The sequence below is a fragment of the Arthrobacter globiformis NBRC 12137 genome, from assembly GCF_000238915.1.
In the GTDB taxonomy this organism is placed as follows: Bacteria; Actinomycetota; Actinomycetes; order Actinomycetales; family Micrococcaceae; genus Arthrobacter; species Arthrobacter globiformis.
In genome coordinates this window covers 1-87,514 of the sequence record NZ_BAEG01000069.1, presented here as the reverse complement: position 1 = coordinate 87,514, position 87,514 = coordinate 1, and the positions used below count along the sequence as shown (strand labels likewise).

Annotated in this window: 82 protein-coding genes and 1 riboswitch; of the genes, 42 read left to right on the top strand and 40 right to left on the bottom strand. The window is 66.7% G+C overall.

The features are described from left to right. The first annotated feature begins 150 nt into the window (after positions 1–150). Together ARGLB_RS12425 and ARGLB_RS12420 are read left to right on the top strand one after the other, a co-directional pair. Positions 151–408 (top strand): hypothetical protein, encoded by a 258-nt coding sequence (locus tag ARGLB_RS12425; protein ID WP_043418996.1) that lies wholly within the window; start codon positions 151–153, stop codon positions 406–408. 5 nt (positions 409–413) lie between these two features. Then, complete coding sequence (locus ARGLB_RS12420; RefSeq protein ID WP_003802947.1) at positions 414–794, top strand: hypothetical protein; 381 nt, start codon at positions 414–416, stop codon at positions 792–794. 60 nt (positions 795–854) lie between these two features. On the opposite strand, the gene ARGLB_RS12415 is transcribed toward ARGLB_RS12420, so the two are convergent. Then, the gene (locus tag ARGLB_RS12415) at positions 855–1,181 is read right to left on the bottom strand and encodes a PepSY domain-containing protein (protein ID WP_175304988.1); all 327 of its coding nucleotides are present in this window, start codon (positions 1,179–1,181) and stop codon (positions 855–857) included. A 66-nt stretch (positions 1,182–1,247) separates the two neighbouring features. Further along, positions 1,248–2,114 (bottom strand): LysR family transcriptional regulator, encoded by an 867-nt coding sequence (locus ARGLB_RS12410; protein WP_003802941.1) that lies wholly within the window; start codon positions 2,112–2,114, stop codon positions 1,248–1,250. 70 nt (positions 2,115–2,184) lie between these two features. On the opposite strand from ARGLB_RS12410, the gene ARGLB_RS12405 reads away from it, so the two are divergent. From ARGLB_RS12405 to ARGLB_RS12395, 3 genes are read left to right on the top strand one after another with little or no spacing between them, the layout of a single operon-like run. Next, positions 2,185–3,108 carry an EamA family transporter gene (locus tag ARGLB_RS12405; RefSeq protein ID WP_003802939.1) on the top strand — a complete coding sequence of 308 codons (924 nt, stop codon included), beginning with the start codon at positions 2,185–2,187 and terminating at the stop codon, positions 3,106–3,108. A gap of 20 nt (positions 3,109–3,128) precedes the next feature. Continuing rightward, positions 3,129–3,608 carry an NUDIX hydrolase gene (locus tag ARGLB_RS12400; RefSeq protein ID WP_003802937.1) on the top strand — a complete coding sequence of 160 codons (480 nt, stop codon included), beginning with the start codon at positions 3,129–3,131 and terminating at the stop codon, positions 3,606–3,608. 37 nt (positions 3,609–3,645) lie between these two features. After that, positions 3,646–3,978 carry a hypothetical protein gene (locus ARGLB_RS12395; RefSeq protein WP_003802935.1) on the top strand — a complete coding sequence of 111 codons (333 nt, stop codon included), beginning with the start codon at positions 3,646–3,648 and terminating at the stop codon, positions 3,976–3,978. Positions 3,979–4,002: 24 nt separating this feature from the next. Here ARGLB_RS12395 and ARGLB_RS12390 read toward each other — a convergent pair whose 3' ends face one another. From ARGLB_RS12390 to ARGLB_RS12375, 4 genes are all read right to left on the bottom strand, one after another. Further along, a complete protein-coding gene (locus ARGLB_RS12390; RefSeq protein ID WP_003802932.1) occupies positions 4,003–4,926 on the bottom strand; it encodes an NAD(P)-dependent oxidoreductase in 924 nt (307 codons plus the stop codon). Between the two features lie 13 nt (positions 4,927–4,939). Next, positions 4,940–6,859 (bottom strand): TRAP transporter large permease, encoded by a 1,920-nt coding sequence (locus ARGLB_RS12385; RefSeq protein ID WP_003802930.1) that lies wholly within the window; start codon positions 6,857–6,859, stop codon positions 4,940–4,942. Between the two features lie 97 nt (positions 6,860–6,956). After that, positions 6,957–7,979 carry a DctP family TRAP transporter solute-binding subunit gene (locus tag ARGLB_RS12380; protein WP_003802928.1) on the bottom strand — a complete coding sequence of 341 codons (1,023 nt, stop codon included), beginning with the start codon at positions 7,977–7,979 and terminating at the stop codon, positions 6,957–6,959. Positions 7,980–8,069: 90 nt separating this feature from the next. Beyond that, a complete protein-coding gene (locus ARGLB_RS12375; RefSeq protein ID WP_003802926.1) occupies positions 8,070–9,422 on the bottom strand; it encodes an NAD(P)H-dependent oxidoreductase in 1,353 nt (450 codons plus the stop codon). Between the two features lie 207 nt (positions 9,423–9,629). Between ARGLB_RS12375 and ARGLB_RS12370 the strand changes: the two genes are divergently transcribed. Continuing rightward, the gene (locus ARGLB_RS12370; protein ID WP_003802923.1) at positions 9,630–10,679 is read left to right on the top strand and encodes a LacI family DNA-binding transcriptional regulator; all 1,050 of its coding nucleotides are present in this window, start codon (positions 9,630–9,632) and stop codon (positions 10,677–10,679) included. Between the two features lie 15 nt (positions 10,680–10,694). After that, positions 10,695–11,006: a putative quinol monooxygenase gene (locus ARGLB_RS12365; RefSeq protein WP_003802921.1), complete on the top strand. Its 312-nt coding sequence runs from the start codon at positions 10,695–10,697 to the stop codon at positions 11,004–11,006. A gap of 35 nt (positions 11,007–11,041) precedes the next feature. On the opposite strand, the gene ARGLB_RS12360 is transcribed toward ARGLB_RS12365, so the two are convergent. Further along, the gene (locus ARGLB_RS12360) at positions 11,042–12,046 is read right to left on the bottom strand and encodes a LacI family DNA-binding transcriptional regulator (protein ID WP_003802919.1); all 1,005 of its coding nucleotides are present in this window, start codon (positions 12,044–12,046) and stop codon (positions 11,042–11,044) included. Positions 12,047–12,187: 141 nt separating this feature from the next. On the opposite strand from ARGLB_RS12360, the gene ARGLB_RS12355 reads away from it, so the two are divergent. The 6 genes from ARGLB_RS12355 to ARGLB_RS12330 all read left to right on the top strand — a co-directional run bounded on the left by ARGLB_RS12355 (position 12,188) and on the right by ARGLB_RS12330 (position 18,403). Then, positions 12,188–13,366 (top strand): Gfo/Idh/MocA family protein, encoded by a 1,179-nt coding sequence (locus ARGLB_RS12355; protein ID WP_003802917.1) that lies wholly within the window; start codon positions 12,188–12,190, stop codon positions 13,364–13,366. Further along, complete coding sequence (locus ARGLB_RS12350; RefSeq protein ID WP_003802914.1) at positions 13,363–14,379, top strand: sugar phosphate isomerase/epimerase family protein; 1,017 nt, start codon at positions 13,363–13,365, stop codon at positions 14,377–14,379. Before ARGLB_RS12355 ends, ARGLB_RS12350 begins: the two co-directional genes overlap by 4 nt. A 164-nt stretch (positions 14,380–14,543) precedes the next feature. Continuing rightward, on the top strand, positions 14,544–15,212 hold the full coding sequence (locus ARGLB_RS12345; RefSeq protein WP_003802912.1) for a GntR family transcriptional regulator: 669 nt from the start codon (positions 14,544–14,546) through the stop codon (positions 15,210–15,212). Positions 15,213–15,335: 123 nt separating this feature from the next. Next, on the top strand, positions 15,336–16,724 hold the full coding sequence (locus ARGLB_RS12340) for an MFS transporter (RefSeq protein ID WP_003802909.1): 1,389 nt from the start codon (positions 15,336–15,338) through the stop codon (positions 16,722–16,724). A 183-nt stretch (positions 16,725–16,907) separates the two neighbouring features. Further along, the gene (locus ARGLB_RS12335) at positions 16,908–17,702 is read left to right on the top strand and encodes a FadR/GntR family transcriptional regulator (protein ID WP_003802906.1); all 795 of its coding nucleotides are present in this window, start codon (positions 16,908–16,910) and stop codon (positions 17,700–17,702) included. After that, the gene (locus ARGLB_RS12330) at positions 17,699–18,403 is read left to right on the top strand and encodes a cache domain-containing protein (RefSeq protein WP_003802904.1); all 705 of its coding nucleotides are present in this window, start codon (positions 17,699–17,701) and stop codon (positions 18,401–18,403) included. The genes ARGLB_RS12335 and ARGLB_RS12330 overlap by 4 nt, the downstream gene beginning before the upstream one ends. Positions 18,404–18,476: 73 nt before the next feature. Here the strand turns inward: ARGLB_RS12330 and ARGLB_RS12325 are convergent, their stop codons facing one another. The 6 genes from ARGLB_RS12325 to ARGLB_RS12300 form a co-directional block, all read right to left on the bottom strand. After that, positions 18,477–19,472 carry a substrate-binding domain-containing protein gene (locus tag ARGLB_RS12325; RefSeq protein WP_003802902.1) on the bottom strand — a complete coding sequence of 332 codons (996 nt, stop codon included), beginning with the start codon at positions 19,470–19,472 and terminating at the stop codon, positions 18,477–18,479. A gap of 171 nt (positions 19,473–19,643) precedes the next feature. Continuing rightward, positions 19,644–20,174, bottom strand: coding sequence for a YbhB/YbcL family Raf kinase inhibitor-like protein (locus ARGLB_RS12320; protein ID WP_003802899.1), 531 nt, complete (start codon positions 20,172–20,174; stop codon positions 19,644–19,646). 9 nt (positions 20,175–20,183) lie between these two features. Then, positions 20,184–21,149: a carbohydrate kinase family protein gene (locus ARGLB_RS12315; RefSeq protein WP_003802897.1), complete on the bottom strand. Its 966-nt coding sequence runs from the start codon at positions 21,147–21,149 to the stop codon at positions 20,184–20,186. Between the two features lie 51 nt (positions 21,150–21,200). Then, on the bottom strand, positions 21,201–22,382 hold the full coding sequence (locus ARGLB_RS12310) for a fatty acid desaturase family protein (protein WP_003802894.1): 1,182 nt from the start codon (positions 22,380–22,382) through the stop codon (positions 21,201–21,203). Positions 22,383–22,396: 14 nt separating this feature from the next. Next, the gene (locus ARGLB_RS12305; RefSeq protein ID WP_003802892.1) at positions 22,397–23,515 is read right to left on the bottom strand and encodes a ferredoxin reductase; all 1,119 of its coding nucleotides are present in this window, start codon (positions 23,513–23,515) and stop codon (positions 22,397–22,399) included. A 345-nt stretch (positions 23,516–23,860) separates the two neighbouring features. Further along, entirely contained in the window at positions 23,861–24,682 is an 822-nt protein-coding gene (locus ARGLB_RS12300) for an alpha/beta hydrolase (RefSeq protein ID WP_003802890.1), read from the bottom strand. Positions 24,683–24,887: 205 nt separating this feature from the next. Here ARGLB_RS12300 and ARGLB_RS12295 point away from each other — a divergent pair, with 205 nt between their 5' ends. The 3 genes from ARGLB_RS12295 to ARGLB_RS12285 all read left to right on the top strand — a co-directional run bounded on the left by ARGLB_RS12295 (position 24,888) and on the right by ARGLB_RS12285 (position 28,635). Next, the gene (locus ARGLB_RS12295; protein ID WP_003802888.1) at positions 24,888–25,994 is read left to right on the top strand and encodes a GTP pyrophosphokinase; all 1,107 of its coding nucleotides are present in this window, start codon (positions 24,888–24,890) and stop codon (positions 25,992–25,994) included. Positions 25,995–26,000: 6 nt separating this feature from the next. Beyond that, entirely contained in the window at positions 26,001–27,503 is a 1,503-nt protein-coding gene (locus ARGLB_RS12290) for a SulP family inorganic anion transporter (protein WP_003802886.1), read from the top strand. Positions 27,504–27,683: 180 nt separating this feature from the next. After that, positions 27,684–27,849, top strand: a riboswitch (cyclic di-AMP (ydaO/yuaA leader). 3 nt (positions 27,850–27,852) lie between these two features. After that, on the top strand, positions 27,853–28,635 hold the full coding sequence (locus tag ARGLB_RS12285) for an NlpC/P60 family protein (protein WP_003802884.1): 783 nt from the start codon (positions 27,853–27,855) through the stop codon (positions 28,633–28,635). A gap of 232 nt (positions 28,636–28,867) precedes the next feature. Here the strand turns inward: ARGLB_RS12285 and ARGLB_RS12280 are convergent, their stop codons facing one another. Continuing rightward, the gene (locus tag ARGLB_RS12280; RefSeq protein ID WP_003802882.1) at positions 28,868–30,007 is read right to left on the bottom strand and encodes a GGDEF domain-containing protein; all 1,140 of its coding nucleotides are present in this window, start codon (positions 30,005–30,007) and stop codon (positions 28,868–28,870) included. A gap of 156 nt (positions 30,008–30,163) precedes the next feature. Here ARGLB_RS12280 and ARGLB_RS12275 point away from each other — a divergent pair, with 156 nt between their 5' ends. Continuing rightward, a complete protein-coding gene (locus tag ARGLB_RS12275) occupies positions 30,164–31,183 on the top strand; it encodes a bile acid:sodium symporter family protein (RefSeq protein ID WP_003802880.1) in 1,020 nt (339 codons plus the stop codon). Here the strand turns inward: ARGLB_RS12275 and ARGLB_RS12270 are convergent. The 6 genes from ARGLB_RS12270 to ARGLB_RS12245 all read right to left on the bottom strand — a co-directional run bounded on the left by ARGLB_RS12270 (position 31,180) and on the right by ARGLB_RS12245 (position 38,125). Further along, entirely contained in the window at positions 31,180–32,577 is a 1,398-nt protein-coding gene (locus ARGLB_RS12270) for an LLM class flavin-dependent oxidoreductase (RefSeq protein ID WP_003802878.1), read from the bottom strand. The two genes, ARGLB_RS12275 and ARGLB_RS12270, sit on opposite strands and share 4 nt — an antisense overlap. 33 nt (positions 32,578–32,610) lie before the next feature. Continuing rightward, positions 32,611–33,528, bottom strand: coding sequence for an ABC transporter permease (locus ARGLB_RS12265; RefSeq protein WP_003802876.1), 918 nt, complete (start codon positions 33,526–33,528; stop codon positions 32,611–32,613). Continuing rightward, on the bottom strand, positions 33,528–34,436 hold the full coding sequence (locus tag ARGLB_RS12260) for an ABC transporter ATP-binding protein (RefSeq protein ID WP_003802875.1): 909 nt from the start codon (positions 34,434–34,436) through the stop codon (positions 33,528–33,530). Before ARGLB_RS12260 ends, ARGLB_RS12265 begins: the two co-directional genes overlap by 1 nt. 360 nt (positions 34,437–34,796) lie before the next feature. After that, a complete protein-coding gene (locus ARGLB_RS12255) occupies positions 34,797–35,435 on the bottom strand; it encodes a LacI family DNA-binding transcriptional regulator (RefSeq protein ID WP_050934353.1) in 639 nt (212 codons plus the stop codon). A 58-nt stretch (positions 35,436–35,493) separates the two neighbouring features. Next, complete coding sequence (locus tag ARGLB_RS12250) at positions 35,494–36,327, bottom strand: hypothetical protein (RefSeq protein WP_003802872.1); 834 nt, start codon at positions 36,325–36,327, stop codon at positions 35,494–35,496. Position 36,328: 1 nt separating this feature from the next. Next, complete coding sequence (locus ARGLB_RS12245; protein ID WP_003802870.1) at positions 36,329–38,125, bottom strand: multicopper oxidase family protein; 1,797 nt, start codon at positions 38,123–38,125, stop codon at positions 36,329–36,331. A 251-nt stretch (positions 38,126–38,376) separates the two neighbouring features. Between ARGLB_RS12245 and ARGLB_RS12240 the strand changes: the two genes are divergently transcribed. Together ARGLB_RS12240 and ARGLB_RS22450 are read left to right on the top strand one after the other, a co-directional pair. After that, positions 38,377–38,589, top strand: a complete 213-nt coding sequence (locus tag ARGLB_RS12240) for a hypothetical protein (RefSeq protein WP_003802868.1) — start codon at positions 38,377–38,379, stop codon at positions 38,587–38,589. A 231-nt stretch (positions 38,590–38,820) separates the two neighbouring features. After that, on the top strand, positions 38,821–40,878 hold the full coding sequence (locus ARGLB_RS22450; protein WP_003802866.1) for an Ig-like domain-containing protein: 2,058 nt from the start codon (positions 38,821–38,823) through the stop codon (positions 40,876–40,878). A 64-nt stretch (positions 40,879–40,942) separates the two neighbouring features. Here ARGLB_RS22450 and ARGLB_RS12230 read toward each other — a convergent pair whose 3' ends face one another. Further along, a complete protein-coding gene (locus tag ARGLB_RS12230) occupies positions 40,943–42,394 on the bottom strand; it encodes an APC family permease (RefSeq protein WP_003802864.1) in 1,452 nt (483 codons plus the stop codon). A 122-nt stretch (positions 42,395–42,516) separates the two neighbouring features. Continuing rightward, positions 42,517–43,263, bottom strand: a complete 747-nt coding sequence (locus tag ARGLB_RS12225) for a LysR family transcriptional regulator substrate-binding protein (RefSeq protein ID WP_003802862.1) — start codon at positions 43,261–43,263, stop codon at positions 42,517–42,519. Between the two features lie 90 nt (positions 43,264–43,353). Here ARGLB_RS12225 and ARGLB_RS12220 point away from each other — a divergent pair, with 90 nt between their 5' ends. Both ARGLB_RS12220 and ARGLB_RS12215 read left to right on the top strand, forming a co-directional pair. Next, positions 43,354–43,752, top strand: a complete 399-nt coding sequence (locus ARGLB_RS12220; RefSeq protein WP_003802859.1) for a DUF5997 family protein — start codon at positions 43,354–43,356, stop codon at positions 43,750–43,752. Between the two features lie 314 nt (positions 43,753–44,066). After that, positions 44,067–46,355 carry a fibronectin type III domain-containing protein gene (locus tag ARGLB_RS12215; protein WP_003802857.1) on the top strand — a complete coding sequence of 763 codons (2,289 nt, stop codon included), beginning with the start codon at positions 44,067–44,069 and terminating at the stop codon, positions 46,353–46,355. Between the two features lie 95 nt (positions 46,356–46,450). On the opposite strand, the gene ARGLB_RS12210 is transcribed toward ARGLB_RS12215, so the two are convergent. Both ARGLB_RS12210 and ARGLB_RS12205 read right to left on the bottom strand, forming a co-directional pair. Next, positions 46,451–47,491, bottom strand: coding sequence for a hemolysin family protein (locus tag ARGLB_RS12210; protein ID WP_003802855.1), 1,041 nt, complete (start codon positions 47,489–47,491; stop codon positions 46,451–46,453). Next, complete coding sequence (locus ARGLB_RS12205; RefSeq protein WP_003802854.1) at positions 47,484–48,845, bottom strand: hemolysin family protein; 1,362 nt, start codon at positions 48,843–48,845, stop codon at positions 47,484–47,486. The genes ARGLB_RS12210 and ARGLB_RS12205 overlap by 8 nt, the downstream gene beginning before the upstream one ends. A 251-nt stretch (positions 48,846–49,096) precedes the next feature. On the opposite strand from ARGLB_RS12205, the gene ARGLB_RS12200 reads away from it, so the two are divergent. After that, complete coding sequence (locus tag ARGLB_RS12200) at positions 49,097–49,768, top strand: DNA alkylation repair protein (protein ID WP_003802852.1); 672 nt, start codon at positions 49,097–49,099, stop codon at positions 49,766–49,768. Between the two features lie 307 nt (positions 49,769–50,075). Further along, positions 50,076–51,464 (top strand): APC family permease, encoded by a 1,389-nt coding sequence (locus tag ARGLB_RS12195; RefSeq protein ID WP_003802849.1) that lies wholly within the window; start codon positions 50,076–50,078, stop codon positions 51,462–51,464. A gap of 41 nt (positions 51,465–51,505) precedes the next feature. On the opposite strand, the gene ARGLB_RS12190 is transcribed toward ARGLB_RS12195, so the two are convergent. From ARGLB_RS12190 to glnT, 6 genes are all read right to left on the bottom strand, one after another. Continuing rightward, complete coding sequence (locus tag ARGLB_RS12190; RefSeq protein WP_003802847.1) at positions 51,506–52,126, bottom strand: helix-turn-helix domain-containing protein; 621 nt, start codon at positions 52,124–52,126, stop codon at positions 51,506–51,508. After that, the gene (locus ARGLB_RS12185) at positions 52,126–53,385 is read right to left on the bottom strand and encodes an allantoate amidohydrolase (RefSeq protein WP_050934355.1); all 1,260 of its coding nucleotides are present in this window, start codon (positions 53,383–53,385) and stop codon (positions 52,126–52,128) included. Before ARGLB_RS12185 ends, ARGLB_RS12190 begins: the two co-directional genes overlap by 1 nt. Positions 53,386–53,444: 59 nt before the next feature. Next, positions 53,445–54,809, bottom strand: coding sequence for an FMN-binding glutamate synthase family protein (locus ARGLB_RS12180; protein ID WP_003802843.1), 1,365 nt, complete (start codon positions 54,807–54,809; stop codon positions 53,445–53,447). 12 nt (positions 54,810–54,821) lie between these two features. After that, complete coding sequence (locus ARGLB_RS12175; RefSeq protein ID WP_003802841.1) at positions 54,822–55,553, bottom strand: GltB/FmdC/FwdC-like GXGXG domain-containing protein; 732 nt, start codon at positions 55,551–55,553, stop codon at positions 54,822–54,824. Then, a complete protein-coding gene (locus ARGLB_RS12170) occupies positions 55,541–56,449 on the bottom strand; it encodes a class II glutamine amidotransferase domain-containing protein (protein WP_003802839.1) in 909 nt (302 codons plus the stop codon). Before ARGLB_RS12170 ends, ARGLB_RS12175 begins: the two co-directional genes overlap by 13 nt. Before the next feature lie 64 nt (positions 56,450–56,513). Continuing rightward, complete coding sequence (glnT, locus tag ARGLB_RS12165) at positions 56,514–57,887, bottom strand: type III glutamate--ammonia ligase (protein ID WP_003802837.1); 1,374 nt, start codon at positions 57,885–57,887, stop codon at positions 56,514–56,516. 277 nt (positions 57,888–58,164) lie between these two features. Here glnT and ARGLB_RS12160 point away from each other — a divergent pair, with 277 nt between their 5' ends. Continuing rightward, positions 58,165–59,454: an ammonium transporter gene (locus ARGLB_RS12160; protein ID WP_003802835.1), complete on the top strand. Its 1,290-nt coding sequence runs from the start codon at positions 58,165–58,167 to the stop codon at positions 59,452–59,454. 79 nt (positions 59,455–59,533) lie between these two features. Here the strand turns inward: ARGLB_RS12160 and ARGLB_RS12155 are convergent, their stop codons facing one another. Further along, positions 59,534–60,316, bottom strand: coding sequence for a lytic transglycosylase domain-containing protein (locus tag ARGLB_RS12155; RefSeq protein ID WP_003802833.1), 783 nt, complete (start codon positions 60,314–60,316; stop codon positions 59,534–59,536). 164 nt (positions 60,317–60,480) lie between these two features. Between ARGLB_RS12155 and ARGLB_RS12150 the strand changes: the two genes are divergently transcribed. The 10 genes from ARGLB_RS12150 to ARGLB_RS12105 all read left to right on the top strand — a co-directional run bounded on the left by ARGLB_RS12150 (position 60,481) and on the right by ARGLB_RS12105 (position 69,781). After that, the gene (locus ARGLB_RS12150; protein WP_003802831.1) at positions 60,481–61,716 is read left to right on the top strand and encodes a CaiB/BaiF CoA transferase family protein; all 1,236 of its coding nucleotides are present in this window, start codon (positions 60,481–60,483) and stop codon (positions 61,714–61,716) included. Between the two features lies 1 nt (position 61,717). After that, complete coding sequence (locus ARGLB_RS12145; RefSeq protein WP_003802830.1) at positions 61,718–62,593, top strand: hydroxymethylglutaryl-CoA lyase; 876 nt, start codon at positions 61,718–61,720, stop codon at positions 62,591–62,593. A 129-nt stretch (positions 62,594–62,722) separates the two neighbouring features. Then, positions 62,723–64,102 (top strand): 2-hydroxycarboxylate transporter family protein, encoded by a 1,380-nt coding sequence (locus tag ARGLB_RS12140; RefSeq protein ID WP_003802828.1) that lies wholly within the window; start codon positions 62,723–62,725, stop codon positions 64,100–64,102. Positions 64,103–64,211: 109 nt separating this feature from the next. After that, a complete protein-coding gene (locus tag ARGLB_RS12135) occupies positions 64,212–64,748 on the top strand; it encodes a gamma carbonic anhydrase family protein (protein WP_003802827.1) in 537 nt (178 codons plus the stop codon). Positions 64,749–64,785: 37 nt separating this feature from the next. After that, positions 64,786–66,489 carry a thiamine pyrophosphate-binding protein gene (locus ARGLB_RS12130; RefSeq protein WP_003802826.1) on the top strand — a complete coding sequence of 568 codons (1,704 nt, stop codon included), beginning with the start codon at positions 64,786–64,788 and terminating at the stop codon, positions 66,487–66,489. Positions 66,490–66,511: 22 nt separating this feature from the next. After that, positions 66,512–67,165: an IclR family transcriptional regulator gene (locus ARGLB_RS12125; RefSeq protein WP_003802823.1), complete on the top strand. Its 654-nt coding sequence runs from the start codon at positions 66,512–66,514 to the stop codon at positions 67,163–67,165. 301 nt (positions 67,166–67,466) lie between these two features. After that, positions 67,467–67,676, top strand: coding sequence for a hypothetical protein (locus tag ARGLB_RS12120; RefSeq protein ID WP_003802822.1), 210 nt, complete (start codon positions 67,467–67,469; stop codon positions 67,674–67,676). A gap of 109 nt (positions 67,677–67,785) precedes the next feature. Beyond that, a complete protein-coding gene (locus ARGLB_RS12115) occupies positions 67,786–68,088 on the top strand; it encodes a DUF4193 domain-containing protein (protein ID WP_003802821.1) in 303 nt (100 codons plus the stop codon). Positions 68,089–68,134: 46 nt separating this feature from the next. Then, the gene (locus ARGLB_RS12110) at positions 68,135–69,223 is read left to right on the top strand and encodes a calcium:cation antiporter (protein ID WP_003802820.1); all 1,089 of its coding nucleotides are present in this window, start codon (positions 68,135–68,137) and stop codon (positions 69,221–69,223) included. A 63-nt stretch (positions 69,224–69,286) separates the two neighbouring features. Further along, positions 69,287–69,781, top strand: coding sequence for a MarR family winged helix-turn-helix transcriptional regulator (locus ARGLB_RS12105; RefSeq protein WP_003802818.1), 495 nt, complete (start codon positions 69,287–69,289; stop codon positions 69,779–69,781). A gap of 16 nt (positions 69,782–69,797) precedes the next feature. On the opposite strand, the gene ARGLB_RS12100 is transcribed toward ARGLB_RS12105, so the two are convergent. Both ARGLB_RS12100 and ARGLB_RS12095 read right to left on the bottom strand, forming a co-directional pair. Continuing rightward, entirely contained in the window at positions 69,798–71,150 is a 1,353-nt protein-coding gene (locus ARGLB_RS12100) for an MFS transporter (RefSeq protein WP_050934351.1), read from the bottom strand. Positions 71,151–71,330: 180 nt separating this feature from the next. Then, positions 71,331–71,990: a GntR family transcriptional regulator gene (locus tag ARGLB_RS12095; RefSeq protein ID WP_003802814.1), complete on the bottom strand. Its 660-nt coding sequence runs from the start codon at positions 71,988–71,990 to the stop codon at positions 71,331–71,333. Between the two features lie 187 nt (positions 71,991–72,177). Here ARGLB_RS12095 and ARGLB_RS12090 point away from each other — a divergent pair, with 187 nt between their 5' ends. The 7 genes from ARGLB_RS12090 to ARGLB_RS12060 all read left to right on the top strand — a co-directional run bounded on the left by ARGLB_RS12090 (position 72,178) and on the right by ARGLB_RS12060 (position 79,229). Then, the gene (locus ARGLB_RS12090; RefSeq protein WP_003802812.1) at positions 72,178–73,140 is read left to right on the top strand and encodes a catechol 2,3-dioxygenase; all 963 of its coding nucleotides are present in this window, start codon (positions 72,178–72,180) and stop codon (positions 73,138–73,140) included. 37 nt (positions 73,141–73,177) lie between these two features. Further along, positions 73,178–74,416, top strand: coding sequence for a 4-oxalomesaconate tautomerase (locus ARGLB_RS12085; RefSeq protein ID WP_050934350.1), 1,239 nt, complete (start codon positions 73,178–73,180; stop codon positions 74,414–74,416). Next, on the top strand, positions 74,413–75,438 hold the full coding sequence (locus ARGLB_RS12080; protein ID WP_003802808.1) for an amidohydrolase family protein: 1,026 nt from the start codon (positions 74,413–74,415) through the stop codon (positions 75,436–75,438). The genes ARGLB_RS12085 and ARGLB_RS12080 overlap by 4 nt, the downstream gene beginning before the upstream one ends. 27 nt (positions 75,439–75,465) lie before the next feature. Then, complete coding sequence (gene ligK / locus ARGLB_RS12075; RefSeq protein ID WP_003802805.1) at positions 75,466–76,149, top strand: 4-carboxy-4-hydroxy-2-oxoadipate aldolase/oxaloacetate decarboxylase; 684 nt, start codon at positions 75,466–75,468, stop codon at positions 76,147–76,149. 17 nt (positions 76,150–76,166) lie between these two features. Next, the gene (locus tag ARGLB_RS12070) at positions 76,167–77,090 is read left to right on the top strand and encodes an amidohydrolase family protein (protein WP_003802803.1); all 924 of its coding nucleotides are present in this window, start codon (positions 76,167–76,169) and stop codon (positions 77,088–77,090) included. A 35-nt stretch (positions 77,091–77,125) separates the two neighbouring features. Then, positions 77,126–78,529 (top strand): MFS transporter, encoded by a 1,404-nt coding sequence (locus ARGLB_RS12065; protein ID WP_003802801.1) that lies wholly within the window; start codon positions 77,126–77,128, stop codon positions 78,527–78,529. Between the two features lie 109 nt (positions 78,530–78,638). After that, the gene (locus ARGLB_RS12060) at positions 78,639–79,229 is read left to right on the top strand and encodes a TetR/AcrR family transcriptional regulator (RefSeq protein ID WP_003802799.1); all 591 of its coding nucleotides are present in this window, start codon (positions 78,639–78,641) and stop codon (positions 79,227–79,229) included. Positions 79,230–79,456: 227 nt separating this feature from the next. Here ARGLB_RS12060 and ARGLB_RS12055 read toward each other — a convergent pair whose 3' ends face one another. The 6 genes from ARGLB_RS12055 to tkt all read right to left on the bottom strand — a co-directional run bounded on the left by ARGLB_RS12055 (position 79,457) and on the right by tkt (position 85,702). Then, positions 79,457–80,029, bottom strand: a complete 573-nt coding sequence (locus tag ARGLB_RS12055) for a ribose-5-phosphate isomerase (RefSeq protein ID WP_003802797.1) — start codon at positions 80,027–80,029, stop codon at positions 79,457–79,459. A gap of 34 nt (positions 80,030–80,063) precedes the next feature. Further along, positions 80,064–81,083, bottom strand: coding sequence for a class II fructose-bisphosphate aldolase (gene fbaA / locus ARGLB_RS12050; RefSeq protein ID WP_003802794.1), 1,020 nt, complete (start codon positions 81,081–81,083; stop codon positions 80,064–80,066). 39 nt (positions 81,084–81,122) lie between these two features. Further along, on the bottom strand, positions 81,123–81,596 hold the full coding sequence (locus ARGLB_RS12045; RefSeq protein ID WP_003802792.1) for a ribose-5-phosphate isomerase: 474 nt from the start codon (positions 81,594–81,596) through the stop codon (positions 81,123–81,125). A 10-nt stretch (positions 81,597–81,606) separates the two neighbouring features. Next, entirely contained in the window at positions 81,607–82,326 is a 720-nt protein-coding gene (rpe, locus tag ARGLB_RS12040) for a ribulose-phosphate 3-epimerase (RefSeq protein ID WP_003802790.1), read from the bottom strand. Between the two features lie 5 nt (positions 82,327–82,331). After that, entirely contained in the window at positions 82,332–83,453 is a 1,122-nt protein-coding gene (gene tal, locus ARGLB_RS12035; RefSeq protein ID WP_003802788.1) for a transaldolase, read from the bottom strand. A gap of 98 nt (positions 83,454–83,551) precedes the next feature. Continuing rightward, entirely contained in the window at positions 83,552–85,702 is a 2,151-nt protein-coding gene (gene tkt, locus ARGLB_RS12030; protein ID WP_003802785.1) for a transketolase, read from the bottom strand. 155 nt (positions 85,703–85,857) lie between these two features. Between tkt and ARGLB_RS12025 the strand changes: the two genes are divergently transcribed. Beyond that, the gene (locus ARGLB_RS12025) at positions 85,858–87,165 is read left to right on the top strand and encodes a helix-turn-helix transcriptional regulator (RefSeq protein WP_003802783.1); all 1,308 of its coding nucleotides are present in this window, start codon (positions 85,858–85,860) and stop codon (positions 87,163–87,165) included. A 75-nt stretch (positions 87,166–87,240) separates the two neighbouring features. On the opposite strand, the gene ARGLB_RS12020 is transcribed toward ARGLB_RS12025, so the two are convergent. Then, a partial coding sequence (locus ARGLB_RS12020; protein WP_043418987.1) for a hypothetical protein occupies positions 87,241–87,514 on the bottom strand: 274 nt, incomplete at its 5' end.

The following is an 87,514-nucleotide window of genomic DNA, read 5'->3' as shown; positions in this document are numbered from 1 at the left end:
CCGTGTAAAGCGGCCTCCCCCCGCCCGGGCGGGCTCCTCGAGAGCGCCGGCCGCCGGCCCCCCGCTTCGCCGCTCCCGTGCAGGGCCCCGAGGCGTAACCCGCTGCAGCCCGACGGCGGCACCCAGGCACCCAGCGGAAAAGAGCCATCCATGGCACATTCGCAATATGACCAGTTCCTCCAAGAAGCCACCACCGCCGATGACCACTCGGACTCACCGCTGGACCGGGACCGCCTCTACGGCCTTTACACCAGCTGGTGTTTCCTCCGCCAAGAGGCACCGCGGCCCGAAAGCACCTTCTGGGCGGCCATGAAGAAAAAACACATCCACCCCGGGCGGAACGGCCTGCGAATGACGGGCCCAGCCGCCACGGACTACATCCTGGCCAGCTGCCCGGGCCTGGTTTAGTCGACGTGGACACGTCCGTCAGCACATACCTGCCCGGGGATGCCCACCAGCCCCGGGGCAACCGGCCCTGGTGCGCAGGATGCGACACCGACCACCACCTCGTCGTCGACTCCATTGCCGTCATGGACCCCCAGAGGGAAACGCTTGCCGCCGCCTTCAGCTGCGCCAAATGCGGCGGCTCCCGTGTTCTGGCCACCACCGAACGCTTCGTCCTGCCATTCAGATTCCCGAGAAAAGAACCTATGATGACTACCCCCTGCAGCCTCTCCCCCGCCATTCCCGAGCGCCAAAGCATCCACGAATTCGACCTGTCACCGGCGGGACTCGCAGACGCACCGGCAAACGAACAGGACTCCGACAGTCTCGTCCACCCCGGTAACAGCTGACCGACGCAGCGGTGACCAGCTCGACCGGCGGTGGCTAGACCGATCGGCAGCGCGCGCCCGTCAGTCGTCCGGACTCTGGCTCAGGACCTGGAAGTTGGCGCCGATATTCACTTCCACCTCGGACCCGTCGCTCGTCCGGATCTCCACCTCATACGAAGAACCCGCGCTGTCGCTCCGCTCGACTTCGGTCACCTGCCCGGACCCGACTTTGGCCATTGCGGCGTCGATTGCTTTGTCTCGGTCGGTCTGGTTCAGCTGCTGTTCCGTGCCGCCATTTGTGCTCGAGTCATCGTCGAAGGGGTTCACGGAAGCCGCTGCAACCGAGGCGCCTCCCAGAGCCGCCGCGGCGACGGCTGCTCCAATAAGCCACGCTGTTTTCTTGCCCACGACAGACTCCTTCCGCATCCTTTTTCCAGTGTCCTCCTGCTCAGGGGGCGGGACAAGGCGCCTCAGTCAGCCGGCGCCGCCGTCGTCATAGGCATGCCGCGCGAGGCGGGCAAAGTCGGAGATGAGCACCGACGGATCGTCTTTCCAGTACGCGAGGAACACGGAAATGGGCGGGGCGTCCCGGACAACCTTGTAGGCCACGCCGGGCCTCGGGTACTGCGCCGTAGTTGCCTCCGAGGACATCCCCATCGCCTGCCCGGTGGAGATCAGTGTCAGCCAGTCGTCCACTCCCTGGACGGGGCGGAGGGATGCCGGCTGCGCCTCCGGGCTCCACAGGTCTGCCGTGGTTGTTCCGGTCCGGCTGTCGACGGCGATCGTCCGCCCGGCAAAGTCAGCCAGGCGCAGGAAGCGCCGCCGGGCCAGCGGATCCGTGGCGGCCACCGCGGCGTAGCGCCTTTCCGTTCCAATCAGCACCTCGGCGAAGCGGGGGTCGTTGAGCTGTTTGCGGACGACGGCGACATCAACAGTACCGTTGGCCAGTCCGGCGGCCGGCGACCCGGATTGCACCCAGACCAGCGGGACAGCGGGGTTCGATTCCTCCCAGCGCCGCTGCACGGCAAGTGTCCGGCTGCCCACCGCGGACCAGGCGTATCCCACCCTGAGTTCCCCGGCGCCACCGCGCGCTGCCTCTTCCAGGAGGCGGGCTTCGTCCAGGACCCGCCGGGCGTGCTCGATGATGCGATGGCCGGTCGCTGTAGGCGTGACCCTGCGCGTCGTCCGCTGGAAAACCCGCACGCCGAGGGCCCGCTCCAGCGCCGCGACCGATCGCGAGACGCTGGCCTGGGACGTGCCCAGGGCGATGGCCGCGTCGGTGAACGTCTGCGCCTCGGCAACGGCCACGAGGGCCCGCAGATGGCGCAGTTCCAGATTCATACGGCAATCGTATAGAACCGGCAGCCGGAACATTTATAGGTTCGCCGGTCTGCGCCCACACTTGCTGTCTATGGAGACTTTCGCAGAGCCCGGCACCGGCCGCGTCCGCAGTCAGTCAGCACCAGCCCAGGGCCGGATCCTGGGCGGCGTCCTGACCATGACCGGCAGTGGAATCAGCAACCAAATCGGCGCCGGCATCGGCGCACACGCATTTTCGGCAGTCGGCCCCGCCGGCGTGGTGGCCGTGCGGCAACTCGTCGCTGCCGCCGTACTCCTGCCTGTGGCCCGGCCTCCCCTGCACCGGTTCACCTGGCGCCAGTGGTGGCCGACGATCCTCCTGGGCGCTGCCATCGCCCTGATGAACATTTGCCTGTACGTCGCCATCCAGCGGATCGGCCTGGGCCTGGCCGTGACGCTGGAGTTCCTCGGCCCGCTGGCCATTGCCCTGATGCGCTCGAGGACCTGGCTGGACATGCTGTGTGCGGCCTGCGCCGGCTGCGGCGTCTATGTCCTGGTGCTGCCCGGTCCCAGCAGCGACTTCGCCGGCATCGGCATCGCCATGGCCGCGGCCGCATGCTGGGCCGCCTACATTGTCCTGAACAGGGTTGCCGGGCAGCGGCTGCCGGGCCTCCAGGCCCCGGCGGCCGCCACAGCTGTTTCCCTTGTCTTCTACCTGCCGGTGGCCACCTATCTGGTGGCCCAGGGCTCCCTGTCCGGTCCGGCGCTGGGCTACTCGGTCGTCGCCGGCGTGCTGTGCTCGGTCATCCCCTACGCCGCGGACCTCATCGCGCTGCGGCACATCCAGCCCGGCTTCTTCGGCGTATACATGAGCATCAACCCGCTGCTGGCCGCCCTCTCGGGGACCATCGTGCTGGGCCAGTTCCTCGTCCTGCACGAGTGGCTGGGCATGGCCGTCATCGTTGCCACCAACGTGGCGGCCATTCTGCTGGCCGGACGCTGCCGGCGCCGGTCCGTCCCGGCATCCCCGGGGTAGCCTTGGGGCAGGAGGGCAACATGGCTGTCAGGAGTGCAGGCCTTCTGCTGCATCGGCAGAACAGCGCGGCGGAAGTGGAAGTGTGGATCGCCCACATGGGCGGCCCCTTCTGGGAGCGCAAGGATGAGCGGGCCTGGTCGATTCCCAAGGGCGAGTACCTTGAGGATGAGGATCCGCTCGCGGCGGCGCAGCGTGAGTTCGCCGAGGAAATGGGCGTCCCGGCGCCGTCCGCGGACTACGTGCTGCTCGGCACGTTCCGGCAGCCCTCGGGAAAGCTCATCACGGCGTTCACGGCCGAGTCCGCCTTCAAGCCCGAGAAAATCCTGAGCAACACGTTTCCGCTGGAGTGGCCCAAGGGCTCAGGGACGGTCCAGCACTTCCCCGAGATCGACCGGGCCGAGTGGATCGGCGAATCCGAGGCCCGCATCAAACTGGTCAAGGGCCAACTGCCAATCCTCGACGCGCTTATCCAGCATCTCCGGGGCACCGAGGGTGAATGACACGATGCGTGCGGCGTTCATACACGAGGCCACTGTAATGATGGAGGCCGACGGCGACCTGCGCGCCTTGGGTGCCGCGGTCACCCTTGAGCTGTGCGGAAGCTGGGACCACCCGCCGCCGTGCCCGCTGGCGCCGCACCACGCCCGGCCGGACAGGGACGGGGACGGGAACACGGTCGCGCTGCGGATCATCTTCGCCACGGAACCGGCGAACGAGGCCCTGGTCCGCAGCCGCATCGACAGCGCCCTCCGCCAGGAAACCCTGACCGGCCCGGATGGCCGCACCAGCCACTGGAAATTCCTTGGCGCCGGCCCCGGCGAGCTCGACCCCGCCGAGGCCGAGCACGCCCGGCGGCTCACCGGCTCCTGACGTGGCACCGGGCCGCCCCCGCACCTAGCTGGTTTGCCCCAGGACCGTCCGGTAGATCCCGGTGTGGTCGAGGTCGCCGTCGCCGGCCTCCACCATCACCTCGAAGGCAGCGCGGACGCTGGCAGAGAGAGGCAGCTTCAACCCGGTGTCCTTGGCGATCTCGGCGATGAAGTTCAGGTCCTTCAGCTGGTTTTTCGCAGAACCGCCACCTTCGAACTCACCGTCGATCCAGCGCTGGCCCTTCTGCCTGAGCACCTCCGAATTCGCCAGTCCCCCGGCAAGGATCGACTGCACCTTTCCGGGGTCGAGCCCTGTGGCCGTGGCCACGGCCATGGCCTCAGCCAGGGCCGTGACGGTGGCAGAGACGACGATCTGGTTGCACGCCTTGACCGTGGACCCGGCCCCCGCTTCCCCGAACCAGACGACGGTAGAACTGTAGAGCTCAAAGAGCGGCACGAGGCTCCGCACGGTGTCGCGCGGTCCTCCGGCCATGGTGCTCAGCCGGCCTTCCTCCGCCCCGATGGTCCCGCCGCTTAGGGGCGCGTCCACTACCGTCACCCCGTACCGGTTCCGGCTGTCCTCGGCAAACCGGGCCACGGCCACCGGAGACACTGTTCCGTGAATGACCAGGACCGGTTCCCCGATGCCGGCCGCCTTCCACCCGGCCAGGAGTCCGTCCTCGCCGGGCAGCAGGGCGGCGACCTGCGGCAGGTCCGGCAGGACGGTGAGGACCACGCCGGCCGCAGCCTCCGCCGGCGTCGCGGCCACCCGTCCCCCGCCGATGGCCCTGGCCTTTTCCGCGGTGCGGTTCCAGAGTGTGAGGGGGACCCCGGCGGCCAGGATGTTCCTGGCGATGGGCGCACCCATCGGGCCGGTGCCCAGCAGGGCCACCGACGCTGGAACCCCGGACTTCTGATCCTGCATGCCTGTCACTGCATTGTCTGTCACTGTGCTCACGCTGCTAGAAGGGAATCAGGCCGGCCATGGCCGGCAGGAAGGTGCTGAACCATGGAACGGCTGCAAGCACCAGCAGCCCGATGAACACTGCGATGAGGTACGGCCAGAAATGCTTGAGGCTCTTTTCCACGGTTTCGTGTCCCGTCGCACAGGCCACATAGAAGCCGACGCCGGCCGGCGGCGCGAACGAACCGATGCCCATGGCGATGATCAGGACCATGGCGTACTGCACCGGGTTGACGCCGAAATCAGTGGCGATCGGCAGGAGCAGGGGCGCGAAGATCAGCACGGCCGGCAGGCCCTCCAGCAGCTGCCCCATGATGATCAGCAGCACGATGGTGAAGAGCATGAAGAGCACGGGCGAGTCGCCCAGGCCCGACATGAGGTCGTGGATCTGCTGGGACACACCGGCGAGCGCGAGGGTCTGGGCGAGCGGTGAGGCTGCCGCGATGATGAACAGGACCATGCCCGCTGTCGTGGTTGTTTCCCGCAGGGTATCGCCCAGCAGCCGCCTGCTGCCGCGCCGGTAGGCGGCGGCCAGCACGAAGGCGTAGGCGACGGCGACCGAGGACACCTCGGTGGGAGTGGCGAAGCCGCTCAGGATGCCCACCACCATGCCCACCGGGAGCAGCAGTGTGGGGATGGCGAAGAAGGTGGCGGAGCCGCGGGCGCGCCAGGTGGCCTTCGGGCTGGAGACGCCGCCCTGCTTGCGGGCTCGGAAGAAGACGAGCCCCATGACCACGAGGGCCAGGAACGCGGCGGGAACGAAGCCAGCAAGGAACAGCGTGGTGGTGGAGATGGTGGTGATGGAGCCGAGGATGAGCAGGACGATGCTCGGCGGGATGGTTTCACCCATGATGGCGGAGGCAGACAGCACCGCGACCACCTCGCCGCGCGGGTACTTGCGTTCCTCGAGCATGCCGCGCATCGTGGTGCCCACGGCCGCGACGTCCGCAACCTTCGAGCCGGAGATGCCGGAGAAGATGTACATGGTCACAACGACCACCTGGAGCAGGCCGCCCCGCAGGTGCCCGATGAGTGCGTCCACGAGCTTGGCGAGCGGCAGCGTCAGGCCGGCGGAGTTCATGACGGTTCCAGCGAGGATGAAGAACGGGATGGCCAGCAGCACGAAGCCCTTCGCACCAGATGCCATGCCGATCGGGATGGCGCTGACCTCCGAGATGCCGCCCAGGTAGAGGTAGATGCCCGAGGCCAGTGCGAGCACGAACGCGATGGGCAGGCCGAGGAACAGCAGGGCGAACAGGCCAACGAGGACCACGCCGAGCACGACGTTCGGCGAGGCGTAGTAGAAGAGCGGCTGGGCGAAGAGGACGGCCGCGGCCAGAACCGCCGTGATGCCGGTAGCCACCAGGACCGCGCGGCGCGGCTGCCGCCAAAGCTTCAGGACCGCGAACCAGGCGATGAGCACCATGCCCAGCGCGAACGGCAGCGAGACCCAGAAAACCGGCAGCTGGAGGATCGGCGTCTTTTCCTCAAGCTGCTGGACCAGGGTGGGAATGAACAGCGCGAGCGAGCCGGCGCTCATGACGAAGACAAGGCAGTCCACGAGGGCCGCCAGGTACGGCTTCCAGCTCACCGGCAGGCGCATCACCAGTGCCTGCACTGACATGTGGGCGCCCTTGGGGTAGGCGATGGCACCACCGATGAAGGCGATGGTGAGCAGTGCAATCTCGGAGACTTCCTGCGTCCACAGCACGGAATCCCCGGTGACAACCCGGACCATGATGTTCAGCAGGATAACCACGAGCTCGGCAAGGATGGCCGCGCCGACGGTCCATTCCAGGGCCTTGTCCAGCCAGACGGCTCCGCTCCAGCGCGGTGCGACGTGCCCGTGGTGGAGGATCTCTTCCGCATCGGACGGAAGGACCTCTTCGAGTTCCTTCGGGGCGAGTGTATGTTCCATGTTTTTCCAGACTGTCATCGTTGAGAGCGGGATGGTGAGTTCGGGATGTGGGCCGAGGGCCGGGGCGACGGACTGCGCTCCGGCCCTCGAAAGGGGATTACTGGGCTGCGGCGATCGCCTGGTCGAAGAATTCCTTGCCGATCAGCTTCGAGAAGTCCGGGTACAGGCTCTTGGAGACGGCTTTGAACTGTTCGAGTCCGGCGGCGGTGGGCTCGTTGGCCTTCATGCCCTTGGCGGTGAGTTCGGCCAGCTGCTTCTCCGACTGCTCGGCGTCGTATTCGGTCTTGAACGTGGCGGTCTCAGCCGAGGCATCCGTCAGGATCTTCTTCTGGTCCTCGTTCAGCGAGTCCCACTTCTTGGAGGACAGGGCCAGGACCCAGGCATCGTTGATGTGGTGCGTCAGTGAGACGTACTTCTGGACTTCCGAGAACTTGTTGGTCCACGGCACCTCAATCGGGTTTTCCTGGCCGTCAATCGTTCCGGTCTGCAGGCCGGTGAAGACCTCGGAGAAGGCCATGGTGGTGGGGCTCGCGCCCAGCTTGCCGAAGAAGTCCGTCCACAGCGGGTTGCCGGGGACCCGGATCTTCAGGCCCTTCAGGTCCGACGGCTGCTCGATGGGACGTTCGGAGTTGGTAATCTGGCGTCCGGTCCGGGTGAGGAAGGACAGCGCGACGGTGTTCTTCTCCTTGAGCTTTTCCTTCAGGACGTCCCCGGGTTTGCCGGCCAGGAACGCGGCCTCTTCCTTGGTGTCGTCGAAGAGGTAGGGGATGCTGATGGCGTTCATTTCGGGCACCACAGACGCATATACCGACGTCGACAGGATCAGTGCGTCCAGCGAGCCGCCCTGCAGCCTCGTGACAGCGGCGTTCTGGTCCCCGCTGAAGCTCGTTCCGTTCGGTACCACCGTGACAACCACGGACCCGTTGGACGTCTTCTTCACCTGGTCGGCGAAGTGCTGGGCGGAGACGCCCACCGAGGAGGTCAGCGGGTCCGGGATGGACAGCTGGATCTTGGCAACGGGCGAGCCGCCGCCGGGCGCCCCTGGTGCGCAGCCGGCGAGGACGGAGGCGGCGACGGTGCATGCCAGCACTCCGGTGAGGGCGCGGGTCTTCGATTTCATGTGATGCCTTTCTTCATTGGAAGGAGTCTTGTTCCCGGGCACGGGAAGCTTGGGGTTCGCAGCGCGCCCGGGAAACGGGATTCGTGTGAATTAAGAGGTCAGCGCGGCTTCGGTGACGAGCGCCTCGGTTTCGCGGCGCAGCTCGAGGGCCTGGGACAGCGACTCGTCCATGATGACGTCTTCCCAGCGGACGGTGGCACCCTTGGCGATGTCGGTGCGCAGCTCGACGTGGTGCGCCAGGGCTACCGGCAGGGCGCCGATTTCCACGGAGTGCTTGGCCGAGACGAGCTTGCCCCAGACGGTGAAGCCGCCCTCGCCGTCGAGGAATTCGCCGGCCTTCAGGTCCTTCTTGGCGGTGGCAACGACGTCGCCGAAGAAGCCGACGGGCGAGCCGGTGGCGATGCCGCGGAGGGCTGCGTTGGCGATGGACATGTTCAGTTCGAGGCCCACGTAGTGGTACGGGCGGTACAGGGCCGCGTACTGGCCGGTGGGGTCCGGGTGCCAGGGGTATTCGTTGAAGCAGCCGGACACGTAGCCGTTCGTTGCCTTGACCACAACGAAGACGCCCTCCTGGGTGTTGTGGCTGATCCAGCTGCCGTCACGGTTGACGCTGGACATGACGTCCACACTTCCCTCGTGCGCCAGGGCACCCCCGACGTCGGCCGGGCGGCAGATGGTGGCGATCTCTTCCACGTCACCCGGGGTGAACGTCAGTCCGGAGTCCGACGGCGTGAGGCCTGCGCCGTTGGCGACGGCGGCCATCTCGATGGATGCCTTGGTGCCGTCCCGGAAGGAGGTGTGCATGTAGGGGTTCAACTGGCCGGAGTCGGTGAGCTCCTTGGAGAACTCCCAGTTTTCCCACACGTTGTCCGGGTTCATCTCGTGGTAGTGCTCAAGGTACTTGGCGCCCTTGCCCGCGCAGACCACGTCGAAGCCGCTGGTCCGGGCCCAATCCACCAGTTCCATAATGAGGGCGGGCTGGTCACCGTACGCCATGGAATAGACGACGCCGGCCTCCTCCGCGCGCTTGGCCAGCGCCGGCCCGGCCAGTGCGTCCGCCTCGACCGTGACCATGATGATGTGCTTCTTGGTTTCGATCGCCCGCAGCGCGTGCTTCACACCGACGATCGGATTGCCGGTGGCCTCAACGATGACGTCGATGTCGACATCGAACAGCTCGTCAGCGTTTGCCACGATGGTGGTGGAGCGGTTCTCCAGCGCGGTGGCGATGTCCGGGGCGATCTGGTGCTGGGGCCAGCCGACCAGTTCGAACGCGCCTTCCGCCCGCTTCACATTGATGTCAGCGATGGCTACAACATGGATGCCCGGGATGTTGTTTGCCTGGGCGAGGTACATGGTGCCGTAGCGGCCGGCGCCGATGAGACCGACGCGGATCGGGCGGCCCTGGTTCTCGCGGTCGCTAAGAAGCTTGTGAAGGTTCATGGGGATCTCTCTGTTTGATGTCTGACCGAAGAGAGATGGCCGTCCACCTTGGTGGTGGAGCAACCTCTTCGTCGCATTGTTTGTGATCTGGGTTAGCAGATGTTGTGATCTGGGTTACCGGAGTGGAACCGGTTCCACTTTTGTACCAGTCAGTGTTAAGCTGTGTCAACAGATGTCGGTGAACCCCACCGGCCGCAAGGAGGAGCATTGAAGAAGGCGCCCACTATCCGCGATGTGGCGGCAGCGGCGGGGGTCTCGGTGTCCGTGGTGTCGCGGGTACTGAATCCGGACTCCGGCCCCGTGGCGCCGGCCAAGCGCGAACAGGTGCTCAGCGTCATCAGCGACCTCGGATACCGTCCCCGCGCTGCGGCTCGCGAACTCAGTGCCGGCCACGCACTTACCGTCGGCCTTGTGGTCACAGACCTTGCCAACCCGTTCTTCGCCCAGCTGGCGGACCGCGTGGTCTGGGAGGCCCGCAGCCACGGCGTGCAGGTGGTCGTCATGACCACCCAGGAGGACCCGCACCTTGAGGCGGAATCCCTCGATACGCTCCTGGACCGTTCTGTGGGCGGCGTCATTGCCACACCAACAGGCGGAAACATCGAGAAATGGGACCGCCTGCGGGACCTCGGAGTCAACGTGGTTTTTGTTGACCGCGCCATTGCGGAGCTTGGCGACGTCGATGTCGTCAGCATCGAAAACTCCGATTCGGCCCGGCGCGCTACCGACCACCTCATCGCGCTCGGCCACGAGCGGATCGGCCTGGTCACCGGACCCGCCAGCACTTCCACCGGGCGTTCGCGGATCGGCGGCTACCGGGCCGCCCTCGAAAGCGCTTCAATAGACATCGATCCCATACTGGTCCGGGACGTTCCGTTCCGCGGAGACGGCGGGGGCGACGCCGTCGGATCGCTTCTGGCACTCCCGGAGCCCCCCACGGGACTGATCGTCGCCAACACCGCGCAGGTGCAAAGCTCAGTCCGGCGCCTCGTCCAGATGGGCGTCCGGATCCCCGACGACCTCTCGGTGATCGTCTTTGACGACAATCCATGGACGGAACTGACCAGTCCGCCGCTCAGCGTGATCCGGCAGCCGATCGGCATGCTGGCCGTGCATTCCCTCGAGCTCGTCCTCGGACGGATGCAGGGCCGGCTCCCTGCGGGCGCCAGGACCATCGAGGTCAAGGCCGACTTCGTGCCGCGTAGCAGCTGCGCGGCCCCTGCCCGCTCCGCCACCAGCAAGTCCGCAACCAGATAAGGAAAAGGAAAACCCATGACCGTAGTTGTCACCGCCGTGTTCACGCCCAAGGAAGGTGCCTTCGATGACGTCGTCTCCGCGCTCTCCCCCGCCATCGCGGAGGTGCACGAGGAGCCGGGCTGCATTCTGTACGCCATCCACGAAGCCCCGAACGGCCAGGTCGTCATGATCGAAAAGTGGGAAAACGCCGAACTCCTCGATGCCCACGGTGCCGGCGACGCCGTCAAGCGCCTGAACGCCTCGCTCGAGGGGCTCCTGGCGGAACCGGTGGAGGTTACCCGGCTGGCCGCCATCCCGGCGGGCACCAGCGCGCAGGGCGCGCTCTAACCACACGAACGACGGCGGTCCCTCGCCTGGGCATTTCAGGCAGGGGGCGCCGTCGAGCCCCGGACCACCAGCTCCGGGTCCACGAGCTTCGTCTGGACGGGCAGGTCCGGTTCCTTCATGCGCTCCAGCAGGGCCTTTGCAGCTCCTGCACCCACCTCGCCGTTGCGGCCGTCGATGGTGGTCAGGCGCAGCAGGTTCGCCGAGGCGAGCGGTGAATTGTCGTAGCCGATCAGGGACAGATCCTCCGGAACCCGCCGCCCCCGGTCCCGCGCCGCCGCGGCCACCCCCATCGCCATCACGTCATTGGCGGCAAAAATCGCGGTAAGCGCCGGGTTGCGGTCCAGCAGCTTCAGGGCGCCCGCGTAGCCGTCCGGCTCCATCGTCAGGCCGTGGCCCTGCGCGACGTCCGGAGAAAGCCCGTGTTCGCGCATCGCGGCCTCGAACCCCTGCGCCCGAAGACGGGCGGCGCCGCCCCCGCCGGTCACATGCCCGATCTCCCTGTGCCCCAGGCCAATCAGGTGCTCGGTGGCCAGGCGGCCGCCCGCCTCGTCATCATTGGCCACAATGTCCGCCCCCGGGACAACGAGGTCACGGTTACCCGCCACCACCGCGGGAACGTCAACTGCGGCGAACATCTCCTCCGTGGGCTCAGTGGCGATCACAATGCCGTCCACCCGCAAAGACATGAGGCCGTCCACCGGCGTCCGGTCCAGGTGGGCATTGAAGGACGGGTCGGCGACGGCAACCCGGAAGCCGAGAGGGGCGAGTTCATCGTGCAGCCCGCCCAGCAGGCCGACGAACCAGAGGTTCCGGTAGTCATCCAGTACGACGCCGATGGTCCGGGACCGGTTTCCGGCAAGGGTCGCCGCCGCCCGGCTGGGGCGGTAGTTCAGCCGTACGATGGCTTCCTCGACGGCGGCGCGTCGCGCAGCTGACACGCCGGGCGCACCGCGCAGGACCAACGAGACCAGGGATTTCGATACCCCGGCCGCGGAGGCAACGTCGTAAATGTTGGGGCGCTTGCCGGTCTCCTGGGTCACTCTGCAATTGTCACCCATCGGTGGACCATTGGGATATTGACAGGACAAAGTCACAGCCCTATCGTGTTTATGGAGCGCTCCATTTGCGTCACACGTCACAGCGGCTGAGTCCCGCAAAGCCCGTTTCAAAGGAGAAAACCAATGCCCAAAGATCTCGGCGTAGCCGTCATCGGGGCGGGCATGGCCGGCAAGGCTCACGCTGCCGCCTTCCGCACCGCGTCCGCCCTCTACAACCCCGTCCTGCCACCCATCCGGCTGGTCTCCATCGGAGATGTGAACCCGGAGTTCGGCTCCCTCGCCGCCCGCCGCTTCGGTTACGAGCGCAACGACACCTCTTGGCAGGCCATCGCTGAAGCCGATGACATCGACGTCGTCAGTGTTGTCATCGCCAACTCACTCCACCGGGAAGTGGTGGAGGGCCTCCTCGCCGCCGGCAAGCACGTGCTGTGCGAGAAGCCGCTGAGCGACACCCTGGAAGACGCGCGGGCCATGGCCGACGCAGCCCGCAACGGTTCCTCGATCGCCCGCATCGGGTTCACCTTCCGCCGCACCCCGGGCATCGCCTACATCCGCGACCTCATCCGGAACGGAACGCTGGGCAAGGTGCTGCACTTCAGCGGCCGCTACTGGACTGACTACGGCTTCAGCCCGGAGGCCCCCATGAGCTGGCGCTACAAGGGCGGCCCCGGCTCAGGTGCGCTGGCCGACGTCGGAAGCCACCTGGCCTATGTCTCCGAATTCCTCTGCGGCGACATCAAATCCATCAGCGGCGGCCGCCTCAGCACGGCCATTGACAAGCGGCCCCTGCCGCTGGGCGCCGTCATGGGGCACGACCACGCCGCCGTCAGCGACACCTTCGAGGCCGTGGAGAACGACGACTACGCAGCCTTCTCCGCCGAGTTCGAAAACGGCTCGGGCAGCTTCGAGGTGTCCCGCGTTGCCGCCGGGCACGCGAACAGCCTCAACTTCGAGGTCTTCTGCGAGAACGGCTCGGCCAAATTCGACCAGCGCCGCCCGGCGGAGATCCAACTGTTCCTCAACGACGGCTCCGGCCACGAAAACGGCTACCGCCAGGTCATCCTCGGCCCGGGCCACCCCTACATCGCCGGCGGCCTGGCCATGGACGCCCCCGAGGTCGGCTTCGGCCAGAACGACGCTTTCGCCTACCAGTCCCGCGCGTTCCTCGAAGAGGTCGCCGGCCTCAGCGAAGCGGAATCCCTGCCGCGCTGCGCCACCTTCGACGAAGGGGTCCGCAACATGGAACTGCTCGCCGCGGTCACCGAATCAGCCCTGAACGACGGAAAGAAGATCACGCTATGAAGCTCGGCGTCTACAACGCGATCCTGCATGACCGCCCGCTGCCCGAAGCGCTGAAGGTCGTCGCCGACCTGGGCCTGACCGGCATCGAAATCAACTCCGGCGGGTTCCTCCCGGCGGTGCACGTCCCCACCTTCGACGAGATCCTCGAGAGTGACGCCGCCCGCGATGACTACCTGGCGATCTTCGAAGGCACCGGGGTCTCCATCGCGGGACTGAACTGCAACGGCAACCCGCTGCACCCCAACCCCGCGATCGGCGACAAGCACGCCGAGGACGTCCGCCGCTCCGTCCGACTGGCCCACCGGCTCGGACAAAACCGTGTGGTCACCATGTCCGGCCTGCCCGGCGGGGAACCCGGTGCCACAGTGCCGAACTGGATCGTCAACGCCTGGAACTCTGCCGCACTGGACGTCCTGGACTACCAGTGGGGCGTCGCCGCCAAGTTCTGGAAGGAAACCGACAGGCTCGCCGCCGACCTCGACGTCAAGGTCGCCCTGGAACTGCACCCGCAGAACCTCGTCTTCAACCCCGCCGACGTGTACAAGCTCGTCGAACTGACCGGCGCCACCCACGTCGGCGTGGAACTCGACGCCTCCCACCTGTTCTGGCAGCAGATGGACCCGGTCGCAGTCGTCCGCGAACTCGGCCCGCTGGTGTTCCATGCAGCGGCCAAGGATGTGCGAGTCAACAAGGACACCGCTGCGGTCTACGGCGTCCTGGACAACCGCTTCCGCCGCCTGCCCCCGGAAGAGAACCGGACCAACCTCGGCGGCGACGAGTGGGCCAACGAATGGCCCAAGCCCGCCGCCTGGGACTTCGTCGCCCTCGGCAAGGGCCACGACACCGCGTACTGGACCGAGTTCCTCCGCGCCCTCCACGACGTGGACCCCGACATGCTCGTCAACATCGAACACGAAGACGTCGAACTGGGCCGCATCGAGGGCCTGGAAGTGGCTTCGAAGGTTCTCAAGGAAGCAGACGCAGTCCTGGCCGCCTCGCTGGTCAGCCCCTAGCCGCAAGACCCGCGATACGGGCACACACAGGAAGCCTGCCGGCAATCAGCCGGCAGGCTTCCTGTGTTGCCGGAGTCACACTGCCCGCAGGTATCGTTGGTGTGACTTTGTGATGCAGGTACAACGCGCCGGACGCTCCGTGGGCGGGGAGAAAGGTGGGCTCAATGCTGGACATCCCGATGGCCGGAAAGACCGGCGGCACCGACGAGTCACTGGAGGACGTGGCCTACCGGGTGATTGCAGACAGGGTCATCATGTTGGGCATCCGGCCGAACGCGTCGATCAATGAAACCCAGTTGTCGAAGGAAATGCAGATGGGGCGCACCCCCATCCGGGCCGCCCTGAAGCGCCTTGAGAATGACCACCTGATCGTCTCCCACGCCCGGAAGGGTGCCTTCGCCGCACCGGTCGATCTTGCCGATCTTGAGGAGATTTCCGAGGTGCGGCAGGCGCTGGAACCAGTGGCGGCGGGACTGGCCGCAAGAAAGGCGCGCCCGGACGCCCTCCAGACTTTTGAGAAGTACTCAGAGGTGATCCGGACGCTGGAAGCTGCCACCGTGGATCAGAGCGACCTGATGCGTCTGGATCTGGCCGTGCACCAGCTAATTTACCGGGCTGCTGGCAACCGGCACATGGAAGAAATCCTTATCCGCTACGCCAATCTGTGGACCAGGATCCAGGGGCTGATGCTGGAGCGGCGGCCGCTGATCCTGGAGCACATCGTGCAGCTGGATGGAGTCATTCGGGCAATCATGGGCAAGGACGAGGCCAAGGCAGCCGCGCTCATGGCTGCCCACGTCAGCGGATTCACCACCTACATCAGCGCCACGTAACTTACGAATTCTCTATTGACCTGTGATGGGACCCACACTACTGTCCTGATATATCAAGTGTTGCTGACCTGTCGACGATTGATCCAGCACTTGTCATTCCCCCTACCCAGGTGAGAAGGATTCATGAACATACACGTCGCCATCGATGAAGCGCGGTTCACGCGCTTTCACAAGAAGCTCGTCGCTGCCTGCATGGGAGGGCCGATCCTCGACGGCTACATCCTGAGCATCATCGCGATTGCCCTGGTGGGCATTTCGGCCGATTTCCACACGACGGAGCTCGAGACCAGCCTGATCGGGGCCTCTGCCCTCGTCGGTATCTTTTTTGGCGCTGTCCTGCTGGGGCCGCTGACCGACCGGATCGGCCGGCAGCTGATGTACACCATTGACCTGTGGGCGCTGGTGATCGTGTCAGTGCTGCAGTTCTTCGTCCAGGATTCCCTGCAGCTGATCATCCTGCGCTTCATCGCGGGCCTGGCCATCGGCGCGGACTATCCGATTGCCAACTCCCTCCTGGCAGAGTGGCTCCCCCGAAAGCGCCGCGGGCAGATGCTTGGCGTCCTTCAGGTTGGCTGGTTCATCGGTGCAGCCCTGGCATCCCTTGTCGGCTTCGTCATCTTCGAAGCATTCGGTGCCGGCTCCTGGCGCTGGATCCTGCTCACCGCCGCCGTACTGGGCACCGTCGTCATGCTCATGCGACTGGGGACACCGGAGTCCCCGCGCTGGCTGCTGCACAACGGACGCAAGGCCGACGCCAAGCTGGCACTTCGTGCCGCCCTCTCAGACCAGCTGAACGTCGACCACGTGGTCTTTGAAACGGCTGATGACGCTGCAGTGGGCAAGAAGAAGGCGGATCTCCGAGTGCTGCTGCGCAGGCCCTACCTCAAGCGCATCATCTTCTGCAGCTCCTTCTACGCCCTGCAGGTTGGTCCCCTGTTCGCCATCTTCACCTTTGGCCCCACGATCCTGTCGGCGTTCGGCATGGGCGAGGGCAACCTCTCCAACCTCGGTTCCGTGATTATCGATATGGTCTTCCTGGCCGGCTGCATCCCGGCACTTAAACTGATCGAGTCCTGGGGCCGCCGGCCGCTCATCATCTGGTGCTTCGCCCTGATGGCCGTCCCCCTCTTCGTCCTGGGTCTCTTCCCGTCGGCTCCCGTAGCCATCATTGTGGGCTGCTTCGTGGCCTACGCACTGTTCTCCGGCGGGCCCAGCATCCTTGAGTGGGCGTACCCCAGCGAGATTTTCCCGACCCACGTCCGTGCCAGCGCCGTGGGCATCACCACCGCCGTGAGCCGCATCGGCGCGGCCCTCGGAACGTTCGCGCTGCCGTTCGGCCTCGCCTACTGGGGCATCGGTCCCACCATGCTTGTCGCGGCAGTCCTGACCGCCGTCGGATTCTTCGTCTGCCTGTTCATGGCCGAGGAAACCAAGGGCATGACGCTGGCCCAGGCCGGCGGCGAGCCGGAAGCCGCAGACTCCACGGAGGAGCCGGCACTGCAGGCAAACTAGCCAGCACCAACTAATCGGCACAAACCAGTCGCAGCACAGGCGTGCCGTCCAGTGTGGGTTTCCATCTGGGCGGCACGCCTTTGCTTCTCCCCAGGCACGGACGGTCGAGCCGGCGTCCAGAAGTCGATAGTCTAAAACTTATTATTAACTCTTGAGATCGCGCGACGAGGAGCGGGCCGGACCATGGCGACGGAAGTAAGGGACGATGGCGGTTCCGTGTCCCTCCGCGCCCTGGAAATGGCTGCCCAGGTCCGGACCCATGGCCAGGACGTCACCGGCCGCGCCGAGCAGGTGACCCTGCAGCTCGAGAGCGCCATCGGCATGGGGCTGCTCAACCCGGGCGAGCGGCTTCCGCCGGAATCGGTGATGGCCGAGCACCTCGGCGTCTCGCCTCTCACCCTCCGCCAGTCGCTGGCGGTGCTGCGAAGCAAGGGACTTCTAGGCACCCGCCGCGGGCGCGGCGGCGGAAGCTACGTGGCGGGGGTGCTCCCGGTGCGGGAGGCGGAGATCGCCCAGCAGCTGCGCCGGCACAAGAGCGACGACCTGCGCGACCTCATCGATCTCGCCGCCGCGACGGCGGGCTCGGCAGCCCGCCTGGCGTCCAAACGCTCCGACGAGCAGGACGTACGGCGCCTCCGGAAGCTCGCCCAGCGCTTTGCTGCAAGCACGGAGCCGCACATGCTTCGCCAGGCGGATGCCCGCCTGCACATTGGGTTGGGGGTAGCGGCACAGTCCCGCCGCCTTACCGCCCTTTTGATCCAGATCCACGCCGAGCTGTCCCCGCTGACGTGGGGCCAGGCGTGGCTGGACGGACAGCCGACCGCCGTCGAGGAACACGGGGCACTCCTGGACGCCATCGAGCAGGGGGACCCGGCCGCAGCTGAGAACACCGCCATCGCCCACTTCGAACGGGAAGGCGCCCTCATCATCAACCAGCGCCTGGCCATCCTCACCTCGGACCTGGCGGATCAGCGGTGAAGCCCATCGACGAGGTCCTGCAGTCAACGGCCCGCGCCCTTGGCCAGAGCCTTGAGAGGGTTTTCGCCGACCTGGCGGTCCTGGCCGGCGCCACCACGGATATTCTTGCGGCGCCAGGTACGTCCCGGACCAAGCTGGAATCCCTCCGGCCGGTCGTCGAGGACATCGTCACGGGGCAGGCCGGCCTGGTGGACAGCGCCGGGGTGTCCGTCACCCCGGGCTTGTTCGCCGACGCCGGCGCGTGGCACCAGTGGTGGAGCCTGGTGGGCGGGAAGCTGGTGTTCATCCCGCACAATCTGAATCCCGCGTCGATCAATTACTACGACTACACGGAAATGACCTGGTACGAGCGGCCCCTCGCGTCCGGCCAGCCCGAACTCATTGGCCCGTACATTGACTTCGGCGGTGCCGACATGAAGATCGTCACGGCGTCGCGGCCGGTGCTGCAGGACACGCGCGCCGTGGCCGTGGCCGGGGCGGACCTCTCGATGGAGTCGATCGAGCGCACATTCCTGCTCAACCTCGGCCGCCGGGACGAACACGTCGCCCTGATCACGGAAACCGGCAAGGTCGTGGCGTCCAACAGCGCCCGGTTCGCCCCCGGCACGCGCTTCGAGGGCCCGCGCAGCGGCCCCGGCTCAGTTCCAGTGCCGGTGGCGGACCTCGCCTCTCCCCGATGGCACCTCGTCGCGGACCGCTGATTGGCCGACGCCGCTGGCTGAGGTTTCGACAAGCTCAACCAGCGGCGGTTTCGACCAGCTCAACCAGCGGCGGCTAGCGGATGCCCTGGTCGGCGAACTTCACGACGTCTGCCGCGTTGGACTTGTCGACGATGGTGGGCCCGGTGAGCACGGGCTGCCCGCCGCCGAGCTTGAAGCCGCCCCGCTTGACCTGCCACAGGGCGTCCACGGACCCGTAGCCCTGGAGCCAGGGCTGCTGGTCGACAGTAAACAGCACTGTGCCGTCGGCGATCTTCTGGGCGAGGTCCTTGTTCAGGTCAAAGGATGCGACCTTTGCCGAGCTGCCCGCGGTTGCCACGGACTTCAGGAGGGTCAGCGTGATCGGGGCACCCAGTCCAACGATGACGTCTGCGTCCTTGGCTGCCTGCAGCTTGGCGGTTGCCGTAGATTCGACGGACGTCATGTCGGCGCCGTTCACGTACAGGATCTCGGTTCCCGGAACTTTGGACTTCACGCCGGCGCAGCGGGCTTCCAGCCCTACGTGTCCCTGCGCCTGGATCACGCAGATGGGGTGCTTGAAGTTCTCGGCCGCCAGTTTCTCGCCCACCGCCTGGCCGGCGAGTTGCTCGTTGGAACCGAAGTGCGTAAACGCCCCGAGCTGCTTGGAGACGTCCTCACCGGCATTCAGGCTCACGATGGGGATGCCGGCGTCGGAGGCTTTCTTGAGGGAATCCTTCAGCGCGCCGGGCGTGGCCAGCGTGACGGCTATTCCGTCCACCTTCTGGTCAACGGCCTGCTGGATCAGCTGCGCCTGCCGGCCGGCTTCGGGGTCGTTCGTGTAGAGGAGCTCCACGTTGTCCTTGGCCGCAGCCTCCTCGGCGCCCTTCCGGACGGTGTCCCAGAAGGTGTCCCCGGCCGGAGCGTGAGTAATCAGCGCAATCTTCATGCGCGGAGTGGAGACGGCCTGGCCCCCGCCACCTCCGCTGTTGGCTTCCGGCGCTCTTCCGCCCTGGCTCGAACATGCCGTCAAAGCCAGCATCGGGATTGCAACCGCAGCTACCGCTGCGCGGCGCCAAAAAAACTTCTTCACTGGTGATCTCCTTCGATCGCGTCCAGATGATTAGGGGAACACACCGCTGCATCTTTCCGGCCGGATAAGAGAGATGTGACCGAGCGCACTTGGAGCGCTCCATAAATTGAGGATAGGAGGACGAGTTTGTCCTGTCAATAGTTCTATTCGGCGCAGCCTGCCGCAGGCGCCCTAACGCTGGTAAACACCCGTGAGGGTGGCCGTGCCCAGCAGGTGACGGGCAAGTTCGGAACCCAGCCCCGCAGGCTTCGCCCCTGCGCCGCCCGGCAGCTCCTCGACGTCCAGTGCGTAGACGCTGACGACGTAACGGTGCTGGCCGTGCCCCGGCGGCGGGGCTGCCCCCACGTAACCGCGGAAGCCGGCGTCGTTCTTCAGCTGCGTCGCGCCGGGCGGGAGCTGCGGGCCGCCCTCGGCCCCGGCGCCCTCCGCCAGGGAGGTGGTGTCTGCGGGGATGTTGAGGACCGCCCAATGCCAGAACCCGCCGGAGCCCGGCGCGTCCGGATCGAACACGGTCACGGTGTAGCTCCTGGTCCCGTCCGGCGCCCCGCTCCAGCTCAGCTGCGGGGACTCGTCCGCGCCGCCGGCATGCATCCTGCCGCTGCGCTGCGGCGGCGGCAGGATCCCGCCATCCTCGAAAGACCTGCTGGTGAGCCCGAACACGGGAACATCCGGCAGGTGTGAAAACGGACCCGGCGCTGTCATGGCTGCTCCTCAGGTGGTGGGAACTTCGACTTCTTCGGCGTCTGCTTCGACCCGGTTCAGCTCCGCCCGGGTGGGCGGATTCGCACCGGCACGGGAGACTGTCACGGCCGCGGCGCGGGTGGCGTGGGCCAGGAGCGCCGTGAGCCCCTCGGCCGGGAGCGCCCGCAGGTCCGCCCGGTTCTGGGCGCCGTTCAGGCCCCGGTCCACCACGCCGGACAGCAGCGCGGCCATGAAGGAATCCCCTGCGCCCACGGTGTCCGCCACCTCCACGCGGGGCGCGGCAAACTCGGCCTCGCCCGCGGCGGTGATCCCCCAGGGCCCGGCCGCGCCGCGCGTCACCACCACCATGGCCGGCCCTTCCGCCCCGCCAAGCGTCAGCCAGCGGCGCGCGGACTCCAGCGGGTCCACTCCGGGATACAGCCAGGCGAGGTCCTCGTCGGAGGCCTTGACGATGTCGGAGAGGGTCACGAACTTTTCCGCCTGCCGGCGGGCGTAATCGGCGTCCGTGATGATGCTGGGGCGGCAGTTGGGGTCAAAACTGATGGTCGACGCCGGGTGGGCATATTCGACGGCGGCCAGCACCTCCGCGGCGCCGGGCGCCAGCATGGTGGCAATGGAGCCTGTGTGCAGCAGCGTGTTGGCCTGCAGCATGAAGGGCAGCCGTTCCCGCAGTCCGGGGAGCTCCCAGGCGAGGTCGAACGTGTAGGTGGCGGAGCCGTCGTCGTCCACCAGCGCGGTGGCCACACTGGTGGGCAGCCCGTCCGGGCCCTGCGGGAGCATGACGGAACTCGCCCTCAGGTGGGCGGCCACCGACTCCCCGTACGCGTCCCGGCCGTACCGGCCGACGAACTGCACGGGGTGCCCCAGGCGGGCCAGCCCGACGGCGACGTTGAGCGGGCTGCCGCCCACATGGGCTTCGATTCCGGAGCTGCGCTGGACCACGTCAACGAGGCCCTCGCCGATAACAGTGAGCATGGTCATACTCTGCCAGAGAACGCCGCCCGGCGCTCGGGTTCCTGCAGTTTGCTAGGCCTTCTTCCCCGGCAGCGCGAGCTTGAAGACCTTCGCCCACGAGGATCCCACCTGCTTCAGCAGCGGCCCGGTGGTGTACGGCAGGCCGTAGCGCCGGCAGATTTCCTGCACCTTCGGCGCCACCTCCCCGTACCTGTTGGACGGCAGGTCCGGGAACAGGTGGTGCTCGATCTGGTGGGACAGGTTTCCGGTCATGATGTGCATGAACTTGGAGCCGGAAATGTTGGCTGAGCCGATCATCTGCCGGACGTACCAGTCGCCGCGGGTCTCGCCCTCCACCATTTCCTCCGTGAACGTGTCCGTCCCCTCGGGGAAGTGGCCACAGAAGATCACAGCGTGGGCCCAGACGTTTCGCACGGCGTTGGCGGTGAGCGTGCCGTAGAGGGCCTGCTTTCCCGAGCCGGTCAGCATGGCCACGGCCGGGGTGGCAGCGTAGTCCTTGGTGAACTGCTTGAGAGCCTTGACGCCGAGGGCCTTGAGGTCCCGGACCATGGCCTCCTTGCTCTTCTTGCCCTCCTTGTAGTCGACGATTTCCAGGTCGTAGACCGCGATGCCCCATTCGAAAATGGGGGCGAGGATGGCGTTGTACAGCGGGTTGCCCAGGGCTCGCGGGGTCCAGGGCTGGTCCTCGTCCATGCGCAGCAGGTTGTATCCGACGTCGTTGTCCTTGCCCACCACGTTTGTCCAGCGGTGGTGCAGGTCGTTATGGGTGTGCTGCCACGACCGCGCCGGGGTGACGAAGTCCCATTCCCACGTGGTGGAGTGGATGTCCGGATCGCGCATCCAGTCCCACTGGCCGTGGAGGATGTTGTGGCCGATCTCCATGTTTTCCAGGATCTTGGCGAGGCTGAGCAGGCTGGTGCCGGTGACCCAGGCGGCCTTGTTGCGGCCCATCAGCAGCGCCGCCCTGCCGGCGATCTCCAGCCCGCGCTGGATCTTGATCACCCGGCGGATGTAGGCAGCGTCGGAGGCGCCGCGCTTGGCCAGGATCTCGTCCTTGATGGCGTCCAGTTCCCGGCCGAGCTCTGCCACCTGCTCGTCGGACAGGTGCGCTGCGGCGGGCGGGCGCACGGCCGGCCGGCCGGAGGCGGCCAGGGCCCCCGGCCGCGGTTTCGTGACCGGCTTGTCGGTGGCGGTCTTCGTGGTCGCGTCTGTGCGATCGGATATTGCAGTCATGCTTGTGTTGCTCCTCAGATGTCGAGGTTAACGGGCCCGGCAGCTGCCGAAACGCACGTCTGGATTAGTTGGCCCGGTTCACCGTGGACTTCACCGGTGCGCAGGTCCCGGACCTGCCCTGCACGCAGGGGCAGCAGGCAGCTGTGGCAGATGCCCATGCGGCAGCCGCTGGGCATGAGGACGCCGGCGTCTTCGCCGACGTCGAGAAGGGGGGTGTCGCCGTCGGCCTCCACCTCCCGGTCGGAGGCCTCAAAGGTGACCAGGCCGCCGTCGTGCCCAACACCGCCGAGCAGGCTGGTGTTGAAGCGTTCGATGATGAGGTTGACGGGGTCGGCCGCGAACGGGCCGGTGGCCCCGTCCGCACGGGTCGATTTGGGGTCCTTGGGATGGGCGGCCGCTTCGGCGGCCCACAGTGCTTCGGCGTCGTCGAGGAACCCCTCCGGGCCGCAGGCGTACGCAGCACGGCGGCGCCAGTCCGGGCACAGCGCATCCAGTCCGGCGGCCGTGCCAAAGTCCATCCGGCCGCGCTCCCCCGTGTACCAGTGCGTGACCCGGAAGTTGGGAAACTGGTCGGCGAGCTCGGAAAGTTCTTCGCGGAAAATGCTGTCCTCCGGCCGCCGGGCGGAGTGGATCAGCACCACATCGGCGTCGGGGCGGTGCGGCACGAGTGTGCGGACCATGGACATCACGGGGGTGATGCCGCTGCCGGCGGTGAGCATCAGGAGCGGCCGCGGATGTTCGGGGAGGACGAAGTCGCCCTGCGGGGGCGCCAGGAACAGGACGTCCCCGGGCCGGGTGTTGCGGACCAGGACGCCGGACACGGCACCCATGTCACTCACGGTAATGGCCGGATCCTCGCCCGCCGGGGCGCTCAGCGAGTAGGAGCGCCAGTGCCGGACACCGTCGAGCTCCACGCCGATCCGGGCCCACTGGCCGGCCTTGTGGGCCTTCCAGCCGCGGCCGGGCCGGAAGTGGATGGTGGCCGAATCAGCCGTTTCAGGAACGACTTTGGTGACCACGCCGCGCAGCTGCCGGGCGGAAAACACCGGGTCAAAGAGCGCGAGAATATCCTCCGGGGCCAGGGGAGTTGTCAGCACGGACGCGGCGCGCGCCAGCTTTCGAAGCCGGATCACGCCGACCACCGCATGATGGGTTCACCCATGTGTATCTCCTAGTGAAACCCGGGACCGTAATATACAAAAGTACCTCAATCCCCACCTACTAGATTCCTCCAAGCCGGCGCCGGTAGCAACCGGCGTCCACTTTCGCGCTCTTCCCGCCGGCCCGGCCTTACTCATCGGCAGGGCATGGGGCGGCCGAAGCTGGCGGGACTGGCGCGCTGTTCCTGACAAGGCAATGTCCCTCCGTTGTGGCGTCTGCGGCATTCGTGGTTGATGACAAGCATACTTACTGTCGGCGCGCATATGCCGGCTCAGCCCATATCAATGCAACGAACGGACGTCGGAGGAGTTCCCGCGCTAGAGCTGCAGCAGCTCCTGCACCAGGTCGCGGCACTTCCGGTAGGACGGTGCCTTCGGGTCGATCAGCGAGAAGTGGTCGCCGGGGACCTTGACCACCTGGACCGGGGCGCCGGCCGCGCGGGCCGCAGTGGCGTAGGCCTCGGACTGGCTCACCGGCACGGTGTCATCGTCGAGCCCGTGGACGGCGTAGACCGGGATGCTCAGCGGCACGGCACTCATCGGGTCGGCGTACTTGTGGCGCTTGGGGTACCGTTCGGCGGAGCCGCCCAGGAGGTTGCTGACGGCGCCGTTGCTGAGGTCGGCCCACTCGGCCTGCGCGAGGTTCAGCAACCCGGACTGGCTGACCACTCCGGTCAGGTGGACGGCCTCACCGTTGAGGTTCCGGGCGACCTGCCGGTCGGCGTCGGCCGCACCGAGTTCGGCAAGCCGGTCCCGCCCTGCCGCCCAGACGGCCAGGTGCCCGCCGGCCGAGTGCCCCAGCGCCACCACCCGGTTCAGGTCGAGGCCGTGTTCGCCGGCCACCTCGCGGAGTTTGTCGATCCCGGCGAGGACGTCCTCGAACGTCCGCGGCCAGCCGCCGCCGTTGCCCGCCCGCCGGTACTCCAGGTTCCAGGCCACGATGCCGTGCGCTGCGAGGTCCTTCGCCAGCGGCTCGCCCAGCTCCGCGCCGTATTGCGAGCGCCAGTAGCCGCCGTGGATCACCACAACGATGCCGCGCGGGGATGGCGGCTTGCCGTTGCGTGCGGCAGGTGCCTCCGGCAGGAAGAGCTCGCCCCACTGGCTGGGGTGGTCACCGTAGTGGTACTTCTGCCGCTTCACTGCATCCTCCTAGGATCCTTCGAACGGGGCGCCGGGCCCCTCCTTGCCGCCTCCCGCACGCCCGGGATCCGGGATTGCAGGGCACGACGGCGCACAACAGCCATATGCCGAGCCTACAGGGAGGCCGCTTCCATGGGGCGGAAGGGGCTGCAGTGGCGGGGGTGTCACCGGCACCGCTGTCGCACCGTATTGATAGTTTGGAACCATGGCAAGCAACTGGGATCGCCTGGACGTCACTCAGCGCGACTCCGTGCAGGAAAGCGTGGAACTCTATGAGCGCGTCCGGCCTGCCCTGAAACTTGTCACCAGGGAAGTCCTGCAGATACTGCGGACCATGCTCAAGGACACCGAGGTCACGCCGCTGTTCGTCACCGGCCGGACCAAGTCCGTGGATTCCTTCCGGGAGAAGATCGCCCGGACCGAGGAGCCGCTGGAACCCGGCGGCCCGCGGCTCCTGAAGTTCCCGGACCCGTTCCGGACCCTCAACGACATGGTGGGCGTCCGTGTAATTACCAAGCTGCCGGCGGAGAACGCCCTGGTGGCCAACCTGATCAAGCGCCAGAGGCACCTGTTCGACTGCCGCGGGGACCGTGAAAAGGACATCGGCTCGATCGAGTCCGGAACGTACGGTTACTCCAGCCGGCACCTGATCCTGCGCACCATCCAGAACGACGTGGTGAAGAACTACCAGCAGGTGTTCAACCCGGAGGTCCAGCCCAACGGCAGCTACTTCTTCGAATGCCAAATACGAACCGTCTTCGCGCATGCCTGGAGCGAGATCGAGCACGACATCCGGTTCAAGGCCGAGGACCCGCGGGCCTGGACGCCGCACTTCGACCGGCAGTTCACGGCCACCGCCGCCATGCTGGAGACCGTGGAGACCGCCTTCGCCGACCTGCATGAACGCTACGAGGAGGTCCGAAGCTACTGGGACCTGGACGGTGAGGGCGCGGCACAGCTCACCCCCAACCGCATCCGCGACGTCTGGCGCACCCTGCTCCCGCACGTGGACCGTAAAGTAGATGACGACTGGGGATGGGCGGCCGAACTCCTGGCGGCCCACGGACTCAAACAGACCGTCCAGCTTGCCGGACTGCTCAGCGCCAACCGGATCACCGAGGTCCGCCGGGCCCTGGACCACCGCTACTCCCCCGGACCGGACCGCCTGCTGGATGACCTCCTGCTGTGGCAGTACGGCACCAAACACATCGACCTCACCGCTGAGGCGCCCGACGCCGCTCCCCACCCGCGGCGCGACAGCCTCCTGCGGCGGCTGAAGCAGATCGAGCGCTACCGCCAGACCAAGAAATAGAGTTTCATGAAGCCCGAACAGCTCCAGTCCGTCCGGGCCACGCTCCGTTCCCCGCGGCGCCTCAAGACCGAGGCCCTCGCCGGACTGGTGGTGGCCCTCGCCCTCATTCCTGAAGCCATCGCGTTCTCTGTGATCGCCGGCGTGGACCCCCGGATCGGACTGTTCGCTTCCTTCACCATGGCGGTCACCATCTCTTTCGTGGGCGGCCGGCCCGCCATGATCTCGGCCGCAACAGGCGCCGTCGCCCTGGTGATCGCGCCGCTGATGCGCAGCCACGGACTGGACCACCTGATCGCCGCGGTAATCCTTGCCGGGGTCTTCCAGATCCTGCTCGCCGTCCTGGGCGTCACCCGGCTCATGCGCTTCATTCCGCGCTCGGTGATGGTGGGCTTCGTGAACGCGCTGGCCATCCTCGTGTTCATGGCCCAGCTGCCGGAACTGCTCGGCGTTCCGTGGCCCGTCTACCCGCTGGTGGCCGCCGGCCTGCTGATCGTCGTCGGCCTCCGCCGCATTACGACGGCGGTGCCGTCACCGCTGGTGGCCATCGTCCTCCTGACGGCCCTCGCCGTGATGGCCGGGATCGACGTCCCCACCGTCCAGGACAAGGGCCAGCTGCCGGAAAGCCTGCCCACACTCTTCATCCCGAATGTGCCCCTGACGTGGGAAACCTTCCAGACCATCGCACCGTTCTCGCTGTCCATGGCGCTCGTGGGGCTCCTGGAATCCCTGATGACAGCCAAACTGGTGGACGACATCACCGATACCCGCTCCAACAAGACCCGCGAATCCTGGGGACAGGGCGTAGCCAACATCGTCACAGGCTTCCTGGGCGGCATGGGCGGCTGCGCCGTGATCGGGCAGACGATGATCAACGTCAAAGGCTCCGGCGCCCGGAGCCGGGTGTCCACGTTCCTCGCGGGCGTCTTCCTGCTGGTACTGGTGGTGACCCTGGGTGACATCGTGGGCCTCATCCCTATGGCGGCGCTGGTGGCGGTGATGATCTTCGTCTCGGCCATCACGTTCGACTGGCACTCTGTTGCACCGGCAACGCTTAGGCGGATGCCCAAATCAGAAACCGCGGTCATGCTGATCACTGTCGGCACGGTGGTGGTCACGCACAACCTGGCGATCGGCGTCGGGGTAGGGGTGCTGGCAGCGATGGCGATGTTCGCCCGCCGGGTGGCCCATTTCGCCACCGTGGAGCGGACGGAAGTGGAGCTCAACGGCCGGACGGTGGCCACCTACACCGTGGACGGCGAACTGTTCTTCGCCTCCTCCAACGACCTCTACACCCAGTTCAACTACGCCCGCGACGCCGAGCCGGGCATTGGGGGCGTGGTGATCGACCTGCACGCCTCGCATCTGTGGGATGCCTCCACCATCGCCGTGCTGGACGCCGTCACGGAGAAATACCGCCGGCACGGCCGCGAGGTGGAACTGATCGGCCTCAACTCGGCCAGCCTCCAGATGCGGGAGCGGCTTGCCGGCAAGCTCCGCGCCGCAGAGTGAGGTTCACCACACAAATCAGACCTCGATCCCCTACCTGACGCGGGCCGCAGCGGAATAAGCGACACGCCCCCGTTACCCTAATGTGACATTAGGCGAAGCCTCCCGTACCGTGAAAAACGTGCCTTTTTCACCGATGAGGCACTCCCGCGCTGATTGCCTAACTCTGCCGCAGCCCGAGGAACCAACCGAAGACCCATGTCCGGCAGAGACGGGGAAACCACTTTTCGGCCTGCTTGAAGCGGGCCTTGGGGTGAAGCCGCACAGTTCCTGACCACGTTCAGGACCGCGGCCGGGTGCCTCCCATCCGAATCCGACAGCTCACCTCGCAGGCATCGGGAGAGGCTTCTTCATGTCGTTCCGCTTTATTTCTGGCCGCCGTGCTGCGGCCGCCCGCTCCAATCCGTTCACCCGCATTGCCTCCGCAAATTCCGGTCTCGGCCGCCAGGCAGCCGTGATCCTCGCGGCCTCCGGCCTGGCGTTCACGGGAACCGTTGCGGCCAACGCCGGCGGCGCCGCCCCGGCCCAGCCGGCGCAGGCTCCGGCCGCCGCCCCCGAAGCCGCCAGCCAGGTGCAGGCTCCCCTGAACGCTGCTTCCAGCGTCAAGATCGAGTTTGAACGCACCGCGGTCAAGTCGGCCCCGGCTCCCGTGGTGGCAGCACCCGTCATCGAAAAGCCGGTAGCGAAGAAGGCCGCGGCACCCGCCGCCGCCCCGGTTGCCGCGCCCGCCAAGGCTGCAGCTGCGCCGGCCGCCGCACCGAAGGTCACCGTCAAGGCCGCGGCTCCCGCGCCGAAGGCCCCCGTCCAGGCTGCGGCAGGCGTCAACGCAACCATGCTGGCTTCGGCCTACGCCCAGATCGGCATCACACAGGACTGCACTGCCATGGTGGAGAAGGCCCTCGGTGCCGCCGGCATCCGCGTGGGTGACCTCGCCCCGATGCAGTTCCTGAGCCACGGCAAGGTGGTCTCCACCCCGCAGCCCGGCGACATGGTGGTCCAGTCCGGCCACGTGGCCATCTACGCCGGCGCCGGCAAGGTCATCAGCGGCGGCATGAACGGCATCAACGCCACCATGGCCCACCCGCTGTCCTGGCTCACTGCCACCGGCCCCGTCACGTTCGTTCGCGCGGCCTAGCAAAGCTGAAAAACCGCCGTGTTCCGCTGCCTTGGGGGCGGCGGAACACGGCCACCCCCAAGGTGCTCCCACCTTTCTACAAGGATCGTGGAACACACTGGCCATGCCTGATGAAAGACCGCAGTCTCCAGCTGCGAGTCAGGATCGCCGGGTCCGGATTGTCCCCCATGCATTCCGGATCCGGTGCCTGCTTTAAGAGGCAGCAGGGTCTTTAAAAGGCACCAGCTTCGCCTCAGCCCCTGATCGTGCGGTTCCGCCCCTGTGATTTAGCTTCATAGAGGGCGACGTCGGCGGCCGCGATCACCTCGTCGAGGTCCGCGGTTGTCGCATTGTAGGTGGAAATGCCGTAGCTGACGGTCGGCATCCGCAGCAGTTCCGGTATGTGCTGCTCTGCCAGCCTCCTGCTGATTTCGCCCGCGATGATTTCCGCGCTCTTGGGGCCTGCACCCGGAAGCAGGAGGATAAACTCCTCGCCGCCGTAGCGCCCGGCGACGTCCGTGGACCGGGCCGACGCGCTGCACGCGTTGGCAAACGCCTGCAGCGCAAGGTCGCCCGCCGCGTGGCCGAAGGTGTCGTTGACCGACTTGAAGTGGTCCAGGTCCGCGAGGATCAGCGAGCCGCCGCTGTTGGCTGCCTTGCTGCGTTCCAGTTCCTGGGCGGCCGCTTCCAGGAAAGCGCCTCGGTTAAGCAGGCCGGTCAGCCCGTCCTGCGTGGCGACCGTTCGGAGCGCCCGCGTCTGCTGCTCGGTGCTCAGCCCCGCCATGCTGAAGGAAACCACCACCAGCAGCACCATGGTGACCATGGTGGTCACCGCGGACCCGAAGTAGGTGGAAAAAACAGGACCGTTTGGCCCTTCGATAAGGAACACCACCAGACGGCAAAAATAGAAGACGGCCACCCCGCCCGCTGCGATGGCCATGGGAATCCTCACCCGGGAGTACCCGGGTTCAAGCCGCCACAGCTCGTGCGAGGCCAGGCCGATGAGTGTGGCCATGGACGCCAGGAAGACTGCACCGCCTGCCCAGGTATTGGATCCCGGGCTGTCGATGCCGGCCGCGGCGCCGGCGATGACCGGCAGCGCGGTGGACAGCCACAGATTGTGCTTCAGGTTTCGGAGGGAACGCGCCCCGGCCCAGACCCCTGCCGCGCCGGACACCAGCAGGAAATTACCCAGCGGATTGGCCCAGACCTGCTGCGGCGTGCCGTTGAGGAGGAATGACGCAGAACCGGAGAGGAACAGGAGCAGGGCGGCGCACCACCAGGCGCTGTAGGGCGAGCGGGTGCTGCGGAAGGTCGAAAAATAGAACAGCAGCGCCAGAACCAAGGCCATCGCCGCGAAAGCAACCCGCAGTGTTGCCGTGTCTAGGATCATTCTGTCCCCTTGAATCCCGATCCGGTGCAATCCAGTATCGCACCGTGAGCGCCCGGGGTCCCGGTGTGCCGCGGAGAATTTCCCGGGGACGACACATTTGTCAGACATCAGTTCACGAACTGGGCCGTAGTGCCCCTCCGGTGCCAGCATTATTGAATGCTTGAGGCAACAAAAGACCCCGTACCCGCTTCCTCGGCCACGGAGGCCGGCGCCGCACCCCTGAATCCGGCCCTCGCCGCGGAGGCCAGGATTGCCCGCGTCGCGGTGACCGTCTTCCCCCTCCTGGTGCTCGCAGCCGGCGTTGCCGGGTTCCTGCTTCCCGGCGCCTTCAAACCCCTTGGCCCGGCGGTCCCTTACCTGCTGGGAATCATCATGTTCTGCATGGGCCTGACACTGACGCCGCCCGACTTCGCCGCGGTCGCGCGCAGGCCGTGGGCCGTGGTGCTGGGCATCGTGGCCCATTACGTGATCATGCCCGGGGCCGGCTGGGCAATCGCCACCCTCCTCCATCTGGAACCCGCACTCGCCGTGGGCCTGATCCTCGTGGGCTGCGCGCCGTCCGGCACCGCCTCCAACGTGATGGCGTTCCTGGCCAAGGGCGATGTGGCCCTGTCCGTGGCGGTCGCCAGCGTATCGACTCTCATCGCCCCGGTGGTCACGCCCCTCCTGGTGCTGTTCCTGGCCGGTTCCTTCCTGACCATCGACGCCGGCGGCATGGTGCTGGACATCGTCAAGACCGTGCTGCTGCCGGTCATCGCGGGCCTGCTGGCCCGGCTGTTCCTCAAGAAGCTCGTCGCGAAGGCGCTGCCGGCGCTCCCCTGGGCATCCGCCGTCGTTATTTCCCTGATCGTGGCGGTTGTGGTCGCGGGAAGCGCCAGCAAGATCCTTGCTGCCGGCGGCATCGTGTTCCTGGCCGTGGTGCTGCACAACGGCTTCGGCCTGGGGCTAGGCTACCTGGCCGGCAAGCTCGGCCGCCTGGATGCCAAGGCGCGCAGGGCTCTCGCGTTCGAGGTCGGCATGCAGAACTCCGGCCTGGCGGCAACGCTGGCCACCGCCCACTTCACCCCGCTGGCGGCCCTGCCCTCCGCCGTCTTTTCGCTTTGGCACAACATCTCCGGTGCCATCGTCGCTGCCTGGCTGGCCCGGAAGCCCCTGCCGGAGCAGCGGGAAGCCTAGACAGCAGCAGGCACGGCCCGCTCCGTTTCAGCCGCCTCGGCGGAGTCGGCCGGGGCAATTCCGTTCTCGGGCCGCGGCAGTCCGTAGTGCTCACGCAGGGTGCGCCCCGAGTACTGATGGCGGAACAGTCCGCGGGACCGGAGGATCGGAATGACGTGGTCCACGAAGGTGTCCAGGCCCGAGGGCAGCACGGGCGGCATGATGTTGAAGCCGTCGGCTGCGCCCTTCTCAAACCACTCCTGAATGGCGTCCGCCACCTGCTCGGGCGTTCCGGAGAAAGTGCGGTGCCCGCGGCCGCCGCCCAGCCTGCCGATGAGCTGGCGGACGGTGAGCCGTTCGCGCCGGGCGAGCTCCACGATGAGCGTGTACCGGCTCTTGGCTCCCTCGATCGCATCCTCCGAGGGGAGGTCTTCGGGCAGCTGCGCATCGAGCGGAAGGGATTCCGGCGAGACCCGCAGCACGCCGGCCAGCTGCTTCCGCGCGTGCTCGGGGTGGATGAGCTCGTCGAGCTGCTTCTCCAGCCGCCGTGCCTCGTGCTCGGTGGAACCGATGACCGGGACGATGCCCGGCAGGATCTTGATATGTTCCGGGTTGCGGCCGACGGCGGCCGTCTTCCGCTTCAGGTCCGCATAGAAGCGCTGCGCCTCGGCCAGGGTCTGCTGCGCGGTGAACACGGCCTCGGCGTAGCGGGCGGCGAAGTCCTTGCCGTCTTCGGACGAGCCGGCCTGCACGATGACAGGGTGCCCCTGGGGTGAGCGCGGCACGTCCAGGGGACCCTGGATTCGGAAGTAGCGGCCGGTGTGGTTGATGGGGTGGACGCGCGAGCTGTCGGCCCAGACCCCGGCGGCCTTGTCCCCCACCGCGGCGTCGTCTTCCCAGCTGTCCCAGAGCTTCCTGGCGGCGTCGAGGAACTCGGCGGCGCGCTCATAGCGGCGCCAGTGCGCAGGCTGGTCCTCCAGGGAGAAGTTCCGCGCGGCGGCCTCGCCCGCGGTCGTCACCACGTTCCAGCCGGCCCGGCCGCCGCTGATGTGGTCCAGCGAGGCGAACCTGCGGGCCAGGTTGTAGGGGTCGTTGTAGGTGGTGGAGGCCGTGGCGATCAGCCCGATCCGCTTGGTCACTGCGGCGATGGCGCTGAGCAGGACCGTCGGTTCGAGGGTCCCGTAGGGGCGCTGGCGCACGTCGCCGTGCAGTACGGGCGAGTCGGCGAAGAAGATCGAGTCGAAGGCGCCACGTTCGGCGGTGCGGGCGAGCTGCTGGAAGTGTGCCACCTGTGTTCCGGCGAAGCTGTCGCTCTCGGGAAGACGCCAGGAGGCCTCGTGGTGTCCGGTGCTCATCAGGAAGGCGTTCAGGTGAAGTTGGCGTGCGCCGGCGTCGGCGGGGGTACGTTCAGGCATGATCTGGTTCCTTGTGGGTAGCGGGAGGGCGGGCTAGGCGGTGCGGGATCCGACGGCGGTCCGCCAGCGGGAGAAGTGGCGTTCGACGCCGACCAGCAGGTAGTTGACCAGCAGGCCGAGCAGGGACACGGTCAGGATGCCCGCGTACATGTCCGGGATGAGGAAGCTCATCTGGGAATTGACGATCAAGTAGCCCAAGCCGGCTTTGGCACCGACCATCTCGGCGGCGATCAGGACGAGGATGGAGGATGTGCCGGCCATCCGGATGCCTGTGAAGATGGTGGGCACGGCGGAGGGAAGAATCACCTTCTGGAACAGCTGGAAATTGGACAGCCCCAGTGAGCGGGCGGCCCGTATCAGCAGCGGGTCAACGGTCCGGACGCCCGCAATGGTGTTCAGCAGCACCGGGAAGAACGCCGCGTAGGCCACAATGCTGATCTTGGACGTCTCCCCGATGCCCAGCAGCAGCGTGAACACCGGGAGCAGGGCAAGTGCGGCCGTGTTCCTGAAGACTTCCAGCAGCGGGTTCAGGAAGCGGTCAAGGGCCCCGTACCAGGCCACGAGCAGGCCGAGGGCCACAGCGGAGACAACGGCGATGCCGAATCCGCTCGCAGAGCGGCTCAGGCTGGCGGCGAGGTGGTTCTGCAGCTGGCCGTTTGCGATGAGCGTGCCCAGTGCCTCGAGCACCACGTGCAGGGGCGGAAGGAACACCCGCGTCGAGGCCGGGGCGAGGTAGGTGGGTCCCAGTTCCCAGAGCAGTAGGAACAGGATGATGGCCCCGGCACCCCACACGGCGTTGCCGCCCTGCCGGGCATACAGGCGCAGCCTGGCCGCAGGTGTCTTGCCGGACCCCGGGCGCAGCGCCGGATTCCACTCCTTCGCTGCGTCCCCGGCAGTCGCCGCGGGACCGGGCCGCGTTTCCGTTTCCTTGGTCAGTGTTGGCGTGCTCATCAGGCTGCCTTTCCGGTGGTGATCGTCCTGGTTTCGTCCGGCGCCGTTCCGTCGGGCTGGATCTTTGCGTGCCCGGCTGCCTGGGCACGGCGTACCTCGTCATGCAGCAGCGACCACACCTTGTGGCGGTGTTCCACGAAGGCCGGGTTAGAGCGGACGTCCTCATCGCCGGAGCGGTCCCCGAGGTCGATGTCCACGATTTCCTTCAGCCGCCCCGGCCGGGAGCTGAGCACGGCCACGCGCTGGCCGAGGTAGACGGCCTCGTCGATGCCGTGGGTGATGAAAATGATGGTCTTGCCCGTGGTGGCCCAGATGCGGAGCAGTTCGGTCTGGAGCTGCTCGCGCGTTTGTGCATCCAGCGCGGCGAAGGGTTCGTCCATCAGCAGGATGTCCGGTTCGTAGGCCAGGCTGCGGGCGATGGCCACGCGCTGTTTCATGCCGCCGGACAGTTCATGCGGGTAACGGTCTTCAAATCCGCCGAGACCCACAAGCCCGAGGTATTCGCGTGCCTTCTCGGCCCGCTCCTTGCGGGTGTAGCGCTTCCCGTCGCTGCCCGCGCCTTCCAGCCCGAAGGACACGTTGGCAGCAGCCGTGCGCCAGGGGAACAGCGCATACTGCTGGAAAACGACGGCGCGGTCCCGGCCCGGGCCTGCCACTTCCCGGCCGTCCACCAGCACCTTGCCGCTGTCCGGCTTGGTGAGGCCGGCCAGGAGGTCCAGGAGGGTGGTCTTCCCGGAGCCGCTGGGGCCCACCAGGGTGATGAATTCGCCTGCGGAGACGTCAAGGGAGATGCCGTCCAGCGCGGTCAGGACCGCCCCGTCCGGGTTGTCCTTGCTGGGCCGCACCGTGAATCTCTTGGTGATGTTTTGAAGGCTGATTTTCGGTATCGGCCCGGTTCCGGAGGTCATGGTGTGCTTCCCTTCAGCAGGTCGTTCAAGGCGTTTGGTGTCCACCATGAGAGCAGAGAAGGACCACCGTCTGAAGGGCACGGTCACGAGGGGAAACGGGGCGTAATCTGCCGGCCGGGGCCGCGGATTGCGGCTCCGGGACGCGCGGGGACATCAAAATCAACAATGCGTAATGGCGTGCGTCTTCCGGGGACACCGGATGACGCACAGCGACAAAAACCGGCCACGAACGCGGCTGATGTTGCGGCCGGCTACGGTCCATGACGGACCGGCACCGCCGGCGACCTGCACCGAAAGCGGACGGCGCGAAGGTCCGATTGTTACGCGGCTGCCGGCACGCGGTTCCGGAGCAGCTGGTTGCTAGAGGACGGGAATCTGTTCGGCAAATGCGCCGGCGGCGGACAGCACGTCGTTCAGCAGCAACGGGAGCGCGCCGCCGCCGAACAGGGCATATCCGCTGAGGCGCTTCCAGGAGGCCGAGTTTTCTGCGGCGCTGGCCGCGTATCCCGCCATCCGTTCCATGAGCAGCGCGACCGCCTGTTCTGCATGCACCGATTCGGAGATGACCACCTGCGCGATGCCGCGCCTGGCCAGCTCGGCGATGGCGTGGTCCTCTTCCTCACTGGTGGGAGTGACGCCCATGATGACGCCGTCGGCACCGCCGGCCAGCATGAAGTGCCGCCATGACTGGCCGAGCAGGATGACCGGCTGGTAGCCGTGCCGCGGAAGTATCGCGGCGGCGGCCGTGGCCAGCGCCCGGTCCGGCGGCCATTCCAGGTCTTCAATGGCGATGGCCACCAGATCTGTCCTGCCGCGCCGCATTCCCCGAGCCGCCTGATTGGGCACGTAGCCAAGGTCGCCGGCGGCGGCCATGACGCGTTCCTGCGTGGACGGACTGACCCTAGTGGTGCCTCCGCTCCTGCCGGACAGCACGTAGGACACCGTCGTCAGTGAGACCCCGGCCCGTTCGGCAACGTCCCGGATGGTGGGGCTGGACATGCTCCTCACTGTTTTCTCCTATCATTTCTGCGCGCAGTTTCTGGTTTGGAGTGGTGCATCACTCCGTGTGCGGATGTATTGCCTGGCCTTCGAGCTGCTCCGCGTCCCACGGCGGTTCGGCGGCCATGTCCACGCCGGTTCCGGACACAGACCGTGGGCCGACGTTCACCTCGGCGGCGGGAATGTGTGCCTGCCGGCTGATGCCCGCGCGGACGCTCTCGACCGTTTCGTCGCCGAGCAGCGGGCCCGTGTAGCTGATACTGAGCTGGCCGTCCTGTGCCACGGTGCTGTAGTTCCCGAGCGCGTCGGAGACGATGCCTTCCCTGTCCACCGCGGCCGATACCGCGGCAGGGTTGGCTGTGGCAATGCTGAAACGCAGGTCATGCACCAGGACCGGGAGGACGTAGAAGTTCTTCACGCCCAGTTTGCCGGTGTCCTCCTCGGTGACTGCACGCACGATGATGCGTCCGTCGTCGGGAGTTGCTGTTGGCGGGAGGGCCACGATGACCTCGGGGACCATCTGCTGCAGCACCGCGGGTTCGAGCACATCAGGTGAGATGGCGGACAGGGCCGTGCCCCGTGCGGCGGCGGCCGCGTCCAGCCGCTTGCGGATACTGGCGATGTCGGCGTCCAGTGCGGTGTGCACGGCAACCACTACCCTGCGCCGGACCATGAGGCCGTCGTAGCTGACGGTGGGCCGCCCGTTGCCCAGGTCCTGGCCTTCTTCGGCCTGCGCGAGGACCCGGTCCGCGGCGTCCGCGGTGGTGGCGGGGCTGCTCACGGGCGGGGTGGGAGCCGGGTTGGCCGCCGGGCTGGCCTGGACACCGCCGGTGCAGCCGGACAGGGAGAAGGCCAGCAGCACCGCCGGTGCGATCAGCAGCGTCCGGTTCATCTCACGTCCCCGCCGGGTAGGCCAGCTTGTATTTCGAGGCGTAATACCCCTCGGGCCGGGTTTCCAGCACAGGCTTGTCGGCGTTGATGGGATCGTTGTTCCGCAGGTCGCCCACGGCGAACTGGACCATCATGTCGTGGTCCTCATGCACGAGGTTGTGGCAGTGGACCATGTACCGGCCGCCGAGGTGCTTGCCGGTGTCGAACTGCATGAGGACCGTGACGGATTCGTTTTCCCCCGCGTAGAAGACGTCCTTTGGCCCGCCTTCCCAGGCAAAGGGCTTGCCGCCGTTGGTGTTGCGCCCGATGATTTTGCCGTCGATCAGGTGGATATGGACCGGATGGAACCAGCCGCCGGACTCGTTGACGATGGTCCACTGCTCCACCTGGTTGCGCTGCGGGTTGGCGAAGCACCGGGTGAAGTTGGATTTTTCCACGGTGTCCCAGGTTTCACCGTTGATGGTCCACTCCCCGCTCTGCCGCTGGACCCGGAGTACCCTCTTGGCCACGGCCATGTCCGGGGTCAGTGCCATGGTGTCCAGCCCGCCGAGTGCCTTGGTGGGGTGCGGGCCGGCATCCAGCGTGGCGGGGATGGAGGAGAGTGAGTGGGAACCGGGCTGCGCGGGGGAATCTGCCACCACCTGGAACTTCATGACCTTGCCGGTATTGGCGAAGTTCACGTTGTTCTTGTTGCTCAGGTTCCGCAGCTCCACCGACTGCCCTGGCTTGTACTTCCGGAAGTCGATCAGCACCTCGTAGCGTTCGGCCGTGCCCTGCCGCCAGGAGGACACCGCCTGCACCTTGGGGGTCATCCCGGCGTCGGTGCCCACCACATGGAAGGGGTCACCGTTGGACAGGGCGAAGCGGTAGGAGCGGGTGATCGAACCCACCAGGAAGCGGAACCGGTAGATGCGCGGCTTGACCTTCATGGTGGGCCACGGCACGCCGTTGACCGTGATGATGTCGCCCCACAGGCCGGCATGGCCGTTGTCGTTGTAGCCGAGGGACCCGTCGGCGTTCAGCATCACGTCGGAGACGAGGATGGGCACGTCGAACTCGCCCTGCGGCAGCTGCGCCCGCTCACGCGCGCTGGTGATGGAGTAGATGGAGGCGAGCCCCGAGTACACGCCCTGCGCTGTCAGCATGTGGTTGTGGTCGTGGTACCAGAGCGTCCGCGCTGCCTGCCAGTTTGGATAGTGGTAGTTCTTCACCCTGCCCGGCGCAGTGCGGTCGTTGGCGTACCCGTCGTACTGGGGCAGCGACGCCGAGCCGTGCAGGTGGGTGACGGTGTTGAACGTGTTCGGGTAGAGGAGGCCGGTCGCTGGCAGGCGGTTGCTGATCTTCAGCTCGCTCCGGGTGCCCTGCTGCACCCGGATAGTGGGGCCCGGGAAGATGCCGTTATACCCGGCCAGGGTGGTGCTGAGCCCGCGTGCGATCTGGGCCCTGCCCAGCTTCTGGTTCAGGGCATATTTGGCAAACGGCGTGCCGTCGCGGTCCCTGCCCGTGGCATACGGAAGCAGTTCCGGCGGCCGCCGAAAGACGGTGGTGAACGGAACGGGCATGTTCGCGGGGGCAAGCTTGCTTGGAGAGATGACCGTTTCTTCATCGTCGTCCGCGCCCCGGCGCCCGGGGACACCCGCGATGGCCGGCCCTCCGGTTGATGCTGTGACGGCGACGGCGCCGCCCAACAGGCTTAGTTTCAACACGTCCCTCCGTGTTGTTGCCATGACGTCCTCCCAGCTGGTTGCGATGGCCTCGGCAGCAGCATTGGCGCCGGGCCACATATGAGACACAGTCATGGTGCTCCGCGCGACTCCAGAAAACCTTGGAAAGCGGCGCCAGCGGGGGCCTGTCCCACCTGAATAGGTGGGAGGGCCGCCGCCGGGAACGCCGCGGGAGCGGCCCCACCCTCAAACTGGCTGCCGCGGTATCCCGCGAGGGCGGGACCCCCTAGGTTTGGCCACCGCATTCGCGGCATGGCCGGCGGGTTCCCGGCTAATCACAACGGCCGGGCGGCACACTGCACCCAGGAGCAAAGGAGCGTGGTCCCATGCAGGAGGAAGGCCTTCGGCGCCAGATCATGGGCGTCATCAGCCACGTCCTCACTGACGAGGCAACGGACATGAACGTACGGATGGCGCTGCTGCGGCACCTCGGCGAGAATCCCGGAAGTCCGGAACAGGCCCTGCTGGCACACCTCCGCGGTTGCCGGGGCCAGGACGCCGGACGGGCAGAGGGATCCGCCGCAGCTGGTCAGTCCTGAACCTGCTGCCAAGACGTTCCGATCACTGGGGTGGGTCACCGCGGTGGGTCGCCCTGGGGGTTGTCTTCCCCGCAGATGGTCCCCCCTTACAGGTGGACGGGGGCTCTTTTGAGGGTGGACCCGCCGGGCATTTATCCAAGGTCTTTATTTGAAGCTTGCCTTGGTCGGTGGCAATCACCTGGCCTGGCCTAAGAGGTTCTGGGGGCCATCTTGAGCACAGAAGGAGTCACCATGTTTGCAAAATACCACCGAACACGGTTCAGGGGCGGACTGGCAACTGTTGCCGCCGGGGCCCTGCTGGCAGCTGCCGTATCGCCACTGGCTGCAATGCCGGCGAGCGCCGCCACCGCAGGCGTGGGACCCGTGGATCCGTCCAACGGCTTTCCCGCCTGGTTTTCCGACGGCACGGTGAAGCTGCAGCTTTGCTACATGGCCGGTGCCGGCTGCCTCTCCGAGCCGCCTGACCCCGCCGCGCCGGCGTCGTATCCGGACAATTTCCCCGAGGAAGCCTTCTGGTTCGCTGCCGAGGCCGCCGGTGGAAACCTGCGGCTCTACGAGGCGGCGCTCGAAGGCGCCCACACCAACGGCGTCGTGGAGCCCGGGGAACAGATGGGCTTCGCCCGGCTCCGGTTCATCGTCGAGAACATCCTGCCGAACACCGCCTACACCATCACGCACCCTTACGGCGTGAATGTGCTCACCTCCGAAGCAGATCCCAAGAACCCTGCGGTGGGCAGAATCAAGACCACGATTGACTCGGGCGTATGCGCCCCGAGCCCCACCGCGCCCTGTAACTGGGCAGGAGTCGGCGCCGCCTTCCTGGGCGACTACAAGGCCGGCAGCACGGCGACCTTCCTTCGCCAGGTGGGCGCCGCGCCCGGAACCCTGGGCGACATCAACACCCCACGGGCGGTCACCGGGGCACCCTCCGGCACCAACGCCGTCGTCATCACTGGGCCCAACGCCGGCGGCCCGGGAATCAACACCCTCACCGTCAGCACGTTCACCGTGCAGGGACTGATAGCCGAAGGATCCGACGGCGCACCCTCCACCCCGGACCTGGCGGCAGCCAGCGACAGCGGACGTTCCGCCACGGACAACATCACCAATGTCACGGCACCCACCTTCACCGGTGCCTTGCCGGCCGGAAGCACAGCACCCGTGCAGCTGATTGTGGACGGCGCGGCAACCCCCGTGGCCACCACCCTGGCCGGCGGAAACTACACCGCCCGGCTGGCGCCGCTCAGCCAGGGCGTCCACAAAATACAGTCCCGGACCGCCAACCCGGCCTACGTGCCCGACCCGCTGACGGGAGTCGTGCCGGCAGGCGTTCCGCAGCACCTGACCTCTCCGACGCTGACATTCACCGTGGACAGTGCCGCGCCCGTGGCCTCGGTCATCGCACCCTTCCCGTCCACGCCGACCCTGGACAACACGCCGACGCTGAACTTCAGCAGTGAAGCCGGAGCCAGGTTCGAATGCCAGCTCCTGCCCAGCAACACGGACTGGGATCCCACCTGCGCCGCCCCCAAAACCTGGGACGCCCAGGCCAACGGGACCTACGTGTTCAACGTGCGGGCAACGGATGCCGCCGGCAACGTCAGCGCCGTAGCCACCCGGACCGTGCAGATCGGCCCTGCGGATACGGTGGCTCCGACCGTCACGGGCCGGGCACCCGCCTCAGCCGCCACCGGCGTGGGTACGGGCACGAACGTCACAGCCACTTTCAGTGAGTTCGTCCAGGGCGTCTCCGGCAGCACCTTCACACTGAAGAACGCCGCCGGGGTCACGATCCCGGCGACCGTGACCTACGACCAGGCCACCCGGCGCGCAACGCTCGACCCCACCGCGCTGCTCACCCCGAGCACTGCCTACACCGCCACCCTGACCGGCGGCACGGCCACCATCCGCGATCTGGCCAACCGGCCGCTGGCCTCAACCAGCTGGCGGTTCACCACAAGCGCCGCGCCCACCGTGTCCTCCCGGGCCCCGGGTGTGAACGCGACCGGGGTGCTCCGGACGGCCAACATCACCGCAACGTTCAGCAAGCCGGTCAACGGCGTAGGCACCACCACATTCACCCTGAAGAACGCCGCCACCGGTGCGGCGGTGGCAGCCACCGTCACCCGCAACGGGACCACCAACCAGTGGATCCTCAACCCGGCCGCCACCCTAGCGGCCAGCACCAGGTACACCGCTGCCATCACGGGCGGCCCCGCCGCGGTACGTGATGTGGCCGGCACTCCCCTGGCCAGCACGGCCTGGAGCTTCACCACCGGCACCCGGTAACGGCCCCAGCACTGCCAGGCAGCACCGCCCGCAGGTTGCGGGCGGTGCTGCCTCTTGTGAGTGGTTAGGCCTCGTCCGCGCCGGTTCCCGCCGTGCGGTTGGTCCGCCGGTTGATCAGCCAGGTAATGAACCACAGCGCGACGCCGATCGCCATCAGTCCGCCGGCGATCTGGTACTGGATGACGTTTCGACCCACCCACGGGCCGGCGAGGAAGGCACACAGCAGCGCGGCCACAAGCGGCAGCTGCCCCGGGGAAGTGAAGAACACCTCGCGGTTGGGGTCACGCTTCCGACGAAGAATAAGGCAGGCCACGTTCACCACCGTGAAGACGCACAGCAGCAGGAACGCGGTGGTGCCGGAGAGATTGGCCACGATGTTGCTCTCCGGATCGCTGGTGACGTACCAGATCAGGCCCAGCGCCAGGACGGTGGAGAACACGATCCCCGCCCACGGGGTACGGCGAACCGGCAGAACTTTTCCAAGCGCCGGGGGCAGGACGCGCTGGCGAGCCATCCCGTAGATCAGGCGGCTGGCCATCAGCATGTTGATCAGCGCAGTGTTGGCGACGGCGAACACCGCCAGGAACGGGAAGATCCTGTCGATCGGGAAGTCAGGTGAGCCCTTGTGCACCACCTCCAGGAGCGCGGCGCCTTCGGCCTCCCGGATGTTTTCCAGCTCGGTGGGTGAGAGAACGCTGACCACGGATACGGCAACCAGCATGTAGAGGATCACCGCTATGCCGAGACCGGTCAGCATGGTCCGGGGGAAGATCTTCTCCGGGTGCTGGGTCTCCTCCACCATGTTCACGGAATCTTCGAAACCGACCATCGCGAAGAAGGCGATTGAGGTGGCCGCGGTGACCGCCAGGAAGAGTCCTTTGTCCTGGTAGTCGTTGAAGACGAAGATCTCCCCCGCATTTCCGGTGCCCTGGGTCATGACAAAGAAGCCGACGCCGATCACAATGCACAGGGCGGTCATCTCCACCAGGGTCAGCACCACGTTGAATTTCACGCTCTCCCCCACGCCGCGAAGGTTGATCACCGCCAGCAGCAGCATGAACCCCATCGCCACCGCTGTGATCACGCCCTGTCCGGGCAGTCCCATCCAGCCGTTAATTTCCAGGCCACCGAAGAAATTCTGGGCGAGCACGTTCGCGGAGGTCGACGCGCTGGTGATGCCGGAGCAGACGACGGCGAACGCCACCAGGAAGGTGACGAAGTGGATCCCGAACGCCTTGTGCGTGTACAGGGCTGCCCCTGCCGCCTGAGGGTACTGCGTGACCAGCTCGAGGTAGGAGAACGCAGTGAGGGTCGCGACGACGAATGCCAGCAGGAACGGCAGCCACACGATGCCGCCCACCGTGCCGGCCATGGTCCCGGTGACCGCATACACGCCCGCGCCGAGGATGTCGCCGACGATGAAGAGAAGCAGGAGCTTTGGTCCGAGGACCCGTTTCAGCTCCGGTGCGTCACCTTCGGGGGTGGCGTCGAACACTTCATGGGACGTCGTGCTCATGGTGACCTCCACAGCGGAGCCGGTTCTGTTGGAACCGTTTCTGTTGGAACCGCGGCCGGGGTTCCGGCCTCGGCGTGACCTACTTCACTGTGGACCTGCGCGCGTCACTTTGGCAACACCAGTTACCGCTTGCCCTTCTTCCGCGAACCGCGGCCCTTCCCCTTGTCCGGGTTGGGTGCGTAGCGCTGGGCGACTTTTGGCTTCTTGCCGCCGGCACCGGCGCCGCCGCGGCGGTCCGGCTTAGGCGCCTTCTTCGGCTTCTCCTGCTGCGCGGACGGCTGCCGTGAGCTCTGTGCCGTGCGGCCGCGGACAATGCCGATGAACTCTTCAATGACCTCGTCCGTGGCATCGATGGGCCAGGCGAGCGCGATCTGGGTTCCCGGCGCGCCTGTGAGGCGGCGGGCCACAGTGTCCTTGGTGTTGAAATGCCGGGCGACGGACATGGGAAGTATCAGCAGGCCCGCGCCTGTTGCCACCACCTGCAGGGCCATTTCCGGCCCGCCCAGTTCATCGGCGTCGAGAAGGGTTTCTTCCGCCAGGTCCTCAAGCGCCACGTCCTCGAACACGGTGATTTCATGGCCCTTGGGCGCCACCACCACGGGCTGTTCCTCGTACAGCGGGATGACGTTCAGGCCTTCGCGCTCCACCGGAAGGCGGACAAAGCTGAGGTCCGCCGAACCGTCACGCAGCACCGAAAGCTGCGTGCCGCCGTCGGACATGAACGAACGCAGGGGAACGTGCGGCATCCGTTCCTCCCAGCGCCGGATCCACTTGCCCGGCGTGACGCCTGCGACGTAGGCAAAGCGGAGCTCGCGGGGCGGGGACTCCGGCGAAGCCGGGTCCAGGGTGGGTTCATCTTCAGCGGGCACATCTTCACAGTACTGCCACCGGCACAGCGCGGGGCGCGTTGGCCACGGGCCGTGGTCAGGGAAACAGGCCCAGGCGGATACCCTTAATGCATGACCTCTGCTAACTCCCAGTCCATGAAGCCGGCCACCGTTGCCAAGAAGCTTGGCATCTACCTGCCTGCGACGCCCCAGGAGTTCCAGGATTCAACCATCACCCGCGCAGAGTTCGCGGAGCTGCAGTCCAACCCGCCGGAGTGGCTGGCCGAACTGCGCCGCAACGGCCCGCACCCACGCCCGGTGGTGGCGCAGAAGCTCAACATCTCCATCAGCGGCCTTGCCCGCGGCGGCGTTGAAGAGGCGCTGACGACGGCGGAGATCACCGCGCTGCTGCAGGCTCCCCCTGCCTGGCTGGTTGCCGAGCGGGCTACCCACGCCGCCGTCCGCGCCGAAGCCCAGCGGGTCAAGGAAGAGTCCGCCAAGAAGGCGGCTAAGAAGGCCCGCCAAGGCTAAGGCTGCCCGGTTTCCGGGCATTCCCTTGGGGAAACCCGGGGTTCTGATCCCCCCGCAGAGGGGGAAGTGGGGGTTCCCGTCCCCGTGGGGGGTTCCCGTCCCGCGAACGGCTGAACGCCGGAAATGCCCGCACTGACGTGGGCAAATCATCTTCCTCCCCCTCAGTGGCCCCTTAATGTGGGGGGCCAAAAGCGCGGCCAAGTTGGTGCCGCAGCGCGTTTTTCCAAGCCGAAACGCCCAGCGTTTCCCCAAGGGGACTTCTTGATTCTGTGATTGTGCGTGAAGGTCGCGCACCTCGGATCGATGAGGTCATCATGAAACCAGCACAAAACGAGCCGGGGGCGCACACGTCCCGCCTTCCCGGCGGCCGCAGGGCCGGTGTCCTTGCCACCGTCTCCGCAGTCATCTGCTCAACATCCCTGTTCGCCATCCCGGCCGCCAGCGCGGCTGTGCCTACCTTCCCGGACAACATCGTTGTCTTCCCCGACCGCGACTTCGTCTCCATTGAGGGGTATGAGGGGCACGCCGGTGAGACTGCCACCCTCGAGGTCAAGCGCGCCGGCAAGGTCATCGGCTCGGCAGAAGCAGTGGTCGACGCCGGCGGCGTCGCCTTTGAGGTCAACCACCCCGGCGGCGTCTGCTGGGGTGCCGGCACCGGTCTTGCTGTCACGCCCGATATCCGTCCCGGTGACATCGTCTCCATGAAGTTCGGCACAACCGCCGCCGGTGAAACCACCGTGCAGGACACCTACGTGACGGGTGATGCCGAGCTCAGCGGCAGCACCATCACGGTCAAGGGACACATCGGAGCCAGCGTCAATCCCGCCCAGCTGGAACAGCGCATCATTGAGCCGGCGCTGAAGGACACCAGCATCGGCCGCCGCGACATCCGCGCCATCCCCGGCCCCCTCACGCCGTCGGATAAGGGCGGCTACTCCTCCGGGCTGGAAGTCACGGGCGATACGTTCACCGCCACATATGTCTTCGATGACGCTGCCAACGCCGAAATCGCTGCGAACGCCGGGCTTGGCGAACGCGCCATGGCCTGGGAGTTCGAAGACGCAGACGCCAACCGGCAGGGCCTGACGATCGCCGAATACGGCGAGCCCGGCGGCCCCGGCATGGGTGGCTGCCCCAACGGCCCGCTGCAGTCCGGGCCTCCCGCGCCCTCCGGCATCACGGCCGCCAAGGTTTCCGGCGGCCTGAAGCTGAACTGGACGCCGGCTGAAGCCATCCCCGGCACCCCTGCAATCACCGGCTACCGCGCCGTCGCAGTCGGCAGGACCGTGACCGGCAGCGAGCAGGTGGAGATCGGCAAGCGCATCTCAGGCCAGGCAGCCACCGGCACCACGATCACCGGTCTCTCCGCCAATGAGGATTACGACGTCTACGTGGTCGGTGTCAGCAGCGTCGGCGAGACGTTCCCGGCCGCACACGCAATCCCGGTCACGGACGCCACGGCTCCAACGGTGTCTGCCACCCCCAACGGCGGCAGCACGGCTGTGGCCCAGACGGTCACCCTGACGGCCAGCGAGACGGGCAGCGACATCTACTACACAATCGACGGCTCCGATCCTGTCCTGTCGGGCGGCGTGCTTGCACCCGACGCGATCCACTACACAGGACCGATGGAGATCGCATCCACGACCACCTTGAAGTTTGCGGCCTTCGACCCTTCGGGCAACGTCTCCGCCATCAGCGAGGTCCTTTTCACCGTCACCAATGACCCGGTACCGGCGGCTCCGACGTTCACGGGCGCACCCGTGGTGGGCCAGGGCACGGCAAACCTGTCCTGGACCGCACCCAACCCGGGCGCCGCGGGACTGACCATCACGGGTTACACCGTCCAGGCCTACACCTCTGACGGCACGGCGTTCGGCCCGGCCAAGACAACGGCAGGGAACGTCACGTCCTTGGTCTACGACGGACTCAGCGGCGACACGGCCTACGGGTTCACGGTCCGGGCTTCCAACAGCAACGGCATGGGCCCGGAGTCGGAGAAGACCGCGGCGGTCACCGTCCAGGGTGCCCTGGTTGCCGTCGCCGGACCGGACCAGAACGTTGTCCGCCGTACTACGGCCACCACCGTCACGCTTGACGGCACCGGCTCCACCACCACGGGCGCCACCTACCAGTGGGAGCAGGTCCTGAGCAGCGCGACCGACCCCAACAAGGTGTCGCTGACCGGAGCCACCACGCTCAAGCCGACGTTCAGCCTTCCGGTCTTCCGGACGCCGATGACCACCAGCCCGCTGACCTTCCGGCTGACGGTGACCGCGGGCGGCCAGACACGGACAGATGAGGTCAAGGTGGTCCCCGTTCCGGACCGCGTGACCATCAGCGGCGCGCAGTGGAAGACCGGCGACTTCCGGGTCAACGGCACCGGCTCCGTGGTCGGCGCCACCATCACCTTCCGCGTCGGTGGCCCGGCCGGCAGGATCCTGGGCCAGGCAGCCGTCACCGCAGCTGTGGCACCGGCAACGGGCGGCGTCTACACCCTTCGGCTCCGCAACGCCGCCGCAGGCACCACCAACCCCGGCACCGTCTGGATCGAGTCGACGGTAGGCGGCACGGCAGGACCCCTGACGGTAATCAACAAGTAATCTCCATCAAATACACCGAGTCCGGTGGCCGGCGGCATCAGCCGTCAGCCACCGGACTTCGTTGTGTCCGTCGGCTCAGCCAAGGTTTGCCGGCCCTAGCTGCTGGTGACGTCCTGTACCTCGCCCACCAGTTCCTCGATGATGTCCTCGAGGAACAGCACCCCCGTGGTGTTCCCGCGCGTGTCGAACACCCGGGCCACGTGGGCGCCGGTGCGGCGCATGGTCGCGAGGGCATCCTCCAGTTCGCTGCCGCGGAAGGTCGAGGCCAGTCGGCGGATCCGTTTCTCCGGCACCGGCCGGGTGAACTTTTCCGGTGTGGTGAGGTCCATAACGTCCTTCAGGTGAAGGTAACCGGAGGGGTCGCCGTCGTCGTCGGTCACGATGTACCGGGAGTACCCGTGCTCGGCAACGGCCCGCTGGATGTCTGCCGGAGTCGATGACGCCGGCAGGAGCACCATCTCCGTGATGGGAACCTCGACGTCGGCCACGGTCTTCTCCGTAAACTCGAAGGCTGCGGTGAGGGCACCGGTGTTGTCGGTCAGGACGCCTTCCCTCGTGGATTGCTCGACGATGTTCGCCACCTCGTCCAGGGTGTAGGCGCTGGTGGCCTCGTCCTTGGGCTCCACCCGGAACAGGCGGAGGATGGAGTTGGCGATGCCGTTCAAGGTCCAGATGACCGGCTTGAACACGCGCGCCACCATCACCAGCGGCGGGGCCAGGATGAGCGCGGCGCGGGTTGGCACCGAGAACGAGATGTTCTTGGGGACCATCTCGCCGAGGACCACATGCAGGAAGGTCACCAGCAGCAGCGCCGCCACGAAGGCGATGATTCCGATGGTTTCAGCGGACAGGGACGTCAGGCCCAAGGGGATCTCCAGCAGGTGGTGGATCGCCGGCTCGGAGACGTTCAGGATCACCAGCGAGCAGACGGTGATGCCCAGCTGGCTGGTGGCCAGCATGAGCGTGGCGTGTTCCATGGCCCAGAGCGTGGTTTTCGCGGCCTTGCTGCCCGCCTCCGCCTTGGGCTCGATCTGTGAACGGCGGGCGGAGATGACGGCGAACTCGGCGCCGACGAAGAAGCCGTTGACCACCAGCAGGACGGCGAGCCAGATGATGCCCGGAAGGTACTCACTCATGGGTCAGCTCCTGGGTCAGGCTGTCAATGATCCGGTCGTGGGCACTTCTGGGTGGCCCCGCCGATTCCTCCGGCGTGAATTTGAGGCGCTCGACGTGCGTGCCGGCCACCCGCTCCACGCGGAGGGTGCCGCCGTCGATGGCCGCCTCGTCGCCAAGTTCAGGGATGCGGTCCAGCTGGTCCGTGACGAAACCGGCCACGGTGTCGTAGTCCTCACCGTCGGGGACGGCGATGCCTGTCCGGTCCAGAAGCTCGTCCGGGCGCAGCGACGCGTCGAACGTGATGGACCGCCCGGTCCGGACCACGCCCACACGGGCGCGGTCGTGCTCATCCTCCAGTTCGCCGACGATCTCCTCCACCAGGTCCTCCAGGGTGACGATACCGGCAGTTCCGCCGTGCTCGTCGGAGACGATGGCCACCTGGAGGCCCTGCTTGCGCAGCAGCACCAGGAGGGAGTCGACCCCCATGGATTCAGGAACCATGAGTGGTTCGATCATCAGGTCGGCAGCGAGGACGCCGGCGCGTTCCTCAAGGGCCACGGCGAAGGCCTGCTTGACGTGGAGCACGCCGAGCACGTCGTCGCGGTCGCGGCCGATGACGGGAAACCGCGAATAGCCGGTGGAGCTGGCCAGCGCGATGATCTGCTCGGCCGTGTCATCGGTGTTCACCGCGGTCATCCGCACGCGCGGCGTCAGAACATCCGCCGCGCTGTGCTCGGAGAAACGCAGCGTGCGGTGCAGCAGGGCCGCGTGGTCCAGGTCAAGGACGCCTTCCAGCGCCGAGCGGCGGACCAGCGAGCTCAGTTCCTCGGCGCTGCGGGCACCTGAGAGTTCCTCCTTGGGCTCGATGCCGAAGGACCTGATGACCGCGTTCGCGGTGTTGTTGAACAGGAGGATGACAGGCTTGAACACCGCGGTAAACAGGGCCTGGAACGGTATCACCACCTTGGCAGTGGCCAGGGGCTGCGCCAGCGCGAAGTTCTTGGGAACCAGTTCGCCGATCACCATGGAGAAGACGGTGGCGATAAAAATCGCGACGACGGCACCCACCCCGGGCACGAGGCCTTCCGGGAACCCGGCGGCCGTCAGCGGCCCACTCAGCAGCATGCTGATGGCAGGTTCAAAGGTGTATCCGGTCAGGAGGGTGGTGAGGGTGATGCCCAGCTGCGCACCGGAAAGGTGCGTCGAGGTGATTTTCAGGGCTTTGATGGTGGGGGCAAGGCGTTTCTCACCCCGGGCCTGGCGAGCTTCCAGGTCGTTGCGGTCAAGGTTGACCAGGGCAAACTCGGATGCGACGAAGAATCCGGTGCCGACTGTCAGGATCAGGCCGATCCCGATCATGATCCATTCGTTCATTGGAGGCGCCCCTCTCCCGTAGTAACCGGCTTGCCGGTCAAATGGGTGAGGGGCCAGGGCATATGTGAAGGAGGGTCGTCCATAGTGCCTTCAACTATATCGGGTGTTTCTATGTCACTCCGTGGCTTCGCTTAGGCTTCGGCTTGACGCCTCGCGGGCAGGCGGCCATCAGCGCGGCTGACAGAACCCGGACGACAGCAGCCCGCCACCGTACAATACGAGCGGACGGCAGCCAGGGAGCAGGAGCAGCAATGGCGGAGACAACACTTGACGGTTTGATGGCCGAACTGGCCGCGCTTGAGGATCCGAAGATGCGCGCGGCGAACCAGAAACGCGGCGATGACCACGGCGTGAACCTGTCCGCATTGCGTGCGGTCGCGAAGCGGCTGAAGACCCAGCACAACCTCGCCCGTGAGTTGTGGGCCACGAATGACGCCGCGGCCCGCTTACTGTCACTGCTGATCTGCCGGCCAAAGGCATTCGAGCTGCAGGAACTGGACGTCATGCTGCGCCAGGCCCGCGCCCCCAAGGTGCATGACTGGCTCGTGAACTATGTGGTGAAGAAGAGCCCGCACGCTGAACAACTGCGCGTCACCTGGACTGACGACCCGGACCCGGTGGTCGCGAGCGCCGGCTGGGCCCTGACCACGGAGCGGGTCGCGAAAAAGCCAGAGGGCCTCGACCTGTCCGGGCTCCTGGACACGATCGAAGCCGAAATGAAAGGCGCCGCCGAGCGCCTGCAGTGGGCCATGAACCATACCCTGGCGCAGATCGGCATCGAACACGCGGACCACCGGACCCGGGCCATCGACATCGGGGAACGGCTGGAAGTGCTGAAGGACTACCCCACCCCGCCGAACTGCACATCCCCCTTCGCGCCCATCTGGATCAAAGAGATGGTGGGCCGCCGGGGCGAAGCCTGACCCCGCCGCTTTTCGCCTTCGGCCGTTTGCAGCCCGCCCGGCCAGTCCGGCCGGGCGGGCCGGTCCCGGCACGTAACCTGCCCGCATGACTTGACCGTGATTCCCGTCACTGCTTTACTAAATGAACTTCATTCATTTATATCCGGCTTCGCGGACCGGAACTCGGGTGAGCCCCGATGTCCCGGGCGGGAATGTGGCACTGACGGCGTTGCCACCGCCCCTGCTCCCGCGGCGTCCATGAGCTGGCTTTAGCTTGCGCTCATGCCCTTCCCGCCGGCCGCGGCGGCCTCAATGCTTAGGAATCCCCATGAGCTCAGCCCCTCACACACAGACTCCCACAGGCGGAGGCCGGCCAGGCAGCGAGCCCGGGAGGTCAGGCAACGGCTGGCGCCGGGTGCTCGGCGTCCCCTCCTTGGTCCTGCTTGGCCTGGTCTACATGGTGCCCCTGACCATCTTCAGCACCTACGGCATCGTCGTCGAACTGACGGGCGGGCGGCTCTCCGCCGCCTATGCCGCTGCCCTGGTGGTCATGCTCTTCACCGCCCGATCCTATGGCCGGATGGCGCAGGCGTTCCCGTTCGCAGGGTCCGCCTACACTTACGCCACCCGGTCATTCGGCCCGGGACTGGGCTTCATGTCCGGCTGGTCCTTGCTGCTGGACTATCTGCTCCTGCCAATGATCAATTACTTGCTCATTGGCATTTATCTGAACGCCGCCTTCCCGGCCGTCCCCGCATGGGTGTTTATGGTCGTATCCATCATGGCCGTGACCGCGCTGAACATCCTCGGAATCACAGCGGTGGCCAGGGCAAACTTCGTGGTGGTGGGCCTCCAGGCCCTCTTCATTATCCTGTTCGTGGGACTCGCCTGGGCCTCCGTCTCGGGATCCGGCAAGCTTGACCTTCTCGCCCCGTTCACCGGAGTCGACGGCGCCGAAGGCTTCTCGCCCGTCCTGGCCGGGTCCGCGATCCTCTGCCTGTCCTATCTGGGATTTGACGCTGTCTCCACCTTCGCCGAGGAGGCAAAGAACCCACGGACGAGCATCCCGAGGGCCATCATGCTGACCACCGTCCTGGCCGGGCTGATCTTCCTTGGACTGGCCTACATCAGCCACCTGCTGCTTCCGGTGGGCACCTTCGCGAATACGGACTCCGCGGCCATCGAAGTGGTGGGGGCGGCAGGCGGCAACCTCCTGGTCGCGTTTTTCACGGCCGCCTACATTGCCGGAAGCCTCGGATCCGCGCTGACCTCGCAGGCCTCCGTTTCCCGGATCATCCACTCGATGGGTCGCGGCCGGGTCCTGCCCGCAGCCTTCGGACACCTCCATCCCCGCCTGGGCACACCGGTGGTTCCAATCATCGTCACCTCGGGAGTGTCCCTGCTGGCCCTGGTCCTCGACCTGACGACCGTGTCGTCACTGATCAGCTTCGGCGCCCTGGTCGCCTTCTCGGTGGTCAACCTGTCCGTCATCAAGCACTACTTCATCGACCAGAGGAACCGGGGAACCGGGAGCCTGCTGCACAACCTCCTGCTGCCGGGCATCGGCTTCCTGCTGACACTGTGGCTCTGGACCAGCCTCAGCGGACTGTCGTTCTCGCTGGGTCTTTCCTGGGCAGCACTGGGCCTCGCCTACCTCGCATACCTCACCCGCGGCTTCCGCCGGCCAACGCCCCATCTGCAGCTTGAGGACGCCTGACCGGCAGGGCCCGCACGGGCGCCCGTGGAACACGCAGAGAACTACTTCGCCGCGATGGCCAGGAACCGGATGGGCAGGTCCAGAAGCTCCAACGGACCGTGCGGGCCCTCGCCGTCCAGGAGCAGGGAATCGCCGGGCTCCATGGTGTATTCATATGCGCCGTGGCCGTAGACCATCCTGCCGGCCAGCATGTAGATGAACTCAGTGCCGGGGTGCTGGAACAGCGGGAACACGTCTGACGCATCGGTCAGTGTCACCAGCGTCGGCTCGATGGCGTCGGTCCGTCCCTTCAGGGTCCCCAGCACCCGGTATTCGTGCCCGTGCTGGGTTCCGCTGCGCACCGTCAGGCTGCCCTGGCCGTTCTTAGTGAAGGTAGCGTCCCGGTCCGTGTCCGCGCCCCGGAACAGGGCGGTGACCGGAATTTTGAGCCCGTCCGCCAGGCGCTGCAGCGTGGTGAGGGAGCAGGACGTGCTGGCGGTTTCAATCTTGGAGATCATCGCCTTGGACATGCCGGTCCGTGAAGCCAGCTCCGAGGCGGAGAGCCCGTTCGCCGTCCGGTAGTGGCGGACCTGGCCGGCAATGATCCGTTCCAGCTTGCCGGCCACGCCGTCCTCGGTGTTCTCCGCGGCCATGTCCCTCGCTTCGCCAGCCTGATCCGTCATCAAGCCATCATAGGCGGAGCCTGCAGCTCGGATCCGAGTGCTCTGGCCGCTCCCAGCAGGCCCGCAAGGGCATCCGCCAGCGCCGCCGCACCCGCTTCGGCATCGGCATCCTCTACGAGCTCCTCGGGCGAGTGCGAGATGCCGGTCGGGTTCCGCACAAACAGCATGGCCGTGGGAATGTGGCTGGCGAGCACTCCGGCGTCGTGGCCGGCCCCCGTGTCCAGCACCGGTGACTTCGGAAGCATCGCCTGCAGCTGGTCCCGCAGGCCTGCGTCGAAGTGCACGGTGGGGCTGAGGGATTCGACGCCGAACGTCACGGTGCAGTTTTCCTCCGCCGCCATCACCTGCGCGTTCAGATGGATGGATTCCACCAGGGCGGCGGTGACCTCATCACGCGGATGGCGGACGTCGATCCACATGTCGACGCGGGAGGCGATGACGTTGGTTCCGCCGGGGACGGGCTGGAGCCGGCCCACGGTAGCCCGCGCATCCCGGTACTTCGCAGCGGTGTCCCGGATGCCAATCATGATCTTGGCCGCGGCAATCATGGGATCCCTGCGGTCCTTCATGAGGGTGGTTCCGGCGTGGTTGCCCTGGCCGTGCACCGACAGTTTCCACCGGCCGTGGCCCAGGATCGATGAGCCGATGGCCACCGGCTGGCCGAGATCGGCCAGCCCCCTCCCCTGCTCCACGTGCAGCTCCACAAACACGCCCAGCCGGCCGAGGTTTTTGTGGTCAGCACCGATGAGCCGGGGGTCCTGTCCGTTCTTGGCCGCCACGTCGGCGTACGTATTGCCGTCCGCGTCCTTCAGGTTACGGGCCTTGTTCGGGTCCAGCGCGCCGGTGAGCAGCCGTGACCCCAGGCAGGCGACTCCGAAGCGGGAGCCCTCCTCTTCCGGGAATACGGCAATGGCCAGCGGCCGGCGGGGACGGAACCCGCGGGTTTTCAGGAGGTCGACGGCGACGAGTGCGGAGGCAACGCCGAGGGGCCCGTCGTACTCGCCGCCGCCGGGCACCGAGTCCAGGTGGCTGCCTGTGACGACGGCGTCCCGGCGGGTTCCGGTTGCCGTATCCCACCACGCCCAGATGATGCCGTTACCGTCGGTGTGGACATCCAGCCCGCGCCGTTCGGCCTGCTCCGTGAACCAGCTCCGGAGCTCTGATTCAGCCGAGGAGAAAACCGGCCTGGAGTAGCCGCCGCGGCGGGCGTCAGCACCGACGTCGGAAATGTCCCGCATGAGACCTGCCACGGTGTCCATCGCGGTGGCAGCACCGGCCCGCCCGGCGCCACCCACCGCGTACTCGGAGGATTCCGGCATCACTTCGCTCCGGGGATCCAGCTGGTGCCGGCAAGGGGAACGCGGGCCATGGCGGAGGCTTCGATGGTGAGGGCCACCAGGTCCTCCGGCTCGAGGTTGCGCAGGTGCGACTTCCCGCAGGCCCGGGCGATGGTCTGGGCCTCCATGGTCAGGACGCGCAGGTAGTTGGCCAGCCGCCGCCCGCCCGTGATGGGGTCAAGCCGGGAGGAGAGGTCCGGGTCCTGGGTGGTGATACCGGCGGGATCCCTGCCGTCCTGGAAGTCGTCGTAGAAGCCCGCGGCCGATCCCATCGCCGCGTATTCGGCGGCGTACCGGGGGTCGTTGTCGCCCAGCGCAATGAGCGCTGCCGTGCCGATGGCCACCGCGTCGGCACCGAGGGCCATGGCCTTGGCGACGTCGGCCCCGGTGCGGATGCCGCCGGAGACGATGAGCTGGACCTTGCGGTGCAGGCCAAGTTCCTGCAGCGCCTGGACAGCCTGCGGAATGGCCGCCAGCGTGGGGATGCCGACGTTTTCGATGAACACCTGCTGGGTCGCGGCCGTGCCGCCCTGCATGCCGTCCACGACGACGACGTCGGCTCCGGCCTTCACGGCCAGTGCGGTGTCGTAATAGGGCCGGGACGCGCCGATCTTGACGTAGATGGGCGTCTTCCAGTCGGTGATCTCGCGAAGTTCGCCGATCTTGATTTCCAGGTCGTCCGGTCCGGTCCAGTCCGGGTGGCGGCTGGCCGAGCGCTGGTCGATGCCCACCGGCAGAGTACGCATTCCGGCCACGCGCTCGGTGATTTTCTGGCCCAGCAGCATCCCGCCGCCGCCGGGCTTGGCACCCTGGCCGAGCACGATCTCGATCGCGTCGGCCTTGCGCAGGTCGTCCGGGTTCATGCCGTACCGGGAGGGCAGGTACTGGTAGACGAGGTGCTTGGACTGGCCGCGTTCCTCGGGGGTCATGCCGCCGTCGCCCGTTGTTGTGGAGGTGCCCACCTCGCTGGCGCCGCGGCCCAGGGCCTCCTTGGCGTTGGCGGACAGGGCGCCGAAGCTCATCCCGGCGATGGTCACCGGCGTCTGAAGGTGCAGCGGCCTGGAGGCATAGCGGTCACCGAGGACGACGTCGGTATCGCACCTTTCGCGGTAGCCCTCCAGCGGGTAGCGGGACATGGAGGCGCCGAGAAACAGCAGGTCATCGAAGTGCGGGACCTTGCGCTTGGCTCCCCAGCCGCGGATGTCGTAGACGCCGGTGGCGGCGGCGCGCTGGATATCGGCGATAGTGGCGCGGTCGAACGTGGCAGATTCGCGCAGGCCCAGTTCTTCGACCGGCCGTGCGGCTGAGACGGCCGGGGCGCCAGGGGTCAGGGAGGTGATGGTCATGGCGTTGTCCTTCTAGTAAGACGTCGAGTTGTGGACGCTGAAGTGGTAGAGGTTCCGCGCCGAGCCGTAGCGCTTGAAGTCCGCGGGGTTGTCGGTGCGGCCGGCAGCGGCGAGCAACCCGGCGAGCTCCGCCAGGTGCTCGGCCCGCATCGGCTTCTCAACGCAGTCCGCGCCCAGCGAAGCGACGGTTCCCTTGACGTAGATCCGTGCCTCGTAAATGGAGTCGCCCAGCGCGTCGCCGGCGTCGCCGCAGACCACGAGCCGGCCGGCCTGTGCCATGAAGGCGGACATGTGGCCGATATTGCCGCCCACCACAATGTCCACGCCCTTCATGGAGATCCCGCAGCGGGCTCCGGCGTTGCCGTCGATCACCACGAGTCCGCCGTGGCCGGTGGCCGCGGCCGACTGGGAGGCGTCACCTTTTACATGGACCTTGCCGGACATGATGTTCTCGGCGAGCCCGACGCCGGCATTGCCGTTGACGGTCACCTCGCCTTTCTGGTGCATCCCGGCGGCGTAGTAGCCGGCGTGGCCGTTGATGGTGACAGTCACCCCGGCGTTGATGCCGACGGCGAGGCTGTGCTTGCCGCCCGGGTTTTCGACGGTCCATGACTGGCCGTCAGTGGCGTTATGGAGGGCCTGGTTCAGGTCGCGGACCGGGCTGTCGGCCAGGTCCGTGCGGGTGGAAACCTCAGCGGTGACCGTGGCGTAATCCTGTGTCTGGGTTTCGATCAGAGTGACCATGTGTAGACCTTTCCGGGTTCCGGTTCAAAGATGCTGGCTGTTTCGATGCCGGGCAGGGATGCCAGGGCACGATATTCGGAGGCCATGGCCACGTAGTCGTCCGTTTCGGCGATGATGGCGGGCTTGCAGGCGATGGGGTCGCGGACCACTGCCATGCTGTCGGCAGTGGTGACGACGAGCGTGTAGAAGCCGTCGAAGACCTTGCCGAGGTTGGTCAGGGCCTCCTCCAGGGTGTCGCCCTGCTTCAGGCGGGAGGCGATGTAGCGGGCGCCGACTTCGGTGTCATTGTCGGAGTCGAACACCACCCCTTCGCGCAGCAGGTCCCGCCGGATCGTGGCGTGGTTGGAGAACGAGCCGTTGTGGACCAGGCACAGGTCGTCGGCCACGGAGAACGGGTGGGAACCGCCGGCGGTGACCGCCGACTCCGTGGCCATCCGGGTGTGGGACAGGCCCTGGCTGCCGGACATGGCGCCCAGCCCGTGCTCGGCGGCGATGTCCATCGGATGGCCCACGCTCTTCATCACGGCCACGTGTTCACCGCGGCCGATGATGGTGGAGTCCGGAAGGGTTTCGCGCACCGCCTTTGCGAGCAGCTCGGTATCGACGGCGGAGCTCACGAAGGTGGTGTCGCCCACCACCTTCACTGCCGTTCCGGCGGAGGCGGGCAGCAGGTTTTCCAGTGCGGCAGCGATCCCGGCGGCAGGCAGGCCCTGTTCCCTGCCCAACAGACTCAGTGTGGAGGTGCTGGCGGAAACGAGACCCGGGGTGTCGTAGACGGCGAGGCCGGCGGAGTCCGGGCCGCGGTCCACGATCTGGCACATCATCGAGGACAGGAGGCTGCCCATCCGGGGGTGCAGCAGGGGGTTGCGCAGCTGCAGCGCGGCGATTCCGCACATTTCAGGATCCTTTGCTAGGTGGGGGGTGGTTCTTGGTTTGGGCCGGTTCGTGATTGCAGCCGGGTCAGATCGAGGTCAGGTAAGTACGGATCTCCCAGTCACTCACCTGGTTGTGCCAGGTCAGGAACTCCTCTTCCTTGGCGTTGGCGTAGTACTGGCCGATCGCCTCGTTCCCGCTGAGGCTGGCGAGGATGACCGGGTCCCGGCGCAGGGCCTCCACGGCGTGGAGCAGTGTTGCCGGCAGCAAGTGCGCATCGGGCCGCGCTTCGCCCGGACCGGAGGGTGCCCCCGGGTCGGTGCCGTTCGTGACGCCGTCCAGTCCGGCTTCGATGGCCGTGGCGATAGCGAGGTACGGGTTGGCCGAGCCGTCGCCGGAGCGGAGTTCGATCCGTTTTTCGTCCGGGACCCGGATCATGTGGGTGCGGTCGTTGCCTCCGAACGAGGCCTTCCGCGGTGACCAGGTGGCTCCGGAGGAGCTGGTGGTGGCCCCCGAACGCTTGTACGAGTTCACAGTCGGGGCGAGGAATGCTTGGAGGGCCGGTGCGTGGTTCAGGATGCCGCCGATGAAGGAGTAGGCGAGCTCCGAGAGCCCGAGTCCCCTGCCGCCGTCGTCCCCGGGGAAAAGGGCGTCCGCGCCTGACCACAGGGAGAGGTGGAAGTGCAGGCCCGTGCCGGTGCGGTCGGTAAAGGGCTTGGGCATGAAGGTCGCGGTCATGCCGCGCTGTTCGGCGAGGACGTTCAGGATGTAGCGCAGGGAGACCACGCGGTCCGCAGTGGTCAGGGCGTCGGCGTAGTTGAAGTTCTGTTCGAACTGGCCGGCGGCGTCCTCGTGGTCGCTGGCGTAGTTGCCCCAGCCCAGACTGTTCATGGCTGTGGAGATCGATGTGAGGTGCTCATACATGCGGGTGACGCCGCGAGCGTCATAGCAGGGACGCGGCGAGTCGTCGCGGGCGTCGGCGGTGCTGAGGCTGCCGTCGGCGTTCTTGTTGACGAGGAAGTATTCCACTTCGGCACCGATCTTTGCCTGCATCCCCTTCTCCGCCAGGCGGGCGAGGGTGTTCTTGAGGATGACGCGCGGCGCGTAGGGCCAGGGCCTGCCGTCGACATGGGGATCACAGTGGATCAGCGCAAGGCCTTCCTTGATGAACGGCACAGGGGTGAAGGACGCAAGGTCGGGAACAGCAATGAGGTCTGAATCCTGCGGCTTCTGGCCAATGAGGCCCGCGGCGTAACCGGCGAATCCCATGGCGCCGGCCTCGAGCTCATCGGCGGCTTCAACGGGCACCAGCTTGGCGCACGGCTTGCCGGTCATGTCCACGAAGGTGGCCAGCAGGAAGCGGACATCGTGGGCCTTGGCGATGTCCGCCAGGGAGATCCGGCCGGCTTCCAGCGAAACGGGGGACTCCGTTGCTACTTCAGGTGTTGCGAGACTGCTCATCGGAACTGTCCTGTTCGGTTGGGTGTTACCTGGGGTGAAACGTCGTTGAACCACGGTAGCCAAAGTGATGTTACAAAACAGGGCTCCGATTGTTAAATCCGCAAGACGCCCGGAAGTGCCGATTGCAACGGGAAATTAACCCGGGCGAAACCCATGGTTGTTCACTGTAGTGAATCATGGTTTCACGTCACTACTCAGTCGGTTCGCCGCTTTCCCACTTGGGAACACCCACTTGTAACGGCCGCGCAGGCCGCTTCCGTCCCTGATTGGAGTCCCCATGAATTCTGGAGATGTTGCCTGGATTCTCGCCGCGAGTGCCCTGGTCTGCATGATGATCCCCGCGCTTGCCCTGTTCTACGGGGGCATGGTCGGGTCCCGCCGGATCCTGAACATGATGATGATGTGCTTCGGCGGCGTCAGCGTCGTCGCCGTCCTCTGGGCGATATTCGGCTACTCGATGGTCTTTGGAAATTCCCTCGGCGGAGCCGGCGTCGTCGGCGACGCCACCGAGTACTTCGGCCTTGGCCAGCTGCTGGCCGAGGACCCCGACGCCGCCATACCGCCGGCCCTTTTCGCTGCCTTCCAGCTGTTCTTCGCCGGGATAACTACGGCCATCATCGCCGGAGCCGCGGCCGGCCGGATGAAGTTCGGCGCCTGGATGACCTTCGCCGCGCTGTGGGCAACACTGGTCTACTTTCCGGTTGCGCACTGGGTATTCGCTTTCAGCTCGGCGGACGGTTCCGTCGCCGGCGGCTGGATCGTCAACAACCTCAAGGCCATCGACTTCGCCGGCGGAACGGCTGTGCACATGAACGCCGGAATCGCAGCCCTCGCCCTCGCCTTGGTCCTGGGACGCAGCGCGGGCTGGCCCAAGAGCGAGCACGTCAAGCCGCACAGCCGCCCGCTGGTGCTGGTCGGAGCAGGGCTGCTGTGGGCCGGTTGGTTCGGCTTCAACGCCGGCTCCGCCCTCACCGCCGGGCACTCGGCGTCGGTGGTTTTCCTGAACACCGCCGTTGCCGGCGCCGCCGGCCTGCTCGCCTGGGCCCTGGTGGAACGCATCAGGCTCGGCAGCGCCAGCAGCATGGGCGCCGCTTCCGGACTGATTTCGGCCCTCGTGGCCATCACCCCGGCGTGCGGCGCCGTGAGCCCCCTCGGCGCACTGGCCATCGGCGTCATCGCCGGCGCCGTCTGCTCCCTGGCCATCGAACTGAAATTCCGGCTCGGATTCGACGACTCGCTCGACGTCGTGGGCGTGCATCTCATCGGCGGCATCATCGGAACCCTGCTGATCGGACTCTTCGCCACGGACGCTGCCCCGAACAAGACCAACGGGCTCTTCTACGGCGGAGGATTTGGCCTGCTCGGCATCCAGACGGTCGCCACTGTCGCCACCCTGGCCTACTCCTTTGCGGTCACCTGGGTCATTGCCAAGGCCATCGACATCACCGTGGGCCTCCGCATCGACGAAGCGGCCGAGCTCCGCGGCATCGACATCGCGGCCCACTCCGAATCCGCCTACCTGATGGATGAGGAGCCAGTGGAACTGGGATCCCCGCACCGCGTCTGAAGGGAACCGGGCCTGAAAGAACCCGGCGTGAAAAAGAACCCCATCTGAACTGAACAGGATCTGCGTTGGCAGGCCGGGCCTACCTGATAGGCCCGGCCTGTTCTGCGTATTCAACGGCCGCCTCGTCCACCTGGCTCAGGTAAGCCTCGGACTGGTTGTAGGACCAGATGGCGTCGCTCCACCCCTGCGCCGTGGTGAGATCGCGGCCGCCGGCGCACAGGTAGCCGGCCGCACTGAGTGCTGCGTCGTCGATGTTGTGCGGATCGGCCGCCCCATCGCCGTTCGCGTCCCGCCCTGCCAGTTCCCACGTGGAGGGGATGAACTGCATGGGCCCGACGGCGCGGTCCCAGAGGGCGTCGCCGTCCATCACACCGCCGTCGGTGTCGGCAATGGCAGCGAATCCGTCGCCGTTGAGGCCAGGCCCGACGATCGGACCACTCACCTCCCCCGACGCCATGAGGCGGCCTCCCCCGAGGGCACCGTGCGCGGATTCCACGAACCCGACGGCGGCCACCGTGTTCCAGCCGATCCTGCACGCCGGCTCTGCGGCATTCGCCATGCCGGCCGCGGCGACGTACGCCCGCAGGGCCCGGGCGGGGATGTCCGTCCGGGCGGCGGTGCGGGCCAGCCAGCCCGGGTCGACGGTCCTGGTGATGTTCACGGCATGGGCACTGCCACTTGCCAGCGGCACGAACTGTCCCGCCGCCTGCGGCGGGGCCGGCCGGGCCGCGCGCATCACCGCACCGGAGTTCCCCGCGCCGGGCACGCCCGAATTGGTCGCGCCGAGGAGCCAGAACGCGCACGCGGTGATGGCGCAGAACGCGAAAAGGCTGAGAACCGCGAGGCGTTTCAGTCGGAGCACGGAACAGCCTAACCCGGCGGCGGCGCACAATTGCCCGCCCGGCATACAAAGGCGTCACAACCCTGTTGCGCAGGTCACACGGCCCTGCTATTGTTTCTCCGCCTAATGACAAGCTCATCCCACAGAGTGGGAAACTCGGCGCCAACCGCGCAGGCAGGAATGACATGACTGACGAACTACACATCGAGGGCAACGCCCTCCCGCTCCGCGGCATTCGAGTGCTCGAGCTGGGCAGCTTCATCGCCGCCCCGTTCGCCGCCCGCCTCTTTGGCGACTTCGGCGCAGAGGTTATCAAGATCGAAAAGCCGCAGGGCGGCGACGAACTGCGTGACTGGCGCAAGACCCGCGGCACCACCTCCATGCTGTTCCGCACCATCGGCCGCAACAAGAAGTCCGTGGCCCTGGACCTCCGCTCCGAGGCAGGACGCGAGGCAGTCAAGAAGATCGCTGCCCAGTGCGACGTGGTCATCGAAAACTTCCGTCCCGGCACGCTGGAGAAGTGGGGCCTCGGCCCGGACGTGCTGCAGGAGCTCAACCCCGAAGTCGTGATGGTGAGGATCTCCGGCTACGGCCAGACCGGCCCGTACAAGAACCGCGCAGGCTTCGGCAGCTCGGCTGAATCCTTCGCCGGCCTGCGCTACATCACCGGCGAACCCGACCGTCCCGCCGGGCGCGCGGCAGCCAGCGTCGGCGACACCGTCGCCGGCCTCTACGGCGTCATCGGCGCCCTGATGCTCATGCTGCAGAAGGCCCGCGGACTGGCGACGGGAGCTTCCCAGGTTGTCGACGTTGCGCTTTATGAAGGGGTCTTCAGCCTGCTCGAATCGCTGGTCCCGGACTATGACGCCTACGGCATGATCCGGCAGCGCACCGGCGGTGCGCTGCCCGGGGTCGTTCCTACCGGCTCCTACCTCTGCGGCGACGGCCTCGAGGTGGTCATCGGCGGCAACTCAAACTCCGTCTTCGTCCGGCTCATGCGCGCCATCGGCCGCGAGGACCTCGCCGAGGACGCCACCCTCCTCACCACGGAGGCACGCGGCGCCCGCGAGGAGGAGCTCAACGGTGCCATCTCCGCGTGGACCGGCAGCATGCCCCTCACTGAGGTCCTCGACAAGCTGGACGCCGCCGGTGTTCCCGCCGGTCCTGTGTATGACGCCCCGAGCATCGCCGTCGACCGCCACTACCTGGCCCGGGACATGATCCAGACCCATGAAGTGGTCATCGAGGACGAGCCCGAGCTGATCCGCTTCCCCGGCGTAGTGCCGAAGATCCCGGGCCATGAAGGGCGCGTCCGCTGGGTGGGCCCGGAACTGGGCCAGCACACTGCCGAGGTCCTGCAGGACCTTGCCGGAATGGACGCCGACGGCATCGCCAGCCTCGGACTGCAGGAGGTGCGCTGACATGAGGGTGGAAGTCACAGACGTCTTCCTGCGGGACGGACTCCAGGACGAGCCCGTCATCGTTTCCACGGCGCACAAGCTGGAGATCGCCGAGGCGCTCGTTGACGCCGGGCTGAAGCGCATCGAGGTGTCCTCTTTCGTGAACCCGAAGCGGGTGCCGCAGATGGCCGATGCCGCCGACGTCCTCATGTCCCTGCCGGCAGTTCCCGGGATCGTCTACACCAGCCTGGCGCTCAACGGCCGGGGCATCCAGCGCGCTGTCGACGCCGGCGCCACCGACATCCAGGTGGTCACCTCGGCAAGCCAGGCGCACAGCAACGCCAACGCCGGCCAGGCCATCGAGGACGCCCTGGCCAGCCTCGGCGCGGCCGTGGCCGAGTTGCCGGACGTCCGGTTCTTCGCCGGCATCTCCACCGCGTTCACCTGCCCCTTCGAGGGGGCCATCGACCCCTCCTACCTGCTGCGCGTGGTGCGTGCCTTCAAGGGCATGGGCATCACCGACATCGGGCTCGCGGACACGCTCGGCACCACCCCCACCGCGCAGGTGATGGCCAGCCTTCATCACGTCCGCGAGGCCGAACCGGACCTCACGTATTACCTCCACCTGCACAACGCGCACAGCCAGGCGCTGGCCACCGCGAGCGCAGCGGTGGGGTCCGGCGTCGTCCGTTTCGATGCAGCCCTCGGCGGTTACGGCGGCTGCCCGTTCGCCCCCGGGGCGCACGGCAACATCGCAACCGAGGAACTTGTCCGGCACCTGCACGACGCCGGGCACCAGACCGGCATCAACGAGGACCGCCTGGCCGAGGCCGTCCGCCTCGCCCGCGACGTAGTGGCGCATTCACCGGCAGCCGGGGCACTCGACCCGGCGCGCTAACCGCTTTTCCCGTTTCAACTTCCCGTCCACAGGCCGCCGACAGCGGTCTTCCCTCCAAACGTTTTGGGGACAATGATGTCTACAAATTCACGTACCACGGACCTCACCAACGAACCTACGGACCAGCCAATGAGCGAGACGGGCCCCGGCCCCGCCGGCGGCATTGAGCATCCGGAGGCCCGCACCGCGGGCCCGCGGCCGGGCACGCACTATCCCGGCCGGCTAGGACCTAAAATCGCCAGCCTTCCCGCCCCGCTCTACCTGGTCCTCGCGGGGCTGGTCCTGGCCGCGGCAATCACCGGCAACCTCCCGGACACCATGGTCGCCGGCTTCGCAACCACCATCCTGCTCGGCGGACTCTTCATCTGGATCGGCAACCTGTTCCCGGTGGTCCGCGACTTCGGGCTGCCCACCATCCTGTGCACCTTCGCGCCCGCCACCTTGGCCTTCCTCGGCGTGATGCCGGAGAACATGGTCACAGTGGTGCAGAACTTCATCGACGGCCATGGCTTCCTGGACTTCTTCGTCGTCGGCATCATCGCCGGCTCCATCCTTGGCATGCCCCGCACCCTACTGCTGAAGGCCGGTCCGCGATTCGCGGTACCTGTCGTGGGCTGCCTCCTGGCCACATTCGTCCTGGTGGGGCTCATCGCGGCCCTCACCGGGTTCGGATTCATCGAAGGCATCCTCTTCGTCGCCGCACCTATCATGGCCGGCGGCCTGGGCGTGGGGGCCCTGCCCATGTCTGAGATGTACGCCTCGGCCACCGGCGGCGACTCCGCCACCTTCATGGGCGACCTGATGTCCGCCGTCGTGATGGCCAACGTGGTCTGCATCCTCATCGCCGGCATCTACAACGGCCTGGGCAAGCGCAAGAAGCAGCTGTTCGTGGGCTTCAACGGCCACGGGCAGCTGCTGCGGATCAAGGGCCGCGCGGACGAACTCACGTTGCCGCCCAAACGTGACACCTCCTCCTTCATCGCCCTGGGCAAGGGCCTGCTCATCGCCGGCAGCCTCTTCGTCTTCGGCAATCTCGCCGCTGCCCTCATCCCCGGACTGCACCCCTACGCCTGGACCATCATCGCGGCGGCGGCCGTCAAAATCTTCGGCCTGCTCCCCCAGGATGTGGAGGACTCCACCGCGGACTGGGGCGACCTGATCGGCGCCATCCTCGTACCAGCCCTGCTCGTGGGTGTCAGCCTGACCTACATCGACATCACCGATGTGCTCGCCTCATTGAGCAACCCGCTGTTCATCGTCCTGACCGTCTGCACCGTCGTCATCGCGACCCTGACCTCCGGTGTCCTCGGCTGGCTCGTGAAGTTCAACTTCGTCGAGGCATCCATCACGCCCGGCCTTGTCATGGCGGACACCGGCGGCAGCGGCGACGTGTCGGTGCTGAGCGCCGCGAACCGCATGCACCTGATGCCCTTCGCGGCCCTCACCAACCGGCTCGGCGGAGCGCTGGTGCTCTTCGTAACGTCGCTGATCGTGCCGTTTCTTACCTAGCGCCGTTCCATAGCCAGCCCTTAATTACGACGGCGGTGCCCGGCAACTGCTGCGGGGCACCGCCCGTCCAAGTCAGCACCGCCCTTCCAACACACCACTAGGACCAAACATGAGCTTGAACATCCTGGCCGTCGACGGCCGTTCTCCCCAGATCAGCGGCGACGCGTGGGTGGCGCCCTCCGCCACCGTCGTCGGGTCCGCCGCCATCGGGTCAGGGACCGGGATCTTCTACGGCGCCGTCATTCGTGCGGACATGGAGCAAATCAGCGTCGGCGAGGGGAGCAACGTCCAGGACACCGCCGTCGTCCACGCCGATCCCGGCCACCCGGCACGGGTGGGCAACCACGTCAGCGTGGGGCACGGCGCGGTGCTGCATGGCTGCACGGTGGGCGACGGTGCGCTCATCGGCATGAACGCCACGGTCCTCAACGGCGCGATCATCGGCGCTGGCTCCCTGGTGGCCGCCAACGCGCTGGTTCTGGAGGGCACCCACGTGCCGCCCGGCTCGCTCGTGGCTGGGGTGCCGGCCAAGGTGCGCCGCCCTCTCACGCCGGAGGAAATTGAGCATTGCCGGCAAAACGCCCTGACGTACGCCGCACTCACTCTGAGGCACCGGGACTCCACCACCGTCGCGCTGCCGGCCTGACTGACCAGTTTCCACCCCACGAACGCAAGGACCGCCAATGACCACCACTCCCGCCATCTCCCGACCCGCCAGTCCAGGTCCCGCGGGGCAGGCCCTCCCCGATGAGGGCCACGTCTCCGCGGCCGTCGCTGATGTCCTGGCGGAGCGCGCAGGACACCTGTTCGGGCTGATGGGCAACGGCAACGCCCATCTCATCAGCAGGCTCACCCGCCGGGGTTTTCCCTTCACCTCGGCCCGCCACGAGGCCGCGACCGTCGCCATGGCCGACGCGTACCACCGGGCCACGGGAGGCGTCGCGGCCGCCACCACCACCTACGGCGCCGGCTTCACCAACGCCTACACCACTCTTGCCGAAGCCCGGCTGGCCCGCATCCCGCTGGTGTTCGTCGTCGGAGACGCCCCTGCCGGCGGCCGCCGGCCGTTCGACATCGACCAGGCCAAGGCAGCCGAAGCAGTCGGCGTCACCACGCTGGTGGCCGGCCCGGACAACGCCACCGCAGTCACCCACCGGGCCTTCGACCTCGCCCTGCAGACCGTCCAGCCAGTAGTGCTCGCAATTCCCTACGACCTCGCCACCGCTCCCCTGTCTGCCCGGATGCCGCTGGAGCCGCTACCCGCCAAGCCCGCATGGCCCGCGGCGCCTGACGAGCTGGACCGGGTGGCGGAGTTGCTCGGCTTGGCGCAGCGGCCGCTCATCCTGGCCGGGCGCGGCGCACTCCTGGCCGGCGCGACCGCGCCGCTGCGGGATGTGGGCGACCGGCTCGGTGCCCTCTTCATGACCTCGGTGATGGCTGCCAACGCGTTCAGCAGCGACTGGGACCTCGGCATCGCCGGCGGCTTCACGCGCAGCCACCGCCTCAACGTTGCACGCCAGGCTGACCTCGTCCTGGTGGTCGGGGCCAGCCTGAACACCTTCCAGACCCGCTACGGAACCCTGTTCCCGGCAGACACCAGGATCATCCGCATCGACAACGAACCCGACGCCGGGCAAAACTCCGGCGCCGAGTACGTCCGGGCCGACATCCTTCCGTTCGTTGAGGGCCTGCTGGAACGCGTACCGGCTGCTGCATCGCCAACCTGGCGGGACCTTGTTCCCGAGGTTTCGGGAGCGGATTTCCGCTCATCCAGCCCGGTTGAGGACCCCGTCGAGTTCGGGCCGGACGGCCGGCTCAACCCGCGCGCCGTCGTCGCTGCCCTGGACCGGATCCTGCCCGCCGAACGCTCGGTGGTGATGGACGGCGGGCACTTCATCGGCTGGGCGCCGATGTACCTTTCCGTCCCGGACCCGCACGCCATGGTCCTGGTGGGGACCGCCTTCCAGTCCATCGGGCTGGGCTTCGGCTCCGCCGCCGGGGTTTCGGCCGCGCGCCCGGAACGCACCACCGTCCTGGTCAGCGGCGACGGCGGCGGGCTCATGGGGCTGTCCGACTTCGAGACGTTCCTGCGGGCCACCCGCAGGGGTGTGGTGGTGGTCCTGAACGACTCGGCGTACGGTGCGGAGCTGCACCAGTACGCCGCAAAGGGGCTGCACAACCAGGCGATGCTGATCGACGAAGTGGACTTCGCCGCCGTCGGACGCGCCTTGGGCGCCGACGGGGCCAAGGCGCGCACGCTTTCCGACCTGGGGCTGCTCGAGGACTGGCTCGCGACGCACGATGACGGCGTGTTCGTCCTGGACGCGGCGATTTCCCAGAAGGTGGTTGCCGAGTTCATGGCGGAGTCACTGGCCGCCAAGGGCTGAGCCGGCGTCATAAGCTGGCCACATGCCGCCTACTGAACAGAACGGAAGCAACCGCACGCTGGAGCGGGCCGCCGCGATCCTCGACGCGGTGGGCCGGTCGGCCGTGTCAGCCAGTGAGCTGTCCCGGCGGACCGGCCTGTCGCTGTCCACAGCGCACCGCCTGGCCCTGCAGATGGTGGACTACGGCTTCCTCCGCCGCACCGAGGGCGGCACCTTCCGGCTCGGGCAGCGGTTCGTCCGTTCGGCCCTGGAGAACGTTGCCCTGCCCGTGCTCCATGAGCTCCGCGACCGCACCGGCGAGACCGCGCAGCTCTGGGTCCGGCGCGGGGACGAACGCGTCTGCCTCATCAGCGCGGACAGCCGCCACGAACTCCGTGCCACCCTGCCGCCCGGCTCGCGCCTCCCCCTGCCCGCCGGCTCCAGCGGCCGGCTCCTGGCCGCCGACGACGAGGTTCTGGCCGAGCTGGCATCGGCGGGCTGGATTGAATCGGTGGGGTCCCGCACCCCCGGCCTCGGGTCCATCAGTGCGCCTGTACAGACGGACGAGGGAATCATCGCCGCCGTCTGCCTCGCCATGCCACTGGCCCGGGTCACCGGTTCCCCGGGCCAGGACCACGGTGCCGTCGTGGTGGAGGCGGCGCGGCGGATCGAGGAAGCGGTGCGCGAAGGGCGCTAGGGTTCGGCTGGGGCCCTCTCGCGGCCGCTCCGCGCCGCTCCGGGCCAAAAAACGTTGACAAAGCGCCGGTTCCCCGGTTCTACTTTTATGCAGGCACCGAATATGACGCACGCGAACCGTACGCGTGGACAGGCTCACACCAGAGCCCGTGGGGGGCGGTGCACCAGCGGCCTACAGGCCACACATAGGGGCATCCGGTAGACGCTGCATACGCAGACATCCCGGAGCGCCCTGCCGCCGAATCGCGAGCGGCCCGCAAACTCTGAACAGCTCAAACGCTTCAACTCCCCAAAGGACACCCATGCCCAGCACCACGAAGACCATTGACATCCAGGTAGATGACCGCAAGATCCTCGACGAGAGGCTGGATGCCGCCGTCAGGTGCCTTCAGGAGGCGGCCATGCTCACCGGGACACACGGGATCATGGTCACGCGCAACAGGCCCGGGGACTACACCGCCACGCTTTCCGATCAGGTGCCATTCGGCATGACCCGCGAAATTTTCCTCTAAACTTTGGGGACCTTAACCCGTCCCCGGTATCCGGGAATACCTGGCGGCGCCCGCTCGTTGAGTCCTGCGAATGCGCGCCGTCCGGCGCACAGCCGAAGGAGTAAAAACCATGGCAACTGACTACGACGCCCCTCGCGTGGCTCAAGAGGACCAGCCGGCCAACGAATCCCTGGAGGCCATCCAGTCCCGCCAGGGCGGATCCCAGACTGCCCTGCTTGATGTGGAAGAAGCCGACACCGCCGAAGGCATCGACCTTCCCGGTGCCGACCTGTCGCACGAAGAGCTGCTGATCCAGGTTGTTCCGGTGCAGGAAGATGAGTTCACCTGCATGTCCTGCTTCCTGGTCCACCACCGCAGCCAGCTCGCGCGCGAAAAGGACGGCAAGAAGTACTGCTCGGAGTGTGAAGGCTAGCACCAGAGGGCTAGCTCTGAAGGGCCAGCACTGAGAAGATAGCGCTGTGCTGGCCCGGCTCCGATCGTCCTGGACCGCCGTCGTTCCCGTCGTCGGCCTGATCATGCTGGCCGTGACCTGGGGAGTTTCCCCCGGCCCGGTGCTGGCCACCGGCATCGCGGTAGTCCTGGTTGGCGTAGTGCTGGCGGCTGTGCATCACGCCGAAGTCGTAGCCGAGCGCGTCGGCGAGCCCTTCGGATCGCTTGTGCTGGCGGTCGCCGTCACCGTCATCGAGGTGGCCCTGATCGTCACCCTGATCGCCTCCGGCGGCGAAGGGAGCCACTCGCTGGCACGGGACACAGTCTTCGCCGCCGTCATGATCACGGCCAACGGCATCGTGGGGGTTGCCCTGCTGGTGGGCGCCCGAAAGTATGGCATTCCGCGGTTCAATCCGGAGGGAGCCGGGGCGGCGCTGGCCGTGGTCACCACCCTCGCCACGCTGACGCTCGTCCTGCCCACCTTCACATCGGCGCGGCCCGGACCCGAGTTTTCGCCCCTGCAGCTGGGTTTCGCGGCCGTGGCCTCCCTGGCGCTGTACGGCGTGTTCGTGCTGACCCAGACCGTGCGCCACCGCCACTTTTTCCTTCCCGTCGTGGCCGCCGACGACGGCGAAGACGGCCTCCATGGCCCCACCCCCACCAACCGGGCCACCTACACAAGCCTTGCGCTGCTGTGCGCGGCGCTGGTCGCCGTCGTCGGACTGGCCAAAACCGTATCCCCGGTCATAGAAGCGGGCGTGAGCCGCGCCGGGATCCCGGAGTCCTTCGTGGGCGTGGTCATCGCACTCCTGGTCCTGCTGCCGGAGGGTCTCGCGGCCACCCGGGCCGCATCGCGGAACCGGATTCAGATCAGCCTCAACCTGGCCTACGGCTCAGCCATTGCCAGCATTGGCCTGACGATTCCCGCCATCGCCGTGGCCAGCATCTGGCTGCAGGGACCGCTGACGCTGGGGCTCGGCGGCACGCAGATAGTCCTGTTCCTGCTGACGGTCATCGTGGGAACACTCACCGTCGTCCCCGGCCGCGCCACCCGCCTGCAGGGGGCCATCCACCTGGTGCTGTTCGCCGCATTCCTCTTCCTCGCCATGTTCCCGTAACTTCCGCCGGGACTCCGAGCGGCGGTCAGCCGCCTCCACCGGCCACTTCGATATCATGGCTTCATGACTTCCCCTCCAGGGAGCGACGATGACCTCCTGCTCGAGCGGCAGCTCTGCTTCGCCCTCGCTGTCGCCTCGCGCACCGTCATCGGCGCCTACCGGCCCGTGCTGCAGGAGCTCAACCTCACTCACCCGCAGTACCTGGTGATGCTGGCACTGTGGGAGAAGAGCCCGCGTTCAGTCAAGGAAATCAGCGATGCCCTCCTCCTGGTCCCGGCCACCCTTTCCCCGTTGCTCAAGAGGCTCGAGGCCCTGGGATATGTCACCCGCCGGCGCGTTCCCGGAGATGAACGCTCCCTTGCTGTCGGACTGACCCCAGAAGGGACCGCGCTCCGCGACCAGGCGATGGGCGTGCCCGGCACCATGCTGGCCAAGCTCGGCCTCACCCGCGCCCAGGCGGAGGACATCCACGTTGCCATGACGCAGCTCATCGAATCCGCCCAGGTCGATCACACCCTGCAGTCTGACCCCAGCCTGGAAGACGAAGCCACGGCCTAGCCGGAGCAGTCCCCCGTCAGTTGGCGTTCATGGCCTCGGGCTGGATGACGCCGTCGGCGTCCGTCACCGACGATGACCCAGTGCGGGCCAGTACCAGTTTCAAGACCAGCAGCGTTCCGGTGGCCACCAGCGCAGCCAGGGCAAAGATCCCGAAGCCCCAGCCCTGGTTGCCGGCGGCGAATAGCTGGCCGCCCATCCACGGGCCGAAGACCGCCCCGAAACGCCCAATTCCTGTTGTCCAGCCGATGGCTGTGGCACGGCTCGCCGTGGGATAGACGTGGGCGACGGCTGCGTACACCATGGTCTGCGCGCTGAACAGAAACACCCCGGCCGCGAACACCAGGACATACGTGGCAATCAGGGGCAGATGCGCCCCGAGGGAGTAGACGGCCGCCGCGGTCAGGGCGAACCAGATGATCGCCACGCGCACCGGGCCGAACCTGTCGGCGATCCGCCCGGCGATGAACATGCCCGCGATGCCGCCGCCGTTGATCACCAGGAGGAAGGCCAGCGCGGAACCGAGGTTGTAGCCTTCCGAGCGCATCAGCGCGGGCAGCCAGGTGCTCACGCCGTAGACCAGCAGCAGGCCGGCGAAGGAGGTCAGCCAGAACAGTGTGGTGATCCGCCAGCGGTCGCGGCTGAAGAGCTGCGCCAGGGCAGCTTTCCGGCCGGAGCCGCCTGTGGCCTCACCGGCAGCAGGAATGGGAAGGCTGTACCGCTGCGAGAGGCGTTCAGCGGCTGCGGCGCGGCCCTTGGCCACCAGGAAGGCCATCGATTCGGGCATGAACCGGGCCACGAACGGCACGGCGACGAACAACGGAACCACGCCGACGAAGAACACCGTCCGCCAGCCGAAGTCCTCCAGGAGCCAGATGCCCAACGTTGAAGCGGCGATGCCGCCCGCATGGTGCGCGGTCATGAGCACACCGATCAGCAGGTTGCGGCGCCCGTCCGGTGCGTACTCGGCCACCAGCGCAATCGCCGTCGGAAGCAGGCCACCCAGGCCAAGCCCCGCAACCAGACGGGCCGCGCCGAACAGAGTCACATCCGGGGCGAGCGCGCAGAAACCTGACGCGACGGAGAAGAGCACGCAGCACAGCAGCAGGACCCCTTTGCGGCCAATCCGGTCCGTGGCCAAGCCGGCGGAGAGCGCCCCGAGCAGCATTCCGAAGGTGGCGACACTGCCGACATCGCCTGCCGTCGCGGCAGACAGGCCGAAAGCCTTGTCGGCGAGCATGTCCGGCAGGGCGGCGCCGTAGACGAACAGGTCCAGGCCGTCAAAGAAGACCAGCAGCCAGCAGAGGGCGACGACGGTTGCCGCCACCGTGGCGGATGACCGGGTCCGATCAGGAAGAACTTCAGGAAGCATCGTTGCTGCCCTTTCGACAAGTAGGGGAAAAGCCTTGCGGCCGTCCCCACTGTAGGTGGTGACAACAATCACGTCAATAAAATTGTTAACAATTTAAATAACCGGACAAGGGAAGAGACCGCCTCCAGCCGCGTGGATGCGGCGGAAAGCGGCCTCGGCAGGGCGGTAGCGCCTGGGAAACTAGGGGTTGGTGGACCGGATGACGTCAGCAACGCTCTCGAGGTGCACCCGCATCGCCTCCGCAGCGGCGTCGGAATCATGAGCACAGACTGCATCAATAATTGCGAGATGCTGCGGGAGGGACACCGCCGGCCGACCGGGCTGGCGCGCGAGCCGGAACTGGAAGCGCACAGCCTGGCCGCGGAGACGCTGGATCGTTGCCGCAGCTGTCTGTTGGGCGCTGATTTCAATAAGACGGGCGTGGAGCGCCTGGTTGCCCTCGGAGTAGGATTCCCGGTCGCCACGCTCAACGGCATCCTTCATGCTCTCCGCCAGCTGCTGAAGCTCGGCGGCCTGGTCGTCAGTGATCCGCTCGGCGGCCTTCCGCGCGCAGAGCGCCTCCAGCGCCGCGCGCACCTCGGTGATTTCCACTGCCTCGTCGACAGATACCGCCCGCACCCTGGCACCGCGGTTCTGAACGCGCTCCACCAGGCCCTCGACGCTCAGCTCCGATAGCGCCACCCGGACGTTCCCCCTACTGGCCCCGTACTCGGCAGCAAGGTCAGCCTCAACCAACCGCTGGTTGGGTACTAGCTCACCATTCACAATGGCAGTGCGCAGCAGATCAGCCAGTTCGGCGGCCGTCATAGTCCGGTCCGGCGCTCCGTCAAGGGTCTCCACGTGTCGCCACCTTCCGGCGGCACTGACCGCCGCAGCATTGTTAGCAATTTCTCTCTAGGTTAGTTCATTCCCGCGGCAAACGATTGTGTTCACTAAATTGTTGACAATCATGGATGAGAGCTGGTTCACTCGAATGCAACGGCGTCGTTCGGCGGACGCCCTCCCCCGACCTGACAAAGGACAGCAAATGAACGACGCCTCTCACGACGTGGCGCACCTGGGCCACGTCGAACTCCTGACACCCGAATTCGAGAAGAGCCTGTGGTTCTTCACCGACCTCCTGGCCATGCGTGAAGTGGCCCGCGACGGCGACTCCGTGTTCCTCCACGCCTGGGACGATTACGAGCACCACACCATCAAACTCACGGCGGCCCCGACGTCGGGCGTTGGCAAGGTGGCGCTGCGCGCCTCCAGCGAGGCGGCGCTGCAGCGCCGGGTCGCGGCGATCAAGGCGAGCGGGCACGGCATCGGATGGCACGACGGCGGCCCTGGCCTCGGATCGACGTATGCGTTCACTGACCCGGACGGCCACCCGATGGATATCTACTACGAAACCGAGTGGCACGTCCCCACCGAGGAGTCCCGCCCGGCGCTGAAGAACCAGGCCTCCCGGTTTCCCGGCGTCGGCGTCAATGCCCGCCGGCTGGACCACGTGAACTTCCTGGCCGCGGACGTCACGCTCAACGGCAGCTTTGCCGCCGAAGCCCTGGGCGGCCGGGCCACCGAGCAGATCCGCCTCAACAGCGGCAAGCTCGGAGCCCAGTGGTTCACCTTCACGAACAAGAGTTACGACCTGGTCTACAGCGAGGACTGGACCGGCAGCAACGGCCGCCTGCACCACATCGCCTTCGCCACCGACACCCGCGAGGACATCCTCAAGGCAGCAGACATCTTCCTGGAGAACGGCATCCACATCGAGTCCGGACCGCACAAACACGCCATCCAGCAGACATTCTTCCTGTACGTCTACGAGCCCGGTGGAAATCGGATCGAGTTCTGCAACTCCGGAGCCCGGATGATCCTGGCCCCGGACTGGAAGACGGTCGAGTGGACCGAGGCCGACCGGGCCAAAGGCCAGGCGTGGGGCATGAAAACCATCGAATCCTTCCACACCCACGGCACCCCGCCGGTCGCCGTTCCCGCGCACTAATCCCGTCCAACTCCGCCCCGCCCACAGGAGAAACAACGTGTCCCCTCACTCACTCACCGCTGTAGCGGCCTCGGCGTCAGCTACGGCACCGCCGGGTCCGCGCCGGGCCGGCAGTCAGTTGGCGATCCCGTGCTGGTTCATGCGCGGAGGAACCTCCCGGGGTCCGTTCTTCCGGGCACGTGACCTGCCGCAGTATCTTCCCGCCCGCGACGCCATCCTCCTGGCCGCCATGGGTTCCCCGGATCCGCGGCAGATTGACGGGCTGGGCGGGGCGCACCCGCTCACCAGCAAGGCCGGGATTGTCGCCCGCAGCAGCAGGCCCGGCGTCGACCTCGAGTTCCTGTTCGCACAGCTCCAGCCCGACAGGGACACCGTGGACACCACCCCCAACTGCGGCAACATGCTGGCCGCGGTGGTGCCGTTCGCCATTGAGTCGGGGATACTAACCCCCGACGGCGACATCACCACCGCGCGCGTCCTCACCCTGAACACCAACATGGTCGCCGAGATCAGCGTGCCAACACCGTTGGATGACTCCGGCCGGTACGTCGAGTACGCCGGGGACGCGCGGATCGACGGCGTTCCCGGCGCCGCGGCCGCCGTCGAAATAAACTTCCTCGACACCGCCGGTTCCATCTGCCATTCCTTGCTGCCCACGGACAATGTCCGGGATACCGTGACCATCCCAGGGTTCGGGCCGGTTGAGGTGACCTGCATCGACAACGGCATGCCCCTGGTCATCGTCAGCGCGGCCGACCTCTACCGCACCGGCCAGGAAACCGCTGCGGAGCTGAACAAGGACCGGGAGCTCAAGGACCGGCTCGAGGCCCTTCGGATCAGCTGCGGGGACCTCATGGGCCTGGGCGACGTGACCGCGAAAAACTACCCGAAGATGACCCTGGTATCCCCGCCCATCAACGGCGGGACGATCAACACCCGCAGCTTCATCCCGCACGTCTGCCACGAATCGATTGGCGTGCTCGCGGCAGTCACCGCCGCCACTGCCTGCGTCCTCGACGGCACCGTTGCGTACGCCGTCGCCACCGTCTCCGGCGGCGCATCCCGCACCGTCTCCGTGGAGCACCCGGGCGGGGAATTCACCGTCCAGCTGGGCCTTAACTCCGCCGACCCTGCGGATCCCGCCCGGGTGGAGAAATCCGCCCTGCTGCGCACCGCCCGCCTCATCATGGCCGGGAACGTGATGGTCCCGGCACACCTCTGGAACCCTGCGGACCCCTCTTTCCCGGCATCAGCGCCCAAGGAGCAAAAACAGTGATTATCGATATCCACGGCCACTACACCACGGCCCCGCCGGCACTCGCCGAATGGCGAGACCGGCAGATCGCCGGCCTCAAGGACCCGTCCCGGGCACCCCGGCCGTCCGAGCTGAAGATCTCCGACGACGAACTCCGGGAAAGCATCGAGCAGAACCAGCTGCGGCTCATGAACGAACGCTGCATCGACCTCACGGTGTTCTCACCCCGGGCATCCTTCATGGCCCACCACGTCGGCGGGTTCGAAACGTCCGCCGAATGGGCAGCCATCTGCAACGAGCTCTGCTACCGCGTCAGCCAGCTCTATCCCGAACGCTTCGTCCCCGCCGCGATGCTCCCGCAGTCCCCCGGTGTCGACCCCGCAACCTGCATCCCCGAACTCACCCGCTGCGTCGAGGAATACGGCGCCGTCGCGCTGAACCTTAACCCCGACCCGTCCGGCGGCCACTGGACCGCCCCGCCGCTGACGGACCGCTCCTGGTACCCCATCTACGAAAAGATGGTGGAATACGACATCCCGGGCATGGTCCACGTCAGCACCAGCATCAACCCCGCCTTCCACACCACCGGCGCGCACTACCTGAACGCCGACACCACCGCCTTCATGCAGCTCATCCAGGGCAACCTCTTCGCAGACTTCCCCACACTGAAGCTGGTCATCCCCCACGGCGGCGGCGCCGTGCCCTACCACTGGGGACGGTTCCGCGGCCTGGCCATGGCCCTGAAGAAGCCCGCGCTCGAGGAGCACCTGCTGGGCAACGTCTTCTTCGACACGTGCGTCTACCACCAGCCCGGCTTGGACCTTCTCCTGGACGTCATCCCTACGCGGAACATCCTGTTCGCCTCCGAGATGATCGGCGCCGTCCGCGACATCGACCCCTGCACCGGGCACAACTTCGACGACACCGCCCGCTACATCGAATCCGCCGGACTCAACGAGGCGGACCGCGCCGGGATCCAGGAACACAACGCCCGCACCGTCTACCCCCGCCTCAACGCACTGCTCAAACAGCAGGGCCGCTAACCACTCTTTCAAAAGGAGCACAGACCCATGCATGAACTCGGAGTCGTCCACCGCACCATCACCCGCGCAACCGAAGCCGACGTCAAAGCCCTCTCCGCCTTCGGCGTCAGCACCATCCACGAGGCCATGGGCCGGCTCGGCCTGATGCGCCCCTACATCCGGCCCGTCTACCCCGGCGCGAAAGTCTGCGGCACCGCCGTCACCGTCCTCCTGCAGCCCGGCGACAACTGGATGCTGCACGTCGCCGCCGAACAGGTCCAGCCCGGCGACGTGGTCGTGGCCGCCTGCACCACCGAATCCGAGGACGGCTTCTTCGGCGACCTCCTCGCCACCTCGCTCCGCGCCCAGGGCGCCGAAGGGCTCATCATCGACGGCGGCTGCCGCGACGTGGAAACCCTCCAGGAAATGGACTTCCCCGTCTTCAGCCGCGCCATCAACTCCAAAGGCACCGTGAAGGCCACCGTTGGTTCGGTCAACGTTCCGGTTGTTTGCGCGAACGCCCTCGTGAACCCCGGCGACGTGGTGATCGGCGACGTCGACGGCGTCGTCGTGGTTCCCGCCGCCCGCGCGGCTGAAGTTGCGGCCGCCGCCCGCACCCGCGAGGACAATGAAGAAAACAAACGCCAGCGGCTCGCCGCCGGCGAACTCGGCCTGGACATCTACTCCATGCGCGAACGCCTCACCGCCGCCGGACTCCGGTACACCGACTGAACTGGCCAGGAGAACCAATGAGTACCACAACCTTCACCAAGTCCCCCGGCTGGCTGGACTGGTACAGCAACCCCTCCAAACCCCGCTTCCAGCTGCCGGCCGGTGCCGTGGACGCCCATTGCCACGTTTTCGGCCCCGGATCCGAGTTTCCTTTTGCTCCTGAACGGAAGTACACGCCCTGCGACGCCGGCAAGGAACAGCTGTTTGCCCTCCGCGACCAGCTCGGCGTCAGCCGCAACGTCATTGTCCAGGCCACCTGCCACGGCGCCGACAACAGGGCCATGGTCGATGCGGTACAGGCCGCCGGGAACGGGGCCCGCGGGGTCGCCACCGTCCGCCCGGATGTTGCTGACGCCGAACTCCGCAGGCTGGACGACGCCGGCGTCCGCGGAGTCCGGTTCAACTTCCTCAAGCGTCTCGTCAACAGTGCCCCCAAGGAGGAACTCGCGGAGATCGCCCGCCGGATCACCCCGTTTGGCTGGCACGTGGTGGTCTACTTCGAGGGCACCGAACTGGAGGAGCTGCAAGGTTTCTTCCGCTCGCTGCCCGTGCCATTGGTGGTGGACCATATGGGACGCCCGGACGTGACCAAGCCGCCGTCGGGCCCTGAGTTCAGCAGGTTCCTGCACTTCGTCGAGCAGAACGATGTCTGGGTCAAGGTCAGCTGCCCCGAACGCCTGAGCATTTCAGGCCCGCCGGCCCTCGACGGCGAACCGGCACCCTACGGCGACGTCGTCGCCTTCGGCCGGACCGTCGTCGAGGAGTTCCCCGACCGCGTGCTCTGGGGGACCGACTGGCCACACCCGAACCTCACGGACCACATGCCCGACGACGGGCTGCTGGTCGACTACATCCCGCGCGTAGCCTCCACTCCGGAACTGCAGCACAAACTGCTCGTCGACAACCCGATGCGCCTCTACTGGCCAGGCGAAGAAGCCTAGGCAGCCACCGTTCCCCCGCTCCCCAAAGGATTTCAATGATGCACTCCAATGCCGCCAACCGCCTGGACCGGTTACCGATCTCCAGGTTCCACAAGATCACCCTGGTCGCAGTGTCGCTCGCGTATTTCTTTGAATTCGCTGACATCAACAGCTTCGCCACCACGGTCCCTAAGCTGATTAAGCTATGGGGTGTCTCCATCAACCAGATCGCGTACGTCACGTCCGCATCCTTCATCGGCATGTTCTTCGGTTCACTCATTGCGAGCTGGCTGGCCGACCGCTGGGGACGCAAGAAGGCACTGGTCATCACAACTCTGTGGTTCTCCGCTTTCTCGTTCGCAGCCGTGTTCTCGTGGGACATCGTGTCATTGGGCGTCTTCCGCGTCCTGACCTCGGCGGGGCTTTCTGCCATGACCGTGGTGGCTGTCATCTATGTCAATGAGATGTTCCCGGCGGCCAAGCGCGGCAAATTCCAGGCCTATGCCATAGTCATCGGCATTTGCGGCACGCCCGCCACCAACCTCATCGCCAGCATGGTGGTCCCCTTGGCGGACTGGACCTGGCGGCTGGTGTATTTATGGGGTGCGCTGGGCATCCTCTTCATCCTCTTCACGGGACACCTCAAGGAATCCCCGCGCTGGTACGAGAGCAAAGGCGAGTTCGCCAAGGCCGCGGCCATTCTGGACGAGATTGAGGCGCGCGTAACGGCAGAGAAGGGACTCCTCCCTGAACCGGCCGCCCCGGTCGAAGCCCCCGCAGCAGTCAAGGCACCGCTGAAACTGCTGCTGCAGAAAAGGTACCTGGCACCAACGGCCCTGCTCACGGTTCTCTGGGTGACACAGACCATCGGGTTCTTCGGATACTCCAGCTGGGCGCCGACGCTCCTGGCCAAGGAGGGCTTCAGCGTTGAGAACTCCCTCTTCTATGTTGCCCTGACCACCGTCGGCGCGCCGCTGGGCTCGTACCTCGCATCCCTCGTGACTGACCGTTTTGAACGGAAATGGTGCCTTGTGGCCTTCGGCTCCGTCATCGCGGTTTGCGGCCTCTTCTACGGGCTGACGTTCAACCCCGTCCTGATCGTCGTGTTCGGCTTCCTCGTCAACCTGTTCGAACGCGGTTACACCGCCCTTGGCTACGCCTACTCACCGGAACTGTTCGATACGACCGGGCGAAGCATGGGCACCGGCATCTCCTACGGCCTCGGCCGGCTCTCCAATGCGGCGGGCCCCTTAATCATCGCGGCGTTGTACAACAGCAGCGGCTACCAAAGTGTCTTCATCTTTATCGCCGGAACATGGCTGTTCGGAGCCGCGCTTCTTGCAATCTTCGGACCGAAGACCAGGCAGGTCCGCCTCGCCGCCGCACAGGCCACGGCCGCAGCTCCGATCGACGGAGCTGCTGCCGATGCCGATGCCGTTCAGCCGGGCAGGAGGGGCTAAGCACCGGCCGCAACCATGAACCGCAAATGCCCGGCCGGGGTAGCCGGCCGGGCATTTGCATGCCGTATTCCCGTCGGAATATTGCATGCCAGAGGTAGAATTTGCAGGCATGAGGCCAGTCAGAGACAACCTTGAAGATCCTGATGACGTCCGCACCCGTATTGTGGTCACCGCCTACCAATTGTTCTCCCACCGCGGAATCCGTGACGTCGGCGTCGACGAGCTGATCCGCGCCTCGGGAGTTGCCAAGTCGACGTTCTACCGGCATTTCCCGTCGAAGGACGACGTGGCGTTGGCCTTTTTGAAGCGCCGGGACGAGCTGTGGATGATGGGATCGGTGGTCCCGGAAGCCAAGAGCAGGGCAGACAACCCCGAAGACCAGCTGCTGGCCATCTTCGATGTGTACGACCAGTGGTTCCAGGAGGATGACTTCGAAGCCTGTTCCTTCGTGAAGGTGCTGCTGGAAATGGGGGCCACGCATCCGCTGGGGCGGGCCAGCATTGAGTATCTGGCCCGAATCCGCCATCAGGTACGGCTTTTGGCGGACGAAGCGGGCCTGGAGGACTCCGAGGCGTTCGCCCTCTCCTGGCACATCCTCATGAAGGGTTCGATCATCGCCGCCGCCGAGGGTGACAGGCTCTCGGCCCGCCGCGCCCGGCGGATGGCCAGCGGACTGATCGCCACGCACCGCCCGGCATAGTTCCTCCGGAGTTCTTGTACAGATAAGGGGTTCTACAGCCCCATGAACTGGCGATATTTGTAGAAAGATTCCGTGGAATTAGAGCCCGACGGCGGTTATGGCCTGGTCGTAGAGCTCCGTCGTCGAAATCACCGGCGGGGATTACGTGTGGTGAGGGCGAAGCGCATTGACGGCTGGGGCCTGCTTAGCGGGGCCAGCGTGGAGATTCGCGCGCAAGGCGGGACGTTTCATGCGCTGACGCTGATGCGCGCCAGGGCGTCCCTTCTGCTGATCTCGCATGCCAGCGGGGTGAGGCAGGTTTCGTAGTCCGCGATCTGCGCTATGCGGCGTTTGTGCCGGGAGTCATGGGTGAAGGGCTCCTGGAGGAAAAGGGCCGCGAATTTGAGGCATTCTTCCGGTGTGTGTTCGCGGGCGCCGAGGGCGATGACGTTCGCGTCGTTGTGCTGCCGGGCCAACCGCGCAGTTGACTCGTTCCAGACCAAAGCGGCGCGGATGCCCCTGACCTTGTTCGCCGCGATCTGTTCACCGTTGCCGGCGCCGCCGATGACGATGCCGAGGCTTGGCCGGTTGTCGTTGATGTCGCGGGCGACGCCCTCGGCGGCGCCGATGCAGAAAGCCGGATAGTCGTCCTCGGCGTCGTACGCCGTCGGCCCGTGGTCCACCACGTCATACCCCAGGCTGGTCAGTTCCTGTTGCAGCGAACGGCTCAATTCAAGACCCGCATGGTCGGTGCCTAGATGGACCCGGTACGCAGCCCCGGCTCCGCGGCGCACAGTGGCTGATGATGGTTCAGTGCTCATGTGATCACTTTCAACGTGTAGTGGTGGTAATTGGCTAGAGGGTCTTGCCGGCGGAGCCGAGCTGCTGGGTTGCTTCCACAATCCGTGCGGCGAGGCCGGCCTCGGCGGAGGCGCCCCAGACGCGGGGATCGTAGGTCTTCTTGTTGCCCACCTCGCCGTCGACCTTCAGGACACCGTCGTAGTTGCGGAACATGTGGTCCGCCACCGGACGCGTGTACGCGTACTGGGTGTCCGTGTCGATGTTCATCTTGATCGTGCCGTAGGACACGGCGTCCGCGATCTCCTGGTCCGAGGAACCCGAACCGCCGTGGAACACCAGGTCGAACGGGCTGTCCTTGCCGATCTTCGCCCCGACCTGGGCCTGGATGTCCTTCAGGATCTCCGGACGCAGCTTCACCCCGCCCGGCTTGTACACGCCATGCACATTGCCGAACGTCAGCGCCGTGATGTAGCGGCCGTTCTCCCCCGAACCCAGCGCCTCCACCGTGGCCAGGGCGTCTTCGACCGTGGTGTACAGCTTCTCGTTGATCTCGTTCTCGACGCCGTCCTCCTCGCCGCCGACCGTGCCGATCTCAACCTCGAGGATGATCTTGGCGGCAGCGGTCCGGTCCAGCAGCTCACGGGCGATCCGCAGGTTTTCCTGCAGCGTCTCGGCCGAGCCGTCCCACATGTGCGAGTTGAAGATCGGGTTCCGGCCGGCCTTGACCTCCGCCTCCGAAGCCGCCAGCAGCGGCAGCACGAAACCGTCCAGCTTGTCCTTCGGGCAGTGGTCCGTGTGCAGGGCGATGTTCACGTTGTAGTTCTTGGCCACCTCACGGGCAAACGCCGCGAAGCCCAGCGACCCGGCAACCATGTCCTTCGTCGAGGCACCGGACCAGTACGCCGCACCGCCGGTGGAAACCTGCACAATGCCGTCAGACTCCGCCTCCGCGAAACCACGCAGCGCCGCGTTCAGCGTCTGCGAAGAGGTGACGTTCACGGCCGGGAACGCGAAGCCGCCCTTCTTGGCACGGTCGATCATCTCGGCATAGATCTCTGGGGTTGCAATGGGCATGCTGACTCCTTGCTCCGGATGTCTGGGTGAAGCGCCGAATTACTCGGCAACCTCGCCGGTGGACTCATAAGTGGCAATCTTGCCGATGCGGCGCTCGTGGCGTTCGGCATTGGTGAATGGTTCGGCCAGGAATGCCTTGATCAGTTCGGTGGCCTCTTCAACGGTGTGCTGGCGCCCGCCAACTGCGACGACGTTGGCGTTGTTGTGCTGACGGGCCAGTTTTGCGGTGTCCAGGTTCCAAGCCAGCGCAGCACGCACGCCCTTGACCTTGTTCGCGGAGATCTGCTCGCCGTTGCCCGAGCCGCCCAGCACGATCCCGAGGGCATCGACGCCCGCGGCCTGGTCTGCGACGACGGCGGTGGCGGCGTTGATGCAGAAGGCCGGGTAGTCGTCCTCGGCGTCGTAGGTGGCCGGCCCGTGGTCAACCATCTCGTAGCCGCTGGCTGACAGTGCCGTGATGAGGTGGGAGCTCAGCTCCATGCCGGCGTGGTCGGTTGCGATGTGAACGCGCATGAGTGGTCCTTCAGGCTTGCTGGAATACGACGTTGTTGGGGCGCGATGCTGTTGGGCCGAAGGCGAGTTGGCCCTTTGCCCGCAGCGACTCAATGGCGTCCTCAGGTGACGGCTTGCCGTACACGGCCGATCCGGCGACGAAGACGTTGGCGCCGGCCTCGGCGGCGCGGATGATGGTTTCTTCCGTGATGCCGCCGTCGACCTGGATGGCGACGTCAACTCCGGAGCCGTCAACCGCGGCGCGGGCGCGGCGGATCTTGGGCAGCATGACGTCCAGGAATGCCTGGCCGCCAAAGCCCGGTTCGACCGTCATGATCAGCAACATGTCCAGTTCGGGGAGCATGTCCAGGTATGGTTCCATCGGCGTGGCCGGGCGCAGTGCCATGCCTGCCTTGGACCCGCGTGCGCGAAGCTCGCGGGCGAGCTTGATAGGGGCGTCGGACGCCTCGACGTGGAAGGTCACCGAGCTCAGGCCGGCGTCAGCGAACTGGGGCGCCCAGCGGTCGGCATTGGAAATCATCAGGTGCGCGTCCAGCGGCACGGGGCTGACCTTCTGGATCCGCTCGACGACGGGCAGACCAATGGTCAGGTTCGGCACGAAGTGGTTGTCCATGACATCCACGTGCACGGCGTCGGCGTTGCTGATGCGGGCCAACTCAGCTTCAAGGTTGACGAAGTCGGCCGAGAGGATGCTGGGGTTGATACAGCAATTCAGGGGTGAAATGGACATGATGTCTAGGAGGCCTTCCGTGCGGTGGAGAGGGCGCCGTTGACGTCGGCCAGCAGTTCCTTCCAGCTGGCAACAAACTTGTCCAGGCCTTCGGATTCCAGGAGGGCGACGACGTTGTTGTAGGAGATGCCGAGGTTCTCGAGGGCGTTGAGGACGGTGTTCGCTTCCCGGTAAGTGCCGGTGATGGTGTCGCCGGTGACCACGCCGTGGTCGAACGTGGCGTCCAGGGTCTTCTCCGGCATGGTGTTCACGATGCCGGCGGCAACGAGTTCGGTGACGTAAAGGGTGTCCGGGTAGGCCGGGTCCTTCACACCGGTGGAAGCCCACAGCGGGCGCTGGGGGCGCGCGCCGGCCTCGGCCAGCACTGCCCAGCGTTCGGTGGAGAAGAGCTCTTCGTAGACCTGGTACGCGAGGCGGGCGTTGGCAACGCCGGCCTTGCCCTTGAGTGCCTTGGCTGCGTCGGTGCCGATCGCATCCAGGCGCTTGTCGATTTCGGTGTCCACGCGGGAGACGAAGAACGACGCGACGGAGTGGATCTTGGAGAGGTCGTGGCCGTTGTCCAGAGCCTGCTTCAGGCCGGCCTGGAAGGCGTTGATGACGGCCCGGTAGCGCTCGAGGGAGAAGATCAGGGTCACGTTGACGCTGATGCCTTCCGCCAGCACGGCGGTGATGGCTTCCAGCCCTTCAATCGTGGCCGGGATCTTGATCAGGACGTTGTCCTTGTCGACCTTTTTGTAGAGGTTCTTGGCTTCGGCGATCGTGCCTGCGGTGTCCCAGGCCAGGCGCGGGTCAACCTCGATGGAGACGCGGCCGTCGACGCCGTTGGTGGCGGCGGCGATCGGGGCGAAGAGGTCGCAGGCGTCGGCGACGTCCGCCGTCGTGATCTCGAAGATCGTCTCCTCGACGCCGGCGCCCTGCGCCGCGAGTTCGGCGATCTTTGCGTCGTAGTCGGTGCCGGAGGTGATCGCGGCCTGGAAGATGGACGGGTTGGTGGTCACGCCGACGACGTTCTTTTGGTCGATGAGCTTCTGCAGGCTGCCGCTGTCGAGCCGCTCCCGGGAGAGGTCGTCCAGCCAGATGGACAAACCGGCGTCGGAAAGCTGTGCGGTGGGTGTTGCGTTGGTCATGGCTTCTGCTACTTCCTTCGAAAAATGATGACAGTTTGCAGTGCCGCGGGACGCCCGTGGGGGCCGTCCCGCGGCACCGGCCGCAGCGCAGGTGGGAATTAGTTGCCCGCGGCGGCGAGGGAGTCCTTGGCGGCGGCAGCGACTGCTTCCGCGGTGATGCCGAACTCCTGGAACAGGCGCTTGTAGTCTGCCGAGGCACCATAGTGCTCAAGGCTGACGGAGCGGCCGGCGTCGCCGACAAATTCCTTCCAGCCCAGGGCAAGACCTGCTTCGACAGAGACGCGGGCCTTGACCGCTGCCGGCAGGACAGCCTCGCGGTAGGCGGCGTCCTGCTTGTTGAACCACTCGACGCACGGCATGGACACCACGCGGGCGGCGATGCCTTCGGACTGGAGGGCTTCGCGGGCCTGGACGGCCAGCTGGACTTCCGAGCCGGTGGCGATCAGGATGACCTGCGCATCCACGGTCTTGCCGTCCTTGGATGCCTCGGCCAGCACATAGCCGCCCTTGGCCACTCCGGCCGGGGAAGCGAAGGTGTCGCCCTCGGCGGCGCCCCCGCCGCGGGCGAACGTCGGGACGTTCTGGCGGGTCAGGACGATGCCGGCCGGGTTCTCGTGGTTCTCCAGGATGGTCTTCCACGCGATGCCAACTTCGTTGGCGTCGGCCGGGCGGACGACGTCCAGGCCGACGATCGCACGGAGGGTGGCGAGCTGTTCCACCGGCTGGTGGGTGGGGCCGTCCTCGCCGAGGCCGATCGAGTCGTGCGACCACACATAGATGGACGGGACACCCATCAGGGCGCCGAGGCGGATGGCCGGCTTCTGGTAGTCGCTGAAGATCAGGAACGTACCGGAGAATGCGCGGGTCTTGCCGTGCAGGGAGATGCCGTTCACGATCGAGGCTGCGGCGTGCTCGCGGATACCGAAGTGCAGGACGCGGCCGTAGGGGTTGCCCTTCCACGCTTCAGTGGAGCGGGAAGCCGGGATGAACGACGGCGAACCCTCGATCGTGGTGTTGTTGGACTCTGCGAGGTCAGCCGAGCCGCCCCAGAGTTCCGGCATGACCGGGCCGATGGCGTTCAGGACCTTACCGGACGCGGCGCGGGTGGACACGTCCTTGCCTGCTTCGAAGACCGGCAGGGCAGCCTCGAGTTCGGCGGGCAGCCGGCGGGCCTCGACGCGCTCCAGCAGGGCAGCGGCCTCGGGGTTGGCGGACTGCCAGGCGGCGAAGGACTCTTCCCATTCCCTGCGGGCGGCCGCGCCGCGATCCACGACCCGGCGGGCGTGGGCCAGCACGTCCTCGTCTACCTCGAAGGACTTGGCGGGGTCGAAGCCGAGGACGTTCTTCAGTGCTGCCACTTCATCGGCGCCGAGGGCTGAACCGTGGATCTTGCCGGTGTTCTGCTTCTTCGGGGCCGGGTAGCCGATGATGGTGCGAAGCGAGATGATGGACGGCTTGGAGGTCTCTGCCTTGGCAGCCAGCAGCGCCGAGTAGAGCTCCTGGACGTCTTCGACGTATTCGCCGGTCTCGGTCCAGTCCACGCGCTGGGTGTGCCAGCCGTAGGCTTCGTACCGCTTCAGGACGTCCTCGGTGAAGGCGATGTCAGTGTCGTCTTCGATGGAGATGTGGTTCTCGTCGTAGATGACCACGAGGTTGCCGAGCTCCTGGTGCCCGGCCAGGGACGAAGCCTCAGAGGTCACGCCTTCCTGGATGTCGCCGTCGGAAGCGATGACCCAAATGGTGTGGTCGAACGGGCTCTCGCCGGCGGGAGCATCGGCGTCGAACAGGCCGCGCAGGCGGCGCTGGGAGTAGGCGAAGCCGACCGAGGAGGCCAGGCCCTGGCCCAGCGGGCCGGTGGTGATTTCCACGCCCGGGGTGTGCTTGTATTCGGGGTGGCCGGGGGTCAGCGCGCCCCACGTGCGCAGCGCCTGAAGGTCCTTCAGTTCCAGGCCGTAGCCGGAGAAGAACAGCTGGCTGTACAGCGTCAGGGAGGAGTGCCCGGGGGAGAGGATGAAGCGGTCACGGCCGATCCATTCCGGGTCGCGCGGGTCGTGGCGCATCAGCTTCTGGAACAGCAGGTAAGCGGCCGGAGCCAGGCTCATGGCGGTGCCGGGGTGGCCGTTGCCCACCTTCTCCACGGCGTCGGCGGCCAAAACGCGGAGTGTGTCCACTGCCCGCTGGTCCTCGGACGTCCAGTCGAGTGTTGTGGTGCTGTCTGTGATAAGCGTCGCGGTTGCTGTCGGATTCACAATTGATCCCCTTTGATTCGGTTCGTCGGCCTGCGGCGGCCGAACGGATGCTTTTCCGGTTGACACCCATACTCCCGAAACAAATGGGTAGGGGTAACACTGTTTTCTGACGGTTTTTACTACACTTTCGGACTGGGCGGCCGTAAACTGTTCCAATGAGCGCAGCCACCGACCAGCCCATCAAGGCGTCCACCATGCCCGTTTCAGACCTGCCATGGCCGCTGCTGCATTCCGTGGCAGCAGTAGCCGATGCTCCCCTGACCCAGATAGCGGAGCGCCTACGTGATGCGCTGCTTCCCTACCTTGGCAGCAGCGCACTGGTGATCTTCACCGAAGACTGCACGGGGCGGCCGCAGAAGAAGGCAGGTGCGGAAGAAATCATCTCCCGGGTTTCCATCGCCGAGCTTGACGCGCTTCGGGCCACCCTTTCGGATGAGACCCCCTGGTTCGGGGAGGCCGAGCTTGCCGGCCGACCCCGGGCCGCCCTGGCCCTGAAACACGCCTCCAGCCAGGCCCTCCTCGTCATCACCGATCCCCAGCCCGCCGATCCCGGCCATAACGCCGAGCTGGACCTGGTGAGGTATCTCTGGAACCTTGCTGCCAAGCGGATCCAGGAGAAAGTGGCCGATGCGCCGCCGTCGTACCTGCTGGAATCCCGGGCGGCCTCGGCTGAACGCATCCGTGTGACGGCGGAACTGACCGACCTGCACTCCACCACCCTGGAGACCCTCCTGGCAGCGCTGCGCTCGTCCCAGTTGGACAATGCAGTAGCCCGCACAACCGTCACTGACCTCACCGCCAAGGCCCTGGTCAAGCTCCGTACCCTCAGCGACCGCACGACCGACCTGGTGGAAGAACCGGTCGCCAAAGCCTTCGAACGCCTGCGGGAGGACCTGCGACCGCTCACCAGCTACAGCGGCATTGAGGCCGAGTTCATCGAACCGCCGCTGAATGGACGGGCCCTCCCCGGCGAAGTTGCCCACGCGGCAAGGGCAGTCGTCCGCGGACTTGTGCTGGCCATGATGGAACAACCTGAGGTCAGCAGAATCCGGACGCAGTGGGACTGCGACGGCGAAAACCTGCTGATCAACGTGCGCGACGACGGCCGCGGTGCACTTGCCGCCGATGCGCCGAGCATCAGCCGCCTGGACCGCCGGGTCCAGGCACTCACCGGCCAGCTGCGGATGGACGTCATGCCGGGCTGGGGTGCGGACGTCTTCGTCTCGCTCCCCCTGGACCTGCCGACACGCCCCGCCGGGGATGTCGCCGGATGGAACCTTGCCGCCCGGGAACTCGAAGTGCTCCAGCACCTCGCCGCCGGAAACCGCAACCGCACCATCGCCTCAGCGATGGGCATCAGCGAGAATACGGTCAAGTTCCATGTGCGGAACCTGTTCAAGAAGCTCGACGTCGGCTCACGCACCGAGGCCATCGCCCTGGCGCACAACCACGGCCTGCGGTGACGGTGTAGGAACCCGGCACCCAAAACGGCGGCACCCGAAAGGGTGCCGCCGTCGTCGTATCTGGCTCTGCTGAGCTTATGCGGTCATGGTGGCGAACATGAGGGCCATGGTGGTGGCGCTGAGGGCTTCGAGGGCGTGTTCGGTGCGGGTGGAGTGTTTGGTGGCTGTGTGGTGGGTGGTTGTGGTCCGGCGGGCGAGGAGGATGAGGAAGGTCAGGGCTGCGGTGGTGAAGAGCAGTGTGAGCAGGATGCCGGGTGGGTGGTCGAGTGGTGGTGCCGCTGGTGCGGTGGTGTGGGGTGTGGTGGTCATGGCGTGGTGGCCGGCCGGCATGGACGTATGGTCTGCCGGG

Coding starts and splice junctions, on each gene's coding strand:
- ARGLB_RS12090 (WP_003802812.1), top strand. CDS start 72,178: ATGAACGACGCCTCTCACGACGTGGCGCACCTGGGCCACGTCGAACTC.
- ARGLB_RS12195 (WP_003802849.1), top strand. CDS start 50,076: ATGAGCTCAGCCCCTCACACACAGACTCCCACAGGCGGAGGCCGGCCA.
- ARGLB_RS12320 (WP_003802899.1), bottom strand. CDS start 20,174: ATGACAGCGCCGGGTCCGTTTTCACACCTGCCGGATGTTCCCGTGTTC.
- ARGLB_RS12190 (WP_003802847.1), bottom strand. CDS start 52,126: ATGACGGATCAGGCTGGCGAAGCGAGGGACATGGCCGCGGAGAACACC.
- ARGLB_RS12045 (WP_003802792.1), bottom strand. CDS start 81,596: ATGCGCGTTCACATCGCAACCGACCACGCCGGCATGGAGCTGAGCTCC.
- ARGLB_RS12240 (WP_003802868.1), top strand. CDS start 38,377: ATGCAGGAGGAAGGCCTTCGGCGCCAGATCATGGGCGTCATCAGCCAC.
- ARGLB_RS12215 (WP_003802857.1), top strand. CDS start 44,067: ATGAAACCAGCACAAAACGAGCCGGGGGCGCACACGTCCCGCCTTCCC.
- ARGLB_RS12145 (WP_003802830.1), top strand. CDS start 61,718: ATGAGGGTGGAAGTCACAGACGTCTTCCTGCGGGACGGACTCCAGGAC.
- ARGLB_RS12395 (WP_003802935.1), top strand. CDS start 3,646: ATGATGGAGGCCGACGGCGACCTGCGCGCCTTGGGTGCCGCGGTCACC.
- ARGLB_RS12230 (WP_003802864.1), bottom strand. CDS start 42,394: ATGAGCACGACGTCCCATGAAGTGTTCGACGCCACCCCCGAAGGTGAC.
- ARGLB_RS12055 (WP_003802797.1), bottom strand. CDS start 80,029: ATGAGCACTGAACCATCATCAGCCACTGTGCGCCGCGGAGCCGGGGCT.
- ARGLB_RS12150 (WP_003802831.1), top strand. CDS start 60,481: ATGACTGACGAACTACACATCGAGGGCAACGCCCTCCCGCTCCGCGGC.
- fbaA (WP_003802794.1), bottom strand. CDS start 81,083: ATGCCCATTGCAACCCCAGAGATCTATGCCGAGATGATCGACCGTGCC.
- ARGLB_RS12315 (WP_003802897.1), bottom strand. CDS start 21,149: ATGCTCACTGTTATCGGCGAGGGCCTCGTTGACGTGGTCCAGCGCAGC.
- ARGLB_RS12245 (WP_003802870.1), bottom strand. CDS start 38,125: ATGACTGTGTCTCATATGTGGCCCGGCGCCAATGCTGCTGCCGAGGCC.
- glnT (WP_003802837.1), bottom strand. CDS start 57,887: ATGAGCAGTCTCGCAACACCTGAAGTAGCAACGGAGTCCCCCGTTTCG.
- ARGLB_RS12135 (WP_003802827.1), top strand. CDS start 64,212: ATGAGCTTGAACATCCTGGCCGTCGACGGCCGTTCTCCCCAGATCAGC.
- rpe (WP_003802790.1), bottom strand. CDS start 82,326: ATGTCCATTTCACCCCTGAATTGCTGTATCAACCCCAGCATCCTCTCG.
- ARGLB_RS12200 (WP_003802852.1), top strand. CDS start 49,097: ATGGCGGAGACAACACTTGACGGTTTGATGGCCGAACTGGCCGCGCTT.
- ARGLB_RS12285 (WP_003802884.1), top strand. CDS start 27,853: ATGTCGTTCCGCTTTATTTCTGGCCGCCGTGCTGCGGCCGCCCGCTCC.
- ARGLB_RS12185 (WP_050934355.1), bottom strand. CDS start 53,385: ATGGACACCGTGGCAGGTCTCATGCGGGACATTTCCGACGTCGGTGCT.
- ARGLB_RS12405 (WP_003802939.1), top strand. CDS start 2,185: ATGGAGACTTTCGCAGAGCCCGGCACCGGCCGCGTCCGCAGTCAGTCA.
- ARGLB_RS12140 (WP_003802828.1), top strand. CDS start 62,723: ATGAGCGAGACGGGCCCCGGCCCCGCCGGCGGCATTGAGCATCCGGAG.
- ARGLB_RS12375 (WP_003802926.1), bottom strand. CDS start 9,422: ATGAACCTTCACAAGCTTCTTAGCGACCGCGAGAACCAGGGCCGCCCG.
- ARGLB_RS12380 (WP_003802928.1), bottom strand. CDS start 7,979: ATGAAATCGAAGACCCGCGCCCTCACCGGAGTGCTGGCATGCACCGTC.
- ARGLB_RS12130 (WP_003802826.1), top strand. CDS start 64,786: ATGACCACCACTCCCGCCATCTCCCGACCCGCCAGTCCAGGTCCCGCG.
- ligK (WP_003802805.1), top strand. CDS start 75,466: ATGCATGAACTCGGAGTCGTCCACCGCACCATCACCCGCGCAACCGAA.
- ARGLB_RS12105 (WP_003802818.1), top strand. CDS start 69,287: ATGACTTCCCCTCCAGGGAGCGACGATGACCTCCTGCTCGAGCGGCAG.
- ARGLB_RS12350 (WP_003802914.1), top strand. CDS start 13,363: ATGAAGCTCGGCGTCTACAACGCGATCCTGCATGACCGCCCGCTGCCC.
- ARGLB_RS12180 (WP_003802843.1), bottom strand. CDS start 54,809: ATGACCATCACCTCCCTGACCCCTGGCGCCCCGGCCGTCTCAGCCGCA.
- ARGLB_RS12425 (WP_043418996.1), top strand. CDS start 151: ATGGCACATTCGCAATATGACCAGTTCCTCCAAGAAGCCACCACCGCC.
- ARGLB_RS12065 (WP_003802801.1), top strand. CDS start 77,126: ATGATGCACTCCAATGCCGCCAACCGCCTGGACCGGTTACCGATCTCC.
- ARGLB_RS12340 (WP_003802909.1), top strand. CDS start 15,336: ATGAACATACACGTCGCCATCGATGAAGCGCGGTTCACGCGCTTTCAC.
- ARGLB_RS12100 (WP_050934351.1), bottom strand. CDS start 71,150: ATGCTTCCTGAAGTTCTTCCTGATCGGACCCGGTCATCCGCCACGGTG.
- ARGLB_RS12410 (WP_003802941.1), bottom strand. CDS start 2,114: ATGAATCTGGAACTGCGCCATCTGCGGGCCCTCGTGGCCGTTGCCGAG.
- ARGLB_RS12365 (WP_003802921.1), top strand. CDS start 10,695: ATGACCGTAGTTGTCACCGCCGTGTTCACGCCCAAGGAAGGTGCCTTC.
- ARGLB_RS12160 (WP_003802835.1), top strand. CDS start 58,165: ATGAATTCTGGAGATGTTGCCTGGATTCTCGCCGCGAGTGCCCTGGTC.
- ARGLB_RS12385 (WP_003802930.1), bottom strand. CDS start 6,859: ATGGAACATACACTCGCCCCGAAGGAACTCGAAGAGGTCCTTCCGTCC.
- tal (WP_003802788.1), bottom strand. CDS start 83,453: ATGACCAACGCAACACCCACCGCACAGCTTTCCGACGCCGGTTTGTCC.
- ARGLB_RS12175 (WP_003802841.1), bottom strand. CDS start 55,553: ATGGTCACTCTGATCGAAACCCAGACACAGGATTACGCCACGGTCACC.
- ARGLB_RS12120 (WP_003802822.1), top strand. CDS start 67,467: ATGCCCAGCACCACGAAGACCATTGACATCCAGGTAGATGACCGCAAG.
- ARGLB_RS12280 (WP_003802882.1), bottom strand. CDS start 30,007: ATGATCCTAGACACGGCAACACTGCGGGTTGCTTTCGCGGCGATGGCC.
- ARGLB_RS12265 (WP_003802876.1), bottom strand. CDS start 33,528: ATGAGCACGCCAACACTGACCAAGGAAACGGAAACGCGGCCCGGTCCC.
- ARGLB_RS12260 (WP_003802875.1), bottom strand. CDS start 34,436: ATGACCTCCGGAACCGGGCCGATACCGAAAATCAGCCTTCAAAACATC.
- ARGLB_RS12115 (WP_003802821.1), top strand. CDS start 67,786: ATGGCAACTGACTACGACGCCCCTCGCGTGGCTCAAGAGGACCAGCCG.
- ARGLB_RS12345 (WP_003802912.1), top strand. CDS start 14,544: ATGCTGGACATCCCGATGGCCGGAAAGACCGGCGGCACCGACGAGTCA.
- ARGLB_RS12400 (WP_003802937.1), top strand. CDS start 3,129: ATGGCTGTCAGGAGTGCAGGCCTTCTGCTGCATCGGCAGAACAGCGCG.
- ARGLB_RS12270 (WP_003802878.1), bottom strand. CDS start 32,577: ATGCCTGAACGTACCCCCGCCGACGCCGGCGCACGCCAACTTCACCTG.
- ARGLB_RS12275 (WP_003802880.1), top strand. CDS start 30,164: ATGCTTGAGGCAACAAAAGACCCCGTACCCGCTTCCTCGGCCACGGAG.
- ARGLB_RS22450 (WP_003802866.1), top strand. CDS start 38,821: ATGTTTGCAAAATACCACCGAACACGGTTCAGGGGCGGACTGGCAACT.
- ARGLB_RS12210 (WP_003802855.1), bottom strand. CDS start 47,491: ATGAGTGAGTACCTTCCGGGCATCATCTGGCTCGCCGTCCTGCTGGTG.
- ARGLB_RS12255 (WP_050934353.1), bottom strand. CDS start 35,435: ATGTCCAGCCCCACCATCCGGGACGTTGCCGAACGGGCCGGGGTCTCA.
- ARGLB_RS12355 (WP_003802917.1), top strand. CDS start 12,188: ATGCCCAAAGATCTCGGCGTAGCCGTCATCGGGGCGGGCATGGCCGGC.
- ARGLB_RS12250 (WP_003802872.1), bottom strand. CDS start 36,327: ATGAACCGGACGCTGCTGATCGCACCGGCGGTGCTGCTGGCCTTCTCC.
- ARGLB_RS12290 (WP_003802886.1), top strand. CDS start 26,001: ATGAAGCCCGAACAGCTCCAGTCCGTCCGGGCCACGCTCCGTTCCCCG.
- ARGLB_RS12070 (WP_003802803.1), top strand. CDS start 76,167: ATGAGTACCACAACCTTCACCAAGTCCCCCGGCTGGCTGGACTGGTAC.
- ARGLB_RS12205 (WP_003802854.1), bottom strand. CDS start 48,845: ATGAACGAATGGATCATGATCGGGATCGGCCTGATCCTGACAGTCGGC.
- ARGLB_RS12335 (WP_003802906.1), top strand. CDS start 16,908: ATGGCGACGGAAGTAAGGGACGATGGCGGTTCCGTGTCCCTCCGCGCC.
- ARGLB_RS12025 (WP_003802783.1), top strand. CDS start 85,858: ATGAGCGCAGCCACCGACCAGCCCATCAAGGCGTCCACCATGCCCGTT.
- ARGLB_RS12125 (WP_003802823.1), top strand. CDS start 66,512: ATGCCGCCTACTGAACAGAACGGAAGCAACCGCACGCTGGAGCGGGCC.
- ARGLB_RS12220 (WP_003802859.1), top strand. CDS start 43,354: ATGACCTCTGCTAACTCCCAGTCCATGAAGCCGGCCACCGTTGCCAAG.
- ARGLB_RS12060 (WP_003802799.1), top strand. CDS start 78,639: ATGAGGCCAGTCAGAGACAACCTTGAAGATCCTGATGACGTCCGCACC.
- ARGLB_RS12170 (WP_003802839.1), bottom strand. CDS start 56,449: ATGTGCGGAATCGCCGCGCTGCAGCTGCGCAACCCCCTGCTGCACCCC.
- ARGLB_RS12295 (WP_003802888.1), top strand. CDS start 24,888: ATGGCAAGCAACTGGGATCGCCTGGACGTCACTCAGCGCGACTCCGTG.
- ARGLB_RS12310 (WP_003802894.1), bottom strand. CDS start 22,382: ATGACTGCAATATCCGATCGCACAGACGCGACCACGAAGACCGCCACC.